The 111202-nt window shown below is 59.7% G+C and carries 108 protein-coding genes, 9 tRNA genes, 5 pseudogenes and 1 riboswitch (1 of these 123 cut by a window edge); of the genes and pseudogenes, 87 read left to right on the top strand and 35 right to left on the bottom strand.

Annotated elements, in window-relative coordinates; genetic code table 11:
• Together CIB54_RS16530 and CIB54_RS16525 are read left to right on the top strand one after the other, a co-directional pair.
• Positions 1-617, top strand: the 3' portion of a protein-coding gene (locus tag CIB54_RS16530) for an amino acid permease (protein ID WP_101220311.1). 799 nt of this gene lie to the left of the window's left edge; only the last 617 of its 1416 coding nucleotides appear in the window; the start codon falls outside the window, past its left edge; its stop codon occupies positions 615-617.
• A gap of 22 nt (positions 618-639) precedes the next feature.
• Positions 640-1725 (top strand): choline metabolism transcriptional regulator GbdR, encoded by a 1086-nt coding sequence (locus CIB54_RS16525; RefSeq protein WP_101220310.1) that lies wholly within the window; start codon positions 640-642, stop codon positions 1723-1725.
• Between the two features lie 75 nt (positions 1726-1800).
• Here the strand turns inward: CIB54_RS16525 and CIB54_RS16520 are convergent, their stop codons facing one another.
• The gene (locus tag CIB54_RS16520) at positions 1801-3567 is read right to left on the bottom strand and encodes a S8/S53 family peptidase (protein ID WP_101220309.1); all 1767 of its coding nucleotides are present in this window, start codon (positions 3565-3567) and stop codon (positions 1801-1803) included.
• 131 nt (positions 3568-3698) lie between these two features.
• Between CIB54_RS16520 and CIB54_RS16515 the strand changes: the two genes are divergently transcribed.
• From CIB54_RS16515 to CIB54_RS16495, 5 genes are all read left to right on the top strand, one after another.
• Positions 3699-5153, top strand: a complete 1455-nt coding sequence (locus tag CIB54_RS16515; protein ID WP_101220308.1) for an MFS transporter — start codon at positions 3699-3701, stop codon at positions 5151-5153.
• A 102-nt stretch (positions 5154-5255) separates the two neighbouring features.
• A complete protein-coding gene (locus CIB54_RS16510) occupies positions 5256-5987 on the top strand; it encodes a BPL-N domain-containing protein (protein WP_101220307.1) in 732 nt (243 codons plus the stop codon).
• 82 nt (positions 5988-6069) lie between these two features.
• Positions 6070-6789, top strand: coding sequence for a hypothetical protein (locus tag CIB54_RS16505; RefSeq protein WP_101220306.1), 720 nt, complete (start codon positions 6070-6072; stop codon positions 6787-6789).
• 62 nt (positions 6790-6851) lie between these two features.
• Positions 6852-7436 (top strand): hypothetical protein, encoded by a 585-nt coding sequence (locus CIB54_RS16500; protein ID WP_101220305.1) that lies wholly within the window; start codon positions 6852-6854, stop codon positions 7434-7436.
• A 117-nt stretch (positions 7437-7553) separates the two neighbouring features.
• Positions 7554-7787: a hypothetical protein gene (locus tag CIB54_RS16495; protein ID WP_065952879.1), complete on the top strand. Its 234-nt coding sequence runs from the start codon at positions 7554-7556 to the stop codon at positions 7785-7787.
• 60 nt (positions 7788-7847) lie between these two features.
• On the opposite strand, the gene CIB54_RS16490 is transcribed toward CIB54_RS16495, so the two are convergent.
• The 6 genes and pseudogenes from CIB54_RS16490 to CIB54_RS16470 all read right to left on the bottom strand — a co-directional run bounded on the left by CIB54_RS16490 (position 7848) and on the right by CIB54_RS16470 (position 13648).
• Entirely contained in the window at positions 7848-8570 is a 723-nt protein-coding gene (locus CIB54_RS16490; RefSeq protein ID WP_101220304.1) for a hypothetical protein, read from the bottom strand.
• A gap of 95 nt (positions 8571-8665) precedes the next feature.
• The gene (locus tag CIB54_RS16485) at positions 8666-9484 is read right to left on the bottom strand and encodes a tetratricopeptide repeat protein (protein ID WP_232790559.1); all 819 of its coding nucleotides are present in this window, start codon (positions 9482-9484) and stop codon (positions 8666-8668) included.
• 310 nt (positions 9485-9794) lie between these two features.
• Positions 9795-10490, bottom strand: coding sequence for a DUF1963 domain-containing protein (locus tag CIB54_RS16480; protein WP_101220303.1), 696 nt, complete (start codon positions 10488-10490; stop codon positions 9795-9797).
• Between the two features lie 30 nt (positions 10491-10520).
• Positions 10521-11876: pseudogene (locus tag CIB54_RS16475) on the bottom strand (methyl-accepting chemotaxis protein); the annotation flags it as partial.
• Positions 11877-12104: 228 nt separating this feature from the next.
• Positions 12105-12698 carry a hypothetical protein gene (locus CIB54_RS27300; RefSeq protein WP_157829723.1) on the bottom strand — a complete coding sequence of 198 codons (594 nt, stop codon included), beginning with the start codon at positions 12696-12698 and terminating at the stop codon, positions 12105-12107.
• 494 nt (positions 12699-13192) lie between these two features.
• Positions 13193-13648, bottom strand: a complete 456-nt coding sequence (locus CIB54_RS16470) for a hypothetical protein (protein WP_101220302.1) — start codon at positions 13646-13648, stop codon at positions 13193-13195.
• Between the two features lie 411 nt (positions 13649-14059).
• Between CIB54_RS16470 and CIB54_RS16465 the strand changes: the two genes are divergently transcribed.
• The gene (locus tag CIB54_RS16465; RefSeq protein ID WP_101220301.1) at positions 14060-14854 is read left to right on the top strand and encodes an aminoglycoside phosphotransferase family protein; all 795 of its coding nucleotides are present in this window, start codon (positions 14060-14062) and stop codon (positions 14852-14854) included.
• A gap of 149 nt (positions 14855-15003) precedes the next feature.
• On the opposite strand, the gene CIB54_RS16460 is transcribed toward CIB54_RS16465, so the two are convergent.
• The 3 genes and pseudogenes from CIB54_RS16460 to CIB54_RS16450 form a co-directional block, all read right to left on the bottom strand.
• Positions 15004-15453: a hypothetical protein gene (locus CIB54_RS16460; RefSeq protein ID WP_101220300.1), complete on the bottom strand. Its 450-nt coding sequence runs from the start codon at positions 15451-15453 to the stop codon at positions 15004-15006.
• A gap of 210 nt (positions 15454-15663) precedes the next feature.
• Positions 15664-15909 (bottom strand): annotated as a pseudogene (locus CIB54_RS16455) (transposase domain-containing protein); the annotation flags it as partial.
• 195 nt (positions 15910-16104) lie between these two features.
• Positions 16105-16725: a hypothetical protein gene (locus tag CIB54_RS16450; RefSeq protein ID WP_101220299.1), complete on the bottom strand. Its 621-nt coding sequence runs from the start codon at positions 16723-16725 to the stop codon at positions 16105-16107.
• Between the two features lie 278 nt (positions 16726-17003).
• On the opposite strand from CIB54_RS16450, the gene CIB54_RS16445 reads away from it, so the two are divergent.
• From CIB54_RS16445 to CIB54_RS16415, 8 genes are all read left to right on the top strand, one after another.
• The gene (locus tag CIB54_RS16445) at positions 17004-17408 is read left to right on the top strand and encodes a hypothetical protein (RefSeq protein ID WP_232790558.1); all 405 of its coding nucleotides are present in this window, start codon (positions 17004-17006) and stop codon (positions 17406-17408) included.
• A gap of 153 nt (positions 17409-17561) precedes the next feature.
• A complete protein-coding gene (locus CIB54_RS16440) occupies positions 17562-17840 on the top strand; it encodes a hypothetical protein (protein ID WP_101220298.1) in 279 nt (92 codons plus the stop codon).
• Between the two features lie 294 nt (positions 17841-18134).
• Positions 18135-18695: a GNAT family N-acetyltransferase gene (locus tag CIB54_RS16435; protein WP_332871791.1), complete on the top strand. Its 561-nt coding sequence runs from the start codon at positions 18135-18137 to the stop codon at positions 18693-18695.
• A 210-nt stretch (positions 18696-18905) separates the two neighbouring features.
• Positions 18906-19622, top strand: a complete 717-nt coding sequence (locus CIB54_RS16430; protein ID WP_101220296.1) for a class I SAM-dependent methyltransferase — start codon at positions 18906-18908, stop codon at positions 19620-19622.
• 303 nt (positions 19623-19925) lie between these two features.
• Positions 19926-20351, top strand: a complete 426-nt coding sequence (locus CIB54_RS16425) for a hypothetical protein (RefSeq protein WP_232790557.1) — start codon at positions 19926-19928, stop codon at positions 20349-20351.
• Positions 20352-20528: 177 nt separating this feature from the next.
• Positions 20529-21086: a hypothetical protein gene (locus tag CIB54_RS16420; protein ID WP_101220295.1), complete on the top strand. Its 558-nt coding sequence runs from the start codon at positions 20529-20531 to the stop codon at positions 21084-21086.
• Positions 21087-21476: 390 nt separating this feature from the next.
• Positions 21477-21929 carry a hypothetical protein gene (locus tag CIB54_RS27295; RefSeq protein WP_157829721.1) on the top strand — a complete coding sequence of 151 codons (453 nt, stop codon included), beginning with the start codon at positions 21477-21479 and terminating at the stop codon, positions 21927-21929.
• Between the two features lie 93 nt (positions 21930-22022).
• A complete protein-coding gene (locus CIB54_RS16415) occupies positions 22023-22445 on the top strand; it encodes a hypothetical protein (protein ID WP_101220294.1) in 423 nt (140 codons plus the stop codon).
• A 224-nt stretch (positions 22446-22669) separates the two neighbouring features.
• Here the strand turns inward: CIB54_RS16415 and CIB54_RS16410 are convergent, their stop codons facing one another.
• Both CIB54_RS16410 and CIB54_RS16405 read right to left on the bottom strand, forming a co-directional pair.
• On the bottom strand, positions 22670-22882 hold the full coding sequence (locus CIB54_RS16410) for a DUF6124 family protein (protein WP_101220293.1): 213 nt from the start codon (positions 22880-22882) through the stop codon (positions 22670-22672).
• Between the two features lie 353 nt (positions 22883-23235).
• Complete coding sequence (locus CIB54_RS16405; RefSeq protein ID WP_101220292.1) at positions 23236-23592, bottom strand: hypothetical protein; 357 nt, start codon at positions 23590-23592, stop codon at positions 23236-23238.
• A 123-nt stretch (positions 23593-23715) separates the two neighbouring features.
• Here CIB54_RS16405 and CIB54_RS16400 point away from each other — a divergent pair, with 123 nt between their 5' ends.
• Positions 23716-24279, top strand: coding sequence for a nucleotidyltransferase family protein (locus CIB54_RS16400; RefSeq protein ID WP_101220291.1), 564 nt, complete (start codon positions 23716-23718; stop codon positions 24277-24279).
• Positions 24280-24370: 91 nt separating this feature from the next.
• On the opposite strand, the gene chrA is transcribed toward CIB54_RS16400, so the two are convergent.
• Positions 24371-25573, bottom strand: coding sequence for a chromate efflux transporter (gene chrA, locus CIB54_RS16395; RefSeq protein WP_232790556.1), 1203 nt, complete (start codon positions 25571-25573; stop codon positions 24371-24373).
• Positions 25574-25766: 193 nt separating this feature from the next.
• On the opposite strand from chrA, the gene tspO reads away from it, so the two are divergent.
• From tspO to CIB54_RS16380, 3 genes are read left to right on the top strand one after another with little or no spacing between them, the layout of a single operon-like run.
• A complete protein-coding gene (gene tspO, locus CIB54_RS16390; protein WP_101220289.1) occupies positions 25767-26207 on the top strand; it encodes a tryptophan-rich sensory protein TspO in 441 nt (146 codons plus the stop codon).
• Positions 26207-27160, top strand: a complete 954-nt coding sequence (locus tag CIB54_RS16385; RefSeq protein WP_101220288.1) for an alpha/beta hydrolase — start codon at positions 26207-26209, stop codon at positions 27158-27160. Before tspO ends, CIB54_RS16385 begins: the two co-directional genes overlap by 1 nt.
• Positions 27161-27189: 29 nt before the next feature.
• Positions 27190-27414 (top strand): hypothetical protein, encoded by a 225-nt coding sequence (locus tag CIB54_RS16380; protein ID WP_065952892.1) that lies wholly within the window; start codon positions 27190-27192, stop codon positions 27412-27414.
• Positions 27415-27594: 180 nt separating this feature from the next.
• On the opposite strand, the gene CIB54_RS16375 is transcribed toward CIB54_RS16380, so the two are convergent.
• From CIB54_RS16375 to CIB54_RS16365, 3 genes are read right to left on the bottom strand one after another with little or no spacing between them, the layout of a single operon-like run.
• On the bottom strand, positions 27595-28359 hold the full coding sequence (locus CIB54_RS16375) for an ABC transporter ATP-binding protein (RefSeq protein ID WP_101220287.1): 765 nt from the start codon (positions 28357-28359) through the stop codon (positions 27595-27597).
• Positions 28356-29360, bottom strand: a complete 1005-nt coding sequence (locus tag CIB54_RS16370) for a FecCD family ABC transporter permease (protein ID WP_101220286.1) — start codon at positions 29358-29360, stop codon at positions 28356-28358. Before CIB54_RS16370 ends, CIB54_RS16375 begins: the two co-directional genes overlap by 4 nt.
• The gene (locus CIB54_RS16365) at positions 29357-30367 is read right to left on the bottom strand and encodes an ABC transporter substrate-binding protein (RefSeq protein ID WP_101220285.1); all 1011 of its coding nucleotides are present in this window, start codon (positions 30365-30367) and stop codon (positions 29357-29359) included. The genes CIB54_RS16370 and CIB54_RS16365 overlap by 4 nt, the downstream gene beginning before the upstream one ends.
• A 113-nt stretch (positions 30368-30480) precedes the next feature.
• A riboswitch (cobalamin riboswitch) is annotated at positions 30481-30675 on the bottom strand.
• Between the two features lie 23 nt (positions 30676-30698).
• Here CIB54_RS16365 and CIB54_RS27655 point away from each other — a divergent pair.
• Positions 30699-30788 (top strand): annotated as a pseudogene (locus tag CIB54_RS27655) (outer membrane lipoprotein carrier protein LolA); the annotation flags it as partial.
• A gap of 8 nt (positions 30789-30796) precedes the next feature.
• Here CIB54_RS27655 and CIB54_RS16355 read toward each other — a convergent pair.
• Positions 30797-31726, bottom strand: a complete 930-nt coding sequence (locus CIB54_RS16355) for a DNA/RNA non-specific endonuclease (protein WP_101220283.1) — start codon at positions 31724-31726, stop codon at positions 30797-30799.
• A gap of 134 nt (positions 31727-31860) precedes the next feature.
• Between CIB54_RS16355 and CIB54_RS16350 the strand changes: the two genes are divergently transcribed.
• The gene (locus CIB54_RS16350) at positions 31861-32922 is read left to right on the top strand and encodes a M4 family metallopeptidase (RefSeq protein ID WP_101220282.1); all 1062 of its coding nucleotides are present in this window, start codon (positions 31861-31863) and stop codon (positions 32920-32922) included.
• Between the two features lie 28 nt (positions 32923-32950).
• Positions 32951-33250: a protealysin inhibitor emfourin gene (locus CIB54_RS16345; protein WP_065952898.1), complete on the top strand. Its 300-nt coding sequence runs from the start codon at positions 32951-32953 to the stop codon at positions 33248-33250.
• A gap of 158 nt (positions 33251-33408) precedes the next feature.
• On the opposite strand, the gene CIB54_RS16340 is transcribed toward CIB54_RS16345, so the two are convergent.
• Positions 33409-34800, bottom strand: coding sequence for an aldehyde dehydrogenase family protein (locus CIB54_RS16340; RefSeq protein ID WP_101220281.1), 1392 nt, complete (start codon positions 34798-34800; stop codon positions 33409-33411).
• Positions 34801-34905: 105 nt separating this feature from the next.
• On the opposite strand from CIB54_RS16340, the gene ptrR reads away from it, so the two are divergent.
• Entirely contained in the window at positions 34906-35778 is an 873-nt protein-coding gene (gene ptrR / locus CIB54_RS16335) for a putrescine utilization regulator PtrR (RefSeq protein WP_065952900.1), read from the top strand.
• Positions 35779-35830: 52 nt separating this feature from the next.
• On the opposite strand, the gene CIB54_RS16330 is transcribed toward ptrR, so the two are convergent.
• Together CIB54_RS16330 and CIB54_RS16325 are read right to left on the bottom strand one after the other, a co-directional pair.
• A complete protein-coding gene (locus tag CIB54_RS16330) occupies positions 35831-36040 on the bottom strand; it encodes a hypothetical protein (protein ID WP_043047518.1) in 210 nt (69 codons plus the stop codon).
• Between the two features lie 100 nt (positions 36041-36140).
• Positions 36141-37337, bottom strand: a complete 1197-nt coding sequence (locus CIB54_RS16325; protein WP_065952901.1) for an amino acid aminotransferase — start codon at positions 37335-37337, stop codon at positions 36141-36143.
• Between the two features lie 342 nt (positions 37338-37679).
• On the opposite strand from CIB54_RS16325, the gene uvrB reads away from it, so the two are divergent.
• From uvrB to CIB54_RS16265, 12 genes are all read left to right on the top strand, one after another.
• Complete coding sequence (gene uvrB / locus CIB54_RS16320) at positions 37680-39695, top strand: excinuclease ABC subunit UvrB (protein ID WP_065952902.1); 2016 nt, start codon at positions 37680-37682, stop codon at positions 39693-39695.
• Between the two features lie 186 nt (positions 39696-39881).
• Positions 39882-41363 carry a glutamate--tRNA ligase gene (gene gltX, locus CIB54_RS16315; protein ID WP_065952903.1) on the top strand — a complete coding sequence of 494 codons (1482 nt, stop codon included), beginning with the start codon at positions 39882-39884 and terminating at the stop codon, positions 41361-41363.
• 147 nt (positions 41364-41510) lie between these two features.
• Positions 41511-41586, top strand: a tRNA-Ala gene (locus CIB54_RS16310).
• A 78-nt stretch (positions 41587-41664) separates the two neighbouring features.
• Positions 41665-41740 (top strand) — tRNA-Glu (locus CIB54_RS16305).
• A 49-nt stretch (positions 41741-41789) separates the two neighbouring features.
• Positions 41790-41865: transfer RNA gene (locus tag CIB54_RS16300), tRNA-Ala, on the top strand.
• Between the two features lie 79 nt (positions 41866-41944).
• A tRNA-Glu gene (locus tag CIB54_RS16295) sits at positions 41945-42020 on the top strand.
• Between the two features lie 181 nt (positions 42021-42201).
• Positions 42202-42741 (top strand): TetR/AcrR family transcriptional regulator, encoded by a 540-nt coding sequence (locus tag CIB54_RS16290; protein WP_065952904.1) that lies wholly within the window; start codon positions 42202-42204, stop codon positions 42739-42741.
• A 14-nt stretch (positions 42742-42755) separates the two neighbouring features.
• Entirely contained in the window at positions 42756-43589 is an 834-nt protein-coding gene (locus tag CIB54_RS16285; RefSeq protein ID WP_065952905.1) for an alpha/beta fold hydrolase, read from the top strand.
• A 39-nt stretch (positions 43590-43628) separates the two neighbouring features.
• A complete protein-coding gene (locus CIB54_RS16280; protein WP_065894097.1) occupies positions 43629-44063 on the top strand; it encodes an acyl-CoA thioesterase in 435 nt (144 codons plus the stop codon).
• A 55-nt stretch (positions 44064-44118) separates the two neighbouring features.
• Positions 44119-45078: a tRNA dihydrouridine synthase gene (locus CIB54_RS16275; protein ID WP_101220280.1), complete on the top strand. Its 960-nt coding sequence runs from the start codon at positions 44119-44121 to the stop codon at positions 45076-45078.
• A gap of 599 nt (positions 45079-45677) precedes the next feature.
• Positions 45678-46835: a hypothetical protein gene (locus CIB54_RS16270; protein WP_101220279.1), complete on the top strand. Its 1158-nt coding sequence runs from the start codon at positions 45678-45680 to the stop codon at positions 46833-46835.
• An 88-nt stretch (positions 46836-46923) separates the two neighbouring features.
• A complete protein-coding gene (locus CIB54_RS16265) occupies positions 46924-47874 on the top strand; it encodes a hypothetical protein (protein WP_065952908.1) in 951 nt (316 codons plus the stop codon).
• 67 nt (positions 47875-47941) lie between these two features.
• On the opposite strand, the gene CIB54_RS16260 is transcribed toward CIB54_RS16265, so the two are convergent.
• Both CIB54_RS16260 and CIB54_RS16255 read right to left on the bottom strand, forming a co-directional pair.
• A complete protein-coding gene (locus CIB54_RS16260; RefSeq protein ID WP_065952909.1) occupies positions 47942-51220 on the bottom strand; it encodes a PAS domain S-box protein in 3279 nt (1092 codons plus the stop codon).
• Between the two features lie 66 nt (positions 51221-51286).
• On the bottom strand, positions 51287-52177 hold the full coding sequence (locus CIB54_RS16255) for a LysR family transcriptional regulator (RefSeq protein ID WP_065952910.1): 891 nt from the start codon (positions 52175-52177) through the stop codon (positions 51287-51289).
• Between the two features lie 139 nt (positions 52178-52316).
• Between CIB54_RS16255 and leuC the strand changes: the two genes are divergently transcribed.
• The 19 genes from leuC to CIB54_RS16160 all read left to right on the top strand — a co-directional run bounded on the left by leuC (position 52317) and on the right by CIB54_RS16160 (position 71326).
• Positions 52317-53735 (top strand): 3-isopropylmalate dehydratase large subunit, encoded by a 1419-nt coding sequence (gene leuC / locus CIB54_RS16250; protein ID WP_101220278.1) that lies wholly within the window; start codon positions 52317-52319, stop codon positions 53733-53735.
• 10 nt (positions 53736-53745) lie between these two features.
• On the top strand, positions 53746-54387 hold the full coding sequence (gene leuD, locus CIB54_RS16245; RefSeq protein WP_065952912.1) for a 3-isopropylmalate dehydratase small subunit: 642 nt from the start codon (positions 53746-53748) through the stop codon (positions 54385-54387).
• Positions 54388-54518: 131 nt separating this feature from the next.
• Positions 54519-55283, top strand: coding sequence for a class I SAM-dependent methyltransferase (locus CIB54_RS16240; protein ID WP_065952913.1), 765 nt, complete (start codon positions 54519-54521; stop codon positions 55281-55283).
• A 53-nt stretch (positions 55284-55336) separates the two neighbouring features.
• The gene (gene leuB, locus CIB54_RS16235; protein WP_101220277.1) at positions 55337-56419 is read left to right on the top strand and encodes a 3-isopropylmalate dehydrogenase; all 1083 of its coding nucleotides are present in this window, start codon (positions 55337-55339) and stop codon (positions 56417-56419) included.
• 64 nt (positions 56420-56483) lie between these two features.
• The gene (gene asd / locus CIB54_RS16230; protein WP_101220276.1) at positions 56484-57596 is read left to right on the top strand and encodes an aspartate-semialdehyde dehydrogenase; all 1113 of its coding nucleotides are present in this window, start codon (positions 56484-56486) and stop codon (positions 57594-57596) included.
• Between the two features lie 238 nt (positions 57597-57834).
• The gene (locus CIB54_RS16225; RefSeq protein WP_101220275.1) at positions 57835-58845 is read left to right on the top strand and encodes an aspartate-semialdehyde dehydrogenase; all 1011 of its coding nucleotides are present in this window, start codon (positions 57835-57837) and stop codon (positions 58843-58845) included.
• A 161-nt stretch (positions 58846-59006) separates the two neighbouring features.
• Positions 59007-61559, top strand: coding sequence for a FimV/HubP family polar landmark protein (locus tag CIB54_RS16220; protein WP_101220274.1), 2553 nt, complete (start codon positions 59007-59009; stop codon positions 61557-61559).
• Between the two features lie 170 nt (positions 61560-61729).
• A complete protein-coding gene (truA, locus tag CIB54_RS16215; protein ID WP_101220273.1) occupies positions 61730-62554 on the top strand; it encodes a tRNA pseudouridine(38-40) synthase TruA in 825 nt (274 codons plus the stop codon).
• A 64-nt stretch (positions 62555-62618) separates the two neighbouring features.
• Positions 62619-63251, top strand: a complete 633-nt coding sequence (locus tag CIB54_RS16210; protein ID WP_101220272.1) for a phosphoribosylanthranilate isomerase — start codon at positions 62619-62621, stop codon at positions 63249-63251.
• 245 nt (positions 63252-63496) lie between these two features.
• Positions 63497-64417 (top strand): acetyl-CoA carboxylase, carboxyltransferase subunit beta, encoded by a 921-nt coding sequence (gene accD, locus CIB54_RS16205; RefSeq protein WP_005789754.1) that lies wholly within the window; start codon positions 63497-63499, stop codon positions 64415-64417.
• On the top strand, positions 64414-65721 hold the full coding sequence (gene folC, locus CIB54_RS16200) for a bifunctional tetrahydrofolate synthase/dihydrofolate synthase (RefSeq protein ID WP_101220271.1): 1308 nt from the start codon (positions 64414-64416) through the stop codon (positions 65719-65721). The genes accD and folC overlap by 4 nt, the downstream gene beginning before the upstream one ends.
• Complete coding sequence (locus tag CIB54_RS16195; RefSeq protein WP_101220270.1) at positions 65705-66367, top strand: SPOR domain-containing protein; 663 nt, start codon at positions 65705-65707, stop codon at positions 66365-66367. The genes folC and CIB54_RS16195 overlap by 17 nt, the downstream gene beginning before the upstream one ends.
• 241 nt (positions 66368-66608) lie before the next feature.
• Positions 66609-67166, top strand: coding sequence for a CvpA family protein (locus CIB54_RS16190; protein ID WP_065952921.1), 558 nt, complete (start codon positions 66609-66611; stop codon positions 67164-67166).
• A 41-nt stretch (positions 67167-67207) separates the two neighbouring features.
• Positions 67208-68713 carry an amidophosphoribosyltransferase gene (gene purF, locus CIB54_RS16185; RefSeq protein ID WP_065952922.1) on the top strand — a complete coding sequence of 502 codons (1506 nt, stop codon included), beginning with the start codon at positions 67208-67210 and terminating at the stop codon, positions 68711-68713.
• A 66-nt stretch (positions 68714-68779) separates the two neighbouring features.
• Complete coding sequence (locus CIB54_RS16180) at positions 68780-69991, top strand: O-succinylhomoserine sulfhydrylase (RefSeq protein ID WP_065952923.1); 1212 nt, start codon at positions 68780-68782, stop codon at positions 69989-69991.
• Between the two features lie 11 nt (positions 69992-70002).
• Positions 70003-70767: an SDR family oxidoreductase gene (locus CIB54_RS16175; RefSeq protein WP_065952924.1), complete on the top strand. Its 765-nt coding sequence runs from the start codon at positions 70003-70005 to the stop codon at positions 70765-70767.
• A gap of 169 nt (positions 70768-70936) precedes the next feature.
• Positions 70937-71012, top strand: a tRNA-Val gene (locus CIB54_RS16170).
• Positions 71013-71067: 55 nt separating this feature from the next.
• A tRNA-Asp gene (locus CIB54_RS16165) sits at positions 71068-71144 on the top strand.
• 105 nt (positions 71145-71249) lie between these two features.
• Positions 71250-71326, top strand: a tRNA-Asp gene (locus tag CIB54_RS16160).
• A gap of 156 nt (positions 71327-71482) precedes the next feature.
• On the opposite strand, the gene CIB54_RS16155 is transcribed toward CIB54_RS16160, so the two are convergent.
• Positions 71483-72766, bottom strand: coding sequence for an NAD(P)/FAD-dependent oxidoreductase (locus CIB54_RS16155; protein ID WP_101220269.1), 1284 nt, complete (start codon positions 72764-72766; stop codon positions 71483-71485).
• A 184-nt stretch (positions 72767-72950) separates the two neighbouring features.
• Here CIB54_RS16155 and CIB54_RS16150 point away from each other — a divergent pair.
• The 5 genes from CIB54_RS16150 to CIB54_RS16125 all read left to right on the top strand — a co-directional run bounded on the left by CIB54_RS16150 (position 72951) and on the right by CIB54_RS16125 (position 76387).
• Positions 72951-73027, top strand: a tRNA-Val gene (locus tag CIB54_RS16150).
• Positions 73028-73580: 553 nt separating this feature from the next.
• Positions 73581-74294 carry a DUF969 domain-containing protein gene (locus tag CIB54_RS16140; protein WP_065952927.1) on the top strand — a complete coding sequence of 238 codons (714 nt, stop codon included), beginning with the start codon at positions 73581-73583 and terminating at the stop codon, positions 74292-74294.
• Complete coding sequence (locus CIB54_RS16135) at positions 74291-75241, top strand: DUF979 domain-containing protein (RefSeq protein WP_065952928.1); 951 nt, start codon at positions 74291-74293, stop codon at positions 75239-75241. The genes CIB54_RS16140 and CIB54_RS16135 overlap by 4 nt, the downstream gene beginning before the upstream one ends.
• Before the next feature lie 7 nt (positions 75242-75248).
• Positions 75249-75878: a pyroglutamyl-peptidase I gene (pcp, locus tag CIB54_RS16130; RefSeq protein WP_101220268.1), complete on the top strand. Its 630-nt coding sequence runs from the start codon at positions 75249-75251 to the stop codon at positions 75876-75878.
• Positions 75879-75940: 62 nt separating this feature from the next.
• The gene (locus CIB54_RS16125; protein ID WP_101220267.1) at positions 75941-76387 is read left to right on the top strand and encodes an anti-virulence regulator CigR family protein; all 447 of its coding nucleotides are present in this window, start codon (positions 75941-75943) and stop codon (positions 76385-76387) included.
• 12 nt (positions 76388-76399) lie between these two features.
• Here CIB54_RS16125 and CIB54_RS16120 read toward each other — a convergent pair whose 3' ends face one another.
• From CIB54_RS16120 to CIB54_RS16110, 3 genes are read right to left on the bottom strand one after another with little or no spacing between them, the layout of a single operon-like run.
• Positions 76400-77800: a heavy metal sensor histidine kinase gene (locus CIB54_RS16120; RefSeq protein ID WP_101220266.1), complete on the bottom strand. Its 1401-nt coding sequence runs from the start codon at positions 77798-77800 to the stop codon at positions 76400-76402.
• On the bottom strand, positions 77797-78468 hold the full coding sequence (locus CIB54_RS16115) for a heavy metal response regulator transcription factor (protein ID WP_065952932.1): 672 nt from the start codon (positions 78466-78468) through the stop codon (positions 77797-77799). The genes CIB54_RS16120 and CIB54_RS16115 overlap by 4 nt, the downstream gene beginning before the upstream one ends.
• A gap of 42 nt (positions 78469-78510) precedes the next feature.
• Positions 78511-78771, bottom strand: coding sequence for a DUF2790 domain-containing protein (locus tag CIB54_RS16110; protein WP_101220265.1), 261 nt, complete (start codon positions 78769-78771; stop codon positions 78511-78513).
• A 204-nt stretch (positions 78772-78975) separates the two neighbouring features.
• Between CIB54_RS16110 and CIB54_RS16105 the strand changes: the two genes are divergently transcribed.
• Positions 78976-79671, top strand: coding sequence for an HAD-IA family hydrolase (locus CIB54_RS16105; RefSeq protein WP_101220264.1), 696 nt, complete (start codon positions 78976-78978; stop codon positions 79669-79671).
• Here CIB54_RS16105 and CIB54_RS16100 read toward each other — a convergent pair.
• Both CIB54_RS16100 and csrA read right to left on the bottom strand, forming a co-directional pair.
• A complete protein-coding gene (locus tag CIB54_RS16100; protein WP_065952935.1) occupies positions 79653-79916 on the bottom strand; it encodes a hypothetical protein in 264 nt (87 codons plus the stop codon). The genes CIB54_RS16105 and CIB54_RS16100 overlap by 19 nt on opposite strands.
• 205 nt (positions 79917-80121) lie before the next feature.
• Positions 80122-80316, bottom strand: a complete 195-nt coding sequence (csrA, locus tag CIB54_RS16095; RefSeq protein ID WP_003192511.1) for a carbon storage regulator CsrA — start codon at positions 80314-80316, stop codon at positions 80122-80124.
• A 260-nt stretch (positions 80317-80576) separates the two neighbouring features.
• Between csrA and CIB54_RS16090 the strand changes: the two genes are divergently transcribed.
• Positions 80577-80942, top strand: coding sequence for an SPOR domain-containing protein (locus CIB54_RS16090; RefSeq protein ID WP_101220263.1), 366 nt, complete (start codon positions 80577-80579; stop codon positions 80940-80942).
• A gap of 31 nt (positions 80943-80973) precedes the next feature.
• Here CIB54_RS16090 and CIB54_RS16085 read toward each other — a convergent pair whose 3' ends face one another.
• From CIB54_RS16085 to CIB54_RS16075, 3 genes are all read right to left on the bottom strand, one after another.
• Positions 80974-81663 carry an endonuclease gene (locus CIB54_RS16085; protein ID WP_065952937.1) on the bottom strand — a complete coding sequence of 230 codons (690 nt, stop codon included), beginning with the start codon at positions 81661-81663 and terminating at the stop codon, positions 80974-80976.
• Between the two features lie 4 nt (positions 81664-81667).
• Entirely contained in the window at positions 81668-81919 is a 252-nt protein-coding gene (locus CIB54_RS16080) for a DUF1654 domain-containing protein (protein ID WP_198557194.1), read from the bottom strand.
• A 192-nt stretch (positions 81920-82111) separates the two neighbouring features.
• Positions 82112-83194 (bottom strand): asparaginase, encoded by a 1083-nt coding sequence (locus tag CIB54_RS16075; protein ID WP_065952939.1) that lies wholly within the window; start codon positions 83192-83194, stop codon positions 82112-82114.
• 450 nt (positions 83195-83644) lie between these two features.
• Between CIB54_RS16075 and CIB54_RS16070 the strand changes: the two genes are divergently transcribed.
• From CIB54_RS16070 to CIB54_RS16040, 7 genes are read left to right on the top strand one after another with little or no spacing between them, the layout of a single operon-like run.
• Positions 83645-84604, top strand: a complete 960-nt coding sequence (locus CIB54_RS16070; RefSeq protein WP_101220261.1) for a sugar ABC transporter substrate-binding protein — start codon at positions 83645-83647, stop codon at positions 84602-84604.
• 58 nt (positions 84605-84662) lie between these two features.
• Positions 84663-86216 (top strand): sugar ABC transporter ATP-binding protein, encoded by a 1554-nt coding sequence (locus CIB54_RS16065; protein WP_101220260.1) that lies wholly within the window; start codon positions 84663-84665, stop codon positions 86214-86216.
• On the top strand, positions 86213-87190 hold the full coding sequence (locus CIB54_RS16060) for an ABC transporter permease (RefSeq protein WP_003174987.1): 978 nt from the start codon (positions 86213-86215) through the stop codon (positions 87188-87190). The genes CIB54_RS16065 and CIB54_RS16060 overlap by 4 nt, the downstream gene beginning before the upstream one ends.
• A gap of 3 nt (positions 87191-87193) precedes the next feature.
• Positions 87194-88216, top strand: coding sequence for a LacI family DNA-binding transcriptional regulator (locus CIB54_RS16055; protein ID WP_065952942.1), 1023 nt, complete (start codon positions 87194-87196; stop codon positions 88214-88216).
• A 23-nt stretch (positions 88217-88239) separates the two neighbouring features.
• The gene (rbsK, locus tag CIB54_RS16050) at positions 88240-89157 is read left to right on the top strand and encodes a ribokinase (protein ID WP_101220259.1); all 918 of its coding nucleotides are present in this window, start codon (positions 88240-88242) and stop codon (positions 89155-89157) included.
• Positions 89154-89558, top strand: coding sequence for a D-ribose pyranase (gene rbsD / locus CIB54_RS16045; protein ID WP_101220258.1), 405 nt, complete (start codon positions 89154-89156; stop codon positions 89556-89558). The genes rbsK and rbsD overlap by 4 nt, the downstream gene beginning before the upstream one ends.
• A 26-nt stretch (positions 89559-89584) precedes the next feature.
• Positions 89585-90613, top strand: a complete 1029-nt coding sequence (locus CIB54_RS16040) for a nucleoside hydrolase (RefSeq protein ID WP_101220257.1) — start codon at positions 89585-89587, stop codon at positions 90611-90613.
• A gap of 33 nt (positions 90614-90646) precedes the next feature.
• Here CIB54_RS16040 and CIB54_RS16035 read toward each other — a convergent pair whose 3' ends face one another.
• Positions 90647-90853, bottom strand: coding sequence for a hypothetical protein (locus CIB54_RS16035; RefSeq protein ID WP_101220256.1), 207 nt, complete (start codon positions 90851-90853; stop codon positions 90647-90649).
• Positions 90854-91010: 157 nt separating this feature from the next.
• On the opposite strand from CIB54_RS16035, the gene CIB54_RS16030 reads away from it, so the two are divergent.
• Complete coding sequence (locus CIB54_RS16030) at positions 91011-91319, top strand: hypothetical protein (RefSeq protein WP_065952988.1); 309 nt, start codon at positions 91011-91013, stop codon at positions 91317-91319.
• 145 nt (positions 91320-91464) lie between these two features.
• Positions 91465-91785, top strand: coding sequence for an I78 family peptidase inhibitor (locus tag CIB54_RS16025; RefSeq protein ID WP_065952947.1), 321 nt, complete (start codon positions 91465-91467; stop codon positions 91783-91785).
• A 72-nt stretch (positions 91786-91857) separates the two neighbouring features.
• On the opposite strand, the gene CIB54_RS16020 is transcribed toward CIB54_RS16025, so the two are convergent.
• Positions 91858-92070 carry a cold-shock protein gene (locus tag CIB54_RS16020; RefSeq protein WP_007905882.1) on the bottom strand — a complete coding sequence of 71 codons (213 nt, stop codon included), beginning with the start codon at positions 92068-92070 and terminating at the stop codon, positions 91858-91860.
• Between the two features lie 289 nt (positions 92071-92359).
• A complete protein-coding gene (locus CIB54_RS16015; protein WP_083218060.1) occupies positions 92360-92674 on the bottom strand; it encodes a hypothetical protein in 315 nt (104 codons plus the stop codon).
• 365 nt (positions 92675-93039) lie between these two features.
• Here CIB54_RS16015 and thrS point away from each other — a divergent pair, with 365 nt between their 5' ends.
• The 9 genes from thrS (at position 93040) to CIB54_RS15970 (ending at position 100494) form a co-directional block, all read left to right on the top strand.
• A complete protein-coding gene (thrS, locus tag CIB54_RS16010; protein ID WP_065952948.1) occupies positions 93040-94962 on the top strand; it encodes a threonine--tRNA ligase in 1923 nt (640 codons plus the stop codon).
• Entirely contained in the window at positions 94962-95513 is a 552-nt protein-coding gene (gene infC, locus CIB54_RS16005; RefSeq protein ID WP_170827566.1) for a translation initiation factor IF-3, read from the top strand. The genes thrS and infC overlap by 1 nt, the downstream gene beginning before the upstream one ends.
• Positions 95514-95572: 59 nt before the next feature.
• A complete protein-coding gene (gene rpmI, locus CIB54_RS16000; protein ID WP_002553160.1) occupies positions 95573-95767 on the top strand; it encodes a 50S ribosomal protein L35 in 195 nt (64 codons plus the stop codon).
• Between the two features lie 29 nt (positions 95768-95796).
• Positions 95797-96153, top strand: coding sequence for a 50S ribosomal protein L20 (gene rplT / locus CIB54_RS15995; protein WP_003192488.1), 357 nt, complete (start codon positions 95797-95799; stop codon positions 96151-96153).
• A gap of 109 nt (positions 96154-96262) precedes the next feature.
• Positions 96263-97279 carry a phenylalanine--tRNA ligase subunit alpha gene (gene pheS, locus CIB54_RS15990; protein ID WP_034099107.1) on the top strand — a complete coding sequence of 339 codons (1017 nt, stop codon included), beginning with the start codon at positions 96263-96265 and terminating at the stop codon, positions 97277-97279.
• Positions 97280-97305: 26 nt separating this feature from the next.
• Positions 97306-99684, top strand: a complete 2379-nt coding sequence (gene pheT / locus CIB54_RS15985; RefSeq protein WP_101220255.1) for a phenylalanine--tRNA ligase subunit beta — start codon at positions 97306-97308, stop codon at positions 99682-99684.
• A 3-nt stretch (positions 99685-99687) separates the two neighbouring features.
• A complete protein-coding gene (gene ihfA, locus CIB54_RS15980) occupies positions 99688-99990 on the top strand; it encodes an integration host factor subunit alpha (RefSeq protein WP_002553164.1) in 303 nt (100 codons plus the stop codon).
• Positions 99971-100327, top strand: a complete 357-nt coding sequence (locus CIB54_RS15975) for a MerR family transcriptional regulator (protein ID WP_003174972.1) — start codon at positions 99971-99973, stop codon at positions 100325-100327. Before ihfA ends, CIB54_RS15975 begins: the two co-directional genes overlap by 20 nt.
• A gap of 90 nt (positions 100328-100417) precedes the next feature.
• Positions 100418-100494, top strand: a tRNA-Pro gene (locus tag CIB54_RS15970).
• A 193-nt stretch (positions 100495-100687) separates the two neighbouring features.
• Here the strand turns inward: CIB54_RS15970 and CIB54_RS15965 are convergent.
• Positions 100688-102184: a trypsin-like serine peptidase gene (locus tag CIB54_RS15965; RefSeq protein ID WP_232790555.1), complete on the bottom strand. Its 1497-nt coding sequence runs from the start codon at positions 102182-102184 to the stop codon at positions 100688-100690.
• Between the two features lie 336 nt (positions 102185-102520).
• Between CIB54_RS15965 and CIB54_RS15960 the strand changes: the two genes are divergently transcribed.
• The 7 genes and pseudogenes from CIB54_RS15960 to CIB54_RS15935 all read left to right on the top strand — a co-directional run bounded on the left by CIB54_RS15960 (position 102521) and on the right by CIB54_RS15935 (position 111052).
• Positions 102521-104161: a methyl-accepting chemotaxis protein gene (locus CIB54_RS15960; RefSeq protein WP_101220254.1), complete on the top strand. Its 1641-nt coding sequence runs from the start codon at positions 102521-102523 to the stop codon at positions 104159-104161.
• Positions 104162-104308: 147 nt separating this feature from the next.
• Positions 104309-105085, top strand: a pseudogene (locus CIB54_RS27980) (PAS domain-containing protein); the annotation flags it as partial.
• A 99-nt stretch (positions 105086-105184) separates the two neighbouring features.
• Positions 105185-105622, top strand: a complete 438-nt coding sequence (locus CIB54_RS27975; protein WP_244653295.1) for a methyl-accepting chemotaxis protein — start codon at positions 105185-105187, stop codon at positions 105620-105622.
• Between the two features lie 101 nt (positions 105623-105723).
• The gene (locus CIB54_RS15950; protein ID WP_101220252.1) at positions 105724-107493 is read left to right on the top strand and encodes a putative bifunctional diguanylate cyclase/phosphodiesterase; all 1770 of its coding nucleotides are present in this window, start codon (positions 105724-105726) and stop codon (positions 107491-107493) included.
• A 76-nt stretch (positions 107494-107569) separates the two neighbouring features.
• On the top strand, positions 107570-109975 hold the full coding sequence (locus tag CIB54_RS15945; protein ID WP_101220251.1) for a TonB-dependent receptor: 2406 nt from the start codon (positions 107570-107572) through the stop codon (positions 109973-109975).
• Positions 109976-110012: 37 nt separating this feature from the next.
• A pseudogene (locus CIB54_RS15940) lies at positions 110013-110375 on the top strand (substrate-binding domain-containing protein); the annotation flags it as partial.
• A 62-nt stretch (positions 110376-110437) separates the two neighbouring features.
• On the top strand, positions 110438-111052 hold the full coding sequence (locus CIB54_RS15935; RefSeq protein WP_101220250.1) for a TetR/AcrR family transcriptional regulator: 615 nt from the start codon (positions 110438-110440) through the stop codon (positions 111050-111052).
• The last annotated feature ends 150 nt before the right edge of the window (positions 111053-111202 follow it).

Here is a 111202-nt window from a genome sequence, read left to right as displayed (position 1 = left end):
TGCCCTGGAACGATCCGCTGCTCGCGTCCGTGGGTTCCTATCAGCGCGCGCTGGAGCTGATGAACATCCCCAACGCCAAATTCATGGTCGACGTGGTGGTGTTGATCGCCGTTGCCAGTTGCATGAACTCTTCGATCTACATTTCCTCGCGCATGCTGTTCTCCCTGGGTAAACGCGGCGACGCGCCTCGCGCCCTTAAACGCACCTCCGTGGCGGGCGTGCCCAGGGCGGCGGTGATTGCCAGCACCATCATCGGCGCGGGGGTGACGCTGCTGAGCTACTTCATGCCCGCCGGCCTGTTCCAGTTTCTGCTCGCCAGTTCAGGCGCCATCGCGTTGCTGGTGTACCTGGTCATCGCCATCTCGCAACTGAGAATGCGGCGCTTGCTGCTCAGGCAGAACGTCGAGCTGGCGTTCCGTATGTGGCTGTTTCCCTGGCTGACTTACCTGGTGATCGTGTTCATCTGCGCAGCATTGGCCGTGATGATGGTGACGCCGGAGCATCGCACGGAAGTGTCCTCGACGATTGGCCTGGCCTTGCTGATCTCCTTGATTGGCGTGGTCACGGCGCGCCAGCACGGGCAGTCGACCAAGACCGTTGTGGTTGAGCCCTCTTGAATACCAGTGCTGAGTATCGGTGATGGAAGCTGACGCGCCTGCCTGCAAGACCCTCGGCTTTTTGCTGCTGGACCAATTCACCCTGATATCGCTGTCCTGTGCGGTCGAGCCCTTGCGCATGGCCAATCAACTGGCCGGTGAAGAGCTCTATCGCTGGCGCACCCTCAGCCTCAACGGTGAACCGGTATGGGCGAGCGACGGGGTGTCGGTCACACCGGATGCGGTGGCGCATGAACAGCGCGAACTGGATGCCGTGATCGTCTGTGGCGGCGTGGGCATCCAACAGGCCGCCACACCCGCCCACATCACCTGGTTGCGCAGCCAGGCGCGTCTGTACTGCAACCGCCTTGGCGCGGTGTGCACCGGCAGTTGGGCGCTGGCCAAGGCGGGCCTGCTCGATGGCTTCCAGTGCAGTGTGCATTGGGAACTGATGGCCTCCATGCAGGAAGCCTTTCCCCGTGTCACGGTCAGCGCCAGCGTCTTCTCCCTCGATGGCAACCGCTTCACCAGTTCAGGCGGCACCGCCCCGTTGGACATGATGCTGCACCTGATCGGCCGCGATCACGGGCATGAACTGTCGGCGGCGATTTCCCAGATGTTCGTGTACGAGCGCATCCGCAATGAGCGCGATACCCAGCGCGTGCCGCTCAAGCATCTGCTGGGCACGCAACAGCCCAAGCTGCAGGAAGTAGTGGCCTTGATGGAAGCCAACCTGGAAGAACCCATCGACCTCGATGAACTGGCCGCCTACGTTCAGGTGTCGCGGCGCCAGCTGGAGCGCATGTTCCAGCGCTACCTGTACTGCACGCCGTCGCGCTACTACCTCAAGCTACGCCTGACGCGGGCTCGCCAGTTGCTCATGCAGACGCCTCTATCGATGGTCGAGCTTGCGGCGATCTGCGGCTTCGTGTCCACGCCGCACTTCTCCAAGTGCTATCGGGACTTCTTCGGCGTGGCACCCAGTGACGAACGCTCGGACATGCGCCTGCGCCTGCCGATTACGCCGCGCCCTGTGGCCAGGCCGGGGGCGCCGGCGAAGCCGAAGAACATACTGGAGCAGGCTCGGGAAGAATCCACCTTCGCCAGTGTGAAGATTCAGCGGCGTTGACGTGTGCGGTGCCGGCTGCGCTAGCCTTGGTCCAGGCGGCGAAACTATGACGTTGCCGCCGCCCTCGGCCCGCCATTACCGCACCCGCGTACGACTCTGCACCGCCAGGTCCAGCGCCTTTTGCATATCCAGCCGCGCCGAGCGTCCGACATCCTTGTCATTGAGCTGGTAATTGCGCTCCGACGGCAGGATCGGTGCCGTGAGGTCCTGGGCGTCGCTGCGTTCGAAGTCGTGATTATCGCCGATCGCCAGGGCGCTGCGGCGTAACAGCGTGCGCAGTTGTTCGGGCTGCAGTTGCGGGTTGATCGACAGCATCGCCGCCAGCAGGCCCGCGACCATCGGCGTGGCGTAGGAGGTGCCGCAATGCACGGCGCCTTCCTGGTCGGCGCCCGGCGTGGACGCGTGGGCACAGGCGGCGGCGGTGATGTCGACGCGCATGTCCACGTTCGAGGAGCTGCGCGTGACGGCGTAGGCCGGATCATCGACGGCGACGCCATCGCGCTCGTTACGCTGATGCCCACCCACCACCAGCAATTGCTCGGTGATGAACGAGGAGGGCAGGCGGTACTCGTCGCTGCCCGAGAAGGCCGAACCGTTACCGGCGGAGTTCACCACGATCACGTCGGGGTGTTCCTTGCGCAGCCACAGGAAAAACTCTTCGAGCAGTTCTTCGTAGCCGCTCATGGCTATCCCCGAGCGCACCAGCGAGTCGACGTCATGGCCGTTGACGTCCTTGGTGCCGACGCGATGAATGCCCCAGCTCCAGTTGAGCACGCGTACGCCGTCCTCCACGAGGTTGACCGACGCGGCGATGTTTGCGGTAATTCCGGCATCGGAGTTGCGCTCGACAATCACATCGAAGCCCCCGCCGGCCTTGTCCAGGCCACGCAAAAAGCCGGTGTTGCCACCGTTGTTCCAGCCTGCCGCAAGGATGCCGGCGACGGTGGTGCCATGGCTGTCCGCTGTACCCGTATCGCCGGCGTAGACGCAGGTGCGCCGGGGCGCGCAGGCGCCCAGGTAGTCTGCGAAATCGGCTGTGTCGAAATCCACGCCGCGCTCGATCACCCCAATGCGCACCGGTTGCGCGACGATGGGCGCGTGCTGGCCCGGAATGCGCCGCTGGTAATACGCCACGGCATCGAGAAAGCGGTTGGCGGCCCATTCGTCGGAGTCGGGCGACGGCTTCTTCGGCGCTTCACGACGAGGGGCGGCTTGCTCGGCCTCTTCGGCGGCCGACTCTTCGATGACCACCGCATCGACGCTGGTCTCGCTGCCCAGGCGCAGCACCAGGGCGTCGCGCTGTATCAGGTCGGTGGCCGGCAGGCGCAGCTGAAAAACGTTCAGCGGCGCGATACTGCCGACCACCGTCGCGCCGTATTTGCGCGCCAGGCGCTCGGCTTCCTGGCGTCCCTCCTGGTCTTCTTCGATCAGCACGCTGACCAGATCGACATAGGTGGTCAGGCCGTCCATGTTCTTCGCCACTTCGCTGGGCCCGGCGGCCACCACCTGGCTGTTGCGCAGGCTCAGCCAGGCGGCGTTGCTGGTGCGCGGGCCGTCTTCAAGCCACAGTGGGCCGCTCTGGTAGCGGCGGCTATCGAGGCGCAGGCGCAGTTGGTCGCCGTCGCGCTTCACGGCGTCTTGCGGCAAGACCTGGCCGCCCAGTTTCAATTGCGCAGGGGCGGCGCCCAGGCCACGCACGCGCAGGCACCAGTCCTGCTGTGCGTTCTCCAGCAGGTCACCGCAGCGTTTCAGCTGTTCCAGGCGCAGGGGTTCCTGGGAAGCGAGCGCCGTACCGGCGGCCAGGCTCAACAGCATCGTGAAAGCAGCAGGGTTCAGAGGCATCAGTGGGTTCCTTGCCGGGGCTTGATAGTGCGACTGCGCCATCCGCCCCTTCGTTCAGCGCAACCACGTTGAACTCCCTCTCAAAACACTCACTCATAACTGACAAGGCAGTTCACATAACGGATGTGACAATGACCCCACCCCACTCAAATACCCCTGGCGCGCTGTTCGAAACCGACCTGCCCGCACGCCTGGATCGGCTGCCCTGGGGCCGCTTCCACAGCTTGCTGGTGTTCGCCCTGGGCATTACCTGGCTGCTCGACGGCCTGGAAGTGACCCTGGCCGGTTCGGTGTCCGGCGCGCTGAAAAGCAGCACCGGCCTGAATTTCAGCAACGTCGACATCGGCCTTGCCGGGGGCGTCTACATCGCCGGCGCGGTGCTGGGCGCGCTGCTGTTCGGTTGGCTGACCGACCGTCTGGGGCGACGCAGACTGTTCTTTATCACGCTGTGGCTCTATGTGGGCGCCACCGCGGCCACGGCGTTTTCCTTCAACCTGGAAAGCTTTCTGTTGTTTCGTTTCTTCACCGGCATGGGCATCGGCGGGGAATACACGGCCATCAACTCGACCATCCAGGAATTCACCCCGGCGCGTTATCGCGGCTGGGTCGACCTGACCATCAATGGCACCTTCTGGCTGGGCGCCGCCCTCGGTGCCGGCGGTGCCATTGTGCTCCTTGACCCGCAGATCGTCGGCGGCGACCTCGGCTGGCGCCTGTGCTTCGGCATCGGTGCCGCGTTGGGCCTGGTTATTCTGGTGATGCGCCTGTGGCTGCCGGAAAGCCCGCGCTGGTTGCTGATCCACGGCCGCCACGCCGAAGCACAACGCATCGTCGACGGCATCGAGGCGCGCCTGCGCGAACAGGGCCATGCGCTTGCCCCCGCCACCAGCCCGCCGCTGCGTCTGCACGCCCGCGACCACACGCCCTTGGCGGAAATCTTCCACACCCTGTTCGTCAGCTATCGTCGTCGCGCCCTGGTCGGCATGACCCTGCTCACCGCCCAGGCATTCTTCTACAACGCGATCTTTTTCACCTACGCGCTGGTGCTCACCGACTTCTACCAGGTACCCGCCGAGCGCGTCGGCTGGTACGTGCTGCCCCTCGCCCTCGGCAACTTCTGCGGGCCGCTGTTGCTCGGGCGGCTGTTCGACGTGATCGGTCGACGCGTGATGATCAGCTTTACCTACGCCACCTCCGGGGTGTTGCTGGCGCTCAGTGGCTATGCCTTCCAGCAAGGCTGGTTCGACGTGACCCAGCAAGCCATCGCGTGGATGGTGATTTTCTTCTTCGCCTCGGCAGCGGCGAGTTCGGCGTACCTGACCGTGGCAGAGACCTTTCCCCTGGAGATACGCGCGCTGGCGATTGCGGTGTTCTACGCATTCGGCACGGGGCTGGGCGGGATCATCGGACCGACGCTGTTTGGCGAGCTGATCCAGACGCAACAGCGCGGCAGTCTGTTGATTGGCTACCTGATTGGTGCGGCGCTGATGCTCATCGCCGCGGTGGTGCAGGCAATTTGGGGCGTGGCGGCTGAACGCAAGGCCCTGGAACAGGTGGCGCGGCCATTGTCGCAGGCGGCTGAGTGAGGGGCATTCAAGCGACGGTTGCTTACAACTGTTAACGGTTTTCGCGGGCTATTCGATTTAGGCTGTGGTACGCGAATCCCATCTGCTACAGAGCGCACCCCCATGAACCTGCACGCTATCGCTGCCACGCTTCTCGTTCTCGCTGCCGCCCAGGCGCACGCCGCCACGCCGATCACCCATGTGGCAATCTACCGGGGCCCGGCAGGCTGTGTCGATTGTTCGCAAAACGTCAAAGCGGCGCTGCTGCGCCTGGACCCGCATTACCAGATCGATTTTGTCGGCGCCGGTGAACCGGTCGACATCACCCCGCAAACCCTCGCGCGCTACGACCTCTACGTTCAACCGGGAGGCGGCCAGGACATCCCGGCCGCGCTGGACAGCCTGGGCGACGCACGCGCCGATGCCATCCGCGATTACGTCGCCGGGGGCGGGCGCTACCTGGGGTTGTGCATGGGTGCCTACCTGGCCGATGACAACAACCTCGGCTTGATTACCCAGGACCTCGACAGCGAAGCAGGCCGGCCAGGCTTTGAAGTGAGCGGCATCGAAGACGCCGCCGTGCGCGTCACCTGGGACGGCAAGCCGGATACGGTGTTCTACCAGGATGGCCCGTACTTCCCCAAAGCCACCGCGACCTCCGCGTATACCACCCTGGCGACTTACCACAACGGCGATGTGGCGGCCGCACGTTACACCTACAAAAAGGGCGTGGTGGTGCTCAGCGGTCCCCATCCGGAAGCCGGGCAGGCGTGGTTCGAGGAGGCCGACATCCCCCTGGACAAGATGCCGCGCGGGGACCTGTTCGGCACGCTGATGCGCAGTGTGCAGGAGTAAGGCTTGCGCGCCCGAGCGGGCTAAAGATCGAGCCCTCTGCGTCGATAACCTCCGTGAACCCGCCAATCATGGACCGATTGAAATGTCACTCTCCGTCAGCGCTGCCCCTATAGCCCCAGCCAACACGCGCCTTGCGCCTTCCGAGCAGACACTCACGCCCCAGGCGCCGTCCGGGGCTGCGAGCCAGGCCTTGGCAAACGCCGGCCCGGCGGCCGTCTACCATCCCAGCGAAGCCGCCCTGGCCCTGCGCGGACCCGTGCAGGTCATCGACACCTGGGTCGGCCGCTCCGAATCACCTGAGTTTCCTCGCTTTGCCGAGCGTTTCAATGGTGCACAAGCGGTGCTGAAAAGCGCCTTCACCACGTTCGAATCAACCTTGGCCAGCACCGCGCCCGACCTGGCCGCAACCGATTATGGCTTTACCGTCGAAGCCGATGGCCGCCTGAAAGTACTCGACAAGGCCGGTCAGCTAAGCGAAGCGAATATCCAGCGCCTCACCGATCTGCTCAACGGCGCCGCCGAGCTGAAAACGGCCGCCGTGGCCTACCGCAACGCCACCATCGACATGACGGACGCCAGCTCGCCCTGGTCCGGCAGTATCATGGGCTACTACAGCGTGACCAACGAAAACTTCGCCACATCCATCGACCTGGCGCCGTTGCTCAGAACCCATGACCCTTCGGACATTAAGGGCGCCAAGGATCGGTTTCTTATCACTCAGTTGGCGTACAAGGGCGAGCGGGCGACGGAGGAGACGGAGAGGGCGATGTTTGCGCGGCGTGGGGGGAGTCTCCAGGGCTGAGACAGGCATGATCAAATGATTCCAGGTTTTACTTTTCCAAAGCTGATTTATTAAGGCGTGTCATGGTAATTGCAATTTGTATAACTGCTGTTGTTTTCGGTATTTTCATAGTGCGCAAACTCTGCATGGGAAAGTATTCCCACGTATCAGCAATTTCATCGTTGTTAACTTTTTTGGTTGCAGTGGCGGCGGCAGGTGTTGCTTACAATCAGCTGAATGAGTCAAGGGTTGCTGCCGCGAAGTCGATATACCGGGAGTATTTGAGTATGGCGTTATCCCATCCGCAGTTTTCGGCCGCCTCCTATCCGTTCAATGACCCTAAACTCTATAGCCTCAAGGCCGGCAAAGACCTTGAGCAGTACGAAAACTATGTCGCTTATCTGATTTTTTCGGCGGAGGAGGTTCTTGAGGTTGACGACTTAAGGGCGCAGCGTGGGTGGTGTGAAACTATACGAGATCAGTTCAAATACCATGCGCTTTATCTGAACAGCCCTATGGCTAATGCCATGCAATACTCCGGGGTTGTCGATAAGTTGGTCAGGGAAGGCATCAACATGTACCTGCTTGAAAAAGAAGTTGATGCTCCAAATGGAAGTCCCGCGGCAGGGATAATGCTTGAGCAGCTGCGAAGCGATTGCCAGCCGTGACGCTGCGCTGGCGCATTTGAAGGGCCGAAAGCGGCCCCTTTCTTCGCCAGCCGGTTTACCATGCTCGCCCCGGCAGTGGTTACACGCGCTACCGACCTCATTCTTAAAGGTACCGCCATGTCCATCGACCAAATCTCCCTGCCCAAAGGCGTAGGCCCGCACGCGGCCAAACTCCTTGACGCCATCACCGGCGCTGCCACCCACGAAGAACTCAACCGCGCCGGCGGCAAGGCCGAAGGGTTCGTGCTGGGCCTGGAATCCACCAAGGCCATCAAAAGCCAGATCGCCGAGGCGTTGTACGTGGCCTACGATGATGCGGCGAGCAATCGTGCCGGCGAGTTGAAGGGCTGAAGGTACGCCGGTCCTGATGCCGGTTTTTTCCGCCATCAGGGCCCCCACTCAAGGCAACGCTCACGTTGTCTGCCGGTCCTTGCAGTCCACGGCCAGCTCGGTGAGGGCGATCATGCGCTCGTAGCGCACAATCATGAATTGCACGTAGCAGCACATTACGAAGAAAAAGGTATTGGTCGCCGCTATCGCCAATAACCACTCCGTACGCTCGGCAATGCCGACCCTGACCAGCATATCGTCCAGACTTGAAAGGGCGACGATGAGCGCCAATAAGCCCGGGAGAATGCCGACCTTCTCCAGCGCGCCCGTCACCATATGCGTGCGTTTTTCCAGGCTGTCGCGCTCGCTTTTAAGTTCCAGCGCACCCAGCTTCAACGTCTCGCGCGAGAGGGCTGCCAGGTCCGGTAAATAGCGAGCCTCTACCTGCATCAGGGTTTTGACGTTCAATTCCAGCAAATTGGCGAAGGGCGCAGTGATCGCTTTTTTCAGCGAGTGGCGGTAGAGCAACACCCCCAGCAGCGGGTAGAAAAACATCGCCAGGTAAGATACCGCGATCAGTCCCGCACTCACGTTGTACAGCCAATAGGCTTGAGCCCATTTGCCAATAATGGTCAGCGGTATGGCCAGAATCGACGGCCCGACCAGGGCGAACCTGAAGTAGGCTCTGTCGAGCCGGGCATCCTTGCCTGCTCGAGTTTGCTGGCGTTTGTTGCGCAGCGCTTGTTTGTAGGATCGTTCGATCTCGGCGTTGATTTGCAGGTATTTTTCGATTTCGGCGGACATTGGTTTTCCTTCGTGCCTGCTCGGAGATAAGCGATCACATTTCTGAAAATCAGGGTCAGACCGGCATTATTCAAATCGGGTCGACTCGATTTTCACTAGCCTTCCAGCGTTCGCAGTTTTTCCTCGAAGTAGCGGATTTGCGCAACGTCTTCGGGGTCGACCTGCCTGAGTATCTGGAGCGCTTTTGTATAGGCCTCGCGCGCCTTGGCGGTGGCGCCTTCAGCCTCGTAGACCCGTGCAAGGTTGAAGTAGCGCAAAATTACTTTGGGGTGGTTCTCCCCGAACGTTGCGCGGTCACTGTTCAGCGCCTTGGTCAGGAAGGCTACAGCTTTGTCGTACTGACCCAGGCCGCGATAGGCGTCGCCGAGGTTGTTCCAGCGGATGGCGACCGTCGGATGCCGGGGGCCGTGCAGGGCCATGTCGATGTCCAGTGCCTGCTGAAAAAACGGCAACGCGGCCTGGTGGTTGCCCTGGAGGTTATAGGCATTGCCCAGGTTGTTCAGTGACACGGCGACCGAAGCGTCGTGGTCTCCCACTATTCGCTTTCTCAGCGCGAGATTTTTGCGCAGGTTTTCGAAGGCCTCTTCATATCGGCCCAGTTTGCTCTGCGCGGTACCGATGTTGTTATAGGTATCGGCAATCAGCAGGTCATCTGCGCCCAGGACCGCGAGGCGCATTTTCAAGGCTTTTTCATAGTAGCCAAGGGCAATGTCCAGATTGCGTTGTCGTTCGTGCAAATAACCGAGGTTGTTCCAATAGGTCGCCTGTTGTGCGATGGATACCTGGCCATTCTGTTGAGCCGCCTCCAGTGCCTGGGTAACCAGGCGGATCGCGGTGCGGTCATCGCCCAGCGCGGAGACTGCCAGCGCCTTGATATTCAAGACCTCGGGGTTGGCCGGGTCGGTTTGAAGCACGCGGTCCGCTTCCTCAATCGTCGCCTGGTATTGTTGTGCTTCGAAGAGGCTTACCGCTTTGTCGCTCGCAGCCACTGTGGCGGCGTCGGCGCAACACATCATGACGAGCAGTGACCACGGTAATAGAGCTTTCAGTCCATGAAGGTGCATGAGGGGCCTTTCAACGATCCGTTATTTGCATGGATGCTAAGGCGCTCATGGTTTACAGACAAATTGTTTAAGTCTGTTTTTGGAAGAACGCAGCCGCATTTGTAGACATTGGCTCTCCTTCATGCGGGCTCGCAGACAGGTGCTTGCGCTTCCCCTAGTCTCAGTAAAAATCATAATAAAACGCCCATTCCCCAGTCTCGACGTGCTTCCAGAACATCAGGCTTCCGTTGTCGACCACATTCAGATTGATCTTCGCATCCGACGAAATCTGGAAGACAAACTCGAAGCCTTCGCCCGGATCTACCCCTGACTGGCAAAACGACGGATAGCCGCCGATTTTGTGCTCGTAGGTGTGAGTGACCAGGTCATAGTAGCTCTGTAGTTCACCTGCGCGTTGCAGCTCGAGTATCGCCTGCTCAACATCAGCCGGCACACCGCCACCATCCCACAGCGGAAAGTCCTCCGGCACAACCTGGGCGTTCAGCGCGAAGGCTTTGAGAAACGCACCCTCCACCGGCAGCACTTTGCGCACCAACACATCCTGTGGCCCGTATTCGCGGATCACCCAGTTGTCGCCCATGGGCTCAAAGGGTTCGGGAAACGGGTTCGAAATAAATACCGTCAGCACACGCACTCCCGTCAGTAACGGGCTGATGAAGGGCAGGGCGGGCAGGTAGAGCTGGGCATAGGGCAGCAACGGTTGCCCTGCCTGATTGACCGGCACGCCTTCATCGGGACGGAACAGGAAGACATTACCTAGCCAGCTTTCTTCGTCGCTACCGAGAGGGCGGAAGCCCCCGGCGGTGAGTTTCAGTGTGGGGCGGGCCAGGTAGTGTTTGATTTGTTGGAGGTCCATGGGGGAGGCGTCCTTGCTATCAGCTATTAGCTAGGCACTCAGGCGTGCCGTCACTTCATTCAACTGCCCAGACAACCCGTGAAGGTTGTGACTTGCCGCTTCGGTGCGTTGCACATTGTCCAGGTTGGTACTGGCAATCGAGGTGATTTCGGTGAGGTTGCGCGAGATGTCTTCGGCCACAGACGTTTGCTCTTCGGCGGCGGTGGCAATCTGACGGTTCATGTCGCGAATGGCTTCTACCGCATGGGTGATGCGCTCCAGCATGGCGCCGGCCTGATTCACTTGCGCGACACTTTCTTCACTGCGCGTCTGGCCGCTTTCAATCGCCTTGGCCGCGTCTTCCGCGCCGGTTTGCACGGTCTGGATGATCTGATTGATCTCGATGATCGATGTCGCCGTACGCTGAGCCAGGCTGCGCACCTCGTCTGCGACTACGGCAAAACCGCGGCCTGCGTCACCTGCACGGGCCGCTTCGATCGCAGCGTTCAGTGCCAGCAAGTTAGTCTGTTCGGCGATGCCGCGAATGACCTCCAGCACCTTGCTGATGCGACCGCTGTCGGTTTCCAGACGACGAATAACGGTGGCGGTGTTGACGATCTCGCCACGCATCTGGGTGATGGTGTGAATGGTATTGCTCATGACTTTTTCGCCCTGCTGCGCGGACTGGTCGGCATCATCGGCCGCATGACGTGCCACTTCCTGGGCGGTGGCGGACATTTCGTTCATCGCCGTCGCCACTTGATCGGTACGGTTGAACTGCTCGTTGGTGCCGCTGGCGATGAGGCCGGCGATGGCGCTCAGCTCGCCACTGGCGCTGTCCAGGTCATGGGCGCTGCGCTGCAGGCGGCTGAAGGTTTCGGCAAGAAAATCGCGCAAAGTGTTGGCGGCCACGGCCAGTTTGCCTAACTCGTCTTCCCGGGCGCTGGCCACGCGTTCGGCAAATTTGCCGCGGCTCAGTTGCTCCACGTAGTCGATCAGCTTGCGGATGGGGTCAACCAGGTTGCGGTTGATCAACCAAAGGCTCAACAGGCCGATCAACAGCCCCGAAGCGAGCATCACGACAGTGCCCACCATCACCGTGCGCTCGGCTGCGGCGTTGATCAGCATCGATTGCTCGGTGCCCTGCTTGCGCAGTTCGCTGACCAGTTCGCTCATCTGATCGCTGGTGGCGCGGTCTACACCTTTGACGGCGGCGTCGCCTGCGGCGGGGTCTGCACCGGCGGCGATATAGGCATCGCGACCTTTCTGGTAACCGCTGCCCAACTGACGGTGTTCGTCACGCAGACGTTCGATGCGAGCCTTGAGTTGGTCGTCCAGGCCTTTCTGGCTGGCCAGTTCGCCGAGGATCCCCTGCACGTCGCGCTGACGGTCTTCGAATTGCTTCCAGCGTGAAAACGGGGTCAGACCACGATTAATAATAGTGGTCTGACCCCTGTTTTCTGTTTTTCTCTTCAAGGCTGGAGTTGTTCTGGTCTGTCGATTGACCGCATTCGGCCGAAAGCTGCCGCACTTGTGTCATTCGATCCCATCATTAAAAGCAAATCGCCGAGCCGTTGTACGTGATGTACAACGATTCGGCGAAGATGGTTTAATGTGGTCTGACCCTGATTTCCCTTACGATACTGATTTAACTCCAGCCCAATAAAAGCCGGACATAATGGCGAACGATATAAAGGAAGCAATCCCATAGGACTTCCAGCTAAATCTAGCGAACAGCAATACAAACCTGAAATATGAGATAGTGGCAATAAGTATTGACGGTAGAGCTATTGCGAAGCAAAAAAAGCCAGCAGCCACTGGTCCAAGGCTGCTTGCTATTTGTTTTGTGGATAAAAACAAAACGGTTCCTAGAAACCCGCCAAGTGCCTGTTCTCCCAAGAAATTTGAAATGGCCGGAAAATTAATTTTTGCATCAGCAGCTGGCAAAGCCAAGAAACTAACAAGCCAGCTTTCCTCGCTGAAACCAATTTTATTTGACAGATAGGGGAATAGTAAAAGAACGCCGCCTAAACAGTTCATCATAACTGCTGAAAAGAAAATTGCACTGCCATTTTTAGATAATGAATAAATCTGGAAAAATAGCACATCCTGAATGGCTAAAAAAAGCAGAACTACAATTGCAATCAATATCCCCCACGGTCCATATGCACCATCCAGCGATTGCTGATTATTTTCTGAGACATCAGCTGGCTGATTATTAGCTTCCATACATACACCTTTATTGATTTTAATATTAAAGGGGAAAGCCTATCAGGCTCCCCAAGCGGCGAAAACCTAGAGGGTGGGGTGGGCCTGGAAAATCCATCAAACCGATCAAAAAAAGCAAATCGCCGAGTCGTTGTCTGTAGCCTACAACGGCCCAGCGAGTATTCAATCTTTTGAATTAAACGCTGGAAAATCACCCAGAAAAAACGGGGTCAGACCACGATTAATAATAGTGGTCAGCCCCCTGTTTTCCTTTGTTCGTTTCGGCGCGTTGCAAAGCCACCGAAAGCGTCGGAATGAATACAACGCAAAGCGATTCCGTCATCTGTTGCTTGCCTCAATTTTGCGAGAAGGCCAAGAGCATCCATCGTCTGATGCCAGTTTTGGGTCGATTGCGGCCTCGTGCGGCAGGTAGATAGATCGGCACTCATGTTAAATGGCCGACACAAGAAAAGCCCACTTTGCGGGCCTTTTCGTACGCGGGGTAAAAGTGCTAATTACTTGTTCCGCAGTAGCACATATGCTTCACCGCCGTTGCGATCATGCTGAAGAATAAAGTTGTTGTCCTGGATACGCACCTTCGATGGCACACGATCTGCAACCGGCGTTTGCGAGTAAGTCTGCGCGGCGCTCAGCAGTTGGCGGGTCAGACTGTCGTCGGGTTGCTTCGGAGTGGTAACGACGCATTCCTTTTCGGAAAGTTGCACGGCGAGGTTTTTGTCTGCGGTGAAGCCGATGCGCGTGAAGCCCATGTCCTGGAGGTCGTTGATGCCGAACCGCTTGGCCGCTTCAGCAGAGCCGGCGAATGAGGGGGCGGTCTTCAGACAGATGTCTACGAAGGCTTCGATGGCCTTGGACGTGACAGGGATCGATACGCTTGGCGTTGCAGTGGTACAGCTGGCGAGCACTAACAGGCTGGACAAGGCGAGTGTGCGGAACAAAGTATTGGACATGAAGCGGGATCCTTCCATTGGAAATTCGGAGTGCAGGCGTGGGCTGAGCGGCGCCAGAACGGAACGCCTGTGAATGGTAAATTAAAATGGAGTACGGGGTTTACGACTTTGTGAACCACGGCGCTTGCTGGCAGTGCGCTCGCGACGTGAACGGGCGTGCGCCTAGGCCAGTCTGACGACGGTCGGCAAATTCGGTTACCAGCAGATTGCATAACAGCGACAGGCAATAGCCCCTTGATTTCAGTAAGTGCTGAACGGCTGCTATGGGTCGATAGCAGCGCTTCATTACAGGCTACTATCGATCCAAAGCGGCCGGTCGGAGAAGGCAGCAGCCCGCCAAAACCAGACGTTTAGTCTCACGTCTCAAGCATTCATAATGCTGCTCCGAAAAGTGCGAAAGTTAATGAATTCATGTTTGATCAATACTTGAAACGATGGGAACTGACCATCGACGGTGATGCTTTCGCCTCGCTGAATGGACATCTACTGCCCGTTCGCCACCACGGCCTACCAGCCATGCTCAAAATTTCGCAAGCGCTGGAAGAGCGGGCAGGCAATCTGCTCATGGCTTGGTGGGACGGTGAAGGAGCAGCTCCAGTGCTGGCACATGACGGTGAGGCCTTACTCATGGAGCGTGCGAACGGCTCGGTCTCCCTGGCGCACATGGTGAGCTGCGGCCAGGACGACGAGGCTACTCGTATTATCTGTGCGGTGGTCCGCCGCCTCCACATACCAAGTACAAAACCGCTGCCTGCTTTGGTCCCCCTGGTTAACCGGTTCGAAGCCTTATGGAGCGCAGCGGCAACGCACAGAGGAGTCTTTGAACAGTGTGCAGAAACCGCCCGCCAACTTCTAGGCGCACCTCGCGAAGTCACGGTACTGCATGGCGACATCCATCACGGAAATGTCTTGGACTTTGGCGCCAAGGGATGGCTCGCTATCGATCCTAAGGGACTGTACGGTGAGCGCGGCTTCGATTACGCGAATATTTTCTGCAATCCGGATAGCAAAAGCGCTTTGGCTCCAGGGTGTTTCGAGCGCCGTATAGGGGTCGTGGCACACGCCTCCGAAATTGATCGCCACAGGTTGTTGCAGTGGGTGCTCGCATGGGCGGGGTTGTCAGCAGCCTGGATGCTCGAGGACGACATTGAGCCGGATGCCCCCCTTGAGGTGGCGAAGCTTGCAGCGTTGGCGCTCGGTTTGTGAGTTTTACGGTAGGGCTAGGCCAGAATACTTTTCTGTCAACCTTGGGTTGCGATAGCTAATGATCTCGATAGACTACTTTTGGCCGTTTTCTGCCCATCGCTAGAGGCAGAAAACGACCCAAAGCGGACTTTGAAAGCCAGGCCTCCACCTCAGTCACTGCTGCTGCCCATCAGAATCCATCGCTTTCCATGGGCTTGGATATCGAAGGAAAAACCCGAGTACACCGGATTAGCCGGATGGCCCTTAACAAGCAAGAATGAAGTGATGGCTTTGGCTTGGTCGAGATTCACAGAAGTAAACAGGGACTTGGCCAGCTCTAGGATTTCTGAGCGTTTTGCAGCCAGGTCTATCGGGCCGTAGGCGTCATCACCCGGGTGCAAAAGTAGTTCTAATGCTTCGCGACGTGCTTTGCTTGGAGACACGCTAGTCTGGTTACTCACGATGGCGTTTTTGCTTACGGAGTGGGCCAGTTGCTCTTCAAGTGTCCGGTCCAACTCAAAAGGCCCGTAGGTATTTATCCAGACAGTATAGTTGTAGCCCTCCAGGAGATCCTCAAGCCTGAGGATTTCGTTTGGCCGGGAGTCTGTGACGATGCGCATGGTGGTTCCATCCAGCCGCTAGTGGACCGATATTCTGAGGCAACGCCAATTAGAACGGTAGGGCATCGTAAAATATGCGGGCGAATGTCTGCTTTTGGCCGAAAGCGGTCCATTACGGCCGCAGCAGCCCTCTCTTCCAATTTCGATGATGAATTGGACGTGGCCTCCGTTCAGTCTTCGACATCCAACGAAGCATCATATCTTGCTTAATTAAACCGGTTGCCACTTATGCGGCAGTTGATCGATTTCACTCGCCCGCTGCGTCGGCAGGCGCGTGAGCACATTCTTCAAGTAAGCATATGAATCATGACTACTCAGCCGTGCAGACTGGATCAAACTCATGATCGCCGCTGCTCATTTGCCGCTGCGTAGCGACCCCGTAAAGAGCCAGTTCTTGCGACCCAATGCCCAAGGTCGGATCTGGTTCCCGCACCAATTATTGTCAATGGGTAGCGCTGCTGTCGACTTGGGGACATCAGATGCTTGAGCGGATGTTAAAAGCCCTGTACCTACTGTTTCAAGGTACGCATCTTCAAGGGCGGCTGTCGCGAGCCGAGCCGCCCGGGCGTTTCGGCCCTTCGGGCATTCATCCTTCACACCTACGGGCTTGGGCATGCGCGCACCGCTTGCGAGGGAACGCACCACTCCTCGTTAATCGGTAACCTGCGGGCAAGGGTTAAAAACCTCGGTTACGTCGAGTGTTGTATGCCACGGGACGGCAGTGCCTGACACCATTCCGCCTACGGTTTGCTGTCGACCCGACTTGCGCACATATCCGCCATCCGTCCCAGTGAAGACGTGCTGCCCTGGCTTCGTCAGATAATCAAAGAAACTGACTTTCACAGGCACATTCATTTGCCCACCCGGCGTGATGACGGCGAGCATGATCGCTCGGTCTTTGGTGAATACAACGAACGGTTCGACTCCAGTGCGACCACCAACTGTCTTCACGCACTGCACTTGTTCTGGGAGGATGCGTGCGGTTTCAGTGTAGGTGTGGTTGTTGTAGAGGCTGAGGATCAGGCCTTTGCTGGTCAACACCCCCAGGCCTTGAGTGGCTCTGCAGCTGCCTTCGCTTCCATATGGGAACAAGCACCAGTTCGTTTCCGACACGGCTTGAATATCCGATGGTGCAATTTTCAGATCGCGCTGGATTTGGGCTTTTGATTCCGGCGTGTCGTAAGGGATCATCACGCATCCACCGACTGTCACTGCTGCGATGAGGCCTATGGCCGCAGCTACGTTTTGAACTGATGATTTGAAGGTGTTCATTGTTCGCTCTCCTTGCTGTATTACCACCACTGTAAGGCTGTGGCGATTTTGGTAGCGAACCTTACGGCATGGGCGGCAAGCAGTCATCCTCGTGCTGATAGCTGGATCGATAGATGGCTTGACTGGACTCTTACATTACGGTGGCAAAATCGACGCACAACTGCCGGTCAGGACAGGCGGGACTCGGCCATAAGCAGACCGTAGCGATCAGAAACATTTGACGACAACGCGTCGTTCTCACACTCTGTTTGCCCCCTGTTTATTCACTAGGCTTCGATATGTCATTCGCAACCGTAGTGCTGCTCGACCGCTGGCCACAGCCAAGTACGTCGCCCGAACCCGTCGTGTTTGCCACCGACACGCAGCTATGTTTACGGTATTGCACCGCTGGGGAACAAATAGTTGTAATCCATTTTCCCCTGGTTAAAAAAATTCAGTTCGGCTCACCAAACGACGAGGCTTTGGGGGGACACCCGCTTGTTAGACTTGGCCTCAAGCATTACCAAATTCATCGAATAGATAATTCGCCTTGGCTAGCAGAGCTTGAGCAGAGAAACGCCATTCATCCGCGACACGATAAACAGCGGTTTCTAGAGGATGCCATCCATTATGTCTTTACGTTTCAAGACTCTACCCTGGAATGCATCGTAGTTGAGGGGGAGTTCTGGCATCCAAAAGTATAAGTCTTTACCTCGGAGCAGAAAGCCAGGGAAGTCTGGCGCGAACTGATAAATAACATAGATGCTTGATCCCAATCGTCACTTTTGCCAGACCGAGCGTTTATGTAATCTTACGAATTCACCAGCGCTCTCGCTTTTAGAATACGGGATCACTTTATGCAAACTGACCAGACCAGGCTACTCGCGCTCGCACTGCTTGAGATCAGGACATTGCTTGCCGATTATCTGGGCACAGATGTAGATGCTTCCATGAGCGTCCGTGTCGCGGCGCACATGGCTTACGCGCTTCACAATGAGGCGGAGGTTGCATACAACAACGTAGATTTTCAGATCGCCAATGCAAGCTTTAAAATCGCTGCAATCGATCAGATTCTTGGTGTCACTGACGGTGCCGCATTGTTGAGCAAATTTAACTTGGATAAAAGGCCGCGTTAGCCGAGGGCGGGTTCCGTTGCCCCATACCCTCAACCCTGGCGACAGCGGCGAGTTGCCCCTGCAGATGCCTGAAAAGCAAAAACACCTTCATGTTGACTCCGCAGCCCACTGGTGCACGTCATACCAATCACGCTCGCAGGTCGGCCGACTGCTTTGAGTCATTTTCAGCTGGTCACGACAGGCAAAAAACGGCCAGTAGCGTAGCTATCGCCAAGTAGTCTTGCGTGCGGATGGGCTAGGATGGCGTTGATGTAGCGATAGTGCATCTGTGGTCACAGTCGCGTATTGCCACTTATGAAAAAAGGACGTGAGATGCGAATTAATGTGCCCCCAAGCTCCGAGCATCCTGCAGTTTTCCTACGACAGCTAGAAAGATCGGACGCGAATGATTGGTATACATATCTCACGTTGCCAGAGGTGTTTGAACACACGAGTTGGGACTTGCATTCGATTGAGGACCTGTTACCCATGTTTGACGCATTCGATTCAACGTCTGTGGATTCGGTGCGGCGTCTGGCCATTGTTGACAATCATAGCCAGCAATTGGTCGGCACGATCGGCTTTCACACCCTCTCAAACGCCAACCAGACTTCCGAAATCGCCTATGACATCGCTCCATCGCACTGGGGAAAGGGAATTGCTAGCGCAGTATGCGACGCGGTTACGCGATGGTCCTTTTCCGCATACGGCTTTGTTCGTGTGCAAGCAACGGTTCTGCACACAAATGCACGCTCTGAGAATGTTCTCCGGCGTTGTCATTTTCAACACGAAGGACTACTGCGTTCTTACCGGATGGTCCGTGGGACACCTAGAGACTTTTTACTTTATTCGAGGTTGTCTACCGAACAGAGATGAGCATCTGGACGACCGCCTCGAGTCGGTTGCAGTCTTTCGCGACAGGCAAAAACCGACCCAAAGTGACTGTCAGCAACGGGCAGAATCAGCTCAAGCAAACAGCAATTTTTTGAGCCACGCATTCCTTGCAGGAATGCGCCATATAAAATTAATGAATTTTTATTATTGCTGTGTCTGGCTTAGCTTGATTTCAGGACATGGAGAACCGCCTTGAAATCATCCCCTCTTAACTTAGCCGAAAAATTTGATACCTCACGAGCCAATGAGTACGGACGACAGAGCCGAATTGCGCTAGCTGGATATGACGCCTGCCAAGACTTGGCTGCGTGTATGCTGGCGGCAAGCCTGGGCAATACAAGTTCGGCAAAAATACTGGTCGTTGGCGCTGGCGGTACGGCGCAGGAAATTATTGCGATGGCCAAGCTAGAACCGAGTTGGCGCTTCACGGCCGTTGACCCATCCGAGCCAATGCTGGAGGCAGCGAAGCAGCAGTTAGAGGCAAACAACTTGCTTGAAAGAACGTCCATGCATCTTGGGCAAGTTGAAGACCTGGCAGCAGACGAGTCATACGACGCAGCGACCTTGATCGGTGTACTCCATCATCTCAATGGAGATGAAACCAAGCGACAAATTTTACGATCCATTCGGGCTCATCTAAAACCGGGTGCGCCGCTGATTGTCGCGGGGAATCAATACGCTTATGCCAGCCAGCCTTTATTGCTTGCGGCCTGGGGGCAGCGGTGGCGGCAGCATGGAGCCAGCGCGGATGAAGTGAAGGTCAAGCTTGGGAAAATCCTTCAAGGCGCTGATCCTCCACATTCCGAGGCGGCGGTTCAAAAACTCTTGCATGAAGCCGGGTTTGGAGACGCTACCCGTTTCTTCAGCAGCCTTTTCTGGGGGGCGTGGTTGTCGTGCAAAGTGGTCTGAACATGGTCGCGAATGACTGCTTCTGGCCGGTTGCTGCACGTCGCGAACGGCAGAAATCGGCCAAATGCGGCCATTGCACAATCTAATAAACCATGGGCAATTCAGCTTAATTTCAAGTCTGGTCAGACGCTCGTTCTTCTCACTTATTGCTTGACTCATTGTGATTGATCAGGCCTGTTAACGCCGCCTCTTCCGCCATTAATAATGGAAATTATGAAGCCTCTTTACCTGTGTTTAGTTCTGTTGCTTGCAGGCTGCGCCCCAGCGCCGAAGTACCGTGTACCTGCGGGGGCGCCCCAGGCGATGATCCGCAGCGAACTGGTCTCTATGGAAAATTATCGAAACGGCGTGACTCTGGTTCAGGCGCCTGCCATCGGCTGCAAATACGGCAGAACCGTGGCGACTGAGTCCGGAATGGGGAAGCAGCTGGCTTCCGTTTATAAAAATGTCTCGACGCCGGAGGGGTTTTTTCCCATTGAAGCCGGCAAGCCGCTGCACTTGGAAATGCGAGGCGTGGCCAATGCCAATCGCTCTTGCAGCGTAGCGTTTGTCAGCGAATTTGCGCCGGGCGCACGCTATGTGATCAAGGGAGGGATTGTCGATGCCCCGGGCTCGCTGAGCCGTTGTTACATTGAAATATTCAATATCGATTCGGGCGTACGCGTGCCCACGGCCGGTGAGCCGAAAATAGAACGTACTTGTGCGTTGGACCGCTTACCGACGCTGTAGGGAAAAACGGGGTTAGGCTACCATCGTAAAAGCGGGGTTATATTTGACCCGTGGTCTGACCCCGGTTTTACGGTTTTATGCTGTTATTCTAATTCAGCAATCCGGCGTGTAGATAAGAAGCTATACGGCATTAAGAGACAGGAATGTCGGCTAATTGATAGTTAGGAGAAAATGAGTATGCGTCGCTTAATAGCCCACGGGTTCGTGTTTGTCAGCATTGCGATATTCTGTTCCGGCTGCACATCTTATTCGTCCCAGCCGACAATCAACGAACCCGCTGAACACGAAACACAAGAAATTATCTCCAGCTTCAGTTACGCAATTAACTCCCCATGGAAAAACAGTCGCTTCGGCAAGGGCGCATACGCAGCGACACTCAAGGTTATTCCAGATGCACAGGATACGGGCTCCAGCCTTGCGGCCCCGACCCTGCCGGCATTAGAAATAAAGATCTCGGAGTTCTCATCTGGCGGCGCTTGCGGACAAGATTACTTGACGGGCTTGAGTCTGGGTTTGATCCCCAGTTGGTGTGCGCGGACAAACCTTTTCAAGTTTGATTTTATATTGAATAAGGATCAGCGTTTTTGCAGGCAGAAAACCTACACGATAAACTCCACGTCGTTTTTACATCTCACGATGATTCCGTTTGCACTTTTCAATACGGACAATCAGCCATTTAAGCTCTATCAGGCGGCGCTTAAAGATTTTCTTCGAATAGGTCAATGTGCGCGTTGAAACGCATGTTAACAGGCTTTGGGGTGTTCGAAATTTATCTCAAGTGAGCGGCAGCTTCTGGCCGATTCCTGCCTCTTACGACGGAAAGCAACGGCCCAGCGAATCCGCACTAACGCGACATCGAAATGCCTTTGCCATCAGGCCTGAATGAGTCGTCGCATAACTCAGGAGTAAGGCGACAGCTAAGGCTTGGCGCGACGTCTGGGCTGGGCCCAAAGCAGACGGTGGGCAGTCTGCTAATGCATCAGCAATGATGTACCCATCACTGTCGCGCTTACAAAATCACCTTTTATGATGATCAAGAGGTTATGTATGGCGATGGAAAGTTATACAACATACACTCAGTGATTCTCGACAGAACCGTCGCCTAATAAATATCCAGGAGCAATTATGAAACTTTTCGCGGCATTCACAATTTTGTTATTTGCATTAGTAGGGTGCGCTACAACTGGGAGCCAATCGCCACAGCAAGCCGCACAATCTGCGGCAATTTTATTTGAGCAACAAAAATTCAATTTAGTTTGGGTTCCCGCAGCGAATAACGGCATTTCCGGAGCTTTGGCATCCGCGCTTATCGGAAGTGCAGGTTTAGACTCTCCAATTGTTTCAAGCATCCACCAAATAATCGCCCCTGCAAGCAAAGCTGATGTTCGTGTCGCCATCTCAGGAGCCAATAGTTCTTTTGCAGCCAGCTCAGCTATTGCAGCCTTAAGTCACACATCAAGCATGCTCCCTAAGTTGCAACTTGCATTTATCGGCTCGACATCAGATGCCGCGGCAGTTCGCTCGGCAGTTGAAGCTAAAGGCGGTAAATTCTTACACGCTACGCCAAATGGCTCCTAACTAGCGGTTTCTGCCTGTCATGATAGACGTCTGTCGGCCAAGAGCCGCCAGTCGACGTCCCTTAAATAAGCGCTAAGCAGGGTGAATTTCGCGATGAAAAGCTGGATAGCTAATACGAAAATTAATGCGCTGTTAGGGGCTAGCTCTCCAAAACCTGATGGCGTGAAGGTTAGGCGGATCCTTATAGAATACTGCGACAGGTATCAAAAGATTTACACTTTTGAAATCTTGGAACAGCCACTTGAATTTCTCAAGAATGATGTAAATTCAGATAGTAAACATGGCGATATGCGAGCACTGCTTAGGGTTGCCGCTGAAGAGTACTGCATTAGTTTAAACGAGATAGCCGATGCTCTTCTTGACCTGATAGACATTCCTGTCCTTACTACGGACCAAGCGAAGAAGATTATCAATCACGTTTTCGAAGCTTATTCTTGCAATGAGAGCCCCGAAGATTTCATTCAAAGAGAGGATGCCTATTTGTGCAAAAATTTATTTGAGATTACCTCCAACTAGCAAGTGCCTGAAACCTCTAGCCTTGCTCACAATGACGGCCCGATTGGCGTGACTAGATACTCGCCTCGGGACATTTTTGGGGCTTTGATGACTGGCCGCTTCTGGCCGAAAGCTGCCGCATTTTGTGTCATGCGACCCAGCCACCAAAAGCAAATCGCCGCGTCGTCGTACGTGTGTACAGCGACTCGGCGAGTAAAGTGTCTTTCGAGTTGGGTGCTTGAAAATCACCCAGAACACGGCACTTCGCGGTCGAGCAGCCGGGCGGTGAGCAGTACGCCCAGTTCGCTCAGTTGATGGATCGCCAGGGCGATGTCGCGGTGTTTGCCGTTGAGGTCTTCGGACAGGTCGAGCAGCAGGGTGCTGACGCTGGTGAAGGTTTCGTAGCTGTTGGTGATGAGGGTTTCGTGGGTGGCGTTGGAGGCGACGGTGAATAGCATGTTTGAATTCCTGAGTGTGGCTACCGCCCTTTAGCTACTAAACAGAAGGGTGGCAGCTGTGCGCAGGTTAGTAGACCGGGGAATCCAAACGAAAGCCGGCGCACCCGAAGGTGCCCTGCGCACAGCCGCCATCAAGTACAGACAGGAATGTCTGATTGATGCAGCTCATGCACTTTTGTTTGGATAAACCTTCAGGCTACTAAACCCGATCGCCGAGACATTCAGCGACCGAGCCACCTTAATAACGGCCACCCCAGCACACAAGCCGGCGAATTCTGACCCATGCGTAAGCAAGGGAGCAAGGCGTTGCAGGGGGTTGGGATTTTTCCTGCGGGCTTCGGCATCAGGTCAGGTTAGCGACGCGCCAGCCGCGCACGCCAGTCGCCCGCGTGTTGCAGGCGGCAGTCTTCTTCGCAATCAAAGTGCACGCAGCGCTCCATCGGCAAGGGTGGGATGCCAGCTTCGTGCAGCGCCGTGGCGGTCAGTTCGCGCATGCGTTGGTCGGCACCGCCGCTGAGGGCGAGTGCCTTGTTGGCGCGCGTGTGGAATACCCACGTCACGCGCAGGCTTTGGGGGAAGGCGCTGTCGTCGACGGTGTGGGTCAGCCAGTCGAAGCCGGGGATTTCGGCTTTGGCGGTTTCGCAGGCGTCGGTGAGGGTGGCGATCAGTTGCCGTTCGAGGCGGGCGCAGTCGCGTTTGGTCAGCGGCATCGGGGCTCCGGTTGTGCGTGGGTGCAGGCGTGCATCATACGGGGAGTCGCGTTGCGAGCGGTGTCACCGTTCAATGCGCTGTTGTAGAGTCGAGCCCACGGAACTGATTACCCAGGACTTTCCATGACATTGACCGTCAACACCTTCCTCGACCTGGCCATGGCCAACCCCATCAACGTTGAAATCACCGCGCGCTTGCCGGCGTTGGGCGTGCCGCAGTGCATGCTCACGGCGGGCTGTCTGTTCCAGGCGGTGTGGAATCATCAGGCGCAGCGGCCAGCGGATGCCGGGGTGAAGGACTATGACGTGTTTTACTTCGATGAGAACCTGTCCTACGAAGCGGAGGATGCGGTGATTCGAAGGGCCGAGGCGTTGTTCCAGGACCTCGGCGTCAACGTGGAGGTCAAGAACCAGGCGCGCGTTCACCTCTGGTATGGGCAGCGCTTTGGCCGGCCATACCCGCAGTTGCACTCGGCCAGGCAGGGGGTGGACCGGTATCTGGTGGCGGGCACGTGCATCGCTTTGGACGTTGCCACGGGTGAGGTGTATGCGCCTTATGGGTTGGCGGATGTGGAGCAGGGGCTACTGCGGATCAACCCGCTGCATCCGGAGCCGCAATTGTTTGCTGAAAAGGCCAGGAGTTATCAGGCGCGCTGGCCCTGGCTCAGGATTGTGGAGCCGGACTGAGGCCTGGGCGATGCGCGGGCTGCGGTTTGACGGTCGACCGAGGTGATCCCATCGCAGCCTCGCCGAGGCTCGACAGCTCCCACCTTTGATCTCAGCCGCCGGCCAGGCTGAGCAGGTATCCGATGGCGGCACTTGCTGCGACTACCAGCCATGGTGGTAACTTCCAGACCATCAACGCCGCCAGGGCGAGCAAGGCGAAGGCAAGGTCGTAGACGCTGAAAATCGCGCTGGTCCACACCGGTTGATACAGCGCTGCCAGTAACAGGCCGACCACCGCCGCATTCACACCGGCCAGTGCGGCTTGCGTGCGCAGGCTTCTGCGCAGGCCGGCCCAGAAAGGCAGTGCGCCAAAGATCAGCAGAAACGACGGCGCGAAGATCGCCAGCAGGGCGATCAGGCCGCCCAGCCAGCCGCTCGGGGCGTGGCTCATCGAGGCGCCGAGAAAAGCTGCGAAGGTGAACAGCGGGCCGGGCACGGCTTGGGTGGCGCCGTAGCCGGCGAGAAACAGATCGTTGCTGACCCATTGCGTGGGCACCACCTGGGCTTGCAGCAACGGCAACACCACGTGACCGCCGCCGAAGACCAGTGAGCCGGTGCGGTAGAAGGCGTCCACCAGGGTAAGCGTGGGGTTGCTTACGCAATCGGCGAGGATCGGCAAGCCCACCAGCAACAGCAGGAACAACGCCAGCCATACCACTGCGGCGCGGCGGCTGATGGTGATGGGCAGCGCGTCGGGCTCGGCGTGGGTCTGGGGCTTGAACAACAGCAGGCCGGCCACGCCCGCTGTGGCGATCACCCCGACCTGGCCCCAGGCGGAAGGTTCCAGCAGTACCAGGCAGGCGGCGCCCAGCATCAGTGTGATCCGCGCCCAGCCGCGACACAGGTTGCGCGCCATGCCCCACACGGCCTGGGCCACCACCGCCACGGCGACGACTTTAAGACCATGCAGCACGCCATCGGGAAGGGCGGCGCCGTAACGAGACAAGCCCGAGGCAAACAGGATCAGGGCGATGGCCGACGGCAAGGTGAACCCGGCCCAGGCCGCACCGGCGCCAGCGTACCCCGCGCGTGACAGGCCCAAGGCGATGCCGACCTGGCTGCTGGCCGGACCGGGCAGGAACTGGCACAAGCCGACCAGTTCGGCATAGCTGCGCTCGCTGAGCCAACGCCTGCGGGTGACGAACTCTTCGCGAAAATAGCCCAGGTGCGCAATCGGCCCGCCAAAGGAGGTGAGGCCCAGGCGCAGGAAGATCAGAAACACTGACCAGGGCGTGCTGCGGTGGTTGGAAGCCAAGAAGGGGCGCTCTGATGAGGTGGTCGAAACTATGCAAATTCTTGGTGGTTTGGCCACCTTACTCATTTTTCATGACGTGTAGAAGAGATGGCCTGCCTGTCATTTTTGCCGCGTATAGGGAATTTATGCGCGCCCGTTCGAGTCACTGAAAAACACAGCGTTGCTTTCCACCATTGCCCCTCAAGGACCGACCATGACCTTTTTCATCTTCCTGCTCGCCTGCGCCGCCGCCGCCAGTACCGGTGTGATCTTCAAACCCGGCGCCTGGTACGAATCCCTGGTCAAGCCCACCTTCACCCCGCCCAATTGGCTGTTCCCGGTGGCGTGGACCATCATCTACCTGCTGTTGGCCTGGGCCGGTTATCGCTTGAGCCTGATCCCAGGCAGCGAAATAGTGCTGGCCCTGTGGGCGGCGCAGATTGCGTTGAACACGCTGTGGACGCCGGTGTTCTTCGGCGCGCATCGCCTGCTCGCCGGGATGGTGATCATTGTGCTGCTGTGGCTGACCGTGGCGGCGATGGTGGTGCTGGCGGTGCGCCTGGACCTGATTACCGGCTTGATCCTGTTTCCTTACCTCGCCTGGCTGTGTGTGGCCGCGGCGTTGAACTTCTCGATTTTGCGGAATAACCGTTGATGGCTTACCAACTCTGGCCCGCCAGCGAGGCCGAACTGGCGCAGATGCGTCGCTTCAATCAGAAGCTGTCGTGGATGCCGCGCTTTAAAATTCGCAACCGCGTCACCCCGCGTGTGATCCAGGCGCTGCTGCAAACCAGCCAGCGTTTCAAGAAGGCCCCGGTGGTGGAGCGCAGGCTGGTCGGCGGCGTGCCGGTGCGCATCATGCGGCCCGACGGTGCGCCAAAAGGCGTGGTGCTGGATATCCATGGCGGCGGCTGGGTGATCGGCAATGCGCAGATGAATGACGACCTCAACCTGGGCATGGTGCGCGCCTGTGACGTGGCGGTGGTGTCGGTGGACTATCGGCTGGCGGTCAACACGCCGGTCGAGGGCCTGCTGGAAGACTGCCTGACCGCTGCGCGCTGGCTGTTGGCGGACTGCATGGAGTTTGCCGGCCTGCCGGTGTTTTTTGTCGGCGAGTCGGCCGGCGGGCACTTGGCGGCGGCGACGTTGCTGGCGTTGAAGCAATGGCCGGCGTTGCTCGAACGCGTCAGTGGCGCGGTGTTGTACTACGGGGTGTACGACTTGACCGGCACGCCAAGCGTGCGCGCGGCCGGGCCGCAGACGCTGTTGCTGGATGGGCCGGGAATGGTCGCGGCGCTGCGCTTGCTCACGCCGGGCATCACCGACGAAGCACGTCGACAGCCGCCACTGTCACCCTTGTATGGCGACTTATCCGGCCTGCCGCCGGCGTTGATGTTTGTGGGCGAGTTGGACCCGCTCAAGGACGACACGCTGCTGATCGCCGAACGCTGGAGCGGGGCAGAGGCGCATCTGCTGCCGGAGTCGGCCCATGGCTTCATTCATTTTCCGCTGGCGATGGCAGACAGCGTGCTGGCGTACAGTCGCACCTGGATAACGCAGCACCTGCATCGAGTGGGAACTAAAAAGTTGATCGCTGAGTCAGGTTAATCAGGTGTTCCCATTACAAGGATTCCCGCATGCATGCTTATACCCTGAACTACCGGTTCAATGATGAGCCGCGCACTCACACATTCGACCTCAAGCAGCCTGAGTTGCCTGTGCATGAAGCGGCAGTGCATTTGCTGCAATTGCACTTCGGCGACGCGGAAAACGGCTTGATCCTGCCTGCTGCGGACGCGACGCCGGAGGAAATCCTGGAACAAGCGCAGGTGGTGGGAATTACCCATATCAAGGTGGTATGAGCGGTCCAACCCGGTGGGGCAGGCGACACCTATGCACCGGCCTGTGGTGATCAAGGGTGGGAGGGGGCTTGCCCCCGATAGCGGTGGGTCAGTTACAGAGACTTTTACTGATACTCCGCCATCGGGGGCAAGCCCCCTCCCACCTTTGGATCACTGTCAGCTGTGCCGCCGTCACAGGGTTCAGCTGGAGCGCAGGCGCAGGATCTGCGCGCCGTCGAACGGGTCCGTCAGGTAATGCCCCTGCACCCCGAATGTCTCGTTTAACCGCTCTGGCGTCAGCACCTGCAGCGGCGTGCCCAGCGCCACCAGGCGCCCACGATCCAGTACGGCCAGGCGATCACAGGTCAGTGCCTGGTTCAGGTCATGCAGGGCGATCAAGGTGGTAACCGGCAAACCCTGCACACCTTTGAGGATCGTCAGTTGATGCTGGATATCCAGGTGATTGGTCGGTTCATCCAGCAACAGGATCCGGGGCCGTTGCGCCAGCGCGCGGGCGATGTGTACGCGCTGGCGTTCGCCACCCGAGAGGCTGCGCCAGGCGCGGTGGCTCAGGTGGGTGGCGTCCACATCGTGCAGGGCTTGGCGCACGATGCTGTCGTCTTCATGGGACCACGGGCTCAGGGCCGATAGCCACGGCGTGCGGCCCAGGGCCACGGCGTCGAACACGCGGATGGCGTCGTCGGTGTCGGCCTGTTGTTCCACCACGGCCAATTGCTGCGCGATGGCGCGGCGGGACAATTCACCCAGGCGCTTGCCGCCCAGGCGCACTTCACCGCTGGCCGGGGCGCGCAGGCCGGCGAGCAACTTGAGCAGGGTGGATTTGCCCGAGCCGTTCGGCCCGACGATGCCGAGGGTTTCCCCCAACTGCACGTCAAGATGAATATCGCGCAGCAACTCGGCGTCACGCACCTTGAAGCCCAGGGCGGTGCAACTCAATACCGTCATCGCGCGTTCCTCCGGCCGATCAGGATCAGCGCAAACACCGGCGCGCCGACCAGCGCGGTGACCACGCCCACCGGAATCACCTGGCCCTTGATCAAGGTACGCGACAGCACATCCGCCGCGATCAGGAACAAGGCGCCGCCCAGGGCGCTGGCCGGCAGCAGTCGCGAGTGCCCGGTGCCGAGCATCAAGCGCACGGCATGGGGGATCACCAGCCCGACAAACCCGATGGAACCGACAATCGACACCATCACCGCCGTGACCACTGCCGCGCAGCCCACCAGCACAACCTGCACGCGACGCACCGGGATGCCCAGCGAGGCCGCCGAATCGGTGCCGAAGGTAAACGCATCCAATGCACGTCGGTGCCACAGGCACACCACCAGCCCTGCGACCGCCACCGGCACCGCCAGCCACACCGATGGCCAGCGCACGCCGCTGAGGTTGCCCAGCAGCCAGAACATGATGCTGCGGGCCTGTTCGGAGCTGGCGGATTTGGTAATCAGGAACGCGGTGAGCGCATTGAACAACTGCGAACCGGCGATGCCGGCGAGGATGATCTGGCCGGTGCCGCTGGCGGAACCGCTGGCCCGCGCCAGCAGGATCACCAGTGCAAACGCGGCCATGGCGCCGACAAAGGCGCCCGCCGACAACGAAATCAAACCGCCGCCCACCCCGAGCAAGGCAATCAGCACCGCACCGGTCGAGGCGCCGGCGCTGATGCCCAGCAAATACGGGTCGGCCAACGGGTTGCGCAGCAACGATTGCAGGATCACCCCACAAGTCGCCAGGCCCGCACCACAGGCACCGGCGACCAGGGCGCGGGTCAGGCGGTAGTTCCATACCACGCCTTCATCGATGGGATCGAGCACATAGCCAGCCGCCCACAGTTTGTTGGCGAGCACCTGGAGCACCACCTGCGGCGAGATAGCGGTTTCGCCGATGGCCACACCGGCAAGCAGGGCGATCAGCAGCAGCGTGAGGGCGAGCAGGGTCCGTATCATTGCGGCAGGTTGTAGCCGTCGATGGCGGCGGCCAGCTGTTCCAGGCCGTCGAAGGTGCGCAGGCTGGCCTGCAGCGCCAGGGCGTCGAGGATGATGATGCGGTTGTGTTTCACCGCGTCCATGTTGCGCGTTACCGGGTCGCTACGCAGGAAGGCCAGCTTCTTTTCATGGTCGTCGGCGGGGTAGCGGCGGCGGTCCATGCGCGCGATCACCAGGAAGGTAGGGTTGGCCTTGGCGATGGTTTCCCAGCCGACGGCGGGCCATTCTTCATCCGATTGCACCACGTTGCGCAGGCCGAGGGTTTGCAGCATGAATTGCGGAACCCCTTTGTGGCCGGCCACGTAAGGGTCGCTGGCCATTTCGGCGCTGGAGAACCACACCAGCGCGCTGGCCTGTTTCAAGCCTTTGCTCTGCGCGGTGGCGATCGACTTGGCCAGGCGCGCCTTGAGTTCATCGGTCAGTTGCTGGCCGCGCGCTTGCACGTCGAAGATCTCGGCCAGTTGGCTGAGGCTCTTGTAGATCGTCTCGATGCGAAACGGCTCCAGCCGCGTGCCGTCGGCGCCGACCAGATTGTCCTTGCCTTCGCAGTCGGAGGGCAGCAGGTAGGTGGGAATATTCAGTTCGTGAAACTGTTCGCGGGTACCCACCACGCCTTGAGGGCCGACCACCCATTCCAGCTCGGCGGCCACCAGTTGCGGGCGCTTGGCGATGACCGCCTCGAAGCTCGGCTCGTTATTGGCCAGGCGCTCGATGCTGTCGTTCTGCGCCTTGTACTGCCCCAGCACATCGTTGAACCACAGCGAAGTACCGACCACTTTATTGCCCACGCCCAGCGCATACAGCATCTCGGTGGCGGCCTGGCCGATCGTCACGCTGCGCGCGAGGGCTTGCTGGAAGGTGAGGCTGTTGCCGCAGTTCTCGACCGTCAGCGGGTAGTGAGTAGGCGCGGCGTGGGCCAGGGCACACAAGCCCAGGCCAGTGATCAGGGCCGAAACGCGTAGCAGCATGGGGCAATCTCCGGTGAACCGTACGTGGAGCAGGGGCGGTACGGCTCGGAAACACACCTTCGAACGCTGCAGGTCTGGCAGGGCGCGGATGTCCTTCCCGGACACCCCGCCGGTTAGTGAGTCACTTGGCCGGCAGGTCTCCTGACTGATGCGTCGTCGCCACGCTCCGGCCTTCCCGGACAACGTCCAGTGGCAGTGGGGAGCAGGCTCAGCACCTACAGTTGCGGGGGCAGTTTCGATTGACGTCGCGGGCGGCGTTTCGAATTCCCTGTTAGTCCCGTGTGGGAACCGGCGGCGCTATGGTAGTCGATCACGGCCTGTAGGAGCGAGCTTGCTCGCGAAGGTCGTCAACGATAACGCGAGCGGCCTGATGCGCCGCGGTGCTCTAAGGTGCTTCGCGAGCAAGCTCGCTCCTACAGTGGGCCGTGGTCAGAGTCGGATATCCTGCGGTCCCCGGATCAGCGCTTCGATCCGCGTCCCCGTGGCGCGCTCTTCGTTGCTGAAACCGTCGTAGTCGGCCAGGTTGCCGAAGCGGATACCGGTCAATTGTTCGATCTGCAGCACGCTGCGCCGGTAGGTTTTGAGCGGGCCGAATACCAGGTCCAGTTGGTCCAGCTCGCGGCGCTGGTCGATCATGTACGCGCTGGCCGAGGGTTTGCCGTCGTCGCTGAGGTAGGCCACGACTTTCCAGAACGCCTGGGGGATTTTCACGCCACGGTACAGGCGGTCGTCGTCGCCAAACACCGGGCCGCTGAATACGCTGGCGCGGGCTTTCCAGCGCTGGGTGTTGTCGAGGATGTAGTCTTCCAGTTCCAGCCAGGTCTTCTGGTTGAAGCCGCTCATCTGCGGCGAGCAGTTGGTGAAGTGGAAGGTGTCGAGGTTGGCGGTGTTCGCCTCGTTTCCCCAGTTGGGGTCCTGGCGCCGCACCAGATGACCACGGTCCAGGCCATTGCCGGCGTAGAGGTCCTCGCCCACCTGGGCGTCGAGGGGCAGGCGGCCGTCGTAGGCCCAGGTATCGTTGCTACGCACGATATCCACGTGCTTGTCGCCGTCGATGTTGACGCCGACATACAGTGCCAGGCGTCGGGAGCGCGACATGCTGATGGAAAAGTGCGTGTAGTCCAGGCGCCCGGGCTGGGCATCGCTTGCCCGGGTCGAGTCAAGGGTGGGCCAGGGCACACCGAAGCTGCCGAGAAAATCCTCGGCGTAGCCGCGCCGGTCCTGCAGGTCCTTGGCTGCGGTAACCCGCGGCGTCGCAGCCCTGGCCTCCAGCAAGGATGGGCTGGGCGTGATCAGTGGGCGAAGGTCGGCAAGCCTTGGGCGATAGGACAGGTCGATTTTGGCGTGACGTGCGGGCATGGGGTATTCCTGATGGGCCTTGGATAAACACGACTGCAACATGATTTCATGACAATTTGGCCCAGGCGGCAGACCCGCGTCTATCCTGAAGTCGTTGACCGGCCGTTCACCACACGCCAAAAAGGAGCCAGCTTATGTGTGTTCGCCAACCGCGAAATCCGATTTTCTGCCTGATCCCGCCGTACATGCTCGACCAGATCGCGCGCCACGGTGACAAAGCCCAACGGGAGGTTGCGCTGCGCACGCGTGCCAAGGACAGCACGTTCCGCTCGTTGCGCATGGTCGCCGTGCCCGCCAAAGGCCCGGCCCGCATGGCGCTGGCGGCGGGCGCCGAGAAACAGCGTTCGATCTACAGCGCCGACAACACCGACAGCCTGCCCGGCAAGCTGATCCGTGGCGAAGGGCAACCCGCCAGCGGTGATGCCGCGGTGGACGAGGCTTACGACGGCCTGGGGGCGACCTTCGACTTTTTCGACCAGGTGTTCGATCGCAATTCCATCGACGATGCGGGTATGGCGCTGGATGCCACCGTGCACTTCGGCCAGGACTACAACAATGCGTTCTGGAACTCGACCCAGATGGTCTTTGGTGATGGCGACCAGCAACTGTTCAACCGCTTCACCGTGGCCCTCGACGTGATTGGGCATGAATTGGCCCACGGGGTCACCGAGGATGAAGCCAAGTTGATGTACTTCAATCAATCCGGTGCGCTGAACGAATCGCTGTCGGATGTGTTCGGGTCGCTGATCAAGCAGTACGCGTTAAAACAAAAGGCCGAGGACGCCGATTGGTTGATCGGCAAAGGGTTGTTTACCAAAAAGATAAAAGGCACTGCACTGCGCTCGATGAAGGCCCCCGGCACTGCATTTGACGACAAGCTGCTGGGCAAGGACCCTCAGCCCGGCCACATGGATGACTTTGTGCAAACCTATGACGACAATGGTGGCGTGCACATCAATTCCGGCATTCCCAACCATGCCTTCTATCAGGTTGCCACCCGGATCGGCGGCTTTGCCTGGGAGCGTGCCGGGCGCATCTGGTACGACGCGTTGCGCGACGCGCGGTTGCGGCCGAACTCGGGGTTTCTGCGTTTTGCACGTATCACTTACGATGTCGCCGGGCGTCTGTACGGCGCGAACGAGGATGAGCAGAAGGCCGTCAAGGAAGGGTGGAAAGCGGTGGGTATCAACGTCTGACACGCCGCCTGGGCGGTGAGGAACAGCCATGCGAATCTCGATCAAGGAAAACGGCGGCCCGGCTTATTTTCCGGGCTTGGTCACACCTCGCAGTGTCGAGCTCGAAGCACTGCCCGAGCAGGACCAGCAGGAGTTGCGGCAACTGATCGAGCAGTCGAAGTTCTTTCAGTTGCCGCAAAGTACTCAACCCTCCGGCAAACCGGGGCAGGTGCATTACACGCTCACCGTGACCGAGGGCGAGCGTGAACACACGGTGTGCGTGTTGGCGCCGGTGAAGTCGCAGGCACTGGATGGGTTGGTGCAGTGCGTGCGGCGGCATATTCGCTGATTGCTTAAAGTAGGTACGGCCTCCAAGGCTGCCTGGCTCCAACTGTGGGAGGGGGCTTGCCCCCGATAGCGGTGTGTCAGTGACAGAGGTCTGGCTGATCCACCGCTATCGGGGGCAAGCCCCCTCCCACAGTTGATGTGTGTTGAAGCCAGGGCTGTTTATTGACGGTCGAGCCACACCGTCTGCGCGTTGCAGAACTCGCGCACGCCGAAGTGCGACAGCTCACGGCCGAATCCGCTTTTCTTAACGCCACCGAATGCCACCCGAGGGTCGGAGACGCTGTAAGCGTTGACGAAGATCCCACCGGTGTCCAACTGGTTGGCGATGTCCTGCGCCTTCGCCGGGTCGTTGGTGAAGATACTGGCGGTCAGGCCGAACTCGCTGTCGTTGGCCAGCGCCACCGCATGGTCGGCGTCGCGGGCAGTAATGATGGACGCGACGGGGCCGAACAGTTCCTGCTTGAACGAGGTCATCTGGTCGGTGACGTCAGCCAGTACGGTGGGCTCGTAATAGTTGCCTGCGCCAGCCACCTTGTTGCCGCCCAGCAGCAGGGTCGCGCCTTCTTCGAGGGTGGCCTGGACCTGAGCGTGCAGCTCATCGCGCAGGTCGAAGCGTGCCATGGGGCCGATGTACGTAGCGGGCGAGGTTGGATCGCCCATCACCAGGTTGCGGCTGGCTTCGAGGAACCTGGCGGTAAAGGCTTCAACCACACCTTCCTCGATGATCAGGCGCTTGGCGGCGGCGCAGACTTGGCCGCTGTTCTGGAAGCGACCGATCAACGCGGCCTGTACGGCGGCGTCGAGGTCGGCGTCGTTGAGCACGATGAACGGGTCGGAGCCGCCCAGTTCCAGCACGCATTTTTTCAGTGCCGCACCGGCCTGGGAACCGATGGCGATACCGGCGCGCACGCTGCCGGTGAGGGTGACGGCGGCGATGCGTGGGTCGGCGATGGCGCTGGACACACCTTCGGTGGTGACGTTGATGACCTCGAACAGGCCTGCAGCGAAGCCGGCCTTCTGGAACGCCTGCTGGATCAGGTAAGCGCTGCCCATGACGTTCGGCGCATGTTTAAGCACGTAGGTGTTGCCGGCGAGCATAGTCGGTACGGCGCCGCGCAGCACTTGCCACACCGGGAAGTTCCACGGCATCACGGCAAGGATCGGCCCCAGCGGGCGGTATTCAATCCGGGCGCTGCCGTTGTCTACCAGGGTCGGTTCCGGCGCGAGCATGGCGGGACCGTGCTGCGCATACCACTCGCTGAGCTGCGCGCACTTCTCGATTTCGGCGCGGGCCTGGGCGATGGGTTTACCCATTCCCAGGGTGACCATCTGCGCCATCGCTTCGGCCTGCTCACGCAGAGCACCGGCCAGGGCCAACAGCAACTCGGCGCGCTGGCCTACGGGCTGGCGGCGCCAGGTGCGGAAGGCAGCGGTGGAACGGGTGAGCGCTGCATCCAGCTGCGGCTGGCTTTCATACGCGTAGCTGCCGACGGTTTCGCCGTTGGCCGGGTTGATCGACAACGCGTGGGTCTGGTGAGAAATAGCGTTCATGGCACCGTCCTGCTGGGGTGATGGGAATGGAGCCCAGCGTACGATGCTGTACCTTTTCTTAAAACTGAATAATATTAAGCAATACATTCACGATTGGAGAATGAATTGGATCTGGTGCAACTGGAAATCTTCAAGGCCGTTGCCGAGCAAGGCAGCATCAGCGCCGCCGCACAATTGATTCACCGGGTGCCGTCGAACCTGACCACCCGTATCAAGCAACTGGAGCAGGATCTGGGCGTGGAGTTGTTCATCCGCGAAAAGAGCCGCTTGCGCCTGTCACCGGCCGGGTGGAATTTCCTGGGCTATACGCGGCGTATTCTCGATCTGGTACAGGAGGCCCGCGCCACGGTGGCGGGGGAGGAGCCCCAGGGCGCCTTTGCCCTCGGCTCGCTGGAAAGTACCGCAGCGGTGCGTATTCCCGCGTTGCTGGCGGCGTATAACCAGCAGTACACCAAGGTCGAGCTGGACCTGAGCACGGGACCGTCGGGCACAATGATCGAAGGCGTGCTGTCCGGGCGTTTGACGGCGGCCTTTGTCGATGGCCCGGTGCTGCACTCCACACTGGAGGGCGTGGCGGTGTTTGAAGAGGAGATGGTGGTGATCGCGCCGCTGCACCATGCGCCGATCACGCGCGGGCAGGATGTGTCCGGCGAGAATATCTATACCTTTCGCTCCAACTGCTCGTATCGACATCACTTCGAGCGCTGGTTTTCCCAGGACGGTGCGGTGCCGGGCAAGATCTTCGAGATTGAGTCTTACCACGGCATGCTGGCCTGCGTCAGCGCCGGGGCAGGGCTGGCATTGATGCCGCGCAGTATGTTGGAAAGCATGCCGGGGGCGGCGGCGGTCAGCGTGTGGCCGCTGGCGGACAACTTCCGTGTGTTGAATACCTGGCTGATCTGGCGCCGGGGCACCGTGTCGCAGAGCCTCAACAGCTTCGTAAAACTCCTGGAGGAACGCGGGCTTGCAGCAGCCTGAAGCCAATGTGGGAGGGGGCAGGCCCCCTCCCACATGTTGGTTCCTCTTGCGCTCAGCCGCCGAACTGGAAGGTACCCATGGCCAGCTTGGCCATGATCGCCGTGGCACCCAGTTGCACCAGCCACAACGCCAAGCCACCCAGAAACACCCCCAGCGCCACTTGCAGTACCAGGCTTTTCTGGCGCTTGGCTTGCGGCGCACGTGGAGCATAGTCGTGCAGTTCGTCGCGGTCGGCGCGCAGGTCCAGGTCGTCATTTCTCATAGGGCTCTCACAGCAAAGGGGCAGTCGGTATGCAGTCTAGTGGGTTCGCCAACAAAAAGGGGGAAGCCCTTGGCTTCCCCCTCGTTCAACGCTGGCAGGTTTACAGCACCTGAACGATTGCCTGTGTGACCGCAGCAATGTTCGACTGGTTCAGCGCCGCCACACAGATACGGCCGGTGTCCAGTGCATAGATGCCAAACTCGTTGCGCAGGCGGGTCACTTGCTCAACCGTCAATCCGGAGTAGGAAAACATCCCACGCTGGCGACCGACAAAGCTGAAATCATGGCCTGGCGCGGCCTTGGCCAGTTCCGCCACCATCTGCTCGCGCATGCCGCGGATGCGCAGGCGCATTTCGGCCAGCTCAGTTTCCCACTGGGCGCGCAGTTCAGGGTTGTTCAGTACCGCTGCAACGATTGCCGCGCCGTGGGTGGGCGGGTTGGAGTAGTTGGTACGGATCACACGCTTGACCTGGGACAGGATGCGCGCGCTTTCTTCCTTGGAGTCGCTGACGATGGACAAGGCGCCCACGCGTTCGCCGTACAGAGAGAACGATTTGGAGAACGAGCTGGACACAAAGAAGGTCAGGCCCGACTCCGCGAACAGGCGCACGGCGGCGGCGTCTTCATGGATGCCGTCGCCGAAGCCCTGGTAGGCCATATCAAGGAATGGCACCAGGTTTTTGGCCTTGACCACGTCCAGTACGTTCTGCCAGTCCGCCGGGCTCAGATCGACGCCGGTCGGGTTGTGGCAGCAGGCGTGCAACACCACGATGGACTGTGGCGGCAGGGCGTTGAGGTCTTCGAGCAGGCCGCTACGGTTGACGTCGTGGGTGGCTGCGTCGTAGTAGCGGTAGTTCTGCACCGGGAAACCGGCGGTTTCGAACAGTGCGCGGTGGTTTTCCCAGCTCGGGTCGCTGATGGCCACCACGGCGTCGGGCAGCAACTGCTTGAGGAAATCGGCGCCGATCTTCAGCGCGCCGGTGCCACCCACGGCCTGCACGGTGACCACACGGCTGGCTTCAAGCAGCGGCGACTTATCACCGAACAGCAGGGTTTGAACGGCCTTGTCGTAGGCCGCGATGCCGTCAATCGGCAAGTAGCCACGGGCGGCATGTTGCGCCACGCGAATGGCTTCCGCTTCGGCAACGGCACGCAAGAGCGGAATCTTCCCCTCCTCGTTGCAGTAAACGCCCACGCCAAGGTTGACCTTGGTGGTTCGAGTATCGGCGTTGAATGCTTCGTTGAGGCCCAGGATTGGATCGCGTGGTGCCATTTCGACAGCGGAGAACAGGCTCATTTTTGCGGCAGCTCTATGGGGGAAGGGAGGGACGTGTCGCGCTCCAGCCGGTTGCACTAGAGCGGTGCACAAACGGGGAGCTAGTATAGAGGCCATCACGGCTGAGGGCGACAGCGGAAATGGCTTTTCGGCCAAGTTTTTCGGTTTAATGGCCGACCGTTAGTCTTATTGCAGATTGATCCCGGACGGCAGGTAGGACGATTGCCTTGAAACCCGTCACATTCGTCACCACTACTACGGCTATCATGGTTTTTTCCTGCAACCTGCGATGATTATTCGTGGGTTGCTGAGCTATTTCGTCCCTGGCGGTGTTGAGTCTGGGGTGACTACACGAGGTACGTTATGTCGGATTTCCAGCTCGTCACCCGTTTTGAACCTGCCGGCGACCAACCGGAAGCGATTCGCCAGATGGTCGAAGGCATTGAGGCCGGCCTGGCGCATCAGACGCTGCTCGGGGTGACCGGTTCAGGCAAGACATTCAGCATTGCCAACGTGATCGCGCAGGTCAATCGCCCAACCCTGGTGCTGGCACCGAACAAAACCCTGGCTGCGCAGCTGTATGGCGAGTTCAAGGCGTTCTTCCCGAACAACGCGGTGGAGTATTTCGTTTCCTACTACGACTACTACCAGCCCGAAGCCTATGTGCCGTCCTCCGATACCTTTATCGAGAAGGATGCGTCGATCAACGACCATATCGAGCAGATGCGGCTGTCGGCGACCAAGGCCTTGCTGGAACGCAAGGACGCGATCATCGTGACCACGGTGTCGTGCATCTACGGCCTGGGCAGCCCGGAAACCTATTTGAAAATGGTGCTGCACGTTGATCGCGGCGACAAGCTCGACCAGCGCGAGCTGTTGCGGCGCCTGGCGAGCCTGCAGTACACCCGCAACGACATGGACTTTGCCCGTGCCACGTTCCGCGTGCGCGGCGATGTGATTGATATCTATCCGGCCGAATCCGACCTGGAAGCGATCCGCATCGAGCTGTTCGACGATGAAGTCGAAAGCCTGTCGGCCTTCGACCCGTTGACCGGCGAGGTGATCCGCAAATTGCCGCGCTTCACCTTCTACCCGAAAAGCCACTATGTGACCCCGCGTGAAACCCTGATGGGCGCGATCGAGGGCATCAAGGTCGAGTTGGCCGAGCGCCTGGAATACCTGCGTTCCAACAACAAGCTGGTGGAAGCCCAGCGCCTGGAGCAGCGTACCCGCTTCGACCTGGAGATGATCCTGGAGCTGGGCTACTGCAACGGCATCGAAAACTATTCGCGCTACCTGTCGGGCCGCGAGTCCGGCGCGCCACCGCCGACACTCTATGATTACCTGCCGCCGGATGCCTTGCTGGTGATCGACGAGTCCCACGTCAGCGTGCCGCAAGTCGGTGCGATGTATAAGGGCGACCGCTCACGCAAGGAAACCCTGGTGGAGTACGGCTTCCGCCTGCCATCGGCGCTGGATAACCGGCCGATGCGTTTCGACGAATGGGAGGCCATCAGCCCGCAGACCATCTTTGTCTCCGCAACGCCTGGCAACTACGAGGCCGAACACGCCGGCCGAGTGATCGAGCAGTTGGTGCGCCCGACGGGCCTGGTCGACCCGCAGATCGAAATCCGCCCGGCGCTGACCCAGGTCGACGACCTGCTGTCGGAGATCAACAAGCGCGTGGCCCTGGAAGAGCGCGTGCTGGTCACTACCCTGACCAAGCGCATGTCCGAAGACTTGACCGATTACCTGGCCGATCACGGCGTGCGCGTGCGCTATCTGCACTCGGACATCGACACCGTGGAGCGTGTGGAAATCATTCGCGATCTGCGCCTGGGCACCTTTGATGTGCTGGTGGGCATCAACCTGCTGCGCGAAGGCCTGGACATGCCCGAGGTGTCGCTGGTGGCGATCCTGGACGCGGACAAGGAGGGCTTCCTGCGCTCCGAACGTTCGCTGATCCAGACCATCGGCCGCGCGGCGCGCAACCTCAACGGCCGGGCGATCCTGTATGCGGACCGCATCACCGGGTCCATGGAGCGGGCGATCGGCGAGACCGAGCGTCGTCGTGAGAAGCAGGTTGCGTTCAACCTGGAACACGGCATTACCCCCAAAGGTGTGTTCAAGGATGTGGCCGACATCATGGAAGGCGCCACCGTGCCGGGTTCGCGCAGCAAGAAGCGCAAGGGCATGGCCAAGGCTGCTGAGGAAAGCGCCAAGTACGAGAACGAACTGCGCTCGCCGAGTGAAATCACCAAGCGGATTCGGCAGTTGGAAGAGAAAATGTATCAGTTGGCGCGGGATCTGGAGTTTGAGGCGGCGGCGCAGACGCGCGATGAGATTGGCAAGTTGCGCGAGCGGTTATTGGCGGTTTGATTTGTAGTGATTCAACTGGCTTTATCGGGGGCAAGCCCCCTCCCACCTGTTGATGTGTGAATACAGTCAAGTGTGGGAGGGGGCTTGCCCCCGATGGCCGCGCCGCGGTTTTCCAGAAATCACCCAGGCTGTTACCATTCGCCCCTTGTTTCAATTTTCAGTCTTATCGCCCATTCGAGACCTGCCATGACCACCGTCCGCACGCGCATTGCGCCATCGCCTACTGGGGATCCCCACGTCGGCACTGCTTACATCGCCCTGTTCAACTACTGCTTTGCCAAGCAGCACGGCGGTGAATTCATCCTGCGGATCGAAGACACCGATCAACTGCGCTCGACCCGTGAGTCGGAACAGCAGATTTTCGATGCCCTGCGCTGGCTGGGCATCACCTGGGCGGAAGGCCCGGATGTCGGCGGCCCCCACGGCCCGTATCGCCAGAGCGAGCGCAGCGACATCTATAAGCAGTACACCCAGCAACTGGTGGACATGGGCCATGCGTTCCCATGCTTCTGCACCGCTGAAGAACTCGACCAGATGCGCGCCGAGCAACAGGCCCGTGGCGAAACCCCGCGCTATGATGGCCGCGCGTTGCTGTTGCCTCCCGAAGAAGTGGCCGCGCGCCTGGCCGCCGGCGAGCCCCATGTGATTCGCATGAAAGTGCCGAGCGAAGGCGTGTGCGTAGTGCCGGACATGCTGCGCGGTGATGTCGAGATTCCGTGGGACCGCATGGACATGCAGGTACTGATGAAGACCGACGGCCTGCCGACGTACTTCCTGGCCAACGTGGTCGACGACCACCTGATGGGCATCACCCACGTGCTGCGCGGCGAAGAATGGCTGCCGTCGGCGCCCAAGCTGATCCTGCTCTACGAATACTTCGGCTGGGAACAGCCGCAGCTGTGCTACATGCCGCTGTTGCGTAACCCGGACAAGAGCAAACTGTCCAAGCGCAAGAACCCGACGTCGGTGACCTTCTACGAGCGCATGGGCTTCATGCCCGAAGCCATGCTCAATTACCTGGGCCGCATGGGCTGGTCGATGCCGGACGAGCGCGAGAAGTTCTCGCTGCAGGAAATGGTCGATCACTTCGACCTGTCCCGCGTCTCCCTGGGCGGGCCGATTTTCGATATCGAGAAGCTGTCGTGGCTCAACGGTCAGTGGCTGCGCGACCTGCCGGTGCACGAGTTCGCCAGCCGTGTGCAGCAGTGGGCGTTGAACCCTGAGTACATGATGAAGATCGCGCCGCTGGTGCAGGGCAGGGTGGAAACGTTCAGCCAGGTCGCACCGCTGGCCAGCTTTTTCTTCGCCGGTGGCGTAAACCCGGATGCCAAGCTGTTTGAATCGAAAAAGCTCTCGGGTGACCAAGTGCGTCAGTTGATGCAGTTGATCCTGTGGAAGCTCGAAAGCCTGCGCCAATGGGAGAAGGATGCGATCACCGCGACGATCCAGGCGGTGGTCGAGTCCCTGGAACTGAAGTTGCGTGATGCCATGCCATTGATGTTTGCCGCGATTACCGGGCAGGCCAGTTCGGTGTCGGTGCTCGACGCGATGGAAATCCTCGGCCCGGACCTCACGCGTTTCCGTCTGCGCCAAGCCCTTGATTTGCTTGGTGGTGTTTCGAAGAAAGAAAACAAAGAGTGGGAAAAGCTGCTGGGCGCCATCGCTTAAGCAGACGGTTGTAAGGACGAAACCCCGGTTTTCCGGGGTTTCGTCGGTAAGTGATTGTTATCCCGGCAAAAAATTTTGAAAATTGTTGAAAATAAATTTGACACGTTTCGAAACCGCCATTAAGATTCGCCCCGTCCTCACCGATGAGGGGCTATAGCTCAGCTGGGAGAGCGCTTGCATGGCATGCAAGAGGTCAACGGTTCGATCCCGTTTAGCTCCACCAATTTACAGGTTCAAGGTCTGGCCACACCGTCCTTGAATCGATCGGCACTCAGCGCCGATCAGCTGTACAGAAGGTTTTGTCCCCTTCGTCTAGTGGCCTAGGACACCGCCCTTTCACGGCGGTAACAGGGGTTCGAGTCCCCTAGGGGACGCCAGTTTCAACAAGCAGCTCGAAAGGTCTGCTGCGCCGCCAGGCGAAAAATCGGGGCTATAGCTCAGCTGGGAGAGCGCTTGCATGGCATGCAAGAGGTCAACGGTTCGATCCCGTTTAGCTCCACCAATTTACAGGTTCAAGGTCTGGCCACACCGCCCTTGAATTGATCAGTTCTCAGTTCTGATCAGCTGTACAGAAGGTTTGTGTCCCCTTCGTCTAGTGGCCTAGGACACCGCCCTTTCACGGCGGTAACAGGGGTTCGAGTCCCCTAGGGGACGCCACGATTACCCGCTCTGCGGGATTTTTAAGGGTCATTCAATTATTGAATGGCCCTTTTGTTTGTCTGGCGTTTGGCCAATTCTTTCCCCACTTCCTTTCTCTGTTCTGACCAATGGTCGCGCTTGTCGCTTGCGCAATATTATTATGGTAATAATATTCAACCCATGAGAGACGGAGGCTTTGATGAGCGATAAAAAAGCGCAAACACGCGAACGCATCTTGCAGGCCGCCAGCGCGGCATTGATCCAGCGTGGCCCGGCCGAGCCGAGTGTCGGCGAAGTCATGGGGGCGGCGGGGCTGACGGTCGGTGGTTTTTATGCGCACTTTGAAAGCAAGGATGCGTTGATGCTGGAGGCCTTCACTCAGTTGCTGGCCAAGCGCCGTGCGGCGATAGAAGACCTGGACACGCAACTGACCGGCGAAGAACGTCGAAGCCTGGTGGCGGCGTTTTACTTGTCGCGCAAACACCGGGACTCCACCGGCCAGGCGTGCCCGCTACCTGCGACGGTTGGCGAAATGGGCCGTTTGCCGGACGCGTTCCGCCAGGCACTGAGCGAACATTGCGAGCTGATGGCGGCCCAGCTGGCGGCCACCCCGGAAGATACCGACAAGGCCCTGGCCGACATGGCGCTGATGGTCGGCGGCCTGACGCTGGCGCGGGCCCTGGGGCCGGGAGAGCTGTCCGATCGTGTGCTGCGCGCCGCCAAGTCGGCAGTCCGCTGAAGAGGGTTCAGAACATGGGCGACTTGAGTTGGGTGCGTGGCTTCAACGGCACTGTCGGCCGACTCGCGCCGCAAACGGTGGCCAACCGGATGCGGCGCACCTTCATGACGCCCCGTGAGCTGCCGCCACGGGCGTGGGAGCTGCCGGTGCTGGCGCAATCGCAGCGCATCACCTTGCGTTTCGGCCTCTCGGCGCTGCGCTGGGGGCACGGGCCGGCGGTGTTGCTGATGCACGGCTGGGAAGGCCGGCCTACGCAATTCGCCAGCCTGATCACGGCGTTGGTAGAAGGCGGCTACTCGGTGATTGCGCTGGATGGCCCGGCCCATGGTCATTCGCCAGGGCGTGAAGCACACGTGCTGCTGTTCGCCCGCGCCATGCTCGAGGCAGCGGCCGAGCTGCCCCCGCTGCATGCGGTGGTCGGCCACTCGATGGGCGGTGCCAGCGCGATGCTGGCCGTGCAGTTGGGGCTGCGTACGCGGGCGTTGGTAAGTATCGCCGCGCCGTCGCGGTTTCTCGATGCGCTGCGCGGTTTCACGCGCATGATGGGGTTGCCGCCGCGCGCACGTTCGGCGTTCATCCAGATGGTGGAGCTGGCATTCGGCATGCCGCTCAAGCACCTGGATGTCGCGCACTACCAGATGAACCTTCCCGGCCTGATCGTGCATGCCGAAGACGATACGTTCGTCCCGGTCAAAGCCTCGCAGACCATCCACGAGGCCTGGCCAGACAGTCGCCTGATGCGCCTGGAGCAGGGCGGGCATCAGAAGGTGCTGGCCGATCCACGGGTAATCGAAGGCGTACTCGCCCTGTTGGCGAGCTGTCATGTACAGGAGCGCCAGACCGCCTGATACACTGCGCCCGCCGACATCAATCGACTGGAGCAAGGCATGGGCTGGGATCTGGCAACGCCGTTCATCATCGACCTGCAGGTCGCCGCTGAGGACATCGACGGCCTGGGGCACGCCAATAACGCGGTGTACGTGTCCTGGCTGGAGCGTTGCGCCTGGCGCCATTCCCAGCGTCTGGGGCTGGACCTTGCCGAGTATCGGCGCCTCGACCGCGCGATGGCCGTGGTGCGTCATGAGATCGACTACCTGGCGGCCGGCTACGAAGGCGATGAGCTGCAACTGGCCACGTGGATCGTCGATTGGGACCAGCGCCTGAAGATGACGCGCCGCTTTCAGCTGGTGCGCCCGCGTGACGGCGCCACCTTGCTGCGTGCGCACACCACCTTCGTTTGCATCGAGCTGTCCAGCGGCAGGCCCAAGCGCATGCCCGCCGAGTTCATCGAGGGATATGGGCCTGCGCTGACAGGGGGTTAACGGTTGTTACGGGAAACCCAGTAAACTGCGCCACGATTTTTGTTGAGTGTTTTCCATGCAAATTGCTTTGGCGCCCATGGAGGGGTTGGTCGACAACATCCTGCGGGACGTGTTGACCCGTGTGGGCGGTATCGACTGGTGTGTGACCGAATTCATCCGCGTCAACGACCGATTGCTCACCCCCGCCTATTTCCACAAGCTTGCTCCGGAACTGCTGCAGGGTGCCCATACCGCAGCGGGCGTGCCGCTACGCGTGCAATTGCTGGGGTCTGACCCGGTATGCCTGGCGGAAAACGCGGCCTTGGCCTGCGAGTTGGGGTCGCAGGTGATCGACCTCAACTTCGGCTGCCCGGCCAAGACCGTCAACAAGTCCCGCGGCGGTGCGGTGCTGCTCAAGGAGCCTGAGTTGCTCAACCGGATCGTCGAGCACGTGCGTCGTGCGGTCCCGGCGCATATTCCGGTCACCGCCAAAATGCGCCTGGGCTTCGACAGCCCGGATGGCGCATTGGTCTGCGCTACGGCGCTGGCCGAAGGCGGGGCCGCGCATATCGTGGTGCATGCGCGCACCAAGACCGATGGCTACAAGCCGCCAGCCCATTGGGAGTGGATCCCGCGGGTGCAGGAGGTGGTCAAGGTGCCGGTGTTTGCCAATGGCGACATCTGGAGCGTCGACGATTGGAAACGTTGCCGCGAAGTCAGCGGCGCCGAACACATCATGCTTGGCCGTGGCCTGGTGGCGCGTCCTGACCTGGCGCGGCAGATCGCGGCGGCGCGTGCAGGGCAAGAGGTGGTGGAAATGACATGGGCACAGATGCAGCCGATGCTCCAGGAATTCTGGACCCAATCGGTGGCGCAATTGACCGAGCGTCAGGCACCCGGCCGCTTGAAGCAGTGGCTGGCGATGCTGACGCGCAACTACCCCGAAGCGGTGGAGCTGTTCACCGCCTTGCGTCGCGAGACCGGCCTGGAGCAGGTCAGTCGCCTGCTGAGGATGCCCCATCCGGTGCCTGTCTGAAGCCAGGCAACCGAGTTCTTACAATTGACTTGCCTAAAGGCGCCACTGCAGGCGCCTTTTTTACGCGTGCGAGTTAACACAAACCATGGGCGAGTAAATACGTGGAATGTTATCGACGAGTGACATTCCTACAGAGTATTAACGCATGTGACCACACTTGCGTATTAAAAAAGCCATAAATCAAGGCTTGGCGGAAATTGTCCATGGGGCAAAGTCTGATAATACGCTTTGGTTTCCTTATATGAACTGCGATTTGCGGAACTCGATAGCTCAACTTCCCACGAATGGAGGGACTGAAGCAGTGCTGCTGTTTTCAGTCGATAAAACTATCACTCCCTCTGACCCTAAACCGGTCGAGTTGTATGAAATAAAGGAACGTGCGTATGTCTATGTCGATTAACACTCCGCCACTGGTAAAAGTCGATACATCTGCTCTTGAGCAACCAGCGGTTTCGAACACTAAAGTTATTCTCAAACCGACCGTTCAGTCTCCTGGCACAACACCTCTCCTGACGTCATTGCGCCCGGACAATACGGCAGTCACTCCTGAGACCGCGCTGAGGCAGTTGTTCGATATGCTTGACGGTATCTTTAGGGCCATGCGCGACATATTTTCGGGCAAAACACCGGTGAAGCCCGACTCAGGCAAATTACCGATTGAACCGGATAACAGCAAAGAGCTGGTCAAGCCGGATGCGGGCAAGTTGCCGGTGAAACCGGACACCAGCAAGGAGTTGGTCAAGCCGGATGCAGGCAAGTTGCCGGTGAAACCGGACACCAGCAAGGAGCTGGTCAAGCCGGATGCAGGCAAGTTGCCGGTGAAACCGGACACCAGCAAGGAGTTGGTCAAGCCGGATGCAGGCAAGCTGCCGGTGAAACCGGATACCAGTAAAGAGTTGGTCAAGCCGGATACGGGCAAGCTGCCGGTGCTGCCGGACACCAACAAAGAGCTGGTGAAACCGGACGCAGGCGGGTTGCGGGTGCTACCACAACCCAATGATCCTTCAGTCAACCTGCCTGGAGGGAATAAACCGCACCCCATGCCGATCCCCCTGACGGTGCCGACGCCCGGGATAAGCGTAAACAACGACCCCAGGACAAACGTAAACGTGAATGTGGTAGTCGCTCATTGCCACTGCCCTGATGGAAAAGTCTCGCCGGATCACAAGCCCCAGCCACCTGTGCCGGATCACAAGCCCCAGCCGCCCGTGCCGGATCACAAGCCTCAGCCGCCCGTGCCGGATCACAAGCCTCAGCCGCCCGTGCCGGATCACAAGCCCCAGCCACCCGTGCCGGATAACAAGCCCCGGCCAACCGTGCCGGATGCGAAGCCCCAGCCAACCGTGCCGGACGCCAAGCCCCGGCCAACCGTGCCGGATGCGAAGCCCCAGCCACCCGTGCCGGATGCGAAGCCCCAGCCAACCGTGCCGGACGCCAAGCCCCGGCCAACCGTGCCGGATGCGAAGCCCCAGCCGACCGTGCCGGACGCCAAGCCCCAGCCAACCGTGCCGGACGCCAAGCCCCGGCCAACCGTGCCGGATGCGAAGCCTCAGCCACCCGTGCCGGACGCCAAGCCCCAGCCAACCGTGCTTCCGGGCAACTTCCCAAGGCCTAATGTGCCAACGGATACCAAACCGCAGCCCAAGCCAACGCCCTTGCCCGACGCTCCCACTCCGGACCTGACCAGTCCGTGTCCCGTCGACGACCGATCTGCTGGCAGGCATGGGCGCTTTAATCGGCTAAGTTCCAGGTTTTAAAGGCAGTCATCGCGTTTCGGTCTTTTTATAAGTGCAGGCATTTTTTCGAACGTGTAGTTCGAAGAGGTGCCTGTGCAGGGAGAACTCCATGTCACTCTTTCCAATTAATAACATTGCACGGGTCATTGATGTAAGGCAGTCATTATCGATCGATGCACTCAGCGCAAGTAATGAACCCACTATTAAAGCAGAGGGTGGTCGCGCGTCGGTCAGGGCGACGCCTGATATAAAGTATGGTGATATCGTGCAGCGTTCTGCGGTTGTCGAGAACGACGCGCAGGCGATCAACTCAGTCGTGGCGTTATTCACTTCGCTTTTGACTCAGTTGCTCGCGCTGGTAGCAGATAAGAAACAAAAGACTATTCCTGACGCTGTTCCTTCACCTGTTGTTCCGCAGGTAACCCCCCAGCCGGTGATGCCAAAACCGGATGCCGCAGCGAGCATTCCGGGTTTGTCGAGCAAGCGCGGTGGCGCGAAGCCCGACAATATCTGGAGTGGCTTTCGCCAGGGCCCGGATGGCAACTGTGTGACGGTATCGGCCATCAAGGCCGCAATGTACCGATTCGGACAAAGCCCCACGGATATTTTCCAGGAAGTGGCCAAGACCAATGGCGGGTACCACGTCGTCATGCGCGATGGCTTTCGGCTCACGTTGACTGACGGCGAATTGGCCGAGGGCACCCGAGGCGCCAAGTTCTCCGGGCCCGATAATGGCATGCTCAAGGATGCGCAGTTCCTGTTTGCCGTCAGCGCCAAGCGTGCGCAGATGGAGAACAACGATCGCACGGCCGGTCGCAGTTATCAGGCTGCGATTTATAGTCTGAATAACGGGGAGGATGAAAACGGCCCGGGCGAAGGCTTTCTGCGCCTTGGGTTGAAAAGCCACATGAAACGAGTGTCGGTGAGTGACCTTGCCCGAGGTCAGATAGGCATGTGCAACCGTACTGGGCATTCGGTGGCGGTCATCAACGGCCGCGAGGAGCTATGGGGAAAACAGGGGCGACCCCCCACACGTGGTCAGGCCGTTGCACTGATTTGACCATGGTGCACCTGGGCAGGGATAACCCAGGGTGCATTTTGTTGCAATGCTGCATTTCAGAAAATGCCTATTCCAGTAACTGCCTGAACCCCTCTATCGGCAATGGCCGGCTATGCAAGTACCCCTGATACAAATGACAGCCGAGCTTCTGCAGGAAGGCCAGTTGTTCCACGGTTTCCACGCCTTCGGCAATTACTTCCAGATTCAAGCTGCGGGCCATGGCAACAATGGCACGGATGATTTCAGCGTCATTGGGATCGTGAGTCGCGTCACGCACAAACGACTGGTCGATTTTCAGCCCATCCACCGGCAAACGCTTGAGGTAGGTCAGGGATGAGTAACCGGTGCCAAAATCATCCATCGCAAAGCTCACGCCAAGTTTTTTCAGGCGACGCATCTTCATTACCGTGTCGTCCAGATTCTGGATCACGATGCCTTCAGTGATTTCCAGCTTCAGCAAACTGTAGGGCAGGTGGTGTTGCGTGAGGCTGCGCTCGACCCGCTCCACAAAGTCGTTCTGGCGAAACTGCCGCGGGCTGATATTCACGCACAGGCTGAAATTCAACGGGTCCACCAGGCCCTCGGCAATCAACCGCGCCAATGCGCTGCATGCTTCGTCAAGAATCCAGGTACCCACCTCGAGGATCAAGCCGCTGTCCTCCAGCACCTTGATGAATTCCGCCGGCGACTGCGCCCCCAGTTGCGGGTGCTGCCAGCGCACCAGGGCCTCGGCGCCGACGATCCTATTGCCGCGCGCATCCACCTGGGGCTGGTAGTGCACGCTGAATTCACCGCGCGACAGGGCCAGACGCAGGTCGGTTTCCATGCGCAGGCGCTCGCTGGCGGTTTTTTGCATGCTGTTGTGAAACATTTGGGTGGTGTTGCGCCCCGAATCCTTGGCGCGGTACAGGGCGATGTCGGCGCGTTTGAGCAGGTCGGCGGGGGTGGTGCCATGGTCGGGGATCAGCGCCACGCCGATGCTTGGCGTCACCTGCAGACGGTGGCCGTCGAGGAACATCGGTTCGGAGAGCAATTCGCGCAGGGTATCGGCCAGCGCCTGTACCTGGCTGCTGACTTGCGTGCGTGAGCCCTCCAGGCCGCTGAGCAGGACCACGAACTCGTCACCGCCCAGGCGCGCCACCGTATCCTCCATGCGCACACTGGCTTCCAGGCGGGCGGTGACGATTTTCAACACGGTATCGCCCACCGGGTGACCGAGGGAGTCGTTGATGTGCTTGAAGTGGTCGAGGTCGAGGAACAGCAGCGCGCCGCGCAGGTTGTGGCGCTTGAGCAGGGCGATCTGCTGGCTCAGGCGGTCCATCAGCAGCGCGCGGTTGGGCAGGTTGGTCAGCGGGTCGTGATAGGCCAGGTGGCGGATCTGTGCCTGGGCGCTTTTCAGCAGGCTCACGTCCCGTGCGGTCAGTAGCAGGCACGGCGTTTCATTCAAGGTAATCGGTTCGACCGACACCTCCACTGCCAGCACCTCGCCACGCTTGTTGTGCCAAAGCATTTCAAGGTGATGGATGCGCCCCTTGATCTGCAGTTCGGCCAGCAGCGCGGTGCGCTGGTTTTCATCGGCCCAGATGCCAATCTGGTACAGGGTGAGGCCGATGGCTTCTTCGGCGCGATAGCCGGTCAGGCGACAAAACCCATCATTGACCTCCACATATCGACCCGTGTCGCGCTCGGTGATCGAAATGGCGTCGGGGCTGGAATGGAAGGCTTTGGCGAACTTCTCTTCGCTGGCCTTGAGCGCCGCCTCCGAACGTTGCTGCTGGGTGATATCGCGCAGGGTCGTGACGATGCACGGCTGCTCATTGACCTTGATCAGGCGGCTGGAAATCACGCAGGTCAGGCTCTGGCCGTTCCTGGCATGCACCACGATGGCCACATTGCTCAATGACTGTTCGCGAATCACCCGCTGGATGCGTTGCAGGCGCTTGCTCGATTCATCCCACAGGCCGATCTGCTCGGCGCTTTTGTCGATCACTTCGGCGGCCGTCCAGCCAAACGTCTGGGTGAACGCCGGGTTGATCTCGATGAACTCGCCACTGTCCAGGCAGGTGACGCAGATCGGGTCGGGACTGGCCTGGAACAGGCTGGCGAATTTCTCTTCGGACGCGCTCAGGCGCTGCTCGCGTTCCACCTGATCGGTGATATCGAGCAAGGTACCGGCCATGCGCAGGGGCTTGCCGGATTCGTCACGATACAGCCGTGCGCGGCTTTCCAGGTAGCGCACGCTGCCGTCCTCGGCGGGTACGCGGTAGGTCAACTGGTAGTTGCCGTCGGCGCCTTCGCGCAGGCTGCGGTAGGCATGGCGCATGCCCTCGCGGTCCTGATCGGACATGCCTTCAAAAAACGCATCGAAGGACTCGTGGAACGGTTCGCTCGGCAGGCCATGGAGCTGGGCGGCGCGGGCCGAGCCGTAAAGCATGCCGGTGGGGATGTGCCAGTCCCAGGTGCCCAGTTGTGCCGAGTCCAGTGCCAGGTCCAGGCGCTCCTGGCTGTCCTTGAGCGCCTGCTCGGCGTTTTTGCGCTCGGTGGTGTCGAGGAAGGTGCTGATCAGGTAGGCCTCACCGTCCAGTTCGACCTTTTGCGCACTGAGCGTGCCATCGTGGATCTGGCCGTTGCTGGCACAGAACTGCACTTCCATGGTGATGGATTCACCTTTGCGCTGGGTCGCCTTGACCAGGTGCGTGCGTTGCTCCGGATGACGCCACAGGCCCAACTCCAGCGTCGTACGGCCAATGACTTGCGCCACCGGCCAGCCGAACAGCAGTTCGAAATGGTGGTTGGCCTCGCTGATCAGGCCGTCGGACTGGCGCGTCAGCAGCACCATGTTCGGGCACAGGTGGAAGAGCGTGGCGAAGCGTTTTTCAGAGTGGCTGAGGGCGTGTTCCCGCTCGCGCTGGTGAGTGATCTCGCGGATCACCCCGATCATTTGGCGCCTGCCGTTTTTGTCCGGCACCAGGCTGCCGTTGATTTCCAGCCAGTGCAGGCTGCCATCGGGCCATTGGATGCGGTGATGCATGGCCTGTTCGACCGGTTCGCCGGCCAGCACCGCATGAAATGCCCTGACTACGTGGGCGCGGTCTTCCGGCGCCAAAAGGTCGAGGTAGTTGAGGTCATTGGGCAATGGCTGGCGCGGATCGTAGCCAAACAATGCCTGAGTGCCTCGGGACCAGTTGATTTTCCCAGTGTCGATTTCCCAGCACCATGCGCCCAGCCGCGCGGCATTGAGTGCCGACAGCAGTTGCGGGGCGCTGTCCCAGCGTTGTTCCGCCTCTTGGGGATCCAAGGCGTAGATGCGGGGCAGTGGTGGCACGGAATCAACGGGGTTGGGCATTATTCAAAGGGCCTCGGCTCGATGGGAAGACAGCGCGGTTCGCTTGAAGCCCGAGGCCGCACAACGTCATGCCGGTATCCCTGGCGGATCGACCTGTGCATCCAGAAGGCTCATGAAAGCCCGCGCAGCGTTCGACAGCGTCCTTTCGGTGTGCACGATATAGCCTAGCTGGCGACGCAGCTGTATGCCCGGCAACGCGATACTTGCCACCTGATCATCCAGCATGGTGCGTGGCAACACGCTCCAGGCCAGGCCGATGGACACCATCATCTTGATGGTTTCCAGGTAGTTGGTGCTCATCGCGATGTTCGGCGTCAGGCCCTGGGCCTCGAACAGGCGGCTGACAATATGGTGGGTAAAGGTGTTGCCGCCGGGAAACACCGCAGGGTGCCCGGCGATATCGGCCAGGCTGACCGAGCCGTTGCTGATCAGGCTGTGTTCGGGGGCCACCACGAAATCCAGCGGGTCGTCCCACACGGACGTCGCGCGCACCAGGTTGTGCGGCTCGGGCGCCAGGGTGATGACCGCCACTTCGGCGCGTCCGTGGAGGATTTCTTCGTAGGCCACTTCCGAATCGAGGAATTGAATATCCAGCGCCACGCTCGGGTATTGCCGAGTGAAGGTGCGCAAAACCGGCGGCAGGCGATGCAGGCCTATATGGTGACTGGTAGCCAGCGTGAGGCGCCCGCTGACTTCTCCGGTCAGGTTGGTCAAGGCGCGACGGGTGTCGTCCAGCACATTCAGAATCTGATAAGCACGCGGCAGCAAGGCCCGCCCGGCTTCGGTCAGGCCCACTTCACGACCCAGGCGATCGAACAGGCGCACCTTCAATTGTTGCTCCAGGCCGGCAATGCGTTTGCTGATGGCGGGTTGAGTCAGGTGCAGGCGTTCACCGGCGCCGGAGAAGCTGCCGGTTTCGGCGATGGCGATAAAGGCGTTGAGGTTGGCCAGGTCCATGGTGCTATTCCAGTTGGTAATCCAAAGCATAAAAAATATGAATTTGAGTTATTTAATGTAGCGCCATACCATCAGCCTCACAAGCCAAAGGGTTATTGAAAGCCCGGCGCATAGAAACACCGCTGATGAGGACCGACTGATGGCCGGCAAAACGCTTTACGACAAGCTTTGGGATTCCCATGAAGTGAAACGGCGCGATGATGGGTCGTCGCTGATCTACATCGACCGTCACATCATCCATGAAGTGACCTCGCCCCAAGCGTTCGAAGGCCTGCGGCTGGCCGGGCGCAAGCCTTGGCGCGTCGACTCCATCATCGCCACCCCGGACCACAACGTGCCAACCACCCCGGAGCGCAAAGGCGGCATCGAAGCCATTACCGACCAGGTGTCGCGTTTGCAGGTGCAGACGCTTGACGACTACTGCGATGAATATGGCATCACCGAATTCAAGATGAATGACGTGCGTCAAGGCATCGTCCACGTGATCGGCCCGGAGCAGGGCGCGACCCTGCCGGGCATGACCGTGGTCTGCGGTGACTCCCACACCTCCACCCACGGTGCGTTCGGTGCCCTGGCCCATGGCATCGGCACCTCCGAGGTGGAGCATGTGTTCGCCACCCAGTGCCTGGTCGCCAAGAAGATGAAAAACATGCTGGTTCGCGTCGAAGGCACCTTGCCGTTTGGCGTGACCGCCAAGGACATCGTGCTCGCGGTGATCGGCAAGATCGGCACCGCCGGCGGTAACGGCCATGCCATCGAATTCGCCGGCAGCGCCATTCGCGACCTGTCCATCGAAGGCCGCATGACCATCTGCAACATGTCCATCGAAGCCGGTGCCCGCGTCGGTATGGTGGCGGCGGACGAAAAGACCGTCGAGTACGTCAAGGGCCGTCCATTCGCTCCGCAGGGCGCTGATTGGGATGCCGCCGTCGAAGCCTGGAAAGACCTGGTGTCCGACGCCGACGCGGTGTTCGACACCGTGGTCGAACTCGACGCTGCCCAGATCAAGCCGCAAGTCAGTTGGGGCACGTCGCCGGAAATGGTCTTGGCCGTCGACCAGAAGGTGCCGGACCCGGCCCAGGAAGCCGACCTGGTCAAGCGCGGTTCCATTGAGCGCGCCCTGAAGTACATGGGCTTGAAAGCCAATCAGGCGATCACCGACATCCAGTTGGATCGCGTGTTCATCGGTTCCTGCACCAACTCGCGGATCGAAGACCTGCGCGCCGCAGCAGTGATCGCCAAGGGCCGCAAGGTTGCGTCGACCATTAAACAAGCCATCGTCGTGCCGGGTTCGGGCCTGGTCAAGGCGCAAGCCGAAGCGGAAGGCCTGGACAAGATCTTCCTCGAAGCCGGTTTCGAATGGCGTGAGCCGGGCTGTTCCATGTGCCTGGCGATGAACCCTGACCGCCTGGAGTCGGGCGAGCATTGCGCATCGACCTCCAACCGTAACTTCGAAGGTCGCCAGGGCGCCGGTGGGCGTACCCACCTGGTCAGCCCGGCCATGGCCGCCGCCGCCGCCGTCAACGGTCGTTTCATCGACGTTCGCGAATTGATCTGAGGAATACCCGATGCGTGCTTTTACACAACACACAGGTTTAGTCGCGCCGTTGGACCGTGCCAACGTGGACACCGACCAGATCATCCCCAAGCAGTTCCTGAAGTCGATCAAGCGCACCGGTTTCGGCCCCAACCTGTTCGACGAATGGCGCTACCTGGACGTGGGGTATGCCTACCAGGACAACTCCAAGCGCCCGCTGAACAAGGACTTCGTGCTCAACGCCGAGCGTTACCAGGGCGCCAGTGTGCTGCTGGCCCGGGAAAACTTCGGTTGCGGCTCCAGCCGTGAACACGCGCCGTGGGCCCTGGAAGAATATGGCTTTCGCAGCATTATCGCGCCGAGCTATGCGGACATCTTCTTCAACAACAGCTTCAAGAATGGCTTGTTGCCGATCATCCTGAGCGACGCCGAAGTGGATGAGCTGTTCCAGCAAGTGGAGGCCAATGTGGGCTACCAGTTGACGGTGGACCTGGCCGCACAGACCGTGACCCGTCCGGATGGCAAGGTGTACCACTTCGAAGTGGACGCCTTTCGCAAGCATTGCTTGATCAATGGCCTGGACGATATCGGCCTGACCTTGCAGGACGGCGATGCGATTGCGGCGTTTGAGCGCAAGCACCGGGCGAGCCAGCCGTGGTTGTTTCGCGATTGAGGTAGGCAGGACCGTCGCTATCGGGGGCAAGCCCCCTCCCACATTTGAATGTATTCACAGATCAAAAGGTGGGAGGGGGCTTGCCCCCGATGAGGCCGGTGTTAACAACACAAAATCCAGGGAAAGCCCCCATGACCACCACCGCCCACACCCAAGTCGTGCAAAAACAATTCGGCGAACAAGCCGCCGCCTACCTGAGCAGCGCCGTTCACGCCCAGGGCACCGAATTCGCGCTGCTCCAGGCCGAACTGGCCGGGCAGGGCAGTGCACGACTGCTGGACCTGGGTTGCGGTGCCGGTCATGTCAGTTTCCATGTCGCGCCGTTGGTGAAAGAGGTGGTGGCCTACGACCTGTCCCAGCCAATGCTCGACGTGGTGGCCGCCGCTGCGCAAGATCGCGGTTTCACCAATATCAGCACCGTGAACGGCGCCGCTGAACGCCTGCCGTTCGCCGATGGCGAGTTCGACTTCGTGTTCAGCCGTTATTCGGCCCACCACTGGAGCGACCTCGGCCTGGCCCTGCGCGAAGTGCGGCGAGTGCTCAAGCCGGGCGGCGTGGCGGCCTTCGTGGACGTGTTGTCACCGGGCAGCCCGTTGCTGGACACTTACCTGCAAACCGTCGAAGTGCTGCGCGACACCAGCCATGTGCGTGATTACTCCGCCGCCGAGTGGATGCGCCAGCTCAGCGAAGCCGGCTTGCATGTGCGCAACAGCAGCCGCCAGCGCCTGCGCCTGGAATACACGTCGTGGGTTGAACGCATGCGTACCCCGCAGGCTTTGCGCGCAGCCATCCTGCAGCTGCAACAGGCAATGGGCCAGGAAGTGCGCGATTATTACGAGATTCAAGCCGACGGCACCTTCAGCACTGACGTGCTGGTGGTGTGGGCCGAGCGCTGATTGATTTTTCCCGACCTGCCCACGAGCAGGTCGCTCGATGAAATGAGGAACCCATGAGCAAGCAGATTCTGATTCTCCCTGGCGACGGTATTGGTCCGGAAATCATGGCCGAGGCGGTCAAGGTGCTGGAATTGGCCAACGCCAAATACAGCCTGGGCTTCGCGCTGAGCCACGACGTGATCGGCGGCGCAGCCATCGACAAGCACGGCGTGCCCCTGGCCGACGAGACCCTGGACCGTGCCCGCGCGGCCGACGCTGTGCTGCTGGGCGCCGTGGGCGGCCCGAAGTGGGACAAGATCGAGCGGGATATCCGTCCTGAGCGCGGCCTGCTGAAAATCCGTGCGCAACTGGGCCTGTTCGGCAACCTGCGCCCGGCCATCCTCTATCCGCAACTGGCCGACGCCTCGAGCCTCAAGCCGGAAGTGGTGGCGGGCCTGGATATCCTGATCGTGCGTGAGCTGACCGGCGGTATCTATTTCGGCTCGCCACGCGGCGTGCGCGAGTTGGAGAATGGCGAGCGTCAGGCCTACGACACCCTGCCGTACAGCGAGAGCGAAATCCGCCGCATCGCCCGTGTCGGTTTCGACATGGCCCGTGTACGTGGCAAGAAGGTCTGCTCGGTCGATAAGGCCAACGTACTGGCTTCCAGCCAACTGTGGCGTGAGATCGTCGAAGAGGTCGCCAAGGATTACCCGGACGTCGAGCTGAGCCACATGTACGTCGACAACGCCGCCATGCAACTGGTGCGTGCGCCCAAGCAGTTCGACGTGATCGTCACCGATAACCTGTTCGGCGATATCCTGTCCGACCAGGCGTCGATGCTCACCGGCTCCATCGGCATGCTGCCGTCGGCCTCCCTGGACACAAACAACAAAGGTATGTACGAGCCGTGCCACGGTTCTGCACCGGACATCGCAGGCCAGGGCATTGCCAACCCGTTGGCGACCATTTTGTCGGTGTCGATGATGCTGCGTTACAGCTTCAACCTGGGCGACGCCGCAGACGCCATCGAGAAAGCCGTGAGCCTGGTGCTGGACCAGGGTTTACGCACTGGCGACATCTGGTCGCAGGGTTGCACCAAGGTCGGTACGCAAGAAATGGGCGACGCAGTAGTCGCCGCGCTGCGGAATCTGTAATCTCTCGGGCCCGCTTGCAGTTGTTGCTGCAAGGCGGCCCACTTTTTAACAAGGTGTAGTTGCGATGAAACGTGTAGGTCTGATCGGTTGGCGCGGCATGGTCGGTTCCGTGCTCATGCAGCGGATGCTGGAAGAGCAGGATTTCGATCTTATCGAGCCGGTGTTTTTCACCACTTCGAACGTAGGTGGCCAAGGGCCGTCCGTGGGCAAGGATATTGCGCCGCTCAAGGATGCCTACAGCATTGAAGAGCTCAAGACCCTCGATGTGATTCTGACCTGCCAGGGTGGCGACTACACCAGCGAAGTCTTCCCCAAGCTGCGCGAAGCCGGCTGGCAGGGCTACTGGATCGACGCCGCGTCGAGCCTGCGCATGCAGGACGATGCGGTGATCATCCTCGACCCGGTCAACCGCAAGGTCATCGACCAGCAGCTGGACGCCGGCACCCGCAATTATGTGGGCGGCAACTGCACCGTCAGTCTGATGCTGATGGGCCTGGGTGGCTTGTTCGAGGCCGGTCTGATCGAGTGGATGAGCGCCATGACCTATCAGGCGGCCTCCGGTGCCGGCGCGCAGAACATGCGTGAACTGATCAAACAGATGGGCGCGACCCACGCTGCGGTTGCCGATCAACTGGCCGACCCGGCCAGCGCGATCCTGGATATTGACCGCCGCGTGGCCGACGCCATGCGCAGCGAAGCTTATCCGACCGAAAACTTCGGCGTGCCATTGGCCGGTAGCCTGATCCCGTGGATCGACAAGGAACTGCCGAACGGCCAGAGCCGCGAAGAGTGGAAGGCCCAGGCCGAGACCAACAAGATCCTCGGTCGCTTCAAGAACCCGATCCCGGTGGATGGCATCTGCGTGCGCATCGGCGCCATGCGCTGCCACAGCCAGGCGCTGACCATCAAGCTGAACAAAGACGTGCCGATCGCCGATATCGAAGGGTTGATCAGCCAGCACAACCCCTGGGTCAAGCTGGTGCCGAACAACCGCGATATCAGCATGCAGGAGCTGAGCCCGACCAAGGTCACCGGCACCCTGAATGTACCGGTGGGCCGTCTGCGCAAGCTGAACATGGGCAGCCAGTTCCTCGGCGCGTTTACCGTTGGCGACCAGTTGCTGTGGGGCGCGGCCGAGCCGTTGCGTCGCATGCTGCGGATTTTGCTCGAGCGTTGATCGCTGCTTGTACCGGGAAACCCGCGCTCTGGTGACAGGCGCGGGTTTTTTGTTGCCTGCCAGGGCCTAATCGGGGGCAAGCCCCCTCCCACATTTGAATGCGTTCACACATCACCCTGTGGGAGGGGGCTTGCCCCCGATTGGGCCATCAGCCACTCCACAAGCCCCCCAGGCCAATTGCCTCACCCCCTGTCACCCGGTAAAGTGCCGCTCCCCCGCAATGCCCGAGGCAAGCCCCATGACCCAGACCTTTGAAATCGCCGTGATCGGCGCCACCGGCACCGTTGGCGAAACCCTGGTACAGATTCTCGAAGAGCTGGACTTCCCGGTAGGCACCCTTTATTTGCTGGCGGGCAACAATTCCGCCGGTGCCTCGGTACCGTTCCGGGGCAAGAATCTGCGGGTAAAGGAAGTCGACGAATTCGATTTCAGCAAGGCGCAACTGGCTTTCTTCGCGGCCGGCCCGGCGGTGACCTTGAGCTTCGCTTCACGCGCCATTGCCGCCGGTTGTTCGGTGATCGACTTGTCTGGCGCGTTGCCTGCCGAGCAGGCGCCGCACGTGGTGCCGCAAGCCAATGCCCACGTGCTCAAAGACTTGAAGAAGCCGTTTCAAATCGCCAGCCCGAGCCCGTCCGCCACTTACCTGGCGGTGGTGCTGGCGCCGTTGCGTGGCCTGCTGGATATCCAGCGCGTGAGCGTCACCGCCAACCTGGCCGTGTCTGCCCTGGGCCGCGAGGCCGTGAGTGAGTTGGCCCGCCAGACCGCCGAGCTGTTGAATGTGCGTCCGCTGGAGCCGACCTTCTTTGATCGGCAAGTGGCCTTCAACCTGCTGGCACAAGTCGGCACGCCAGACGCCCAGGGTCACACGGCGCTGGAGAAACGTCTCGTACATGAACTGCGCGCCGTACTGGAAACACCTTTACTGAAAATTTCCGCCACGTGCATTCAAGCCCCGGTGTTTTTCGGCGATAGCCTGACTGTGTCGCTGCAGTTGGGCGCGCCGGCCGATCTGGCTGCGGTGAGCGGCGCGCTTGAGGCGGCGCCGGGTATCGAGCTGGTCGAGGAGGGCGACTACCCAACGGCAGTCGGCGATGCAGTGGGTCAGGACGTTGTTTATGTAGGACGAGTGCGCGCGGGCGTCGACGACCCGGCGGAACTAAATCTGTGGCTGACGTCAGATAACGTACGCAAAGGGGCTGCGCTTAACGCCGTGCAGCTGGCGCAGTTGTTGATAAAAGGCCTTGCGTAAAAGATACTTGGCGTCAATTTGTAGATTGATTCTCACCAAGCGCTATGCTTGGCCCAAAGCGGAACACAAGCGTGTCGGTGACCTATCGGCTCGCCATGCCTTATGGCAGCGGTTACCAACCTTCTCGCAAGCCGGGGAGTGTTCAGACAAAGGATGAGGCTATGGTTCAAGTTCGCAAACTGGTGTTAGCAATAGCGGCCGCCTCGGCGCTGTCCTCCGGTATGGCGCAGGCGCTGCAACTTGGGGAGATGACCCTCAAGTCGAAGTTGAACCAGCCGCTGTCGGTGGAAATCGAGTTGCTCGACGTCGGTGGCCTCACGGCGTCCGAGATCACCCCGAGCCTGGCGTCGTCCCAGGCGTTCGTCGATGCGGGTGTCGATCGCCAGGCCTTTCTCGACCAGCTCACTTTTACGCCGGTGGTCAATCCCAATGGCCGCAGCGTGGTGCGCGTCACCTCCGACAAACCGCTGCCCGATTCCTATGTGCGCTTTCTGTTGCAGGTGCAATGGCCTAATGGCCGCCTGATGCGTGACTACAGCGTGCTGCTCGATCCCGCCAAATTCGACCCCCCCACATCGGCTGCCAGCGCCCCGGCGCCGCGCTTGAGTGCGCCGGCCGGCACCGCGTCCGCCGTCAGCAAGCCTGCGCAACATACCACCACGGCTCGCGACACCTTGTGGGAAATTGCCGAGAAAAACCGCAATGGTGGCTCTGTGCAACAGACCATGCTGGCCATTCAGGCGCTCAACCCAAATGCCTTTGTCGATGGCAACATCAACCGCCTGAAAACCGGCCAGGTCCTGCGCCTGCCGGACACCGTGCAAAGCACCGCGCTGGCGCAACCCCAGGCGATCGCCGAAGTGACTGCGCAGAACGCCGCCTGGCGCCAGGGGCGCCGCACTGCCACCCAGCAAGTGGCAGGCAAGGCCCAGTTGGACGCCACCAAGCGCACCGAGACGGGCAACGCGCCGTCGAGCACCAATGCCAAGGACAACCTGAGCCTGGTGTCGGCCGAAGCAGCCAAAAAAGGTGCAAACGGCAAGGCGGGCGACAGCCGTGCGTTGAGCGACAAGCTGGCGATGACTCAAGAGCAACTGGACACCACCCGTCGCGATAACGAAGAGCTCAAAAGCCGCGCGGCAGATTTGCAAAGCCAGTTGGACAAGCTGCAAAAGCTGATTCAACTGAAAAATGATCAACTGGCCCGGTTGCAGGCCGAGAAGGGCGATGCAGTGGCGCCCGTGACGGCAGCAGCAGCGCCCGAGGCGGCGGCGATGCCTGCGCCGTCGGCCGATGAGCCGGCGCCTGCCGAACAAGCCCCGGTTGCCGCACCTACTCCGGAACCTGCCAAGCCGGTTGCCGCGCCTGCAACCACCGAAGGCAAATTCAATGAGCTGTTGACCAACCCCATCGTGCTCGGTGTGCTCGGTGGTGCGGCCATCATTCTGGCGTTGCTGCTCCTGCTGCTGTGGGTGCGTCATCGCAACGCCCGTCTTGAAGAAGAGAAGCACCTGCGCATGGCGCGAGCGCTGGCTGAGGAGCCGGAGTTCACATCGAGCCTGGAGCGCGACCTGCCCTCCGACAGTTTCGAAGGCCTGGAAGTGCCGCCGCCGAATGTAGCGCCCGCGCCCGCGCCTGCACCCGCGCCTGCGCGCGCTCCGGTGGTTGAGCCGGTCGTGCCGAGCGTCGCCTCGGTGCTTGCGCCGCTGGCGGTTGCGGTTGCCCCGCAGAACGCCAACGATGCGCTGGCCCAGGCCCAGTCCCATATCGACCGTGGCCACCTGAACCAGGCGGCCGATGTGCTCGAACAAGCGATCAAGCACGAGCCCAAGCGCAGCGATCTGCGTTTGAAGCTGATGGAAGTGTACGGCCTGCAAAATGACAAGGACGGTTTCGTCAATCAGGAGCGGCAACTGGTGGCCAACGGTGAAAACCATGCCCAGGTCGAGCAGCTCAAACGCCGTTTCCCGGCCATGGCGGTATTGGCGGCAGGTGTAAGCGCGGCAGTGGCCGCTGCAGCCCTGGACGCCCAGTACGTCAAGGATTTGCTGGAAGACAAGCCGGCTGCGTCGCAGCCGGAACCGTTGGACACCGATTTCGATCTGAGCCTGGACGAGCTGGAAGCGGCATCGCCGGCTGAGGTCGATGATCAGCAGACATTCGAGGCGCTTCTTCAGCAGCAGACGGCAGCCAATGCACGTGCCGATGAACTGTCGGACTTTGACCTTGATCTGCAACTGGATGCACCGGCGTCCGCGCAATCGGATGACGACTTCCTGTCCGGGCTCGAAGAGCAGATGAAGGACGTGCCTGCCGTCGAGCCGCCGACCCTGACCCCAGCAGCTCTGGATGACTTCGATTTGCCGGAAGATTTCGACCTCTCCCTGGCGGATGAGCCCGAATCGGCGACCAAGCCGGATGCCTTCGCGTCGGAGCTGGATGACGTCAACGCCGAGTTGGACCGTCTGTCCCAGAGCCTGGAGCACCCCTCCATCGAACCCTCGTTCACGGCTGAAGATGCGGCGCTCGGTGACGATGAGCCTGAGTTCGACTTCCTGTCGGGTACCGATGAAGTCGCCACCAAGCTGGACCTGGCCCAGGCTTATATCGACATGGGGGATGCCGATGGCGCCAAGGACATCCTGTCCGAAGTACTGACCGAGGGCAACGAGACCCAGCGCGGCGAGGCCAAGGAAATGCTCGGCCGAATCTGAAGGCTGATAAACATCCATTGTGAGACAGGGCGTGCTTCCTCCCACAGTTGGCTTGGCGCCCCTCTCCAACAAAAGCGCCCGTCGCGCAGCCGTCGCCTTTATAATGGCTGCCTTCGCGCAACTCATCAGGCTCTCAGTTCTTGGCAAATATAGATAACGCGGCCGCCGAAATGGCGGCCGCAGGCTTTTACCGCATCGCGCTGGGCGTGGAATACAAAGGCTCGCGCTATCGCGGCTGGCAACGCCAGGCATCCGGCGTGCTGACGGTGCAGGAAACCCTGGAAAACGCTTTATCGAAAGTCGCTGACTCGCCGGTGTCGCTGATGTGTGCCGGGCGGACCGACGCGGGCGTGCATGCCTGCGGTCAGGTGGTGCATTTCGACACCCAGGCCGAACGCTCGATGAAGGCCTGGGTAATGGGCGCCAATATCAATCTGCCCCATGACGTTAGCGTCACGTGGGCCAAGGTCATGCCGGCGCATTTTCATGCGCGCTTCAAGGCCATCGCCCGGCGCTACCGCTACGTGATCTATAACGATCAGATCCGCCCGGCGCACCTGAACCAGGAAATTACCTGGAACCACCGCCCGCTGGATGCCGAGCGCATGGCCGAGGCTGCGCAACACCTTGTGGGGGTGCATGATTTCAGCGCGTTCCGTGCCGGCCAATGCCAGGCCAAATCGCCGATCAAGGAAGTCCACCATCTGCGCGTGACCCGTCATGGCAAGATGATTGTGCTGGATATCCGTGCCGGGGCGTTCCTGCACCATATGGTGCGTAACATTGCGGGTGTGCTGATGACCATCGGTACCGGCGAGCGTCCGGTGCAATGGGCCAGGGAAGTGCTGGAAAGCCGCGTGCGCCGTACCGGTGGGGTGACGGCGCATCCGTTCGGCCTGTATCTGGTGGAGGTGGAGTACCGTGATGAGTTCGAGCTGCCGGAGCGTTTTATCGGGCCACACTTCCTCACCGGTTTCAGCGAACTTGACGGCTGACGCCCGGAAGAGCTTTTGTTACCATCCGGGACTTTCTCGGTTCAATCCCTGAGGTTTCTACGATATGTCAGCCGTTCGCAGCAAGATTTGCGGGATTACCCGCATCGAAGACGCGTTGGCGGCGGTCGAGGCGGGGGCGGATGCCATTGGTCTGGTGTTTTACGCCAGGAGCCCGCGAGCGGTGAATGTGTTGCAGGCGCGGGCCATCATCGCTGCGCTGCCACCGTTCGTGACCACTGTGGGCTTGTTCGTCAACGCCAGCCGGTGTGAACTCAATGAAACCCTGGATGCCGTGCCGCTGGACATGCTGCAGTTTCATGGCGACGAAACCCCGGACGAATGCGAGCGCTATCAGCGCCCCTATATCAAGGCGCTGCGCGTCAAGGCCGGCGACGATATCGCCGCCGCCTGTGCCGCCTATACGGGGGCGCGCGGGATTCTGCTGGACACCTATGTCGAAGGCGTTCCCGGCGGTACGGGCGAAGCGTTCGACTGGTCGCTGATCCCGGCGCGCTTGAGCAAGCCGGTGATTCTGGCCGGTGGGCTCACCCCTTCGAATGTCGGCGCGGCCATCGAGCAGGTCCGGCCGTATGCCGTGGATGTCAGCGGCGGGGTGGAGCAGGGCAAGGGCATCAAGGATCACGCCAGGATTCGCGCATTCGTGCAGGCCGTGCGCAACAGCAGCGGTGCGATGTGACGGCTGGCAGTCTGCCGCCGTCCATAACTACCACTGTGTAAAACAGCACCGGCGCCGCCTGCGGGAGGCCCGGAAACGAAGTGGCAACCCTGCGCTGGCAGGTTGTCTGGAAGGCTGAGGATACAGGCGGGAAATGGCTGGTCGAGCCTCTGACCCCGTCCCGCCGACATCATCGCCACATATGAATTTAGCTCAAGGGCATACGCGGGGCTGTGTTCAAGCCACCGGTACTGGAGAAAGAAAGCATGAGCAACTGGTTAGTAGACAAACTGATCCCTTCGATCATGCGTTCCGAGGTGAAGAAAAGCTCGGTTCCTGAAGGTCTGTGGCACAAGTGCCCGTCCTGCGACGCGGTGCTGTACCGCCCGGAACTGGAAAAGACCCTGGACGTTTGCCCCAAGTGCAACCACCACATGCGTATTGGCGCACGCGCGCGTATCGACATCTTCCTCGACGCCGACGGCCGCAACGAGCTGGGCGCTGACCTGGAGCCGGTCGACCGTCTCAAGTTCCGCGACAGCAAGAAGTACAAGGACCGTCTGGTCGGTGCGCAGAAGCAGACCGGCGAGAAAGACGCGCTGATCTCCGTCAGCGGCAAGCTGCTGGGCATGCCGGTAGTGGTGTCGGCGTTCGAGTTCTCCTTCATGGGCGGCTCGATGGGTGCCATCGTCGGCGAGCGTTTCGTGCGCGCTGCCAACTATGCCCTGGAAAACCGTTGCCCGATGATCTGCTTCGCCGCCTCCGGTGGCGCGCGTATGCAGGAAGCGCTGATTTCCCTGATGCAAATGGCCAAGACCTCGGCGGTATTGGCGCGTCTGCGCGAAGAAGGCATTCCGTTCATCTCGGTATTGACCGACCCGGTGTACGGCGGCGTTTCCGCCAGCCTGGCGATGCTGGGCGATGTGATCGTCGGCGAGCCGAAGGCCCTGATCGGCTTCGCCGGCCCGCGCGTCATCGAGCAGACCGTGCGTGAAAAACTGCCGGAAGGTTTCCAGCGCAGCGAGTTCCTGCTGGAACACGGCGCCATCGACCTGATTATCCCGCGCGGCGAGCTGCGGCCACGGCTGGGTAATCTGCTGGCGCAAATGATGGGCCTGCCAACGCCTGTCTACGTCGCACCCAAAGTCGAGCCGATCGTTGTGCCGCCGGTGCCGGCAAACCTATGACCGAACGTTCCCTGGGCGAATGGCTCGCCTACCTTGAGCAGTTGCATCCGTCCGCCATCGACATGGGCCTGGAGCGCTCGCAACAGGTAGCGGCCCGCCTGGGGTTGGGGCGTCCGGCACCGCGTGTGATCACCGTAACCGGCACCAATGGCAAAGGCTCGACCTGCGCCTTTGTCGCCGCGTTGCTGCAAGCCCAAGGGCTGAAAATTGGCGTATACAGTTCGCCGCACCTGCTGCGCTATAACGAGCGGGTGCAGCTCAATGGCGTCGAAGCGAGCGACGCGCAACTCTGCGAAGCCTTCGCCGCCCTCGATGCAGGGCGTGGCGATATTTCCCTGACCTATTTCGAGATGGGCACCCTGGCGGCGTTGTGGCTGTTCGAGCGTGCGCAGCTCGATATCGTCGTGCTGGAAGTGGGCCTGGGCGGGCGTCTGGACACGGTCAACGTGGTGGATGCCGACGTGGCGCTGGTCACCAGTATCGGTGTCGACCATGTCGATTACCTGGGCGATACCCGCGAATCCGTGGCGTACGAAAAGGCCGGGATCTTTCGCCCGGGCAAGCCTGCGCTGTGCGGTGATCTCGACCCACCGCAACCCTTGCTGGACAAGGTGCGTGAGCTTGATTGCCCGTTTTACCTGCGCGGGCGTGATTTCAGTCTCGAGATCGGCGATCAGCATTGGCAATGGTCCGGGCGCGATGCCCGGGGTCAACAGGTAGTGTTGCGCGATTTGCCGCTGCTGAACCTGCCGATGGAAAATGCCGCGCTCGCGCTGCAAGCCTATCTGTTGCTGGATCTGCCGTGGAATCCCGGGCAAATTGCCGCAACCCTGCTGGCGACGCGGGTAGTGGGGCGCCTGGATCGGCGCGCCGTCGAGTGGCAAGGCAAGCGTCTTAACCTGCTGCTGGATGTGGGGCATAACCCCCACGCCGCTGAATACCTGGCGCAGCGGCTGATGCGCACGCCATTGTCCGGCCGTCGCCTGGCGGTGTTCGGCTTGCTGGCTGACAAGGATCTTGATGGCGTGGTTGCGCCGTTGCTCGGCAGCGTAGAGTCCTGGGCCGTTGCACCGCTTGATACCCCGCGTAGCCGTGCGGCAGCTGAACTGCAAGTTGCCTTGCAGAACCTTGGTGCGCCGGTGGCGTCGTATGCAAGCGTCACTGCGGCCCTTGAGGCGCAATGTGCGGTGGCGACGGCCGACGACGAGATTCTGTTGTTCGGATCATTTTATTGTGTTGCCGAGGCGCTCGAATGGCTGGCCCGGCGCTCCACGGAGGAAGCTGCACATGGCATTACTCGATAGCGCATACAAGCAGCGGATGGTGGGAGCCCTGGTGTTGGTGGCATTGGCGGTGATTTTCCTGCCGATGCTGTTCTCCCGTCAGGACGAACAGCGCCAGGTGGTGGTTGAAGCGCCGGCTGCACCCCAGGCGCCGGTAGTCCCTCAGGTTCAGGTGGAACCGGTCGTGGTGCCTGAACCGCAAGCGCTGCCTGAGCAAGAGCCCGTGCCGACCGATGCCGAGGTCGCTGCACAGCAGGCGCCTTCCATGCCGGTGCAGCCGAGTGTTCCGGTGGTCAAGCCGGCTCCGGCAGCGCCTGTCGCAGCCGCCAAGCCTGCCGCGCCGACACCTGCGCCCAAGCCGGTCGCGCCACAGCCGGCCGCGCCGGGCAAGCCGGATGTCGGTCAGAGTCGTATCGACTCGAATGGGTTGCCGATCAGTTGGTCGATTCAAGTGGCCAGCCTGGGCAACCGCGAAGGCGCCGACGCCTTGCAGAAAAAGCTGCGCGCCCAGGGCTACAACGCTTATATCCGCAGCGCCGATGGCAAGAACCGTGTGTTTATCGGCCCGCTGATCGAGCGCGCCGAAGCCGATCGCCTGCGCGATTTGCTCGATCGTCAGCAGAACCTCAAGGGGTTTGTGACCCGTTTCCAGCCTGAGCGCGGCTAGGCGGTACGATAAGGTCAAAATGTGGGAGGGGGCTTGCCCCCGATAGCGGTGGGTCAGTCAGTACCTCTGACACTGAACCACTGCCATCGGGGGCAAGCCCCCTCCCACATTGTTTTCAGCGGTCTTGAAATAGTGTTCGCACTGCCCAATCTATTGATTTGCAAAGCACCCGTAATCACCGCTTACCGATAGCCCGGCGCTCTGCTAAAATGCGCCGCCTTATCCGTACGTAGGCTGCACTGTGCCATTTACCTGGGTTGATTGGGCGATCGTTGCAATCGTCGCCATCTCCGCTTTGATCAGTCTGAGCCGCGGCTTCGTAAAAGAAGCACTGTCGTTGCTGACCTGGATCATCGCAGGAGTCGTAGCCTGGATGTTCGGTGGTTCACTGTCGGTCTACCTGGCCGGGTACATCGAGACACCCTCGGCCCGCGTCATCGCGGGCTGCGCCATCATGTTCATCGCCACGCTGCTGGTGGGGGCAATGGTCAATTATCTGATTGGCGAGTTGATACGTGTCACCGGTCTTTCCGGGACCGATCGATTTCTCGGCATGGCCTTCGGCGCCGCGCGGGGCGCGTTGCTGGTGGTCGTGGCGGTCGGGCTGTTGAGCCTGGGGCCGGTACAGCAGGATGCGTGGTGGCAGGAGTCGGTACTCGTGCCAAAATTTCTATTGGTTGCAGATTGGTCCAAGAACCTCATATTGGGGTGGAGCAGTCAGTGGCTGGCCAGCGGAATCAGCGTACCCGCTGATCTTCCGTTCAAGGAACACCTCTTGCCGGCCAACACGCCTCAGTAAGTGGTGTTCAGTCAAGATTCATTAAGTAGGGGTTGCGTCGCATGTGTGGCATCGTCGGTATCGTCGGTAAGTCGAACGTCAATCAGGCGCTGTATGACGCGCTAACCGTCCTCCAGCACCGCGGCCAGGATGCTGCCGGTATTGTGACCAGCCACGACGGCCGGTTATTCCTGCGCAAGGACAATGGCCTGGTGCGTGACGTGTTCCACCAACGTCATATGCAGCGCCTGGTCGGGCACATGGGCATTGGCCATGTGCGTTACCCGACCGCCGGTAGCTCGACCTCGGCCGAAGCTCAACCGTTCTACGTCAACTCGCCTTACGGCATTACCTTGGCGCATAACGGCAACCTGACCAACGTTGAACAACTGGCCAAGGAGATTTACGAATCCGACCTGCGCCACGTCAACACCAGTTCCGACTCGGAAGTACTGCTCAACGTGTTCGCCCACGAGCTGGCCCAGCGCGGCAAGCTGCAGCCCACCGAAGAAGACGTGTTTGCCGCGGTGATCGACGTGCACAACCGGTGCGTCGGTGGTTACGCCGTGGTGGCGATGATCACCGGTTACGGCATCGTCGGGTTCCGTGACCCCCACGGCATCCGCCCGATCGTGTTCGGCCAGCGTCACACCGACGAAGGCGTCGAGTACATGATCGCCTCCGAAAGCGTGTCCCTGGATGTACTGGGCTTCACGTTGATCCGCGACCTGGCACCGGGTGAAGCGGTCTACATCACTGAAGACGGCAAGCTGCACACCCGTCAGTGCGCCGTAGCGCCGAAACTCACGCCATGCATCTTCGAACACGTCTACCTGGCGCGTCCGGATTCGATCATCGACGGCGTGTCGGTCTACAAGGCACGCCTGCGCATGGGTGAGAAGCTGGCCGAGAAGATCCTGCGCGAGCGTCCCGAGCACGACATCGACGTGGTCATCCCCATCCCGGACACCAGCCGTACTGCTGCGCTGGAGTTGGCCAACCACCTGGGCGTCAAGTTCCGCGAAGGCTTCGTCAAGAACCGTTACATCGGCCGTACCTTCATCATGCCCGGCCAGGCGGCACGCAAGAAGTCGGTGCGCCAGAAGCTCAATGCCATCGAGCTGGAATTCCGCGGCAAGAACGTTATGCTGGTGGATGACTCGATCGTGCGTGGTACCACCTGCAAGCAGATCATCCAGATGGCCCGTGAAGCCGGCGCGAAGAACGTGTATTTCTGTTCTGCCGCGCCCGCCGTGCGCTACCCGAACGTGTACGGTATCGACATGCCGAGCGCCCATGAACTGATCGCCCACAATCGTTCCACGCAAGACGTGGCCGACCTGATCGGTGCCGACTGGTTGATCTACCAGGACCTGCCTGACCTGATCGAGGCGGTTGGCGGCGGCAAGATCAAGATCGCCGAGTTCGACTGCGCCGTGTTCGATGGCAAGTACGTGACCGGTGACGTCGATGAGGCCTACCTGAACAAGATCGAGCAGGCGCGCAACGACTCGTCCAAGATCAAGACCCAGGCGGTCAGTGCGATCATCGATCTGTACAACAACTGAGTAAACACCGGCCCTGAGGGGCCGGTTTTGTATCTTAAACAAAGAATTTGTGTAAGGAGTCGCAGCATGAGTCAGGAATGGGATGCCGGTCGGTTGGACAGCGACCTCGATGGCGTAGCTTTCGATACCCTGGCTGTGCGCGCCGGCCAGCACCGTACCCCGGAAGGGGAGCACGGTGACCCGATGTTCTTCACCTCCAGTTATGTGTTCCGCACGGCGGCCGACGCCGCCGCGCGCTTTGCCGGTGAAGTGCCGGGCAACGTTTACTCGCGCTATACCAACCCGACCGTACGTGCGTTCGAAGAGCGCATCGCCGCCCTGGAGGGCGCAGAGCAGGCGGTGGCCACGGCGACCGGCATGGCGGCTATCCTGGCGGTGGTGATGAGCCTGTGCAGTGCTGGCGATCACGTACTGGTGTCGCGCAGCGTGTTCGGTTCGACCATCAGCCTGTTCGAGAAGTATTTCAAGCGCTTCGGTATCGAAGTGGACTACGTGCCCCTGGCGGATTTGTCCGGGTGGGATGCGGCGATCAAGGCCAATACCCGCCTGCTGTTCGTCGAGTCGCCGTCCAACCCGCTGGCGGAACTGGTGGATATCGCCGCGTTGTCCGAAGTGGCGCATGCCAAGGGCGCCATGCTGGTGGTCGACAACTGTTTCTGCACCCCGGCCCTGCAACAGCCGTTGAAGTTGGGCGCGGACATTGTGGTGCATTCGGCCACCAAGTTCATCGATGGCCAGGGCCGTTGCATGGGTGGCGTGGTGGCCGGTCGCGGCGAGCAGATGAAGGAGGTGGTGGGCTTCCTGCGCACCGCCGGCCCGACCCTGAGCCCGTTCAATGCCTGGATCTTTCTCAAAGGCCTGGAAACCCTCAGCCTGCGCATGAAGGCCCATTGCGCCAATGCCCAGGCCCTGGCCGAATGGCTGGAGCAGCAGGACGGTATCGAGAAGGTGCATTACGCCGGCCTGAAAAGCCATCCGCAGCACGCCTTGGCTCAGCGCCAGCAGCGCGGTTTCGGCGCAGTGGTGAGTTTCGAGGTGAAGGGCGGCAAAGAGGGCGCCTGGCGCTTTATCGATGCCACGCGTCTGATCTCGATCACCGCCAACCTGGGTGACAGCAAGACCACCATCACGCACCCGAGCACCACCTCCCACGGGCGTCTGGCGCCGCAGGAGCGTGAAGCCGCGGGCATCCGTGACAGCCTGATTCGCATCGCGGTCGGGCTGGAGGATGTGGCGGACTTGCAGGCTGACCTGGCCCGCGGGCTGGCGGCCTTGTGATCGAGTGGTCCATGGAGGCCGCAGCGGCCAGTAACGGGCGCGTTGCGCTGGTAACCGGCGCGGCGCGCGGCATTGGTCTCGGGATTGCGGCGTGGCTGATCAGTGAGGGCTGGCAGGTGGTGTTGACCGACCTGGACCGCGAGCGCGGTTCCAAGGTGTCCAAGGTGCTGGGCGAGAATGCCTGGTTTATCACCATGGATGTGGCCGACGAGAAGCAAGTGGCCCAGGGTGTCGCCGAGGTATTGGGGCAGTTTGGGCGCCTGGATGCGTTGGTGTGCAATGCGGCGGTGGCCGATCCACGCAATATCACCCTGGAAAGCCTCGACCTGGCGTACTGGAACCGCGTGCTGGCAGTGAACCTCAGTGGGCCGATGCTGCTGGCCAAGCATTGCGCGCCGTACCTGCGCGCCCATGGTGGCGCTATCGTCAACCTGGCCTCGACACGGGCCCGCCAGTCGGAGCCGGACACCGAAGCCTACGCGGCGAGCAAGGGTGGCCTGCTGGCGCTGACTCACGCCCTGGCGATGAGCCTGGGGCCGGAAGTGCGGGTCAATGCGGTCAGTCCCGGCTGGATCGATGCGCGTGATCCTGCTGCGCGGCGGGCCGAGCCGCTTACCGATGTCGATCATGCGCAGCATCCGGCGGGCCGGGTAGGGACGGTGGAGGACGTGGCGGCCATGGTGGCATGGCTGCTGTCGCGCCAGGCCGGGTTTGTCACCGGACAAGAGTTCGTGGTGGACGGCGGCATGAGCAAGAAGATGATCTATGAGCAGTGAGATGCAGATTCAAGCTGCAAGCTGCAAGCTGCAAGTGAGAGCAGATTTTTGGTGGCTTTGAACTTGCGGCTTGAAGCTTGCTGCTTACAGCTGCTTTTGAAAAAAACTCAATCCTGCTATTGACTTAGGTCCGCTACCTGCGTAAATTTCGCGGCCTCAACGAAGCAAAGGGTGATTAGCTCAGCTGGGAGAGCATCTGCCTTACAAGCAGAGGGTCGGCGGTTCGATCCCGTCATCACCCACCACTTCTTGAGAGTTTTGCCTTAGGGCAAGACGCAACGTTAAAGGTTGCACCGACGCGCAGCGGTAGTTCAGTCGGTTAGAATACCGGCCTGTCACGCCGGGGGTCGCGGGTTCGAGTCCCGTCCGCTGCGCCATATTTTCCAGGTTCGATGTGTCGGGCTTGAGATTGAACAACCCAGGTTGATCGATCAGATGTTCAAAGGTGATTGAGGCTTTACGCTCAGTCAGCCAAGCGATACGCAGCGGTAGTTCAGTCGGTTAGAATACCGGCCTGTCACGCCGGGGGTCGCGGGTTCGAGTCCCGTCCGCTGCGCCATATCTGCCTCAAGGCCCACTGAACGCCTTGGAGCACAAAGAAGCCGATGGCTGCTTTGATCCGATAGCAAAGGCCCTGGTCGAAAGACCGGGGTTTTTTGTGTCTGCGATTTTTCTAATCCAGGCGAGGAGCCGGCGAACCGGCTCCCGTTGTTCATCAAAAACCCAGTTTATCCCGCAGCCCGTAATACCACGCGCCCATTGCGGCAAACGGTGTGCGTAAGAGCTGTCCGCCCGGGAACGGGTAATGGGGCAGGTCGGCAAACGCATCAAAGCGCTCGGCCTGGCCTCTCAATGCCTCGGCCAGGACCTTGCCTGCCAGGTGCGTATACGTCACGCCATGGCCGCTGCAGCCCTGTGAGTAATAGATGTTGTCGCCGAGGCGGCCCACCTGTGGCAAGCGCGACAGGGTCAGCAGGAAATTGCCGGTCCAGGCGTAGTCGATCTTCACGTCCTTGAGCTGTGGGAACGCCTTGAGCATCTTTGGTCGAATGATCGCTTCTATATTCGCCGGGTCCCGCGCGCCATACACCACGCCGCCGCCGAAAATCAGACGCTTGTCGCGGGTGAGGCGGTAGTAGTCGAGCAGGTAGTTGCAGTCTTCGACACAGTAATCCTGCGGCAACAAGGTCTTGGCCAACTCATCGCCCAGTGGTGCGGTGGTGATCACCTGGGTGCCGCACGGCATTGATTTCGCCGCCAGCTCCGGCACCAGGTTCCCCAGGTAGGCATTGCCCGCAACAATGATGAACTTGGCTCTGACCTTGCCTTCGGCGGTATGCACCACCGGGTTGGCGCCGCGCTCGATGCGCACGGCGGCCGACTGCTCATAGATTGTGCCGCCGAGGGACTCGACGGCCGCCGCTTCGCCCAATGCCAGGTTGAGTGGGTGGATATGCCCACCGCTCATGTCCAGCAGGCCGCCCACATAGTTGTCACAGGCCACGACTTCGCGGATACGGCGCTCGTCCAGCAGTTCCAGTTGCGTATGGCCGTAGCGCTCCCATAGGCGCTTCTGTGATTCCAGGTGGCCCATATGCTTGCTGTTGAGGGCGGCGAACACACCGCCGTCCTTCAAGTCGCACTGGATCTGATATTTGGCCACGCGCTCGCGAATGATCCTGCCGCCCTCGAATGCCATCTCGCCCAGCAACTGCGCCTGCCTGGGCCCGACGCTGCGCTCGATGACGTCGATGTCGCGGCTGTAGCTATTGACGATCTGCCCGCCATTACGGCCGGACGCACCAAAACCTACCTTGGCGGCTTCCAGGACGGTTACGCGAAAGCCGTTCTCGAGCAGAAACAGCGCGCTGGAAAGACCGGTATAACCGGCACCAATTACGCAGACATCGGTTTCGACCTCGCCTTGCAATGCCGGGCGCGGCGGAACCGCATTCGCGGAGGCGGCGTAATACGACTGGGGGTAGGGGGTGTTCGCCATCCTGGAACCTCTGTTTTATATTTTTTACGAGTGCAGCGATCCTACCTGAGTTGAAAATTGCCTGCCAGCCACGCGTAATTCGCGGGCGCCTGACCCGCGAATAAAAAATTCGCATATTCATAGGGTTAGCTGCAAAAAAGATGTTGACACCCCTACGGAATTCCGTAGAATGCCGCCTCACAGCAGGCACGTAGCTCAGTTGGTTAGAGCACCACCTTGACATGGTGGGGGTCGTTGGTTCGAGTCCAATCGCGCCTACCAAACAAAATCCGCTCTGCTGGGCGGTCTAGAAGGGCTCACCGAAAGGTGGGCCCTTTTTTGTTGCCTGAAATTCGGGCAATACCACGCAAAGCGGCGCCTTGCGGCGCACTTGAGACGCTGACGTCTCGGTCAACAGAAAAGCGTCGCCACCGACAGCAGGCAAATGATCTGGACCACCATCTGGCAACGTATCTCGCCAATTGCTGTCGCCATACTGCTCATCTGACCGGCATACATAGCTGGAGCCCTCATTGTCGGCAATAGCACCCTGGATGCTGCGTAGGCGCATCATCGTTGAGTATAGGGCGAATCCCGAATCCCTCCAGTTGCCGATTCCAGCAGTGCCAATCTCGACAAAATTTATTGGTCTGCAGCAACAGTTTTTCTTGTTGGACACCTCCCGCCTCAAGGCAGCAAAGTTGCCGCCACTGCTCGACCTTCCGGGTCAACAATAAAAAAACCGAGCCGACTGCACGCCACTTTCATGCTGTGAGCCTCTTGCTCACATCCTGCTGTAATGGCGCCGCAGCGCGCACTAAAGGACCTCTCCGCCATGCAAACTGTTGTGAATTTATGGCCGTTGATCGGCGTACTTGTCATCGTGGTCGGCTTTGTATTGCGCTTCAATCCGTTGCTGGTGGTCACTGCCGCCGCTATCGCTACCGGGCTCGCCGCTCAGTTTCCGCTGGAGAAAATTCTCGCCACCATGGGTGACGGTTTCCTTCAGACCCGTGCACTGCAATTGATCCTGTTATTACCGCTGGCGGTGATTGGCCTGTTGGAGCGACATGGCTTGCGCCTGCATGCACAGAATTGGATCGCCCGTTTCGAGCGCGCGACGGTCGGGCGTCTGCTGATCATCTATCTGTTTGTACGTGAATCCACTGCGGCCATGGGACTGACCAGCCTGGGTGGGCATCCGCAGATGGTGCGGCCGTTGCTGGCGCCGATGGCCGAAGGCGCGGCAGAAAAACGCTATGGCAAGCTGCCGGACAAGCTGCGTCACAAGGTATTGGCCATGTGTGCCGCCACCGACAACGTGGGGCTGTTTTTCGGTGAAGACATCTTCGTCGCCTTTGGTGCGATCGCCTTGATGCATACCTTTCTGCTGGGCTCGGGGATCGATGTTGAGCCCCTGCATATCGCAGTGTGGGGCATCCCGACGGCGATCTGTGCCTTTATCATTCATGCCATTCGACTGCATCGATTCGATCGACGGTTGACCCGTGAGATGACCGCCGCCCCCTCGGTGGAGGCTGCGCAATGATTATTTCCATTCAATATCTGTATTGGCTGGCCGGTGTGCTGTTGCTGATCACCGCCGGCATGATCCTGCTGGATCGCACCCATCCCAAGCGTTGGTCGAGCGCGCTGTTCTGGCTGCTGTTTGCCATTCCGTTCCTGGTGGGAGAGCGCCTGCCCTCGGTGGTCATCGGTGGTGGCGTTGTAGTAATGGCGCTGATTGCCGGCCTGGGTGGCGTTGGCCGTGGCCAGCATGCGCAATTGCATGACAAGGCGGCCCGCGCCAGTGCCGCTCGCCTGGGTCACAAGCTATTCATACCCGCGCTGGCCATTCCGCTGACCACGGTGATTGGCTCGGTATTGCTCAAGCACACCGAAATCGGCGGTGTGCCGCTGCTTGATCCGAAGAATACTACCTTCGTCTCTCTTGGCATCGGCTGCCTGATCGCCCTTGGCCTGGCCTGCTGGCTGACGCGCGATACACCCGTGCAGGCCTTGCGCGAATCGCGTCGCCTGACCGAAGCCCTGGGCTGGGCCATGGTGCTGCCGCAGATGCTGGCCATGCTCGGGTTGTTGTTCAATGAAGCCGGGGTAGGCACGGCGGTCGCCCACATCACCACCACTTACATCAATCTGGATTTCAAATTGGTGGCGGTAATGGTCTATGTGCTGGGCATGGCGTTGTTTACGGTGATCATGGGCAACGGCTTCGCAGCGTTTCCGGTGATGACCGGCGGCGTCGGCGTGCCGGTGCTGGTGGGCATCTACGGCGGCAACCCGGCGGTCATGGCCGCGATCGGCATGTTCTCCGGCTACTGCGGTACGCTGATGACACCGATGGCGGCCAACTTCAATATCGTACCGGCAGCATTGCTGGAACTGCCGGACAAGAACGCGGTGATCAAGGCCCAATTGCCCACCGCGTTGATGATGCTGGTGGTCAATATCGTGCTGCTTTATCTGTTGATGTGAGGCCAGGATGAAAACCCTATTGCTGACCGGCTTCGAGCCTTTCGACCACGACGTGGTGAACCCCTCCTGGGAGGCGGTACGCCTGCTGGAAGGGGTAGAGCTGAGTGATGACGCGCGGATCGTCGCGCGCCGATTGCCCTGCGCCTTTGCCACTGCTGCCCAGACCTTGCTTGGGCTGATCGAGGAGCTGCAACCGGCCATGGTCATCGCGACCGGCCTGGGCCCCGGGCGCAGTGATATTTCCATTGAGCGCGTCGCGATCAACGTCAATGATGCGCGTATCCCGGACAACCTCGGCGCCCAGCCGATCGACACGGCAGTGGTGGAAGGTGGGCCTGCCGCTTACTTCTCGACTTTGCCGATCAAGAGCATGGTCAGGACGGTACGTGAGGCGGGTATTGCGGCCTCGGTTTCGCAGACGGCTGGGACTTTCGTGTGCAATCAGGTGTTTTATCGATTGCAGCATGCGCTGGTGGGTACTGAGGTGCGCAGTGGATTTATCCATGTGCCGGGCTTGCCGGCGTTCGGTCAGCCGTCGATGGAATTGCCTGTGTTGGTGGAGGGCTTGCGCCTGGCGGTCTCGGCCGCCTGGCGAACCCGGATGGATATCGTGGAAACAGGTGGCCGGGTGAGCTGATTTAGTTCGAGGGGCTATAACCTCGACTACAGTTAAACAAGCGTCCACCTAGGAAGTACACCATGATCAAGTCCTCTAAGTTCGTCTCTGTCGCGTTGTCGCTCGCAGTGTTGGCAGGCAGCGGTATGGCCCTGGCTGACCCCGGCAATGGCAAGGGTCAGGGCAACAACAAAGGTAATCATTCGGCGGGGCAGGGCCACGACAAACCCAAAGGCAAAGGCTCGGCCGGTAACCGCGGGCCCAGCGTTGATCGAGGCGGTGTGCTGAGCCTGGTGGGTGGTAACCGCGATTACTGGAGTCCAGGGCCTGCGTTGCCGCCGGGTATTCAGAAAAATCTGGCTCGCGGCAAGCCGCTGCCGCCCGGTATCGCGAAGAAACTCGATGGTCGCCTGGCGGGGCGCCTGCCTCATTACGATGGGTATGAGTGGCAGCAAGCGGGTACGGATCTGATATTGGTAACGATCGCCACCGGTATTATCTACGAAGTGCTCAACGGGGCGTTTGATTGAAGGGGCGATGGTTCACGCTTCCCGTACGGGAAAAAACAACTCGAAAGTCGTTACGCCATCTTCACTGCTGACGCGATACCGCCCGTTATGCAGCTGCATGATGGTGGCCACGATCGACAGCCCCAGTCCATTGGACTGAGAGGAGCGCTCGCGGGACTCATCCACCCGGTAGAACCGTTCGAACAGCCGCGGCAGATGCTCGGCGGGAATGGTTGCACCCTGGTTGCTGACCCTCACGTTGACGCCCTCGTCGGTTGCAATCGCCTGGATGCTCAGCGCCGAGCCCGGCGCTCCATACTTGATGGCGTTGGCGCACAGGTTCGCCAGGGCGCGGCGCAGGAGCATCGGCTCAGCCCAGATCTCGCCTGCGCCCTGGACCACGATATGCATGCCCACGTCAGCGGCCAACCCTTCGAAATAATCCGCGATGCGCTCCACTTCATCCGCTGCGTCCAGCGCCTGGCGCTGGCGCAACGCGCTGGCCGGGTCGGTGCGCGCCAGGAACAGCATGTTGTCGAGCATCCGCGCCAGGCGTTCGAGCTCCTCGACATTGGACGCCAGCAGTTGCTGGTAGCTGTCGACACTGCGCTGCTGCTGCAGGGCAACCTGGGTTTCGCCGAGCAGGTTGTTGATCGGCGTGCGCAGTTCGTGGGCCATGTCGGTGGAGACCTGGCCCAGTTGCACAAAGCCCTTGGATAAACGCTCAAGCATGGTGTTGAACGACTCGATCATCGGTAGCAGTTCTTTTGGGGCGCCCTCGCTGTCGAGGCGCTCGGCCAGGTTGCCGACGCCGATCCCATGCGCATGCCGGGCCAGGCGGCGCAAGGGCAGCAGGCCGCGATGCACCAGCAGGTAACCGGCCAATGCCAGAATGATCGCAGCGATGCTCGCCAGGATGTAAACGCTCAATCGATAGCTGGCGAGTACGGCGGTGCGCTCGGTCATCAGGCGCCCGCTGGTGACTTGCAGGCTGCCCAGGTCGCCGGTGTTGATGGTCGCGGCTACCGTCGAGAAGGGAATGCCGTTGAGCCCCGGCACGTGCTGCACATCGCTCAGCGCCAGTACGTGATCCCTGGGCACCGGCTCTATCGCAGGCAGTTTGATATTCGCCGGGTTCACCAACAGCAAGGGTTGTTGACCGGGGGCTGCGATGCTCAATACGGATTCGCGGTTGCCGAGCATGTTCTGGAACAACTCGGGTTTGGTCTTGATCAGGTCCAGGGTATTGCTGTCGCTGAGCAGGTTGCGCAGTTGATCCACTCGGGAGATCAGCGCGGTGTCGTCGCGGCGGATCAGCTCGCGCTCCAGCTCGCGGTACAGTGCCACGCCCAGGGTGGTCATCAGGGCAAAGGCGAGCAGGGCGAAGATCAGCGCCAGGCGCAGGGTCAGCGAGTGATGACGGCTGCGACTCATGGCTGGGTATCGAAGCGGTAGCCGATGCCGCGCACGCTGTGGATCAACTTGAGCTGGAACGGGTCGTCGATTTTCAAGCGCAGGCGTCGCACGGCCACGTCGACCACGTTGGTGTCACTGTCGAAATTCATGTCCCAAACCCGCGAGGCAATCAGCGAGCGTGACAGCACCTGGTCCTGGTGAGTGGCGAACAGGTGCAGCAGGGCGAACTCTTTATTGGTCAGGGTAATGCGCGTGCCGGCGCGGGTGACGCGGCGCTTGAGCACATCGATTTGCAGGTCGGCGATCTGCAGGTGCTCTTCTTCCCGAGTCGGGCCGCGTCGGGTCAGGGTGCGCAGGCGCGCGACCAGTTCGGCGAAGGAGAAGGGCTTGATCAGATAGTCGTCGGCGCCCAGCTCCAGGCCTTTGATGCGGTCGGCGATATCATCGCGGGCGGTCAGGAACAATACCGGCGTATCGGCCTCCTTGCGCAGGCGGCGCAGCACTTCCCAGCCATCCATTTTCGGCATCATCACATCAAGCACGATCACGTCGAACGGCGTTTCCAGGGCCTGGTGCAAACCGTCCACGCCATCGCGGGCCAGGCTCACGCTGTAGCCCAGTTCCTGCAAGCCATTGAGCAGATAATTGCCGGCCTTGGGTTCGTCTTCGACTACGAGGATGTTCATGGGAAATGCCCTGATTCAATGGGTTGCGCCAGTGTAGCCTGATCAATTGTCACTGGCGCAACCGATGCCTTGCACCCGGTAGTCCAGCACATGTTCCCGGTCCTGATGATCCAGGTAGCGCAGTTGCGCCGGGACGATACCGCATTGGCCATAGGTGTCGGTACTGGAGAGCACCTTCGCCACATCCAGGTGCACGAAAAAGCCGGTTTGATCATGGATCACGGGAGCGGCTGGGGCGGTGTCGGCGGCAAACACCGAGGCGTTGGCGAGCAAGGCAGCTAAGGCGAGGGCAAAGCGTTTCATGGCCAAATCTCTCTGTGAAAGGTTGGCTGCCGGGGTCGGCAGTGAGTTCACAGTAATCAGGCGACCCGAACAGCCAGCCAACAGGATGATGACAAGTTCGTCATTCAAGGCTTGAGGCGGGTGCCTCGCAGCGTTTACAAGTGGCGAGGTGAAACGTAGATTGCAGGGGCCGCTCATGGTTTGAGCACTTGAGGAAGCCGCGTCGTGTCCAACCGAAATCCTGCCGTATTGACTCAGCGTTACCGTGCCTTTCTGTTCGATATGGACGGGACCCTGCTTAACTCCATTGCCGCCGCCGAGCGGGTATGGAGCCGTTGGGCCGAACGCCATGGCCTGGATGTGGAGGCGTTCCTGACCACCATTCATGGCGCACGCGCGATTGATACGATCACGCGCCAGGCGTTGCCGGGTGTGGACGCTCAGGCCGAAGCGGCGTGGATTACCGCAGCTGAAGTGAACGATGTCGAGGGCATCGTGGCGATTGCCGGCGCGGTTGAGTTCTTGAAACGCTTGCCTGCCGATCAGTGGGCGCTGGTCACGTCTGCGCCCAAGGCACTGGCATTGCGCCGAATGGACGCTGCGGGTATTCCGGTGCCGGCGGTAATGGTGACGGCCGAAGATGTCGCCAGCGGCAAGCCAAATCCGGCCTGTTATGTGCTCGGTGCTCAGCGCCTGGGCGTGCCGGTGCAGGATTGCCTGGTGTTCGAGGATGCGACGGTAGGCATTCGAGCCGCAGAAGCGGCGGGAGCGGATGTGATGGTGGTGACCTCGACGCACCTGGCTGCCATGGCGACCGAGCATGCCTGTATCGACGGGTATGAGGGGCTGCAGGTCCTGCGAGAAGCGGATGGCCTGCTGACTGTGCGCGAGCTGGAAGACCGTCAGCGTGTTGCTTTTTGATGCGCGCGATGCGCCTCACGCTGGCATAGCTTGCGCAAGATTGTCTTCTGCATCGGCTTGAGGCAGAACGCAAACAGGTAGGCACACAGCAGTAATGCCAGGTCCAGCCAGGAGTGGTCAGCCGCGTCGACAGCCCCCTGGACTTCCAATCGCAGTCCATACCCTAGCGCCAGAAAGACCAGGCCTATCAGCAAGGTGATCGTCCAGGACAGGGAAACCATGGGCTGTGTAACGGTTGGCCTCATCGACGTGCTCCTGAATGCACACGGACCGCAGGATGACGTGGGATTTGGCTGCAAATGATGCAACAAGTTCCTGGCATCATGGCAGTTTCATCTTGCAGCGCGGGGGCATGTACGAGGCGTACAGCTGGGATAAAGAAGGCGAACGGGCCGATCAGGTTTTCGCCAGCCGTTACGGTGAAGCAAAAGGCTGGCTACTGGAGGTGCTTCAAGGCGTCTGGTTTTTGTCCGGCGCAGTGAGGCCAGCCTGGATGCGCTGATAGATTTCCTCGCGATGCACGGCCACATCCTTGGGGGCGTTGATGCCGATTCGTACTTGCTGGCCGCTAACGCCCAGGATGGTGATCGTGATGTCATCACCGATGTTTATGCTTTCACCAACTTTGCGGGTGAGTATAAGCATGGACTTCTCCTTGATTACTTTTAAGGACACATGTTCAGACAGGGCAGGTGTCAGATGTGCGTAGCTTACTGCGAAGCGCTTCCCTGTGACTGCCTCTTTTAGGACGCATAGAGGCGACATTAATTCCCATGGCGGCATCATACAGGTCGCGATACATGATTCGCATTGTTTAAGCCAACGTTTATGACGGCCAGAATAGACAGTGAATGGTAAAGTCGCCTCTTTATCTTCAAAGGAGCAGGGCAGTGCGTAAAGTAGCGATGGCAATTGCGGTGTTGGCATTGGCCGGATGCGGCGAAGGTAACCCTGTCGATGCCCCCAAGGCCAAGCCTGTCGTGACCGAAAGCCAGCCACAGACCGGTGCGATTGCCGCGCAGGAATGGGATGTATGGGTGGGGGCGCCGGATCACAAGCTGCAGGCGATCACTGACTTGACCGCCTGGTTGCTGGAACATGGTTTCAATTTTTATATCGTGAAGGCAGACGGCAAGGACCAGGTACTGCTTGGCCCGTTTGCCACCAAGGCCGAGGCTGAGGCCAAGCAGGCACTGCTCAACGAAAAGATGGCGCGGGCCAAGAAGAACGACACCGTGTCAGAGATCATCGAGCACAAGGTCGCGCAGTAACGGGCCGGGTGGGCGCCAGTTGCGCCCACCTTCAGCCGCAGGCCTTCAGATTCACCGGGCCGACAAATTCATTGCCTCGGCCCATTACACAGCCCACCGTCTGGTTGCGCTGGCGCTCCCAGGCTTGCACCGGGTAGGTCTTGTTCCAGGCTTCATACAGTTGGCGATCCTGTTTCGACAGGCGCAGGCCGTATTGCTTGCTCATATAAAAATAGGTGCGTGCGATCATCCCGCGAATCGACGGACGCGGCATGACCTTCTTGGCCTTGAAGTCCACTTGGGTCAGGCATGAACCGTATTGCCCGCTCTGCACCGGCAGCCAGCCGAAGCTGAAGTTGTTACGGTCGCCATTCACCTCGCCGATGCTCGGCACCAGGTTATGCAGGTCGGCTTCGGCACGCTTGAACACGTCGTCATGGCGCGTGCAGTTTTTACGCCCGCCAGTTTGCCAGCACTGGCGCTGATGGCCGATCTGCCAGGCAGGCACAATATGTTCCCATTCGATGCGCGCAGCGCGGTTGGCGTTCTTGCGCGGGATATAGCCGCAGGCTTTCAGGTCTATGCGGTTGCCGGTGTATTTGCAGCCGCAGTAAAACTCGGTGGATTGAGGGGCGTAGAGCTTCCAGGCGATTTTTTTGGCTTCACTGAAGGTTCGGGGGGCTTGGGCGTTGGCGGTGACGGCAAAAAACAGGCAGCACACAGCGAAAAAACGGACACTCATTCAATCAATCTTCCTTCGGCACAACCCAGAAAATCTGCACGCCGCCATCATCCCTGTAGGCGAGGGTGACGTTGTCGTTTTCCGCAATTTCTTCAAGCAGGCGCGCCCACTCGTCCTCGGGCTCATCCGGCAGGCGGAAGATCAACGCCGCCTTGGCTTTCTGGGCGTTGGTCGAATTAATGATTTTTTGTACGCGAATGGCCAGGCGTTGGTAGGCGTCCGGCATTGCGGGTGCTGCGGAGGAGGGCTTTGCCACGGAGTATTCCTTAGTAAGCTGTACGCACATACAGTATTTAACTGTAGGTAATTTCGCAACTGCTTAAATTCAAAGACGTCCGTCTGACAGCGAAAATGGAAATTTGCTGTGATTTGCTGCGAGAAGTTTTAGGCGTGAACTGATGTGGCGAGGAAGCAGGCTACCTCGCCACCCTTTCAGGTAGGTCTGGAATCAGTATTCCCAGAACATCCGTTGCAGCTCTTTGCTGTCCTGGGTCTTGGTCAGGGCGACCATTGCCAGGATGCGGGCCTTCTGCGGGTTCAGGTCAAGGGCTGCCACCCAGTCGTATTTATCGTCTGGCTGTTCAGCGTTACGCAGCACCATGCCACCGGCATTAACGTGCGAAGAGCGAATGATCTGCACGCCTTGTTTACGCAACTCCACCAGTGCCGGAACGACCTTGGATGACACCGAGCCATTGCCGGTGCCGGCATGGATGATCGCTTTGGCGCCGGCTTGGGCCAGGGCTTTGTAGGCAGTGTCGCTCACGTTGCCGTAGCCGTAGGCAATTTCAACGTCAGGCAGGCTCTTGATGGTCTTGATGTCGAATTCCGAATCCATGGTGTGACGCTTGGCCGGCAGGCGGAACCAATAGGATTTGCCTTCAACGACCATGCCCAATGGGCCCCATGGGCTCTTGAACGCCTCGGTCTTGATATTAATCATCTTGCTTACGTCGCGACCCGACTGGATCTCGTCGTTCATGGTCACCAGCACGCCTTTGCCGCGTGCATCCTTGCTGCCCGCTACCGCGACGGCGTTGTACAGGTTGAGCATGCCGTCCGCCGACATGGCGGTACCCGGGCGCATGGAGCCGACCACCACGATAGGCTTGTCGGTTTTTTCAACCAGGTTGAGGAAGTAGGCGGTTTCTTCAAGGGTGTCGGTACCGTGGGTGATCACGATGCCATCCACGTCCTTGCTGTCGGCCAATTCGGCGACGCGGCGACCCAGTTGCAGCAGGTTTTCGTTATTGATGCTTTCCGACGCAATTTGCATCACTTGTTCGCCGCGAACATGGGCGATCTGGCTAAGCTCAGGAACGCCGGCGATCAATTGTTCGATGCCGACTTTGGCCGCCTGGTAAGTGGCGCTGTTGGCCGCACTGGCGCCCGCGCCAGCAATGGTGCCGCCAGTGGCGAGGATCACCACATTGGCGAGCTTGGTCTCGACTTCTTTTGCCTGAGCAGCGACAGGGAACAGCAGCAGGAGGGCTAGCGCCCCGGGAACAAAGGACTTCAATGCAGATTTCATTATTTTTCTCTCTGGTTTTGACGAGTGCGGTAGCAGATTTATCCAGAACACCCGGGCGACTCTGAACGTCCGAGGCGCTGTGAAAAAGCAGGATTTGTACCAGGCCAATGATGAAAGCATAGATAAAATAACTTATTGATTTAGAACAACTTAAATTGCTTGTTCAGGCTGGTCTGACACGGTGCTGTCCGGCTTTCCGAACGCGGGAGGCGGTGATGTTCGGTTGTCCGAAAGCCTTGCTGGTATTTACGTCGGGCCACGTGTGAAATCGTTGCCAGCCCTGTCGTTTCAAACAGCGCCTGAGTGAACGGCGGTTTCAGGAATGAAAGGTGAGCGGCGACCGTTGACAAATCTCGACAAGGTTCTCATAGTTCTGCCAACGCAAACGTTTGCGAGATGTTTCTTCGGTGCAAGCGTTGCTCACAATAATCATAAGATCGGAGTACATCCATGAAGCTGCCATTTGCAGGACGTCTTCTCGCTGTCGCTGTGCTTGCCGCCGCATCCGCTGCCCTGCCTCTCTCTTCTGCATTCGCTGACGACGCTGCCGCCAAACCCAAGGTCGGCCTGGTGATGAAGTCCCTCGCCAACGAATTTTTCGTGACCATGCAAGAAGGGGCCAAGGACTACCAGAAATCCCACGCCGCCGACTTCGACATGATCACCAACGGCATCAAGAACGAAACCGACACCAGCGCGCAGATCGATATCGTCAATCAGATGATCCTGGCCAAGGTCAACGCCATCGTCATCGCACCCGCCGATTCCAAAGCGCTGGTCACCGTGCTGAAGAAAGCCTCGGATGCCGGCATCAAGGTGGTCAACATTGACAACCGCCTGGACCCGGACGTGCTGAAAAGCAAAAAACTCGATATCCCCTTCGTAGGCCCGGACAACCGCAAAGGCTCCAAGCTGGTCGGTGACTACCTGGCCAAGCAACTGGCCGCGGGCGACAAGGTCGGTATCATCGAAGGCGTGCCGACCACCACCAATGCGCAGCAGCGCACCGCAGGCTTCAAGGATGCGATGGATGCGGCGGGTATGAAGATTGTCTCCACCCAATCCGGTAACTGGGAAATTGACCAGGGCCAGAAAGTCGCCTCGGCGATGCTGAGTGAATACCCGGACCTCAAGGCGCTTCTGGCCGGTAACGACAACATGGCCCTGGGCGCCGTCTCCGCCGTACGTGCGGCAGGCAAGGCCGGTAAAGTGCTGGTGGTGGGCTATGACAATATCGAAGCCATCAAGCCGATGCTGCAGGACGGTCGCGTGCTGGCAACCGCCGACCAGGCCGCTGCCCAGCAAGCCGTGTTCGGCATCCGGAATGCGCTGAAGCTGGTCAAGGGCGAGAAGGTTGATGCCACCGATGGCGTGATCGAAACCCCGGTCGAACTCGTCCTCAAGAAGTAATCCCGGCAGTAGCCAACAGCGCTCGCTCGTCCTGAGCGGGCGCCTGGAGATTTTTCCTATGTCATCTTCCGCCCCGAACGCTGTCCTCTCGGTCAGCGGTATCGGCAAGACCTATGCCCAGCCGGTTCTGTCCGACGTCACGCTCACGCTCAATCGTGGTGAAGTGTTGGCGCTGACCGGTGAAAACGGCGCAGGCAAAAGTACCTTGTCGAAGATCATCGGCGGGTTGGTCACGCCGACCACCGGCAACATGCAGTTCAAGGGTCAGGATTATCAACCCGGCAGCCGCACCCAGGCCGAAGCGCTGGGTGTGCGCATGGTCATGCAGGAACTCAACCTGCTGCCGACGCTGACGGTGGCTGAAAACCTGTTCCTGCATAACCTGCCCAGCCGTGGTGGCTGGATCAGCCGCAAACAGTTGCGCGCGGCCGCGACCGAAGCCATGGCCCAGGTGGGCCTGGACGCAATCGACCCGGACACCCTAGTGGGCAGCCTGGGCATTGGTCATCAGCAAATGGTCGAGATTGCCCGCAATCTGATCGGCGATTGCCATGTGCTGATTCTCGACGAACCGACGGCGATGCTCACTGCCCGTGAAGTCGAGATGCTGTTCGAACAGATCACCCGCCTGCAGTCCCGAGGCGTGGCGATTATTTATATTTCGCATCGGCTCGAAGAGCTGGCCCGTGTGGCCCAGCGCATCGCTGTATTGCGCGACGGCAAGCTGGTCTGTGTCGAGCCGATGGCCAATTACAACAGTGAACAACTGGTGACCCTGATGGTGGGGCGCGAGTTGGGCGAGCATATCGACCTGGGCCCGCGCACCATCGGCGAGCCGGCCTTGACGGTCAAAGGCCTGACGCGCTCGGACAAGGTCCGCGACGTATCTTTTCAGGTGCGCGCCGGTGAAATCTACGGTATTTCCGGCCTTATCGGCGCCGGTCGTACCGAGTTGCTGCGCCTGATTTTTGGTGCCGATCCGGCCGACAGCGGTACGGTGGCGCTGGGGCCGCAGGCCAACGTGGTCAGCATTCGCTCCCCGGTCGACGCGGTCGCCCATGGGATTGCCCTGATCACCGAGGACCGCAAGGGTGAAGGCCTGCTGCTGACCCAGTCCATCAGCGCCAACATCGCCTTGGGCAACATGCCGGAAATCTCTGCGGGCGGTCTGGTTAACAGCCGCGATGAAACCGCCCTGGCCAAGCGTCAGATCGACGCCATGCGCATCCGCAGCTCCAGCCCGGCGCAATTGGTGTCCGAGCTGTCCGGTGGTAACCAGCAAAAGGTGGTGATTGGCCGCTGGCTGGAGCGCGATTGTGCGGTGATGCTGTTCGATGAGCCTACGCGCGGCATCGACGTCGGCGCCAAGTTCGACATTTATGCCTTGCTCGGCGAATTGACGCGCCAGGGCAAAGCGCTGGTGGTGGTCTCCAGTGATCTGCGCGAGCTGATGCTGATCTGTGACCGCATCGGCGTATTGTCCGCCGGACGCCTGATCGAAACATTCGAACGCGACCGCTGGACCCAGGACGAATTGCTCGCCGCCGCCTTTGCCGGCTATCACAAACGTGACGCGCTGCTCAACGAGGCAGCGCCTAGGAATACCCCATGAAAACAACCACTTCCCCCGGTAAAACGGGCGGCAACTTCTACGGCCTGGGCACCTACCTGGGCCTGGCGGGCGCGTTACTGGCGATGATTGCGCTGTTCTCGGTACTCAGCGATCACTTCCTGTCTTATGACACGTTCAGCACCCTGGCCAACCAGATTCCGGACCTGATGGTGTTGGCGGTGGGCATGACCTTCATCCTGATCATCGGTGGCATCGACCTCTCGGTAGGCTCGGTGCTGGCGTTGGCGGCGTCGGCGGTCAGCGTGGCGATTCTGAGCTGGGGCTGGAGCGTATTGCCGGCTGCCGTACTGGGCATGGGCTGCGCCGCATTGGCCGGCACGCTTACCGGTTCTATCACTGTGGCCTGGCGTATTCCGTCCTTTATCGTGTCCCTTGGCGTGCTGGAGATGGCCCGGGGCGTGGCGTACCAGATGACCGGCTCGCGCACCGCTTACATCGGTGACTCGTTTGCCTGGCTGTCCAATCCGATCGCGTTCGGGATTTCGCCGTCGTTCATCATTGCATTGCTGGTAATCATCGCCGCGCAGCTGGTGCTGACCCGCACCGTGTTCGGTCGCTACCTGATCGGTATCGGGACCAACGAAGAAGCGGTACGCCTGGCCGGCATCAACCCCAAGCCCTACAAAATCCTGGTGTTCAGCCTGATGGGCCTGCTCGCCGGTGTGGCCGCGCTGTTCCAGATCTCGCGTCTGGAAGCGGCGGACCCGAATGCCGGCTCAGGCCTGGAGTTGCAAGTGATCGCCGCCGTGGTGATTGGCGGTACCAGCCTGATGGGCGGACGCGGCTCGGTCATCAGTACGTTCTTTGGTGTGCTGATTATTTCGGTACTGGCGGCGGGCCTGGCGCAGATCGGCGCGACAGAACCCACCAAACGCATCATTACCGGTGCGGTGATCGTGATCGCCGTCGTCCTCGATACGTACCGCAGCCAGCGCGCCAGTCGGCGGGGCTGAACCATGGCAACGATCAAGGATGTGGCGGCGCTGGCGGGCATTTCCTATACCACGGTGTCCCATGTGGTGAACAAGACGCGCCCGGTCAGCGAACCTGTGCGCGTCAAGGTCGAGGCGGCGATCAAGCAGTTGGACTATGTGCCCAGTGCGGTAGCGCGCTCGCTCAAGGCCAAGACCACGGCGACGATCGGGCTGCTGGTGCCCAACAGCCTCAACCCGTATTTCGCGGAGTTGGCCCGGGGCATCGAGGATTACTGCGAGCGTAATGGCTATTGCGTGATCCTCTGCAACTCCGACGACAACGCCGAAAAGCAGCGCAGCTATTTGCGCGTGTTGCTGGAGAAACGTGTCGACGGCTTGATCGTGACCTCGGTGGGCGGCGATGACAGCGGCCTTGCTGCTGGCTTGAGCGCGGTGCGCACGCCCATGGTGATCGTCGACCGGGCACTGGATGGTATTGATGTCGACCTGGTGCGCATCGATCATGAAGAGGGTGCTTACCTGGCGACCCGGCACTTGCTTGAATTGGGCCATCGTGACATCGCCTGCATCGCCGGCCCTGCGCATACGCGCGTGGCGCAAATGCGCCTGGCAGGCTATCGACGTGCGTTGCGCGAGGCGGGTGTTGAAACAGCGGCCGAGCGCATCCGGGAAAGTGATTTCACCAGCACCGGCGGTTATGCCGCCGCCGTGCAATTGCTTGCGCAGCAACCGCCCAGTGCGATTTTTGCCTGCAACGACATGATCGGTTTTGGCGTGCTTCGCGCCGCGGCAGAGCGCAATATCCGTGTGCCGGGCGAGCTGTCGGTGATAGGTTTCGATGATATTCAAATGGGTCGCTATGTCTATCCTGCGCTGACCACGGTCGGGCAGTCGATCGTACAGTTGGGTGAGACAGCGGCCGAATTATTACTGCGACGTATAGCGACACCCCAACTGCCGGTCGATCAACGTATCGTGACGCCAAGCATTGTCTTGCGTGAGTCGACGGCGCCGTTGGCGGGTGTGTTTGCCCAATACCGCTGAACCGAATTGATGAGTACTGATGTATGCCAGCGAACGTAGTGGTAGTAGGCAGCTTGAACATGGATCTGGTCACCCGCGCCAGTCGCTTGCCGCGTGCCGGTGAAACACTTGTCGGCCAGACGTTTTCCACTGTCCCCGGTGGCAAGGGCGCCAATCAGGCCGTCGCCCTGGCGCGTCTCGGGGCGGATGTGGCCATGATCGGTTGCGTCGGCAGCGATGCCTATGGCGGCCAATTGCGCGATGCGCTATTGGTCGAAGGTATCGATTGTCAGGCCATCAGCACCGTGGACGGCTCCAGTGGTGTCGCGCTGATCGTGGTGGATGACAGCAGCCAGAACGCGATTGTAATTGTGGCGGGCAGTAACGCTCAGTTGACGCCCCAGTCGTTGACGGCCTGCGATGCTGTGTTGCAGGCTGCCGACGTGATCATTTGCCAGCTTGAAGTGCCGATGGACACCGTCGGGCATACGCTCAAGCGCGGCCGCGAGCTGGGCAAGACGGTGATCCTCAACCCGGCGCCGGCCAATGGGCCCTTGCCGGCCGAGTGGTATGCCTCGATCGACTACCTGATTCCCAACGAAAGTGAAGCCAGTGCCTTGGGCGGTGTTGCGGTCGATTCGCTCGACAGCGCCAAACTCGCCGCAACAGCGCTGATCAAGGCTGGTGCCGGCAAAGTCATCATCACCCTTGGCGCTCAGGGCGCACTGTTTGCTGACGGCAACAGCTTCGAGCACTTGGTCGCACCCAGGGTCCGGGCAGTGGACACCACGGCTGCCGGCGATACTTTCGTGGGTGGCTTTGCCGCCGCGCTGGCGGCCGGCAAGAGCGAAGCCGAGGCCATCCGTTTTGGCCAGGTCGCGGCCGCGTTGTCGGTGACCCGTGCCGGCGCCCAGCCTTCCATTCCTACGCTGCACGACGTACAAGGTTTTGTGCCCTCATGAAAAAGACCCCTCTGCTCAATATCGCCCTGTCCCGCGTGATCGCATCATTGGGGCACGGCGACATCCTGGTCATCGGGGATGCCGGCCTGCCGGTGCCTCCCGGCGTCGAATTGATCGACCTGGCGCTGACCCAGGGCATTCCGGATTTCATCAGCACCCTGCGCGTTGTGCTCAGTGAAATGCAGGTGGAAAGCCACGTGCTGGCTGAAGAAATTCTGCTCAAGCAGCCTCCGGCGCTGGTCGCGCTCAATGCGCTGGCCGATCAGGCGGCGCTGGGCGAGCGACGCCTGCTCAGTCATGAAGCGTTCAAGCAATTGAGTGGCAGGGCGCGCGCTGTCGTGCGCACCGGCGAATGTCAGCCTTACTGCAATATCGCGCTGGTATCCGGCGTAACCTTCTAGAGTCCCCTTACGACAAGGAGTGTTTTATGCAACGTGGTCTTCCATCCCTGAAAAACCTGTTTCGGAGTGTTCTGCTTTTGTCCGCGTTAACAGCAGCGAGCGCCCAGGCGGCGGAAAAAATCGACCTGATCATCGATACCGATCCCGGTGCCGACGATGTGGTTGCTTTGCTGTTCGCCATGGCGTCTCCAGAGGAACTGAACATTCGCGCACTGACGACAGTGGCCGGCAACGTCCGCCTGGACAAGACCTCGCGCAACGCACGCCTGGCGCGCGAATGGGCAGATCGCGAGGACATCCCGGTTTACGCGGGTGCTCCAGCGCCGCTGCTGCGAAAGCCGATCTATGCCGAGAATATCCATGGCAAGGAAGGTATCTCCGGTGTCACCGTGCATGAGCCGAAACAAGGCCTGGCTGATGGCAACGCGGTGGATTATCTGATCAAGACCCTGACGACCGCCAAACCCCACAGCATCACCATCGCCATGCTCGGCCCGCAGACCAACCTGGCCCTGGCCCTGACCCAGGCGCCGGAAATCACTCAAGGCATCAAGGAAGTGGTGGTAATGGGGGGCGCGCACTTCAATGGCGGCAACATCACGCCGGTGGCCGAGTTCAACCTCTTCGCCGATCCGGTGGCCGCAGAAATTGTGCTTAAAAGTGGCGTGAAGTTGACCTACCTGCCGTTGGACGTCACCCATAAAGTGCTGACCAGCGAAGCGCGCCTGAAGAAGATCGCAGACCTGAACAACAACGCGAGCAAAGTCGTCAGCAATATCCTTAACGAGTACGTCAAGGGCGACATGGAGCACTATGGCATTCCCGGCGGCCCGGTACATGACGCTACGGTGGTCGCCTACCTGCTCAAGCCATCGCTGTTCAGTGGTCGCCAGGTCAACGTGGTTGTCGACAGTCGGGAAGGCCCGACCTTCGGCCAGACCATCGTCGATTGGTACGACGGCCTGAAGCAGGACAAGAACGCCTTCTGGGTCGAGAACGGTGACGCCCAGGGCTTCTTCGATCTGCTGACCGAGCGCCTGGCGCGTTTGAAGTAAACCGCTTGCCGGTCGGCGCTCGCCGGCCGGTTCTTATTCGCGCTCTTGTGCGCCCAGGTGGTCGGCCGGGTATTTCTCGAATACCTGGCCGATGAAAGCGTGCGCGCCCTGGGTGCCGAGCTCCTTGACCAGCAGGTCGATACCAATGATCGCCAGCTCCTCCGCACTACCGGGGCTATAAGAGCTTTGTCCCAGGGGCCATTTGGCTTTGATATCGGCTTGGAGCGTTACGGTGGTCATGGAAAATCTCGCGGGTTGTAAGTACTGGGGCAATGCGCTGGCGTGCGGCTGCAGCGGGCGCAGTTAAGCATTTTACGCGGGGTTTGGCACTGCTACTTAGGCATAAGGAAAGGGGTGTGCGACACTGCCGCCCTGTTTATTGGCCGGGAAACACCGCGTGCAGATCGATTTGAATAAGTCTGAAGACCTTAATCTGGCAGCTGTGCGGCAACTGATTGCCAGTGCCAGTGACGATGAACATGCCCAGCTTCGGGTCACCAACGCCGGTATCGCCTACATCTCTTCAGGAAAGCTCGTAGGCGGCGTAGATATCGACGGGCTGCTGTTTCGCTTGGAGACCTGGGCGAAGGGGTCGGGGTATGTAGGAAATGTGGCTGCCAGTGACGAGGTGTGGGTGACGCAGATTTTCAACGCGCTGAAGCAGAACTGGCCAGAGCCGTCGTCTGACTACATCGATATCTACTGAGCATGTTCATATCTGGTCACGATTGACTGGACGCTTGCCTGGCGTGACTCAGGCAGACTTGCGGGTGAGACGTTAACGTCTTGAAACCAATCGGTTCAATCGCTGTCGCACGATCTCTGTTCACTTTTTTATCATAGGAGGCTTCATGCCTTGGAAGCTCGCATCATTCGGTACTTTGTTGGCGGCGCTCGCATTGGCGGGTTGCAGCACCCCGGGTGCCTCTGAGCCAGGCAAAGATGCCAGCGTGACCGATGCCGGTCATAGCCGCTGTGAGTCGAAGGCCGCCGAGTACACAATCGGCCAGAAAGCCTCGCCTCAACTACTGGAGCAGGCGCGTACCCGTGCCGGTGCACAAAATGCACGCATCCTCAAGCCCAACGACATGATCACGCTGGAGTATCGCTCCGACCGCTTGAACCTGAATGCCGACGATAATCTGGTGATCACACGGGTCAATTGCGGCTGATAGCCTGCGGCTTTTGCAGCGCCCATAAAAAACCCCGTCACATGGACGGGGTTTTTTTAGCTCAGCGGAGAATTACTCGGCGCGAACCTGTGCAGCTTGCATACCCTTTTGGCCTTTCTCAGCCACGAAGGAAACGGTTTGGCCTTCTTTCAGGCTTTTGAAACCGTCGCTTTCGATAGCTTTGAAGTGTACGAACAGGTCGTCACCGCCACCTTGAGGAGTGATGAAGCCGAAGCCTTTTTCATCGTTGAACCATTTAACGGTGCCGGTTTGGCGATTAGACATGGTGTATCTCCAAGAAACATATATTTTCAGTAGTGCTGTGCTGCTCAGGCCAACTGGGCACACAGGGCTATCATAGTCGAAATGTTCGACTTGGGAGCCCCCCCAAGGCATTGTTTGCTAATCAATCGCGTTGCGTTCAATCCAGATTCTGGCTGAGAGCCCCGGCCTGCGGGGCTTTGCGGCGAAATATCAGCTATTAAAAAAAGCCGTAAAAGCTACGTAATTTGTGAGAAATAGCAGTTTTTAGGCAGTTTTTTTGGCAAAAAGGACGCCTGATCAGCGGCCGTTCTTACTTTTTCTTGACGACTTTGCAGGACGAAATAGCCGCTACTGCTTTGTTCTTGAGCTCCGCGCTGGCGTTCTGATTGGTCATCAGTTCTTTGATTTCCGCGGTGCTCAAATCGGCGTTGATCTTGTCGGCGCCACATTCGCAGTGGGCTTTGGCAGTTTTGACGTCCACGTTCTGGCTGGCCGCGGAGCTGCAGTCGTTGACGAAGGCGTCACGGGCACCGGCCGGCCAGTTCGATGGCGCCGCGGCTTGCGCGCCGAGCGAAAGGAATGCCAGGGAAGCGGCGAGGGCGAGGGTCGAGGTAAAACGCATCATGGGATGCTCCTTTGGGTCGAGGACGAACGGCGATTCTCGGGGTGTTTGAGGCCTGACGTACAGTTCAAGTTCACTTTTGCGCCCATAAAGCCTGGAATTTGCTTTTACCCCGGTCGTGTCGGCGCGATGACCGTTCATCTGTGCTAGCATCGTCGGCTTGGTTTTTCCCAGGTGTGCCATTTGCCGCCTTGTCAGGGCTTTTTTTGTTCACTCCAGTCACTCTGGTTCGATTATCGGTTGGCCGAAAGGCTCCTGCCGCTGTAAGGCAGGCATTCAGCATTGAACAGCCTGGTGTTGGATCTTGTACTGGCTCATCCCAACCCACGTGACCTTTGGTAGGGGTCACCACTAGGAGAGGAGGCGCCATGCCAACTATTACTCTACCCGACGGCAGTCAACGTTCATTCGATCATCCGGTTTCCGTAGCCGAGGTCGCCGCATCCATTGGTGCCGGCCTGGCCAAGGCCACCGTGGCCGGCAAGGTCGATGGCCTGCTGGTCGATGCCAGTGACCTGATCACCTCCGATGCCAGCCTGCAGATCATCACGCCCAAGGATCAAGAGGGGCTCGAGATTATTCGCCACTCTTGCGCGCACCTGATTGGCCATGCGGTCAAGCAGCTGTACCCAACCGCCAAGATGGTGATCGGCCCGGTAATCGAAGAAGGCTTCTATTACGACATCGCCTATGAGCGTCCTTTCACTCCGGACGACCTGGCGGCCATCGAGCAGCGCATGCACGCGCTGATCGAAAAAGATTACGACGTGATCAAGAAGGTCACCCCGCGCGCCGAAGTGATCGACGTGTTTAGCGCCCGTGGCGAAGACTACAAGCTGCGCCTGGTGGAAGACATGCCGGACGAGCAGGCCATGGGTCTGTACTACCACGAAGAATACGTGGACATGTGCCGTGGCCCGCACGTGCCGAACACGCGCTTTCTCAAGTCGTTCAAGCTGACCAAGTTATCTGGCGCCTACTGGCGCGGCGACGCAAAGAACGAGCAACTGCAACGTATCTACGGCACCGCCTGGGCCGACAAGAAGCAGCTGGCCGCCTATATCCAGCGCATCGAAGAAGCCGAGAAACGCGACCACCGCAAGATCGGCAAGCGCCTGAACCTGTTCCATCTGCAGGAAGAAGCGCCGGGCATGGTGTTCTGGCATCCGAACGGCTGGACCCTGTACCAGGTGCTCGAGCAGTACATGCGCAAGGTTCAGCGCGAAAACGGCTACCTCGAGATCAAGACCCCGCAGGTCGTCGATCGCAGCCTGTGGGAGAAGTCCGGGCACTGGGCCAACTACGCCGACAATATGTTCACCACCCAGTCGGAAAACCGCGACTACGCTATCAAGCCGATGAACTGCCCTTGCCATGTGCAGGTGTTCAATCAAGGCCTGAAGAGCTACCGCGAGTTGCCGATGCGTCTGGCCGAGTTCGGTGCCTGCCACCGCAACGAACCATCGGGTGCGCTGCACGGCATCATGCGCGTGCGCGGCTTTACCCAGGACGACGCCCATATTTTCTGCACCGAAGAGCAGATGCAGGCTGAATCGGCCGCGTTCATCAAGCTGACCATGGACGTTTATCGCGATTTCGGCTTCACCGAAGTCGAAATGAAACTGTCCACTCGTCCGGAAAAACGCGTCGGCTCCGACGAACTCTGGGATCGCGCCGAAGCTGCACTGGCCGCAGCACTCGACAGCGCGGGCCTTGCGTACGACCTGCAGCCGGGCGAGGGCGCGTTCTACGGTCCCAAGATCGAGTTCTCGCTGAAAGATTGCCTTGGCCGTGTCTGGCAGTGTGGTACCCTGCAGCTCGATTTTAACCTGCCGATCCGTCTGGGAGCCGAATACGTCTGCGAAGACAACAGTCGTAAACACCCGGTTATGCTGCACCGGGCGATCCTCGGCTCGTTCGAACGGTTCGTCGGCATCCTGATCGAGCACTACGAGGGCGCGTTTCCGGCGTGGCTGGCTCCGACCCAGGCAGTGATCATGAATATCACTGATAAACAGGCAGATTTTGCCGCTGAAGTTGAAAAAACACTCAACGAAAGCGGATTTCGTGCCAAGTCCGACTTGAGAAATGAAAAGATCGGCTTTAAAATCCGTGAGCATACTTTGCTCAAGGTTCCCTATCTTTTGGTTATCGGAGATCGGGAAGTCGAGATGCAGACTGTCGCTGTGCGTACTCGTGAAGGTGCTGACCTGGGCTCGATGCCCGTCGCCCAGTTCGCTGAGTTTCTCGCGCAAGCGGTTTCCCGGCGTGGTCGCCCAGATTCGGAGTAATTACTATTAAGCGTGAAATGAGACAAGATAAACGAGCTGCACCGAAAGCCCCGATCAACGAGAATATCTCGGCACGCGAGGTTCGGTTAATTGGGGCTGAAGGTGAGCAGCTTGGGATTGTGTCAATTGAAGACGCGCTTCTTAAGGCTGAAGAAGCCAAGCTCGATTTGGTGGAAATTTCCGCCGATGCTGTACCGCCTGTCTGCAAGCTGATGGACTACGGCAAATCGATCTTCGAGAAGAAGAAGCAGGTTGCCGCAGCCAAGAAAAACCAGAAGCAGATCCAGGTTAAAGAAATCAAGTTTCGTCCAGGGACGGAGGAAGGGGATTACCAGGTAAAACTGCGCAACCTGGTACGTTTCCTGAGTGATGGGGACAGGGCCAAGGTATCCTTGCGATTCCGCGGCCGTGAGATGGCCCACCAGGAGCTGGGGATGGAACTCCTCAAGCGGGTTGAAGCTGACCTGCTCGAGTACGGTTCGGTCGAACAGCATCCTAAGATGGAAGGACGCCAGCTGATCATGGTCATCGCCCCGAAAAAGAAGAAGTAATCAACAGGGCACGGCAGGCCTTCTGATTATGTTTATCAACTGAATGCGGAGTACCGAACATGCCAAAGATGAAAACTAAAAGTGGTGCTGCTAAGCGGTTTCTGAAAACTGCTAACGGCATCAAGCACAAGCACGCTTTCAAGAGCCACATCCTGACCAAAATGTCGACCAAGCGTAAGCGTCAACTGCGCGGTAGCAGCTTGCTGCATCCGTCTGACGTGGCAAAAGTCGAGCGCATGCTGCGCCTTCGTTAATTTTGGTTCAAGAATAGAGGAAGTAACTCATGGCTCGTGTTAAGCGTGGCGTCATGGCCCGTAAGCGTCACAAAAAAATTCTGAAACTTGCTAAAGGCTACTACGGCGCGCGTTCACGCGTATTCCGTGTTGCCAAGCAAGCGGTAATCAAGGCAGGCCAATACGCCTACCGTGACCGTCGTCAGAAAAAACGTCAGTTCCGCGCTCTGTGGATCGCTCGTATCAACGCTGGTGCACGTGTTAACGGTCTGTCCTACAGCCGTTTCATCGCTGGCCTGAAGAAAGCGTCCATCGAAATCGACCGTAAGGTTCTGGCTGAACTGGCCGTGAACGAAAAAGCGGTGTTTGCTGCGATTGTCGAGAAAGCTAAAGCCTCCTTGGCTTAAGTACCCCCGACAGTCACCCTGGGTTGCTCCTGTAGCCCAAGGTGGTAAACGTCATAAATAGGGGAAGAGCCTTCAAGCTCTTCCCCTATTTTGTATCTGGAGTCTGTACATGGAAAACCTGGACGCGCTCGTCGCGCAAGCTCTTGAGGCTGTGCAAAGCGCTGAAGATATCAATGCCCTGGAGCAAATCCGGGTTCACTACCTTGGCAAAAAAGGTGAATTGACTCAGGTGATGAAGACCCTGGGGAATTTGCCTGCTGAAGAGCGTCCGCAGGTCGGGGCTCTGATCAACGTTGCCAAGGAGCGCGTCACCGAGGTTCTCAATGCGCGCAAGGCGTCGCTCGAGGAGGCCGATCTTGCGGCCAAGCTCGCCGCCGAGTCCATTGACGTGACCTTGCCTGGCCGTGGCCAGGCGTCGGGCGGTCTGCATCCGATCACCCGGACTCTGGAACGCATCGAGCAGTTCTTTACCCATATCGGCTACGGCATTGCCGAAGGCCCTGAGGTTGAAGACGACTATCACAACTTCGAGGCGCTCAACATCCCAGGCCATCACCCGGCCCGGTCGATGCACGACACCTTCTATTTCAACGCGAACATGCTGTTGCGCACCCATACCTCGCCGGTACAGGTCCGCACCATGGAAGCGAACAAGCCGCCGATCCGCATCGTCTGTCCGGGCCGTGTGTACCGTAGCGACTCCGATATCACCCATTCGCCGATGTTCCACCAGGTCGAAGGCCTGCTGGTTGATCGCGATATCAATTTCGCCGACCTCAAAGGCACCATCGAAGAGTTCCTGCGGGTGTTCTTCGAGAAAGAGCTGGCGGTGCGTTTCCGTCCATCCTTCTTCCCGTTCACCGAGCCTTCCGCTGAAGTCGATATGGAATGCGTGATGTGCAGTGGTAAAGGCTGTCGTGTCTGCAAGCAGACTGGCTGGCTGGAAGTGATGGGTTGCGGCATGGTCCACCCTAACGTGCTGCGCATGTCCGGGATCGACCCGGAAGAGTTTTCGGGCTTTGCCTTCGGCATGGGCGTTGAGCGTCTGGCCATGCTGCGTTACGGCGTGAACGACTTGCGTCTGTTCTTCGACAACGACTTGCGGTTCCTCGCGCAATTTCGCTAGTCGTAACGAATCTTTAGGAGAGCAGGATGAAATTCAGTGAACAATGGCTGCGCGGCTGGGTAAGCCCGCAGGTGGATCGCGACGCGCTGGTTGCGCGTCTGTCGATGGCCGGTCTTGAGGTCGATAGCGTTACCCCGGCCGCCGGTGTATTCAGTGGCGTGGTGGTGGGCGAGGTGCTGAGCACCGAGCAGCACCCGGATGCCGACAAATTGCGCGTGTGCCAGGTCAGCAACGGCGCAGAGACCTTCCAGGTCGTGTGCGGAGCGCCCAACGTGCGCCCGGGCCTGAAGATCCCGTTTGCCATGATCGGTGCCGAACTGCCGGGCGACTTCAAAATCAAGAAGGCCAAGCTGCGCGGCGTCGAGTCCAACGGCATGCTGTGCTCCCAGGCTGAGTTGCAGGTGGGTGAGGGCAATGACGGTCTGATGGAGCTGCCGGCCGATGCGCCGGTGGGCCAGGACATTCGTGTTTACCTGGAACTGGAAGACGCCAGCATCGAGGTCGACCTGACCCCGAACCGTGGCGACTGCCTGTCCCTGGCCGGCCTGGCCCGTGAAGTGGGTGCGCTGTACAACGTGCCCGTCACCCGTCCAGTGGTTGCCAGTGTGCCAGCCGTGCACGACGAAGTGCGCTCGATTGACGTGTTGGCGCCAAACGCCTGCCCACGTTACCTGGGGCGCGTGGTCCGTAATGTCGACCTGTCCAGGCCAACCCCGCTGTGGATGGTTGAACGCCTGCGCCGCGCTGATGTGCGCAGCATCGATGCGGCCGTCGACATCACCAACTATGTGATGTTGGAGCTGGGCCAGCCGCTGCACGCGTTTGACCTTGCCGAAATCCACGGCGGCATCCGCGTGCGTATGGCAGAGGAAGGCGAGAAGCTGGTACTGCTCGACGGCCAGGAAGTCAGCCTGCGCGCCGACACCTTGGTCATTGCCGACCACTCCCGCGCCTTGGCGATTGCTGGCGTGATGGGTGGCGAGCACAGCGGTGTATCCGCGACCACTCGCGACGTATTCCTTGAAAGCGCGTTCTTCGACCAGATCGCCATCGCCGGCAAGGCCCGTTCCTACGGCCTGCACACCGATGCATCGCACCGCTATGAGCGTGGCGTGGACTGGAAGCTGGCCCGTGAAGCCATGGAGCGCGCCACTGGCCTGCTGCTGGACATCACCGGCGGCGAAGCCGGTCCGATCACCGAGATCGTCAACGAGCAGTACCTGCCGTCCATTGCGCCCATCACCCTGCGTGCCAAAAGCGTCGAGCAAATGCTCGGCCTGGTGATTGAGCCTGCCGAGATCGAGCAACTGCTGTCGGCCCTCGGCCTCGCCATCTCTGCGGGTGGGGAAGGGCAGTGGCACGTTGAAGTGCCAAGCCATCGCTTCGATATCAGTCTGGAAGTCGACCTGATCGAAGAACTGGCTCGCCTGTACGGTTACAACCGTCTGCCGGTGCGCTACCCGCAAGCGCGTCTTGCGCCACAACCGAAGGCCGAGGCGCGTGCGCACCTGCCTGAGTTGCGTCGCCTGCTGGTGGCTCGTGGTTATCAGGAAGCGGTGACCTACAGCTTCATCGATCCAAAGCAATTCGAGCTGTTCAACCCGGGCGTTGAGCCGCTGTTGCTGGCCAATCCGATTTCCAATGACATGGCGGCCATGCGTTCGTCGCTGTGGCCAGGCCTGGTCAAGGCGCTGTCTCACAACCTGAACCGTCAGCAGGATCGCGTGCGCATGTTCGAAAGCGGCCTGCGTTTCGTCGGTCAACTCGATGGCTTGAAGCAAGAGCCGATGCTGGCCGGTGTGGTCTGCGGCAGCCGCCTGCCGGAAGGCTGGGCACAGGGCCGCGACGCCGTGGACTTCTTCGACGTCAAGGCCGACGTGGAAGCGGTACTGGGCTTTGCCGGTGCGCTGGATGCGTTCACGTTCCTGCCCGGCAAACACCCGGCGCTGCACCCAGGCCAGACCGCGCGCATCGAGCGCGAGGGTCGCTTGGTCGGCTTTGTCGGCGCCATTCACCCGGAACTGTCGAAAACCCTGGGTCTGGACCGTCCAGTCTTCGTTTTTGAACTGGTCCTGGCTGAAGTTGCGTCGGGCAAGATGCCCAAATTCAGCGAGTTGTCGCGCTTCCCTGAAGTGCGTCGTGATCTGGCCTTGATCGCCGATCGTGAAGTCGCCGCCACTGCCGTTCTGGAGGTAATCCGAGAAAATGCAGGGGAATGGCTGACGGACCTCAGGCTATTTGACGTCTATCAGGGTAAAGGCATTGATCCGCATAGAAAAAGCCTTGCGGTTGGCTTGACCTGGCAGCATCCATCGCGCACTCTTAATGACGATGAGGTGAATACCACGACACAAAATATCCTCACCTCGCTCGAACAAAGGTTGAACGCCACGTTAAGGAAGTGACGTATGGGGGCTTTGACGAAAGCTGAGATGGCGGAACGTCTGTACGAAGAGTTGGGTCTGAACAAGCGCGAGGCCAAGGAATTGGTCGAGCTGTTTTTTGAAGAGATCAGGCACGCTCTGGAAGACAACGAACAGGTCAAATTGTCCGGTTTCGGCAATTTTGACCTGCGGGACAAACGCCAGCGGCCTGGCCGCAATCCAAAAACGGGAGAAGAAATCCCGATCACGGCTCGCCGTGTGGTCACCTTTCGTCCAGGGCAGAAGTTGAAGGCCCGAGTTGAGGCTTATGCTGGAACCAAGTCATAACGACGAACTACCCGTCATCCCAGGCAAGCGCTACTTCACCATCGGTGAAGTCAGCGAGCTGTGTGCGGTAAAACCGCACGTGCTGCGCTATTGGGAGCAGGAGTTTCCTCAGCTCAACCCCGTCAAACGCACCGGGAACCGTCGGTATTATCAGCGCCAGGATGTGCTGATGATCCGACAGATCCGTGCGTTGCTGTACGATCAGGGGTTCACCATCAGCGGCGCGCGCCAGCGCATGTCCGGTGATGAAGCCAAAGACGACACCACCCAATACAAGCAACTGATCCGCCAGATGATCTCCGAACTCGAAGATGTGCTGGTGGTATTGAAAAAGTGATTCAAGCTTTTAAAATACTTCCACATTTCAAAAGCTTGCGGTATATTCCGGTTCGCTTCGTTAAGAAGCAAGCCCAGTAACACGCCTAGTCGGGGCGTAGCGCAGTCCGGTAGCGCACTAGCATGGGGTGCTAGGGGTCGAGTGTTCGAATCACTCCGTCCCGACCATATTTTTCAATGACTTAGCCCAATCTTCACCGGTTGGGCTTTTTCATGTCTGCGAAAAAAACCTACTGAAATTCCTGGCGCGCCGCGGGCTGTTAAGGGCCTGAGGTGTTGGCGCATAGGCGCCTCAGCCTGGCAAACATCTCTTCGACGGTGCAGTTGATCTGCATAGACGTGGAATCAGATGCGTTCTGCCTCACCTGGCATGACGCTGCGAGCGAACCATTGCACCTTTGATCACGTCTGTGCGAATGGCCGACGGTTGACCAGCGCTGTTACGCGCATAGCTGCAGAGCGTGATCGGCAGCTCTGCTATATCAAGAAAAGTGCCATCCATGGCCAGGGTGTAGCGATCGTCGTCAATATCGCCGCAGGTGGTGCTGATCGCCGAGTTCACGCTGTAGTAGTAATGCTGGCTAAAACCATTGCGCTGGTTTTCCCAGGCGATGTGATAGCGGTGCTTGAGCAGCGGGGCCGGTGCCGGGTTGGTCAGGAATACCGAATGGGTGAATACATTGCGTAGCAGTGCTTCGGTCAGCGGCTGCTCGGCCTTTTGTACCCCGAGTATGCATAGCACATGCGGCCCCAGCACTGGGCCGATGAGCTGGTTGATGTAGGCCTCGTCAGAGGCGGCAGCAATTTGGTAACCGTGTGTGCGTGCGCAATCGCTGATGTCATTCACGGCCTTGAATCGGTAGAACGGCTCCTGGATCGAGAACCTCAGGTTCCAGGTCGGATGGGTAATCTGGTCGGCGGCGTCACGTTTTAAATGCACATACGGTTTCAGATTCCACGGCTCGTCCAGCGTGATGTCAACGGCCTTGAGCTGGCAGGTTGGGGTGTCGTTACGGAAAACACCGTCTACAAAGCAGTAGTACAAGTCGTTGGCAGGATAGCTGTAGTTGAATTTGGCGGCTTCGCACGCCGAGTTGTTCTGGCAGCTGTTGAGAATGTCCTTCTGAATGGCAGACGCGACTTTGCTGATGATGCTGGTGATTTCATTGGTGTTCCGGTCCAGCATCGGACTGCCGGAGCTGCCTGGGCGCAGACCGTTGCAGCGGTTGTGCAAGGCGCTGGGAAACACGCCGGGGTGTTCGGCAAAACTGTTGAGGGTCGACTCCGCGCAGGCACTCATGCGCAGGCCCTTTTTCAGAAAACCGGTCGGCGCTCCCACATTGATCACTTCTCGATCCGTTGTCTGACGATGAGCGGCGAGCTTGAGGGGCATGATCGCGCTGGCCACCAGCACGGCCAGTGACGTATCCAGTTCGAGTACGGCCAGGTCAGTGCCCGCCATGCTGCTCCAATGTGCCGTCTTGACGGTGTAGGTGGCATGCCGTTCGGGGGTGTCATGAAAGTAATTGAAGGTCACGTCGGCGGTGAACGCCTGGCGGATGCGCGCCGTACCGTAGCTATAGAACACACAATGCCCGCTGGTCAGCACATAAGCCGGGCCGACGGCCTTACCCTGCCGATTGCGCGTGTCGAGCAGCACGGCATTGCAGGTCTGGCCCAAAGCGTTTTTCAGTAAACCGATGCCGGTCCATTGCGGGTACCGCTGGTTTTTATTTTCAAGTGCCACCGAAGGTGACTGTTCGGTAAGGCCCTCGGCCAGGTCCCTGGCGTGGCTGGGCCAGACAGTGCTGAGCAATAGGAAATACAAAAAGACGCGAGCGATGTGAGTCAGTGCCATAAGGGCCTCGGCAAGGAAGTCATTGATTGGCTGAAACTACTCGATCAGGTCAAGGCCGGTGATATACAGGGCTATTGCGTGAGCCCTTGGCGGGGGCCTCTGTCACCGTTTTATTGAGGTTCCGAGCGATGGCAGGCACCCGGCGCGCTGCCTCATGAGCCTGCGGCTCACTACTCCGCGTGATAGCACTGAGCTATCAATGCAGTGCGTAATACTCAATGGATTGGTTATCCGTCATCGACGTATCTTCAACGCACCCAGCGTGATTGGCTCACCGCGCCCCTCGCGTCATCCGCATCAACCCAGTCCCATGACGGGCATATTTCAGAGTAAGCCATGAAGAAAACGCTCTCGTTGGCCACACGCATAGGGCTGAGTTTCGCAGCCATCCTGGCACTTCTGATGTTGATCACTGCCATCGGCATTCAGCGCGTTGGGTTCATTGATGCCACCTTGGGCGACGTCAGTGAAAACGCGGCAAAGGTGCAGCGCTACGCCATCAATTTCCGTGGCAGCGTGCATAACCGTGCCATTGCTATCCGGGATGCGGTGCTCGTGACGAGCGACCATGATCTGGACACATACTTGTCGCAGATTAAAGCCCTGGAGCAAGCCTACGCCGACTCGGCGGCGCCAATGGATCAGTTGTTCACACGCGCAAGCGTTACGGGCGAAGAGCTTCGACTGCTGACCGCAATCAAGGAGATTGAACAACAAACCCTCACATCCACCCAGGCGGTCATTTCAATGCGCCGAGCGGGGGACATTCCCGGAGCCCAGGCGCTTCTGATGCGTCAAACTTCTTTGGATTACAGCGAGTGGTTAAAGCGCGTGAATGCGCTGATTGACTATGAAGAAGCATCCATCAAGGCCAAGCTTGGCGCGGTGCAGGAAACGGCCAGCCAGTTCAGTACCCTGATGCTGATCGCGACCAGTATCGCGCTGCTGCTGAGCGTCACGTTATCGGCGGTGATTATTCGCTTCGTTAAATCGACGTTGGGCGCCGAGCCCACTGAGGTGGCATTGGCCATTGAGCGTCTGGCGGCGGGTGATCTGAACCAGACTATTTCCACTGACTACCCCAAGAGTGTGATGGGGGTGCTCAAAGACGCGCTTGTGCACTTGGCGCAGACTATTCAACAAGTGCGCAGGGCGGCCCAGGAGGTCAATCAGTCCTCCATCCAATTGTCTGCCACCTCGTCGACCAACAATGACCAGATCAACCTGCAAACCCACGAAGCCGAGCAGGTAGCCACAGCCATCACGCAAATGGCCGCTACTGTCAGCGAAGTATCCGGGTATGCCGCGCAGGCAGCTGATGCGTCCCGCGTGGCCGACATCGAAGTGGAAAACGGTAATCGATTGGTTGCAAGCACTGCCGTTGCCATTGACCAACTGGCAATAATGCTGGAGCAAACCACGGGTACCGTAGATCAGGTATCCAAATACAGTGAAAATATCGAGTCAGTGATCGATGTCATCAACTCCATCGCCTCTCAAACCAACTTGCTGGCGCTGAACGCTGCTATTGAGGCGGCGAGGGCAGGAGAGCATGGGCGTGGATTTGCGGTGGTCGCCGATGAAGTGCGCTCGCTGGCCAACCGTACCCAGCAGTCAACCGAGGAAATCCGGGAGATGATCAGCACGCTGCAATCGGGGACGCAAGCCGCCTCGCAAACCATGCGCAACAGTTGCGAGCTGGCGAGCCAAACCGCCACACAAACCCGCAGCGCGCAGAGTGCACTGGCCAGGATCAGCGAGCAGGTTGGCGCCATCAGTCATATGAACGCCCAGATTGCCAGCGCTTCTGTACAGCAGAGTGGCGTGGCTGATGATGTTGCTCAAAACATCAACCGTATTCACGGCTCCACCGTGCAATCAGCCACCGGCTCGCATCAAGTTGCAACCGCTAGCATGGAACTCTCGCAGTTAGCGGATCGCCTTACGGCGAAAGTGGCTTTTTTCACGGCGGCTTAGGATATCAGGTTGGGGCAGGACGGCGTCTTTGACACACCGGGGGCTGAGGTCGGTACTTTATCGCCGCATCCTTTATCTGCGGCGGACGGCCTCAATATCATTCAGGTGGTGCCGATAGACTTGCTATGACCCTATAGGCGGTTTTCCATGTTCAATACCAAAATCAAGAACCAGCTTCACGCTCAGACGGCAGAGCTGTTGGAGCTGCGCCAACTGCGCGATGGCCTCAACCGCGAAATGCTGACAATGAGTATCGACCCGACATTCAAAATTATCGCGTGCAACGAAAATTTCGCACGCGCCTTGGGCTACGACCAGGATCGGCTCCTGGGTCGCGCCATGGCTGATGTTGTTCCGCAGTACGTGTCCAAGCTCCCATGCTTCCATAACTTTCGAGCAGCGGTAGCGGCCGGTAAATCCATCTCTGATGAATACAGATACCTGCACGCTGACGGTTCCCTGGTGTGGCTTCACGCACATTGGCAACCGGTAAAGGATGAAAATGGCAGGTTGAGCCATGTGACCTGCCATGCCACGAACATCACTTCGCGCGTGGAACAAGCGTCGGAAAACACATCCTTCATCGATGCATTACTTCGTTCGACGGCCGTGATCGAATTCGATCTTTCCGGGCATGTGCTCATGGCGAATGAGCAGTTCCTGAAAGCGATGGGCTACAACCTGAGCCAGGCTAAGGGCAGTCACCACCGTATTTTCTGCAGGCCGGAGGAAGCGTCGTCGCAGAAATACAAGGAGTTCTGGTCCACTTTGAACAAGGGTGAGTTTGTCGCCGGGCGATTTGAGCGTGTTGACAGTAGCGGTAGGACGGTATGGCTGGAAGCGACGTATAACCCGGTTTATGACACCGAAGGAACGCTCTGCAAGGTCGTCAAGTTTGCGACGGTTATCACCGACCAGGTTGCGCGTGAGCAGGAAGTCAGTGAAGCAGCCCAAACTGCATTTGAGATCTCCCAGCAGACGGATGTCACTGCTCAGCGCGGAGCCGTCGTAGTCAACGATACGATGCACACCATGCGTAAAGTCGCGGGTGATATGCAGGCTGCCTCCGGCGGGGTAGAGGCGCTCGGGAAGCAGTCGTTGTTGATCAGCTCGATCATTCAGACGATCAGCAGTATTGCTCAGCAAACCAACTTGTTGGCATTGAATGCTGCGATTGAAGCTGCTCGCGCAGGTGAGCAGGGGCGAGGCTTCGCTGTAGTAGCGGATGAAGTTCGACAACTGGCTGGCCGCACCAGTACCGCTACTGAAGAGATCGCATCGGTGGTGTTGCAGAACCAGAAGCTGGTGGAACAAACCGTCGCTGAGATGGCAAACAGTAAGTCCCAGGCAGAGCAAGGCCTTGAACTTGCCACGCAGGCAGGCCAGGTCATTGTTGAAATCCAGGATGGGGCCAAGAGAGTCGTCGAGGCGGTGGGCAGGTTCGCGACTCAAGTGGCTTAGGTCGCGCAGGAATCGTTGGTCGCACTGTTCTCGCCGATCGAAGCCTCTGCCCGCGACGTCGAAGAATCGTCCTTTATCTCATTACCTTCGTTGAGAGTTTGATGGAACACGCCGAAGATCTGTCAACCCTTGAGCAACGTCGTCTTCTGCGAATCCGTGAGCTATGTCTGCTCGACGATCAGCGCGATGATACGTTTGATCAAATCGTTGCGCTCTGTGCTGAATACTTCCGAGCACCCATTGTGCTCATTTCAATTGTGGATGAACACCAGCAGTGGTTCCGCGCCAAGGTCGGCGTAAGCATCAATGAAACGCCCCGCCGCGAATCTTTCTGTGCTTATACCTTGTACTCCCATGAGTTTCTCGAGGTGCCGGACGCGATGCTTGATCCGCGTTTCCAGGACAATCCCCTGGTCACCGGGCTTCCAGGTATCCGGTATTACGCGGGCGCGCCGCTGACCACTGACGACGGTTTGGGTCTTGGCGCTCTGTGCGTGATTGATACCGTCACCAGGCCAATGATGAGCGAACAAGATGCCTCAATGCTGAGGCATCTGGCTGGACTGGTGATGAGTCGAATCATTGCGCTCAGATCAGAAAGCTATGTCGACCCTGCCACAGGCTTATACAACCGCGCTCGGCTTGAGAGCGACATCGGCAATGCTCAGAATCGCCTGCAAGTCTGTAGTCTCGTCGTGATTGATGTGATTTCTCCCGACTTTTTGAACGAGGTAGTCAAGACGTTGGGCTATGAGTTTTCTTTGGACTTGATGTTGGCTATCAAGGAGCGCTTGTTAAGGATTGTTCCACCCGAATCCCGGCTTTACAAAATCAGTCCTACACGGTTCGGCCTTATTGTGCCTTGCCGCATTGGAGAAGCTGTCAGCAAAGCGGTTATCAATGACTACATCACGCCGGTACTGTGCCACGACATTCCTTTGCAGATGACCGTCGGCGTGGGCTTGTTGAAACTTGAGGGTTCAGGTGAGTCGCCGCATGAGTGTCTGCGTCTGGCGATCAGCGCCGCGGATGATGCCAGAGATCGAATGGTTGGCTGGGGTTACTACGAGGATAAACTGGACGCCACACAGCAGCGCACTTTTATTATCTTGAGCTCGCTGGCAACGGCTATAGCCGGCGATGAACAATTCAGAATGGTCTACCAGCCTCGTATTGATATAGGTACTGGAACATGCACGTCGGTTGAGGCGCTACTGCGCTGGGAGCACCCGCTTCTGGGGGCCATCGGACCTTCAGAGTTCATCCCGCTGGCGGAAAAAACAGCGTTAATGGAGCAGATCAGTCTGTGGGTCTTGCGAAACACGATCGACCAGGCGGCTCAGTGGCAGCGCAAGGGCTTGAATTTCAAGGTGTCGATCAATGTCACTGTGCAGGACATCGAGTCTTCGATATTCATAAACGCTCTGGTGCGTAGGGTTCGACAGGCTGATTTCGATCCTCGGTTGCTTGAAGTGGAGTTGACTGAAAGCGCCCGCATAGGTGATTTCGAAAGCGTCCTGCGCCATCTCAATCAGCTGCGTGCGTTGGGTATCGAGATTGCCATTGATGACTTCGGAACGGGCTATAGCAACTGGTCCCACCTGCAACGGCTGCCCGCCAGTGTCGTTAAATTAGATCGTTCACTGATTGAAAACCTGGTACAGCAGTCCAGGAGTCAGTGTCTGGTACGCACAATTATCAAACTTGCCAATTCGTTGGGGTACCGCGTGGTGGCTGAAGGTGTTGAGAACCTGCAAACGTATGAGCTTGTCCGTGGGTGGGGGTGTCATGAGGTTCAGGGATATCTGATCGCAAGGCCGATGGAGGCTACTGCGATACCCGGGTGGGTCTCTAATCGCGCCCAGGAATAATTATCCAACTGCAGGCTGTCCCTTTTTTTCACCTCGCCTGTCATTCCAGGCAGTGAATAAAATCGAGAGCCTTCCCATGCCCGCAGTCCCCGCCATGTCCTTGCGTCCCTTACTGAAACTGAGCCTGATGCTCAGCCTCAGCACCAGCCCGCTGTTCATCCCGCTCAGTTACGCCGAAGACGCCGCCGCCCGTCGCAGTTACCAGGTACCCGCCGGCAGCTTGAGCGCGGCGCTGACGCGTTTCGCCGGGCTGGCGGGGGTCAACCTGTCGGTCGATCCGGCGTTGGTCAGCGGTCGCAGCAGCGGTGGCTTGTCCGGCGATTATGCCGTGGAGGAGGGCTTCGCACGGTTGCTGCAAGGCTCCGGTCTGCAACTGCAACCGATGGGGGAGCAGGCGTATGTGTTAGTGGCGGTGCCGGAGGGCGCGAGCCTGCAATTGGCGCCGACGTCGATTGTGGGCACCACAGGGCTGGCCGACGGCGACACGTATGCCGGTGGGCAGGTGGCGCGTCGCGGTTCGCAAGGGCTGCTGGGCTCGCGGGACTTCATGGAAACGCCGTTCAGCATGACCACCTACACCGCGGATGCGGTGAAGAACCAGCAGGCGCGCACCCTCGGCGATCTGATCGCCAGCGACCCTTCGGTGCGTGCCACCAACCCGGCCGGCGGGCGTTATGAGCAGTTCACCATCCGTGGGTTCAGCCTGTTCAATAGCGACGTGGCCTATAACGGCTTGTACGGTGTGTTGCCGACTTACACCATCGACATGGAAATGGCCGACCGCGTCGATATCCTCAAGGGCCCGACGCAGTTGATCAATGGCATCTCCCCTCGCGGCAGTGTCGGCGGCGGGATCAACGTGGTGCCCAAGCGGGCTACCGACAAGGACATCAATTCATTCACCGGCAGTTGGGCGTCCGACAGCCAGGCCGGTGGCGCGGTGGATATCGGGCGTCGGTTTGGCGAGGACAACAAATTCGGTATCCGTTTCAACGGGGTGAAACAGGCCGGGGATACGGCGTGGGATCATCAGTCGGTTGACCGCGAAATGGCGGTGCTCGGCCTGGACTTTCGCGGCGAGCGCCTGCGTCTTTCCACCGATATCGGGCGTACCGAGCGGGACACCGATGCGCCCCAGGAGCGCGTGCAGGTCGGCGCCAATGCCAAGGTGCCAAGCGCCAATGATGTGCGACGCAACTACGCGCAGTCCTGGAGCAAGGCCAGTACCAACGACACCTTTGGCACGGTCAACGGCGAGTTCGATCTCAGCGACAGTGTGATGCTGTACGGCGGGGTAGGCGCGCGCAAGAGTAACCATGACTTCCTGCGCCACGCGGTTTCGGTCACCAACAACGCCGGGGATTTCAGCGTGCTGCCGCGTGATTTTACCCGCGATGAAAACGTGCGCACCGCCACTGCCGGCGTGCGCAGCTGGTTCCACAGCGGGCCGGTCAGTCATGAAATCAACCTGGCGGCCAGCTACTTCTACATGGACTTTGAAAACGGCGGGGCGCGGTATGCGGCGGCGCCGAGCAATCTCTATAACCCGGTCCAGACCCCGGTGCCCTCGCGGCCGACACGCTTTGATTCCAAGGTCTATACCGAAAATACATTCAGCGGCGTGGCCTTGTCCGACACCCTGGGCTTTTTCGACGACCGTTTGCTGTTGACCCTTGGCGCGCGCTGGCAGCGGGTGAAGGTGGATGACTGGACCGACAACGTCAAAGGCGCCACCGCCTACGATGAAGAAAAGATCTCGCCCTCGGGCGGCGTGCTGTTCAAGGCCACCGACAAACTGTCGTTGTACGCTAACTATATGGAAGGTCTGAGCCAGGGCAAGGTTGCACCGTCCACCTCGATCAACGAGGACGAAATCTTCCCGCCCTTTATCAGCCGCCAGATCGAAGCGGGCGCCAAATACGACGCTGGGGCGTTTGCCGTGACCGCCGCGGTGTTCCGTATCAGGCAACCGGCGTATGAGACCAACGCCACCTCGCGGGTGTTCGGCCCCAACGGCAAGCGCCAGAACAATGGGATGGAATTGAGCGTGTTCGGCGAACCACTGAAGGGCTTGCGCCTGCTCGGCGGGGTGATGTACATCGACAGCGAACTGACCCACACCACCAACGGTACGTTCGACGGCAATCGCGCGCCCGCCACACCCAAATACAACGTGAACCTGGGCGCCGAATGGGACGTGCCGACGCTGGAAGGCCTGACCCTGACCAGTCGCGGCATTTACTCGAGCTCACAGTACCTGGACCAGTCCAACGTCAAACAGATCGACGCCTGGAACCGCATCGACGTGGGTGCGCGTTACGCGTTCAAGGTCGATGACAAGCGCATCACCCTGCGGGCCAATGTGGAGAACGTCGCCGACAAGCGCTACTGGAGTTCGGCCGGTGCGTCGGATGACAGTGAGCCGGGATTGACCCTGTCGACCCCGCGTACCTACCTGTTGTCGGCCACTGTCGATTTCTGAGGGCTGTAAACACCCATCAACCTGTGGGAGGGGGCTTGCCCCCGACGCCGATCGCGCGCCTTTTGATGCGGGCAATCAGGCGATGGAAAGCCTGATGAGCCATGCCACACCGCCCGACGCGATCTTCTTCGCCAATGACAACCTGGCCGCCGGTGGCTTGCTGGCGGGGCAGCGTGCCCGGTTGAAGATCCCCCAGGACTGCGCGGTACTCGGTTTCGGCGATTACCCGTTTGCCGAAATGCTGTTGCCGAGCCTGAGCACCATCAAGCCGCCGGCGTTGGAAATCGGTGTGCTGGCGGCCACGCGGGTGCTGGAAAGCCTTGGCGTACTGCCGGTGGTGGATGAGGTACAGCGCTTGAACCTGTTGGACTGCCGCGTGATCGAACGCGAAAGCGCCTGAGCTTTATTTGCGGCCCAGGGGCAATTTGGATACGGTGCAGGCCTGCCCACAAGGATGTTCCCATGACCGAACCCGCCCCTAAAACCCGCCGTGCACCCAAGGGAGAAAAACGCCGCGAAGAGCTGCTGGACGCGGCCTTGCAGGTGTTCTCCCTGGAGGGCTACAGCGGCGCCTCCGTGGCCCAGGTGGCGGCGATTGTCGGTATTTCCGTGGCTGGCCTGCTGCATCACTTTCCCAGCAAGATCTCGTTGTTGATGGGCGTGCTGCAACGCCGCGACGAAGTCAACCAACGGATTGCCGATGAAGTACGCGCCGAGAAGTCGTTGAGCGGGTTGCTTGGCAGCCTGCGCGCGATCAACCGTTCGAATGCCACCGCGCCTGGCGTGGTGCGCGCGTTTACCATTTTGAATGCGGAAAGCCTGCTTGATACGCAACCGGCGTGGGGCTGGTTCCAGGAGCGCTATGCGGGGATCCAGCGACGTTTGCAGGGGCAGTTCGCCGACCTGGTGGCGGCGGGGGAGGTGCGCAGCGATGTCGACATCGCCGGGCTGGTGGAAGAGATCCTGGCCATGATGGATGGCCTGCAGATCCAGTGGCTGCGCTTTCCGGAGCGGGTGGACCTGGTGGCGCGGTTCGATGCGTATATTGCGCGGGTCGAAGCGGCAATTAGAGCCTGAGTCGAACACAATCCAAATGTGGGAGGGGCTGTGCGACGATTCGACTTGCCCCCCGTTGTTAGCTTATGACTATCTTACTGATGCTCCACAATCCAAATGTGGGAGGGGGCTTGCCCCCGATGGCGGCCTCTGGGCCGACCAGGATGTTGG

This window comes from Pseudomonas fluorescens (genome assembly GCF_002837185.1).
GTDB classification, from domain to species: domain Bacteria; phylum Pseudomonadota; class Gammaproteobacteria; order Pseudomonadales; family Pseudomonadaceae; genus Aquipseudomonas; species Aquipseudomonas fluorescens_AM.
This window is presented reverse-complemented; position numbering and strand designations above follow the sequence as displayed.

What these genes read in the sequence shown, in the direction of transcription:
- rpmI (WP_002553160.1), top strand. Translation starts at nt 95,573, where the DNA reads ATGCCAAAGATGAAAACTAAAAGTGGTGCTGCTAAGCGGTTTCTGAAA.
- folC (WP_101220271.1), top strand. Translation starts at nt 64,414, where the DNA reads ATGACCGAACGTTCCCTGGGCGAATGGCTCGCCTACCTTGAGCAGTTG.
- CIB54_RS16365 (WP_101220285.1), bottom strand. Translation starts at nt 30,367, where the DNA reads ATGCTGCTACGCGTTTCGGCCCTGATCACTGGCCTGGGCTTGTGTGCC.
- CIB54_RS16195 (WP_101220270.1), top strand. Translation starts at nt 65,705, where the DNA reads ATGGCATTACTCGATAGCGCATACAAGCAGCGGATGGTGGGAGCCCTG.
- CIB54_RS15935 (WP_101220250.1), top strand. Translation starts at nt 110,438, where the DNA reads ATGACCGAACCCGCCCCTAAAACCCGCCGTGCACCCAAGGGAGAAAAA.
- CIB54_RS16180 (WP_065952923.1), top strand. Translation starts at nt 68,780, where the DNA reads ATGAGTCAGGAATGGGATGCCGGTCGGTTGGACAGCGACCTCGATGGC.
- CIB54_RS27975 (WP_244653295.1), top strand. Translation starts at nt 105,185, where the DNA reads ATGCACACCATGCGTAAAGTCGCGGGTGATATGCAGGCTGCCTCCGGC.
- CIB54_RS27300 (WP_157829723.1), bottom strand. Translation starts at nt 12,698, where the DNA reads ATGGAAGCTAATAATCAGCCAGCTGATGTCTCAGAAAATAATCAGCAA.
- CIB54_RS16325 (WP_065952901.1), bottom strand. Translation starts at nt 37,337, where the DNA reads ATGAGCCTGTTCTCCGCTGTCGAAATGGCACCACGCGATCCAATCCTG.
- CIB54_RS16440 (WP_101220298.1), top strand. Translation starts at nt 17,562, where the DNA reads ATGCAAACTGACCAGACCAGGCTACTCGCGCTCGCACTGCTTGAGATC.
- tspO (WP_101220289.1), top strand. Translation starts at nt 25,767, where the DNA reads ATGACCTTTTTCATCTTCCTGCTCGCCTGCGCCGCCGCCGCCAGTACC.
- CIB54_RS16420 (WP_101220295.1), top strand. Translation starts at nt 20,529, where the DNA reads ATGCGTCGCTTAATAGCCCACGGGTTCGTGTTTGTCAGCATTGCGATA.
- CIB54_RS16350 (WP_101220282.1), top strand. Translation starts at nt 31,861, where the DNA reads ATGTGTGTTCGCCAACCGCGAAATCCGATTTTCTGCCTGATCCCGCCG.
- CIB54_RS16100 (WP_065952935.1), bottom strand. Translation starts at nt 79,916, where the DNA reads ATGAGGCCAACCGTTACACAGCCCATGGTTTCCCTGTCCTGGACGATC.
- CIB54_RS16280 (WP_065894097.1), top strand. Translation starts at nt 43,629, where the DNA reads ATGGGCTGGGATCTGGCAACGCCGTTCATCATCGACCTGCAGGTCGCC.
- CIB54_RS16470 (WP_101220302.1), bottom strand. Translation starts at nt 13,648, where the DNA reads ATGTCCAATACTTTGTTCCGCACACTCGCCTTGTCCAGCCTGTTAGTG.
- CIB54_RS16290 (WP_065952904.1), top strand. Translation starts at nt 42,202, where the DNA reads ATGAGCGATAAAAAAGCGCAAACACGCGAACGCATCTTGCAGGCCGCC.
- CIB54_RS16175 (WP_065952924.1), top strand. Translation starts at nt 70,003, where the DNA reads ATGGAGGCCGCAGCGGCCAGTAACGGGCGCGTTGCGCTGGTAACCGGC.
- pheT (WP_101220255.1), top strand. Translation starts at nt 97,306, where the DNA reads ATGAAATTCAGTGAACAATGGCTGCGCGGCTGGGTAAGCCCGCAGGTG.
- CIB54_RS16465 (WP_101220301.1), top strand. Translation starts at nt 14,060, where the DNA reads ATGTTTGATCAATACTTGAAACGATGGGAACTGACCATCGACGGTGAT.
- CIB54_RS16070 (WP_101220261.1), top strand. Translation starts at nt 83,645, where the DNA reads ATGAAGCTGCCATTTGCAGGACGTCTTCTCGCTGTCGCTGTGCTTGCC.
- asd (WP_101220276.1), top strand. Translation starts at nt 56,484, where the DNA reads ATGAAACGTGTAGGTCTGATCGGTTGGCGCGGCATGGTCGGTTCCGTG.
- CIB54_RS16340 (WP_101220281.1), bottom strand. Translation starts at nt 34,800, where the DNA reads ATGAACGCTATTTCTCACCAGACCCACGCGTTGTCGATCAACCCGGCC.
- CIB54_RS16240 (WP_065952913.1), top strand. Translation starts at nt 54,519, where the DNA reads ATGACCACCACCGCCCACACCCAAGTCGTGCAAAAACAATTCGGCGAA.
- CIB54_RS16055 (WP_065952942.1), top strand. Translation starts at nt 87,194, where the DNA reads ATGGCAACGATCAAGGATGTGGCGGCGCTGGCGGGCATTTCCTATACC.
- leuD (WP_065952912.1), top strand. Translation starts at nt 53,746, where the DNA reads ATGCGTGCTTTTACACAACACACAGGTTTAGTCGCGCCGTTGGACCGT.
- CIB54_RS16460 (WP_101220300.1), bottom strand. Translation starts at nt 15,453, where the DNA reads ATGCGCATCGTCACAGACTCCCGGCCAAACGAAATCCTCAGGCTTGAG.
- CIB54_RS16330 (WP_043047518.1), bottom strand. Translation starts at nt 36,040, where the DNA reads ATGAGAAATGACGACCTGGACCTGCGCGCCGACCGCGACGAACTGCAC.
- CIB54_RS16265 (WP_065952908.1), top strand. Translation starts at nt 46,924, where the DNA reads ATGTCACTCTTTCCAATTAATAACATTGCACGGGTCATTGATGTAAGG.
- CIB54_RS16025 (WP_065952947.1), top strand. Translation starts at nt 91,465, where the DNA reads ATGCCTTGGAAGCTCGCATCATTCGGTACTTTGTTGGCGGCGCTCGCA.
- purF (WP_065952922.1), top strand. Translation starts at nt 67,208, where the DNA reads ATGTGTGGCATCGTCGGTATCGTCGGTAAGTCGAACGTCAATCAGGCG.
- CIB54_RS16065 (WP_101220260.1), top strand. Translation starts at nt 84,663, where the DNA reads ATGTCATCTTCCGCCCCGAACGCTGTCCTCTCGGTCAGCGGTATCGGC.
- CIB54_RS16155 (WP_101220269.1), bottom strand. Translation starts at nt 72,766, where the DNA reads ATGGCGAACACCCCCTACCCCCAGTCGTATTACGCCGCCTCCGCGAAT.
- CIB54_RS16140 (WP_065952927.1), top strand. Translation starts at nt 73,581, where the DNA reads ATGCAAACTGTTGTGAATTTATGGCCGTTGATCGGCGTACTTGTCATC.
- pcp (WP_101220268.1), top strand. Translation starts at nt 75,249, where the DNA reads ATGAAAACCCTATTGCTGACCGGCTTCGAGCCTTTCGACCACGACGTG.
- CIB54_RS16345 (WP_065952898.1), top strand. Translation starts at nt 32,951, where the DNA reads ATGCGAATCTCGATCAAGGAAAACGGCGGCCCGGCTTATTTTCCGGGC.
- CIB54_RS16405 (WP_101220292.1), bottom strand. Translation starts at nt 23,592, where the DNA reads ATGCCGCTGACCAAACGCGACTGCGCCCGCCTCGAACGGCAACTGATC.
- CIB54_RS16525 (WP_101220310.1), top strand. Translation starts at nt 640, where the DNA reads ATGGAAGCTGACGCGCCTGCCTGCAAGACCCTCGGCTTTTTGCTGCTG.
- CIB54_RS16490 (WP_101220304.1), bottom strand. Translation starts at nt 8,570, where the DNA reads ATGTCCGCCGAAATCGAAAAATACCTGCAAATCAACGCCGAGATCGAA.
- ihfA (WP_002553164.1), top strand. Translation starts at nt 99,688, where the DNA reads ATGGGGGCTTTGACGAAAGCTGAGATGGCGGAACGTCTGTACGAAGAG.
- accD (WP_005789754.1), top strand. Translation starts at nt 63,497, where the DNA reads ATGAGCAACTGGTTAGTAGACAAACTGATCCCTTCGATCATGCGTTCC.
- CIB54_RS16090 (WP_101220263.1), top strand. Translation starts at nt 80,577, where the DNA reads ATGGCAATTGCGGTGTTGGCATTGGCCGGATGCGGCGAAGGTAACCCT.
- truA (WP_101220273.1), top strand. Translation starts at nt 61,730, where the DNA reads ATGGCGGCCGCAGGCTTTTACCGCATCGCGCTGGGCGTGGAATACAAA.
- CIB54_RS16410 (WP_101220293.1), bottom strand. Translation starts at nt 22,882, where the DNA reads ATGCTATTCACCGTCGCCTCCAACGCCACCCACGAAACCCTCATCACC.
- CIB54_RS16135 (WP_065952928.1), top strand. Translation starts at nt 74,291, where the DNA reads ATGATTATTTCCATTCAATATCTGTATTGGCTGGCCGGTGTGCTGTTG.
- CIB54_RS16040 (WP_101220257.1), top strand. Translation starts at nt 89,585, where the DNA reads ATGCAACGTGGTCTTCCATCCCTGAAAAACCTGTTTCGGAGTGTTCTG.
- CIB54_RS16355 (WP_101220283.1), bottom strand. Translation starts at nt 31,726, where the DNA reads ATGCCCGCACGTCACGCCAAAATCGACCTGTCCTATCGCCCAAGGCTT.
- rbsD (WP_101220258.1), top strand. Translation starts at nt 89,154, where the DNA reads ATGAAAAAGACCCCTCTGCTCAATATCGCCCTGTCCCGCGTGATCGCA.
- CIB54_RS16380 (WP_065952892.1), top strand. Translation starts at nt 27,190, where the DNA reads ATGCATGCTTATACCCTGAACTACCGGTTCAATGATGAGCCGCGCACT.
- thrS (WP_065952948.1), top strand. Translation starts at nt 93,040, where the DNA reads ATGCCAACTATTACTCTACCCGACGGCAGTCAACGTTCATTCGATCAT.
- CIB54_RS16255 (WP_065952910.1), bottom strand. Translation starts at nt 52,177, where the DNA reads ATGGACCTGGCCAACCTCAACGCCTTTATCGCCATCGCCGAAACCGGC.
- CIB54_RS16435 (WP_332871791.1), top strand. Translation starts at nt 18,135, where the DNA reads ATGAAAAAAGGACGTGAGATGCGAATTAATGTGCCCCCAAGCTCCGAG.
- rplT (WP_003192488.1), top strand. Translation starts at nt 95,797, where the DNA reads ATGGCTCGTGTTAAGCGTGGCGTCATGGCCCGTAAGCGTCACAAAAAA.
- CIB54_RS16285 (WP_065952905.1), top strand. Translation starts at nt 42,756, where the DNA reads ATGGGCGACTTGAGTTGGGTGCGTGGCTTCAACGGCACTGTCGGCCGA.
- CIB54_RS16520 (WP_101220309.1), bottom strand. Translation starts at nt 3,567, where the DNA reads ATGCCTCTGAACCCTGCTGCTTTCACGATGCTGTTGAGCCTGGCCGCC.
- CIB54_RS16425 (WP_232790557.1), top strand. Translation starts at nt 19,926, where the DNA reads ATGATCCGCAGCGAACTGGTCTCTATGGAAAATTATCGAAACGGCGTG.
- CIB54_RS16495 (WP_065952879.1), top strand. Translation starts at nt 7,554, where the DNA reads ATGTCCATCGACCAAATCTCCCTGCCCAAAGGCGTAGGCCCGCACGCG.
- CIB54_RS15950 (WP_101220252.1), top strand. Translation starts at nt 105,724, where the DNA reads ATGGAACACGCCGAAGATCTGTCAACCCTTGAGCAACGTCGTCTTCTG.
- CIB54_RS27295 (WP_157829721.1), top strand. Translation starts at nt 21,477, where the DNA reads ATGAAACTTTTCGCGGCATTCACAATTTTGTTATTTGCATTAGTAGGG.
- CIB54_RS16225 (WP_101220275.1), top strand. Translation starts at nt 57,835, where the DNA reads ATGACCCAGACCTTTGAAATCGCCGTGATCGGCGCCACCGGCACCGTT.
- CIB54_RS16115 (WP_065952932.1), bottom strand. Translation starts at nt 78,468, where the DNA reads ATGAACATCCTCGTAGTCGAAGACGAACCCAAGGCCGGCAATTATCTG.
- CIB54_RS16275 (WP_101220280.1), top strand. Translation starts at nt 44,119, where the DNA reads ATGCAAATTGCTTTGGCGCCCATGGAGGGGTTGGTCGACAACATCCTG.
- CIB54_RS16125 (WP_101220267.1), top strand. Translation starts at nt 75,941, where the DNA reads ATGATCAAGTCCTCTAAGTTCGTCTCTGTCGCGTTGTCGCTCGCAGTG.
- CIB54_RS16120 (WP_101220266.1), bottom strand. Translation starts at nt 77,800, where the DNA reads ATGAGTCGCAGCCGTCATCACTCGCTGACCCTGCGCCTGGCGCTGATC.
- CIB54_RS16020 (WP_007905882.1), bottom strand. Translation starts at nt 92,070, where the DNA reads ATGTCTAATCGCCAAACCGGCACCGTTAAATGGTTCAACGATGAAAAA.
- CIB54_RS16060 (WP_003174987.1), top strand. Translation starts at nt 86,213, where the DNA reads ATGAAAACAACCACTTCCCCCGGTAAAACGGGCGGCAACTTCTACGGC.
- CIB54_RS16035 (WP_101220256.1), bottom strand. Translation starts at nt 90,853, where the DNA reads ATGACCACCGTAACGCTCCAAGCCGATATCAAAGCCAAATGGCCCCTG.
- CIB54_RS16415 (WP_101220294.1), top strand. Translation starts at nt 22,023, where the DNA reads ATGAAAAGCTGGATAGCTAATACGAAAATTAATGCGCTGTTAGGGGCT.
- CIB54_RS16210 (WP_101220272.1), top strand. Translation starts at nt 62,619, where the DNA reads ATGTCAGCCGTTCGCAGCAAGATTTGCGGGATTACCCGCATCGAAGAC.
- leuB (WP_101220277.1), top strand. Translation starts at nt 55,337, where the DNA reads ATGAGCAAGCAGATTCTGATTCTCCCTGGCGACGGTATTGGTCCGGAA.
- CIB54_RS16445 (WP_232790558.1), top strand. Translation starts at nt 17,004, where the DNA reads ATGTCATTCGCAACCGTAGTGCTGCTCGACCGCTGGCCACAGCCAAGT.
- CIB54_RS16015 (WP_083218060.1), bottom strand. Translation starts at nt 92,674, where the DNA reads ATGATGCGTTTTACCTCGACCCTCGCCCTCGCCGCTTCCCTGGCATTC.
- CIB54_RS16110 (WP_101220265.1), bottom strand. Translation starts at nt 78,771, where the DNA reads ATGAAACGCTTTGCCCTCGCCTTAGCTGCCTTGCTCGCCAACGCCTCG.
- CIB54_RS16450 (WP_101220299.1), bottom strand. Translation starts at nt 16,725, where the DNA reads ATGAACACCTTCAAATCATCAGTTCAAAACGTAGCTGCGGCCATAGGC.
- CIB54_RS16085 (WP_065952937.1), bottom strand. Translation starts at nt 81,663, where the DNA reads ATGAGTGTCCGTTTTTTCGCTGTGTGCTGCCTGTTTTTTGCCGTCACC.
- CIB54_RS16370 (WP_101220286.1), bottom strand. Translation starts at nt 29,360, where the DNA reads ATGATACGGACCCTGCTCGCCCTCACGCTGCTGCTGATCGCCCTGCTT.
- leuC (WP_101220278.1), top strand. Translation starts at nt 52,317, where the DNA reads ATGGCCGGCAAAACGCTTTACGACAAGCTTTGGGATTCCCATGAAGTG.
- rbsK (WP_101220259.1), top strand. Translation starts at nt 88,240, where the DNA reads ATGCCAGCGAACGTAGTGGTAGTAGGCAGCTTGAACATGGATCTGGTC.
- CIB54_RS16385 (WP_101220288.1), top strand. Translation starts at nt 26,207, where the DNA reads ATGGCTTACCAACTCTGGCCCGCCAGCGAGGCCGAACTGGCGCAGATG.
- CIB54_RS16220 (WP_101220274.1), top strand. Translation starts at nt 59,007, where the DNA reads ATGGTTCAAGTTCGCAAACTGGTGTTAGCAATAGCGGCCGCCTCGGCG.
- CIB54_RS16400 (WP_101220291.1), top strand. Translation starts at nt 23,716, where the DNA reads ATGACATTGACCGTCAACACCTTCCTCGACCTGGCCATGGCCAACCCC.
- CIB54_RS16505 (WP_101220306.1), top strand. Translation starts at nt 6,070, where the DNA reads ATGTCACTCTCCGTCAGCGCTGCCCCTATAGCCCCAGCCAACACGCGC.
- CIB54_RS16480 (WP_101220303.1), bottom strand. Translation starts at nt 10,490, where the DNA reads ATGGACCTCCAACAAATCAAACACTACCTGGCCCGCCCCACACTGAAA.
- CIB54_RS15965 (WP_232790555.1), bottom strand. Translation starts at nt 102,184, where the DNA reads ATGGCACTGACTCACATCGCTCGCGTCTTTTTGTATTTCCTATTGCTC.
- CIB54_RS16510 (WP_101220307.1), top strand. Translation starts at nt 5,256, where the DNA reads ATGAACCTGCACGCTATCGCTGCCACGCTTCTCGTTCTCGCTGCCGCC.
- CIB54_RS16075 (WP_065952939.1), bottom strand. Translation starts at nt 83,194, where the DNA reads ATGAAATCTGCATTGAAGTCCTTTGTTCCCGGGGCGCTAGCCCTCCTG.
- pheS (WP_034099107.1), top strand. Translation starts at nt 96,263, where the DNA reads ATGGAAAACCTGGACGCGCTCGTCGCGCAAGCTCTTGAGGCTGTGCAA.
- CIB54_RS15960 (WP_101220254.1), top strand. Translation starts at nt 102,521, where the DNA reads ATGAAGAAAACGCTCTCGTTGGCCACACGCATAGGGCTGAGTTTCGCA.
- csrA (WP_003192511.1), bottom strand. Translation starts at nt 80,316, where the DNA reads ATGCTTATACTCACCCGCAAAGTTGGTGAAAGCATAAACATCGGTGAT.
- uvrB (WP_065952902.1), top strand. Translation starts at nt 37,680, where the DNA reads ATGTCGGATTTCCAGCTCGTCACCCGTTTTGAACCTGCCGGCGACCAA.
- CIB54_RS16500 (WP_101220305.1), top strand. Translation starts at nt 6,852, where the DNA reads ATGGTAATTGCAATTTGTATAACTGCTGTTGTTTTCGGTATTTTCATA.
- CIB54_RS16260 (WP_065952909.1), bottom strand. Translation starts at nt 51,220, where the DNA reads ATGCCCAACCCCGTTGATTCCGTGCCACCACTGCCCCGCATCTACGCC.
- CIB54_RS15945 (WP_101220251.1), top strand. Translation starts at nt 107,570, where the DNA reads ATGCCCGCAGTCCCCGCCATGTCCTTGCGTCCCTTACTGAAACTGAGC.
- CIB54_RS16270 (WP_101220279.1), top strand. Translation starts at nt 45,678, where the DNA reads ATGCGCGACATATTTTCGGGCAAAACACCGGTGAAGCCCGACTCAGGC.
- CIB54_RS15975 (WP_003174972.1), top strand. Translation starts at nt 99,971, where the DNA reads ATGCTGGAACCAAGTCATAACGACGAACTACCCGTCATCCCAGGCAAG.
- CIB54_RS16375 (WP_101220287.1), bottom strand. Translation starts at nt 28,359, where the DNA reads ATGACGGTATTGAGTTGCACCGCCCTGGGCTTCAAGGTGCGTGACGCC.
- gltX (WP_065952903.1), top strand. Translation starts at nt 39,882, where the DNA reads ATGACCACCGTCCGCACGCGCATTGCGCCATCGCCTACTGGGGATCCC.
- CIB54_RS16515 (WP_101220308.1), top strand. Translation starts at nt 3,699, where the DNA reads ATGACCCCACCCCACTCAAATACCCCTGGCGCGCTGTTCGAAACCGAC.